This is a genomic window from Bifidobacterium sp. ESL0798 (assembly GCF_029395415.1).
Taxonomy (GTDB): Bacteria; Actinomycetota; Actinomycetes; order Actinomycetales; family Bifidobacteriaceae; genus Bifidobacterium.
In genome coordinates this window covers 403698-519040 of record NZ_CP113914.1, presented here as the reverse complement: position 1 = coordinate 519040, position 115343 = coordinate 403698, and the positions used below count along the sequence as shown (strand labels likewise).

Genomic DNA, 115343 nt, shown 5'->3' with positions numbered 1-115343 from the left:
CTGCGTGGTGGCCGCGGCGTTGACCAGGCCCATGCCACCCACCGTGGCGGCGACGGTGATCTGCTCGCCGGACTTGGAGGTGAGCGTGCCGACGTTGATGTCAAGGCTCGCGGTCTTGTTGTGCTTCACGCCGTCCAGAGACTTGGCGATCAGCGCGACTTCCTCTTCCATGGCTCCGATGATGGCGACGGTCTTCATAGTTCCTCGTTTCTTGGTTTTTCCTAAATTGCTGCCAAAGTCCTTATAAGAATACGGCTCTTCACCATATATTCAGACTCGGATATGACATTTCCGGTACAACACCACGTCGCAAAATCGCGTGTCCTCGTGCAAGATCAGGCACCGCGGCGGACATCGACGGCGTTGGCAAGCTCACGCAGCAACCGCTCCGTCTCTGGCCAGGCGATGCACTTGTCGGTGATCGACTTGCCGTATTCCAGCTGCGAAAGCGGGGCCGCGGGCTGGGCACCGCCGAGGATGTTGCTTTCCAACATGAGCCCGGTGATATCCGGCTCGCCGGTGGCGATTCGACCGGCCAACTCGCGCGCGACCTCGGCCTGACGAATCTCGTCCTTGCCTGAATTGCCGTGCGAGCAATCGATGATAAGGCCGTGGCAAGCGGCACAATCCGCCGGCATCTCGCTGCGGATGGAGTGCATGGCCTGCTGCACCGAAGCCGTGTCGTAATTAGGACCGTGCGAGGAACCGCGCAACACGACGTGGCAATCGGGGTTGCCGAGCGTCTCGACGGCGCTGGCGCGGCCCAGGTGGTCGATACCGAAGAACGTGTGCTGCTGGGTTGCGGTATAGCACCCGTCGATGGCGGCCTTGACCGATCCATCGGTCGCGTTTTTGAAGCCGATGGGCATCGAAAGCCCGCTGGCGAGCTGACGATGAATCTGGGACTCGGTGTTGCGAGCGCCGATCACGCCCCAGCTCACCGCGTCGGAAATGTATTGCGGACTGGTCGGCTCCAGGAATTCCGTCGCCGCTGCCACGCCTTCGTTCAGCACGCCGAGCAGGGTCTTGCGAGCCAGCAACAGGCCCTTCTTGATGTTGTGGCTACCGTCGAGATCCGGGTCGTTGATCAGGCCCTTCCACCCCACCGTGGTGCGCGGCTTCTCAAAATAGACGCGCATGACGATAAGGAGACGGTCGCCGAGCTCGTCCTTCATTTTGGCCAGACGGTGGGCGTAATCGAGCGCCGCCTTCGGATCGTGAACGGAGCAGGGGCCGGTGATGACCAGAAGCCTATCGTCTTTGCCACGCAGACAATCGCGTATCTCGTCGCGGGAACGGACGACCAAATCCGTCGCCTCGACGCTCAGCGGCATGCTCGAAAGCACGTCGGCCGGGGTGGGCAACGGCTCGAGCTCGAAGACGCGGCGGTTGACGATGCGGTTGACCCCGGCCTCGTCCTCCCAACGCTTGATACCTTTGACTTTCAACGGATTCTCGCCGTTTTTCAGCGCCTTCTCGAAAGCCGCGCGGTTTTTGGCGTCATCGATGCCCTGCTCGCCTTCGAGCTTGCCGTTCGGTTTGCCTTCTGCGTTCCCCATCACCAAGTCCTTCTCCAGAGTCTGTTGCCAACAGTTGCCGACGTTTACCAATCATAGCGCCGACGAGTCACACCGGTTCACAGCCAAAGTCGCCACTTCAATGCGATGAAAATCAGGGAAATAGGCGATAAAACCTGATTTTCCTCGCATTGACAGTTTTGCGCGCTGACGACATAGCTCCTACATGATTGACACCGATATGCTGCCGATCAGTCGAGTCACACGTCGCCCGTCACTCGAGCCAGCAGTGAACACCGATCAGTCGAATCAGTCGAGCTTGCGGCGGGAGGTGACGGCGTCGGCTAGGGTGTGCAGCAGCTCGTCGGTGCGATCCCAGGAGATGCAGGAATCGGTGATCGAACGGCCGTAGACCAGCTGGTCGAGCGGCGCGGGCGACTGATGGCCACCGCGGATATTGCTTTCCATCATCACGCCGAAGATGCCGGGCTCGCCCTTGGCCAGACGAGCGGCGATCTCTTCGATCACCTCGGCCTCGCGCACCTCGTCCTTGCCGCAATTGCCGTGGGCGGCGTCGATGACCAGGCCGTGCTCGCTGGGGCCGGTGACCTTGGATTGCTTCAATGTTTCCAACGCCTCGGCCACGGACTTGGCATCGTAATTAGGCCCGGAATTCGAACCGCGCAGGACGATATGGCAATCGGGGTTGCCCTTGGTCTCCGCCGAAATCACGCGTCCGTCAAGATTGATTGAAAGGAAATGATGCTCGCTGGACACCGCATAGCAGGAATCCGCGGCAACTTTCACTGAGCCGTCGGTGGAGTTCTTGAAGCCGATGGGCATCGACATGCCGCTGGCCAGCTCGCGATGGACCTGGCTTTCGGTATTGCGCGCCCCGATGGCGCCCCAGCTGACCATGTCACAGATATACTGCGGGGTAATCGGGTCGAGCCATTCGGTGGCGGCGGGCAAACCTTGGTTCAGCACGTCGGCGAGGACCTTGCGGGCCAGATCCATGCCCTTGCGGATATTGAATTCGCCGTCAAGATCCGGATCGTTGATCAGCCCCTTCCACCCAATGGTGGTGCGCGGCTTCTCGAAATAGACGCGCATGACGATCATCAGACGGTCTTTGAGCTCATCGTTTACCTTGGCCAGACGTCCAGCGTAATCCTTCGCGGCTTTCGGATCATGAATCGAGCAGGGACCGACGATGACCAGCAGTCGGTCATCACGTCCGTGCAGGATGTCGCGGATCTCCTGACGGGACTTCAAGACCAAATCACTCATCGGCTTAGTCAGCGGGGTTTCCTTCAGAAACGCCCTCGGCGCAGGAATCGGGTCAAGCTGGCGGATATTGACATCCACGGTTTCGGGATAAACGGCTTCCTCGCCAAATCGCCGTGCGTCCTCAGAACTTCCAGGCCCTCGCATAATCGCCATGATTCCCCTCCTCTTTCCTGATTCGGATATTTTCTCCCTGCACGCTCGAAGCGCAACAGGAGGCTCATTATAATCGATTGAACGATGTAATACCGCCATTTGTCCAATCATGATGACGTTGCCCCGTCTTCAAGGCGGGGCAACGAAAATATTAGCGAATGTGTATTGAAATTCGCACTATGCGAGTGCGCCTTATTGAGTCGACAATCATCTCTAACTCAACAGATGCCAACTGGTTTCCTGAAACCGGCAGGTGCCGGTTTCAGGCGCGTATTGGCCGAAAATAGCCCACGGGGCTATTTTCTTCAGGCCAATGCGCCCATTGGATCCCAAGCCGGCAGCATCGTGGCGGGCTCGGTGAGGGCGGCTTGATAGTCGGCGGGGAGCATGGACTTCGGGACGGCGACCTCGTAGACGTATTCGGTGAACCAGTCGTCGGCCATGGTGAAGTAGCCCTTGTCGGCGACCTTGCAGCCCCACGAATTCTCGACGCGCCAACGGTTGGTGGTCTTGCCGTCATCGGCCACGTCCACGCCGACGAACGCCATCGCATGGTTCATCGCGGAGTCGCCGTAGCGCACACGGTCTTCCTTGCTCATATCGAAGTCGACGTCATAGACCTTGCCGTACTCGAAGAGATCGGTGGCCCAAGCGCCGTTGTCGCGGTCCATCATCGGATGGCAATCCGCACCGAACCAAGCGGGCATGCCCTGCTCGCTCAGGATGCGACGCACGCAGTCCTTCATGAACTGGTTGGGGACGTTCAGATATTCGGTCGCGTCGCCGCCTACCACGTTGCCCAAGTGCTCGATGCCGATCTTCTTGCCCTTGGCATGCTCGGCACGCGGATCGTCGACGAGACAGACATAATCCTCGAGATGCGCCGGACCGACGTACTTCTTCCAGAACTCGACCGGCGTGATCTCGCCATCGCGATGGAACTCGCCGTCCTTGTCGGTCCACTCCCAATCGAAGCTCTTCGGCGGCTCGCCCAAGTGGATGGTGAGCATACGATGACCGGCCTCAACGCCCTCGTCAACGATCTTGTCGATCGCTGCCGGATCGGCGTACATATGTGCCACAGCGGTGTGCAGCATACGACGCAGCTGCGTGTTCATCTCGCCGGTGTTCTTCGAGGAGGCCGTCTCCGGGAAGAAATCCTTGGGCACGGCGCCGTATTTCTTGTAGACGTTCATCGCCATTGTCCATTGTCCGCCGTCGCCCATCACATCGGCGAGCAGATGCTGCATGAGCTGGGAATCCGCAGGCTCCCCTGCCCGCACCAGATCCGCGACGTCACGCAGGAAGTAATTGATGCGCTCAAGCTTGTCGAAGTACATCGCATAGTTCTGCGAGAACTCGAACTGCTCAAGCTTGAGGTTCTGCTTGGCCACGAAACGCGCGACGTTCAATGAGCTGAAGAGCCAGCAACGCCCGGAACGATTCTGGTTGGTGACCTCACCGTTGTCGACGGTCACGGAGAAACGGCGCTGAAGCCTGCGGGCCCTGTCATAATTGTGCGCGACCGGATTGATACCGGAAGTGGTGACGGCGTTCATGGCCAGCGTGTTGACAGGTTTCGCTTCGAAATCGTCCTGCAACTGCCCCAGACGCTCGGTACTCAGCGGCTTCATTTCACTCATTAGACAATGCTCCTTTACTTGGTTTACTTTCCACCATATTCCATACACCGTATCGCGCGCTCAGGGCGCGGGCAGGCGAGGCGGCGGGCTCTGAGCCCGGAACCCGGAACCCTCGGACGGCGGGGCGGCAATACGAAAGCGCGCCATGGCAACTTGCCACAGCGCACTTTAGCGATCTTGCAGATCTTGCAGATCCGGCCGAATCAGCGATCCGCGTGTGCTCCACCGGAAGGCTCGCCGCCCTCGGGGAAAATCACATGATCGTAATTGACGCGGTTCTTGTTGTTGGCCTCGAATTTTGCGTTGGCCGGAACCCCGCCGTTGGCCGGCGCGTTCTGGGCGGCCGGAACAGCTGGAGCGGCTGCCTTGTTGACAGCTTCAGGATTCTTGTTTTCCGTGTGGCTGACCAGATTGGAGAGCTGCTGCATGCCGCCCTTGGAGGCGCCGCCGCCTTGCTGGGCGTGAGATTCATTCTGCGCTTGCGCCTGCGGCTGATGAGCGGCTTGGGCGTCCTGATGAGAGGACTGCTGCTGCGCCGGCTGCGACACCGTCTTCCTGGAGGCGTTGCCAGTGGGCGTGAAGGAGGCCGGCATCTGCTGAGGTGCCTGCGCGGACGTATGAGGAGCCTGCGGGGCCTGCTGTGCGCCGGCGTTGTTGCTGCTGCGTGCCGGCTGCTCGGCTTGGGCGCTGCCTTCGGCCTTGCCGCGTTCATCTTTTTGCTTGTCCGCTTGCGCGGCATCATCGAGATCATTGGCCACGGCATTGACCACCGGCACGTTGATTTCGGAACGCTTGTCATCGGCAAAACCGAATCCGGAGAACGCATTGGTGAACATCGCACGCAGCTCGGTGACGCGTTGGGTAATAGTAGATTCGCGCTCCTGGAGATCCTTGATACGCTTCTGGAGCCCATCAAGCTCGCCCTGCGCGGCCTTGCGGCGCTCTTCGACGCGGGCCTCGGCATCCTTCTTGGCCTTGGCCACGATCTCTTCGGCCTGCGCATCGGCTTCCTGACGCTTTGAAACCGCATAGTTGTCGGCCTCGTCCCTCAGGTCCTTGGCCTTGGAGACCAGGCTGTCCGCTTCCTTCTTCGCGGCGGAACGGCTCTCCTCCAACTGCTTGAGCAAATCGTTGACCTTGCTGGTCGCCTCTTCCTGCTGCTTGGAGATGTCGGTGCGAATCTGCTCGACCTCGGCATTGACCTGGCTCATGGTCTTGGTGCGCTGAACTTCGGCGTCATCGGCGATGCCCTGGGCCTTGGCCTTCGCATCATCGGTGATCTCCGTAGCCTTGCGCTGCGCCTCGGTGGTCATGCGCGAAACCTGCTCACGCACGTTGGCGAGTTTCTTGTTGGCCTCGGCCAGCGCGGTCTCGATCTGATCGCTGGCATCGCTTTTGAGTTTGGCGACCTCATCGTTCGCGGCTTTGCGCTGTTCGGCGACCTGCTGAGTGGCCTTGGCCTTGAGCTCGGCGATCTCGCGGTCCTGCTTGGCCTTTTCGCTGGCGAGACGCTTATTGTGCTCCTCGCGTGAATTGGTCAATTCGATTTCGATGGTGTCGCGCTGCTCGGTGACTTTCTTGGCGGTCTCCTCACGGAGTCTGGTGGCATCCTGGCGAGCGGAAGTCGTAATCGATTCGGACTCGGTCTGCGCTTTGGCCAGAATGGTGGCCGCCTTCGAATTGGCCTCGTCGGTGATATGCTGCGCATCAAGCTTCGTATTGTTGATCAGGGTTTCCGCCTGATGCTGGGCCGCTGAACGGGTGCTGGCGGCATCCTGCTTGGCACGGTTGACCAGTTCCGTACTGGTCTGTTCGGCGCTGGCGAGCATCTGCTGGGCGTTGGCTCCCAACGAAGCGAATGAATTGCCCTGCGACGCCTTCCTGGCATTTTTCTTTTCCTCTTCGAGCTGCGCACGCAATTGCAGAATCGTCTGGTCGCTGGAATTGACCTGCGCACGCATACGATTGAGCGTCTGCTGCAACGAAGCCAGCTCCTGGTCTACCTGCTCCTTGTTATACCCGCGCAATTCTGTCGTGAAGCGGTCATCCGCCATAGTGATTCCTTTCGCCTTGCGACATCGGTCGCAGTTTCTGAAAGCCGATACATACTATTGCCTCATTGTAGTGTATTTTTCAAGCGTTCTATGCCGAAATGCGTCTAATCCACACAGACACCACGCGATTCGGAGTGTCCCTTCCCTAACGTTTGCCGAGAAGGGCGAACCTGCAGCTTTGCAAGGCGCCCGACCTTCAGGCGATGAGGATGTTCGACGACGTCGGTTCGAGGAAGTAACGGGCGGTCTGGCGCACCACCACACGGCATGCCTCCACCTGCTGATCCAGCGTCAAACCATGCTGCGGATGCGGCTGTTCGTTGATCATCGGCAGGCTGACGAATCCGGAAAGCACTTTATTCTGGCCGGCCGTCCATCTCATCAGATTGTAGAACAGAGAATTGCAGACGAACGTGCCCGCGTCCGAACTCAAAGCCGAGGGAATCTCCTGTGAGGCAAAATCATCGAGGATGGAACGCAGAGGAAGCCTCGTCCAAAAAGCGGCGGGACCGTTCGAAGCGATTGGTTTACGCGCCGGCCTTCGGGAAGTTCAACGGCAGCGCCGGTCATCTCACCGGAAATCGCCGTACGGGTGGTGTCGATGATGTTGTTGGCGCAGCGTTCCAGGAGGATTCCGCGGGCCGCGGCCTTGAGGCCGGTGGCGATGACGATGTCGGGGTGCGTGGCTTCAAGCGTTTCCCTGAGCTGGGGCCAGCACTGCTCGACGTTGACCGGCAGATCGACGGCGTTGATCGATATGTCCACGTCGCGCAGGAGGTCATCGCTTTCGAGGGCGGTGGTGGCGCCGAGGCCCTCTTCGGCCAGCGCGTGCGGCACGACGTGCGAGGGATTGTTTTCGATTCCTTCGTAGGGATCGAAGCCGGAGATGACAACGTTCAAGTGTTCCATGGTTCCCAGTCTAGCGCGGAGTGTGGCGCGAACAGTGCACGAAATCGCAGGCAGGGAAAGGACGCTAACAATGACCGATAATGATGCCGGTTATTGTGCATTCCGCTGAGCGCGGCAGACGCGCACACCTATTTCGTGGACGAACCGGCCTATTCGCGCACGATCAGGGCGAGCAGGCGGCCTTCGTGCTGCTTTTTGGCCAGGCTCGAGCGGCGGTGGGAATACCAGAGCGGATTTTCCAGCGTGCAGAGGCTGTGGCGGATTTCTTCCATGCGCTCGTTGAGGTCGGGGCTGCCCACGCCTTCGCCCTCGCCGTCGGCGGCGCACAAATCGGCAAGTTCCGCATCCTGATCGAGGTATTGTGTGGCGGCGCCGACACGTGGGGTCGAGCTGATGACATTGTCTGCCGGTATGCCAGCCTTGGCGAGTTCCTGCAGCGCGGCCTTGGCGATATCGATGCCGGGGCCTCCGAAACGGGTCAGGGTAAAGGTTGCCGGGAATTGCGCATCGAATTCGTCGGCGATCTGATCACCGACCTCGTAGCAGTCGCCGCAGATGCAGGGGCCGAGCGTGGCCACGATACGATTCGGCTTCGCGCCTTTGGCCACCATCAGATCGACCGCAGACCCGATGACCCCACGCTGCAACCCCTTCCGGCCGCAATGCGCCGCGCCGATCACACCCGCCTGCGCATCGGCCAGCAGCACCGGCAGGCAATCGGCCGCGAACATGCCAAGCGCGATGCCGGTTTGCGCCGTGACCTCGGCGTCCGCTTCGAGTTTTGGATACGTCTCCGGCCCATCTTCATTGACCGGTTCGATAATCGTGCCGGAAAAATCACAGCCATATGGTGCGTTGGTTTCGAACATCTCGTCAACGTCAACCGCTCTGCCGGAATGAACCTGAGCCACCAACGAAAGCGGGGCGCCCACGGCCTTTGCAAGCGCCACACGGTTCGCCCGTACCGCAGCCGGATTGTCCCCCGACTTGCCACCAAGGTTCAGGTCTCCCCAATCGCCGGCACTTACGCCGCCAAGCCGCGTCGTGTAGACGACCTTGATGCCAGGTGCCAAATCGATGGGAATGGTGACGGGAATAGGATTGCCTTCCGCGTCGGTCGGCGCGATGGCATTGCTGTCGATGATCTCGTCATCGTATTGGCCGTTTTCGGAGGTTTCATTCACGGAATTGCTCATGCATTCAACTTTAGCTGGTTATGATTACCTGTCATTCAGCCTTGAGCGTGCGCTGCTTGGCACGCGACCGAATCATCGAGTGCTCGGCAATCGCGAATGGCAACGGCATCGAAAAGACATGCGCGGGGTTGTTGATTTCCTCGACGCTCTGACCGTCGGCGTCTTGCATGCCGCCTGCCGCGACCGTATAGTCAATCGGCTCGCGTCCCGGAATCAGGAACTCGATGAGCTGACCGGGTTCGATCTTGTTGCGGCTCATCAGGGTGAGACGTTGTGTCGCCTCGTCATAGCCGATGACCTCGCCGACCACGAGCCAGTCGCGGAAATAACCGCCGCGATCGGTGTTCTGGCCGGCCTTGTGCTCCGGGTAGTAGAAACCGGTGGAATAATCACGGTGCGAAACCTTGTAGGGTTCGTCCTTAAGCCATTGGGGCAGCTCGACATGCTTTGGTTCAGCGTTCTGGGCTTTCGTGGCCTCGGCACCCACCAACGCCGGGACGCTCGCGGAAATCGTCGCCTTGGCCGCGGCCTCGGCGCCCGCATTCTGCACGCCACGGAAACCAATGGATCCGCTGGATTCAAGCTCCCCTACAGCGCGGGTCGCCCGCACGACGTCGGAACGACGCACCATGTCGTGCAACGGCTTCAAGTGATTGCCGTCCGCATCCTCGAATCCGCGCTGCACCATATATTCATTGACCGCGCACTTGTAGGCGTTGGTGATCGCCGCAACATAGTACGCGCTTTTTGCCCGTCCTTCGATCTTGAGGCTTGAAGCGCCGGCGTCGATCATGTCGTCGATGTGTTCGAGCATGCACATGTCCTGCGAGTTGAAGAGGAAGGTGCCCTCGTCGTTTTCCTCGACCGGGAAGAACTGTCCGGGACGCTTCTGCTCGACGACGCTGTACTTCCAGCGACAGGGCTGCGAGCACTCGCCGTGGTTGGCGTCGCGCCCGTTCATGTAGTTGGAGATGAGGCAGCGGCCGGAGAACGCCATGCACATCGAGCCGTGCACGAAGGTCTCGATATCCATATCCTCGGGGATGTTGGCACGGATGTCGGCAATCGCCTGCAGATCGAGTTCACGGGCCAGCACCACACGCCTCGCCCCCAGTTCGTAGAGGGCGTTGGCGGCAAGATAATTGGTCACGCCCGCCTGGGTGGAAACGTGCAATTCCAGTTGCGGGGCGATGGAATGGGCCGCCATAAGCACACCGATGTCGGTGATGATCAGCGCGTCGATGCCGGTGGCGGCGAGGTGGGCAATGTAGGTCTTGATATCCTCGACCTCATCATTGTGTGGCAGGACGTTGCAGGTCACATACACCCTTGCCCCGCGCTCATGGGCGTAGGCGGCGCCAACCTTCAGATCATCCATGGAAAGGTTCTTCGGCGCCGAACGCATGCCGAATTCCTTGCCCCCGCAGTAGACGGCGTCCGCGCCGAAATCGATGGCCGTCTTGAGACTTCGTAGGCTGCCAGCCGGCGCCAACACCTCGGGCCTGCGCCGCCGGACCATCTTCGTCTGAATCGGCTTGTTTTCGCTGCTTTCGGCCATCATTTCACCTTGATCGTTCTTGTATCCGCCCGTTTGCACCGTTCCAGTCTAGCCCCTGTTCAGGCGTTGAGCTTGGCGAGCTCCTCGGCGCTGAGCTTCAGATCGCCGGCCTTGAGGCTGTCGAGAATCGTTTCAGGGCGATGGGCGCCGGGGATGACGAAGACGTGACGCCCAAGGCTCAGCTCCCAGGCGAGCACGACCTGCTGGTGGCTCACCCCATGGGCCTGCCCGACCTCGCGGAACGGGTCGTACTTGGTCTCGTCCTTGGCCTTGCGGTAGCCGCCGAGCGGGCTCCAGCAGACGAACGGCAGCCCCAGCTTCTCGCAATAATCCAGCGTGTCACGGGTGGACTGGTAGGTCGGCGAGAACTGGTTCTGCACCGCCACCAGCTTGTCGCCCAAAATGCCACGGGCGATGTCGATCTGTTCGATCGAGGCGTTGGAGATGCCGGCGACCTTGGCCACGCCTTCATCCAGCAGCTGCTTGATGGCTTCGACGGACTCGTTATAGGGCACCTGTGGATCCGGACGGTGCAGATAGAGCAGATCGATAGTGTCGACGCCGAGTGCGAGCGCCGACTGCTTGCCGGCCTCAATCAGGTGCTCGGGCTGTCCGTTGACGCCCCAGGTCGGGGTCGTGCCGTCGTCGGCGAAATTGCGGAAATGACCGACCTTGGTGGCGATGGTCACCTCGTCCTTCGGCCCGTCCCAGCTGGCCATGGCACGGCGCACCAGCTTTTCACCGGTCTGCTCCTCGCCGCCGGAGCAGTAATAGGACCATGCGGTGTCGATGTGGCGGCATCCGGCGTCGAGCGCGGCATGAATGGTTTCGATGCCTTTGGCCTCGCCCAGGTTGTTTTCGATGGTCAGCGGCATCTCGCCCAAACCGATGGCCGTGGTGTCGAACGGGCCGAGATTACGATGTAATACCATGTTGCTCCTTTGTCAGCGTTTCTATATCGATGCCTCCAGCCTACGTAACCAAAGCGACCGATTTATCGCATCCTGAAACCTTCAGGCGATAAGCACGTCAGTAAGAGACGAGATCAACGACCAACTTATCGCACCCGCACAAACGAATGCCGGGAAACGGCCACTAAGCCAATCCGAACGAACCGATTTTGTATGGATATATCCCCTTGCCTGCGCAAATCGTACAATAAGTGAGCAAAATATAGGAAAGTTCGCCATAAAAGGTAAAATGCAGTCAGTTTCTTTTAAGAGATTTGAGAGAAGAAAGAGTCACGATGGCGCCAATGATACCAGATTGTGATTTCATCCGTGAACTGGGCTCAGGCTCCACCGCCGACGTGTATCTCTATCGTCAGCATAATCTCAATCGCGAGGTCGCCGTCAAAGTAGGAAAGGCGAGGCAGGACCGCGACTTCGATGAAGCCTTCGAAAAAGAAGCGAAGATCATGGCCCAGTTTTCGACCCACCCCTACATCGTTTCCATTTACGGATCGGGACTAACCCCCCAAAGCCGCCTGCCGTATCTTGTCCTTGAGTACGCCCCGCATGGCTCTTACAAGGACATCATGCGTAGCCGCAGGCTCACCGTCGCCGAAATGCTTGACCTCGGCGTCAAGCTCACAGCAGCCTTGCAGACCGCGCATCGTCACGGCATCATCCACCGCGATATCAAACCGGCCAATATCCTTATCACTTCCGCCAACCAGCCCGCCCTTTCCGATTTCGGCATCTCGACAAGCATCTACGAGTCGAAATCACGCACCGGCTTCTCCGTGCCCTGGGCGCCCCCGGAAGTGCTGACCGGCAAAAGCGGCGGCAGCGAAACCTCCGACATCTATTCGCTCGCTGCCACGCTTTATGGCCTCCTGGTCGGCAAATCGCCGTTCGAATACATCTTCCACCCCCATACGCAAAACGAACTGGCGCAGCACATCGTCTCGGACCAATTGCCGAAAAACACCATCCCGGATGCGCCCAAGGAAATCGAGCAAATCCTTCTCAAGGCGATGAACAAGGATCCGGATGCCCGCTACCTTTCGGCGCAGCAATTCGGCAGAGCCTTGCAAACGGCACAGGAGGATTGCGGATACAACATGACACCATTCGTGGCGGAGGACTGCGACGAATTCCCTGCGCATCATACGTTGCCGCAATCCGGCAAGAGCCGTTTCGGTGCAAAAACAGTCACTCCCCAACGGAAACGCTCGAAGAAACCGCTCGTCATCACCCTTGCCGCACTAGCCGCAGTGGCGATCATCGTGACCACGTTCGCTTTCGTGGTGATACCACGCATGGATAGCAAGAAATCCGACGAACGCACGAAAATCGATACAATGCAGACCCCGCATTCGGGCGACGGCGGTTCGTCGCATGACAAGAACGGCAAGAACAACGCCAACGGCCAGAAGGACGACATCACCAGCGAGGACGCGGGGGCCGCGGTGCCACAAGCCACGAACCTCATGGGCACCGCCGACGGCCAGAACGTGACGTTCACCTGGAGCAACCCGGCCCCGAAAGCCGGGGACACCTACGCCTGGGCGGAAGTCGAGGACGGGTCTGCGGCACCGGGCGCCCAGACCTCGATCGTCAAGGAGCCCAAGGTCACCCTCAATGTTGCTGGCGGCAAACCCCAGACATGCATTCAGGTTAGTATTGTAAGAGCCGACGGACGGATGTCTGCCAGCCCCGCGATGGCCTGTGCGGTAACAAAGCAGTAAACGCTACGACAAGGTCATCGCCGAGCGGCGGATAAAAGGATTTTTGGGTGAATCGTTCGAGGCTATAACAGGGAGGAAAGCAACTGATGAAGGCATCTGGCAAACCACAGGGTGAGCGTAGCGTCCGTCTCGCCTTGAGACGCCTGAATTCGCAGACCAACCGCCGCTGGCTCACCCCGGTACTCGTGCTGCTCCTGCTGCTGGGCATCGTGGCCGGAGCCATCATCATCAACACCCTGACCCGCACCCACGTCCATCTCGATGATGGCACGGTCTGGGTCACCTCACTCAAGGACCGCAAGGCCGCACGTTTCAACGTCAAACTCCAGCAGGCCAACGGGGCGGTCGCGCCGACCACTGCGACCTTCGACGTCAGCCAGCACAATGATGACGTGATCCTGTCCGACGGAGCAAAGGCGCAAGGCATCGTGGCTTCGAATCTCGGCATCCACGGCAAAGCCGAAATCAGAAACTCCACTTCGACCTTCATCGGCGGTAACTCTGCGGCGTTCCTCAACCATAAAACCGGCAACGTATGGGTCGGGGATTCAGGCAATCTCGATTCCATCACCCCCAAGACCTCGGCCCCGCAGATGCAGCTCGGAACCCATGGCCTGCTTGCTCTCGACCGCAACGGAGCAGTCTACGGATATCGCCCGGCAGACGGAGCCGTGCTCAAGATGGACGATGCGCACAGCGCGCCGAAGACGCTCAAATCCATCACCGGAGGCAAAGAGACCAACGCCGACAGCTTCACCGTCATCGGCGACCGCCCGGTCATCGCCGTCAAGCAACGCATCATGTGGCAGGGCGGAAGCGCGCAGATCGACTCACGAGGCCCGGTGACCCTGCAAGCCCCGTCCACCGACAACGCCCAAGGCGACTGGTTGGCGGCCAGTGCACGCAATGGCATCTTCACCGTTGATTTCAAGCACGGCGACAAAACCGCCGCGTTCATGAACAAGGGCATGGCCGAGGACGCGCAGCCGGTCTCATCCAAGGGCTGCGTATATGCCGCCTGGTCACAGCAGGCACACAACTATATCCGCCTGTGCTCCGCCGACGGCGCCGCCAATGCCGATCAGGGCAAAGACGACAACACCCAGGCGCAATGGCAGAGCCTGCAGTCCATCTCGCCGACCTCGCAGCTCGTATTCCGCACCAATCACCGGCTCGTGGTCTTGAACGACGTGACCAACGGCAACGTCTGGAACCCCGATCAGTCCAACAAGGTCATCAAAATCCAATGGCGCCAGATTCAGACGAAGAAGACCACCAACCAGCAGAAGAACTCCGATTCCGCCAATAACCAGACCCAGTTCAAGCCGACCTGCTCCGCCAAATCCGGTGAAATCAAGGCCGAAGACGACAACTTCGGCGCACGCGTGGGCGGTCAGCAGATCCTCGACGTGCTGCGCAACGACGAACAGAGCGATTGCTCGGTGCTGCACATCAGCAAAGTGGGGCCGGTCTCAGGCGGCGGCATCACCGTCTCTCCCATCTATTCCGGCCGTTACCTGCAACTTGACACCACCGGCGCCGCTGCCGGCAAAACGAGTTTCACCTACGAGATCAATGACGGACGCGGGCAATCCAGCAGCGCGACGGTCAACCTCGACATCATCGGCGACACCACCAACCGACCCCCCGCTCAGGTCGACACCCCTCCCGAATACGATGTCGAACAAGGAGCCACCTTCACGCTCAACGCCTTGGGCAGCTTCGCCGACCCCGAAGGCGACCCGATGACGCTGGTCTCCGCCGTGGCGCAGAACAACAACCAGGTCGCCATCTCCACCCGCGCCGACGGCCAGCTCGTCTTCAACACCGGCTCCCTGACCGGTGGCCGCGTAGGCGTGGAAGTCACGGTCTCCGATGGCCAGCATAGCGGCAACGGCCTCATCTACTTCTCGGTGCGTCCGGCGAACACGTTGCCGGCGACGATCGACGCCGTGACCAAGAACACCACTCCCGACACCTCCACCACCGTTGAGCTCAAGCAATACGTTCACGGCACCAGCGCACAACCGCCGGTACTTTCCTCGGTCAACACCCCGAACGGCGCCACCACCGCAACCAATTCCGCCGACCTCTCCTTCACCTTCAAGGCCAACAATCCAGGCACCTATTACGTCCCCTACACCATCAGCCAAGGCAGCATCGAGGCACAGGGCCTGGCACGCATGGAAGTGCAGCCGGTCGCAGGCGATTCCGCCAAACCCGTAGCCGCCAACGATGTGGCGCTTCTGGGAGCCGACCGCACCGCCATCGTGGAGCCGCTGAACAACGACACCGATCCGATGGGCGGCGTCCTTTCCGTCACGTCGGTCAACGTCGATCCGAAACTCGGCATCAAAACCGGTCTGGTGGCCCACAAGCGCGTCTATATGACCGCCCGGCAGATTCCGACCAAACCGGTGCGTCTCACCTATACCGTCACCAACGCGGCAGGCTCGACCCGTGGCGCGATCATCCTTCAACCGCCGGCTTTGACCACGGCCAACGCAGCGCCCAAAGCCACCAACATCACCGCAAACGTGCGTACGGGCGGCATCGTCAGCGTCGATGTGATCGACCACGTCTCCCATGCCGACGGCACGACGGTGAAGCTGCAGAACACCCTTCAGTTCAGCAAGAAGACCTTCAAGGGCCTGGTCTTCGTCTCCGGAGACGAAGTGCGTTACCAAGCTTCGAACACCCCCGGCGTCTACCCGGTGACCTACACCGTGCGCGACAATCTCGGCAACGCGGCCTCCGGCATCATCACCATCACGGTGCACGCCAAGGACGCCAACAACAAGCCGGCCCCCACCCCGCAGGACGCACAGGCACAGGTGGCAGCCGGCCAGAAAGTCCGTATCCCGATCACCCTGACGGGCATCGACACCGACGGCGACGACGACACCCTGCTCGGCCTTGGCGACAAGTCGCCGAAGATGGGACGCATCGACGAGGTCGGTGCGAACTACATGGTCTATGAGGCCTATGGCGATTCGTCAGGAACCGATACCTTCTCCTACGCCGTCGAGGATTGGACCGGCCAGCGGGCCCAGGCCCAGATCCGCGTGGGCGTCTACAAAGGCACCTCGGATTCCGGCGTGTACGCACGCGACGACCAGGTGACGCTACGACCCAACACCGAGGCGACCGTGCCGGTGGCGCAAAACGACATCTCCGGCGACAACACCGACCTCGTCGTCGACAAGAACCTACAGATGCAAGGCATCACCGGGGCCAGCGTCGCCGACAACATGATCTCCTTCAAGACCCCGGCTTCAGCAGGAACGTCCTACATCGTGTATTGCGTGAAAGACAAGGCGGGACTTTCCGACACGGCCACGCTGAGCGTGACCACCGATCCGAACGCGCCCATCGAGCCGCCGACCGCCTACGATTACCGCGTGCCTTCCGCGGCGACGCTCGACAAGAAATCCGTCGACGTCGACCTCTCGCAATGGATCGCGAACCCCTCCGGCACCGCCCAGGAGCTCACCGTCGGCATCGACCCGACCGCCGCCAACCATGCTCGGGTCAAGGGCGGGGCGAAATCCACCACGGTGACAGTCGATCTGACCGGCGAAGCCAGAAGCGTGCCTTACACGGTGACGAACACCACCTATCACGTGACCTCCACAGCCTTCGTGCAGGTGCCGCAGTATGGCGTGTTCCCGCCGACGCTGCGCCCGAAGGCCCCTGCGATCAAGGTCAACGCGAAACGCAGCGTCAATATCAACCTTGCCGATTATGTGCGCGTCGGACCGGGCAAGACCGCGTACGTCGACAAGGATTCGATCAGCGCCACCAAAAGCGCCGATTCGGATTATTATGTCAACGACCAGACCCTGAAGTTCACCGCTCCCAAGGACTATGCGGGCCCGGCCTCCATCACGTTCACGGTCTCGGACGGCAAACGGGACGACAACAGCAAGGACAAGAACGGATCGAAACAGGCCAAGATCATCAACTCTTCGGTGCTGACGTTGCCGATCACCGTCATCGGCCGCAACGTGCCGCCACCGACCTTCTCCGCCTCCACCATCAGCGTCGCGGCCGGCGAGGACGCCAAGACGATCGATTTGACAGCCCTGACCCACGCGCCAAGCGGCCTGGACGAAGACGAAAAGGAATACACCTATTCCGGAGGCCAGGCTTCCGGCGCGATCGAATCGCACCTCACTTCAAACGGCAAGCTGACCGTGAAGGCACCGACCGATGCCGCCGTGGGATCGATGTCGAGCATCCCCATCACCATCAAATATTCCGCCGGCTCAGTTTCGGCGGGACTGACGGCACAAGTGGTGCAATCGACACGCCCGCTCGCCAAAATCTCCGGAGTGAACAAGAAGATGAACGCCGGGGATTCCACCACCGTGGATATCCTCTCCGGGGCGTTCAACCCCTTCCCCGACTCGTCGCTTACCGTGGTGAGCTGCCAGGCCGACGATACCTCGAAACTCAAGGTCGACTGCGGCTCGAAAGGCTCCATAGGCATCCACGCAGCCGCCGACATCGGCGCATCGTCGAACACCGTGGTCGTCAACGTCCAGGACGCCACCAAGACCAAGGAACGCGAAGTCAGCGCCACCATCACCGTCTCGATCATCGACAAGCCCGACCCGCCGCTGCTCTCTCCGGTGGCCGGCCTTCCCGCCGACAGCGCGGTCAACCTGAGCTGGACGCCCGGCCCGGCCAACGGTAGCCCCATCAGCGAATACGTTGTGGAGTATGACGGCCAGAGCAAGTCGTGCGGTGCCGTCACCACCTGCAACGTGACGGGCCTGACGAACGGCAAGACCTACAGTTTCACCGTCAAGGCGAAGAACGAGGCCGGCTGGTCGAAGTCCTCGAACAGCGTGGAGAGCATGCCCGACAAGGTGCCCGACGCCCCCAGTGGCATCAAGGTCGACGGCGATTACCAGAAGGTCACCGTCAGCTGGGACGCCGCAAGCTACATCGGCACCAAGCCCGACGATTACACCGTCACGATGAACGGCAAGGTCAAGCACACGAGCACCTTGAGCCAGACCTTCGACCTGGGCAACGGCGAGATCAGCGACGGCTCGACCTTCAGCGCCACCGTGCGCGGACACAACCGCGCGGGCGACGGCCCGGTAAGCGAGACCGTGTCCGCCGGCAACAACGTGGCCTGGGGCGACCCGGACCAGCCGACGGTCTACATGAGCCAAAGCGCCAGCGGCGACAGGATGGACATCAAGGTCACCCTGGGCAATATGCGCAACGCGGGCTGCGGAAGCATCAGCGTAGGCGGCGATTTCTCACCTAACATCACCTGCAGCAGCCTCAGCGATTCGGTGGCGGTCCAAAAGCACCAATACAACGTCAAGCAGAGGATCTCGGTGGTTGTCAATCCGAAGCATTCCGCACGCTCCACCACAGCGGCCACCGCCGAGGCGACCCCAGGCTATTCCATCAAGCAACCCATCATCGCCGTCTCCAGGGCCGACAACAGGTGCTACGTCAATATCAATGGCAGAGGCGAATACGACGGCTTCTCGATCAACGGCGGAGGCATGACCACCGACACATCGCCCCAATACGGCACGGTCAGCCCGTGGAGCACCTGCGCCGGGGTCAGCGTTGCCCAGATCCTCAATGGCGCCCCGGGCCCGAGCGCAACGGCCCAGTCCAATGACGTCTACAAGAAGCAGGCCGAAATCACTTCGGACCTGATAATGACCTGGGATACGGCCGACCGCCACAAGATCAATGTGACCGGAGGCAACAGCGACCCCTACAACGGCCATGTCGTCTACAGCCTGACCATCAGCGTGGACGGCAGAAGCACTTCCTGCGCCGGTTGGCAGCCGGGCCAGGCCATGAGCTGCGACGTCACGGGCCTTGGCGACGAGGACCATAACAATAGCGATTTCTCGTGGGCGATCAATGCCACCATCCCGGATGCGGGCAGCGACACCCAATACAACGCCACCCGAAACGGCACAGGCGTCTATGGCACAAGAGCCTCCGCTTCCTCATCTGTTAGCGCCAGCGACCCTGGCGGCGGGAAGGCCAAATCGCAGAGCCTCGTCGACTCCTTCCCCACCCTGCAGCGCACGGTCATGCAACGCAATCTCGCCGTCGCGGCCAGGCAACAGGAGGCGAGGAGATGACGGCAGGCACACCAATGAAGCGCACAGGCGCTAAACCGGCCGGGCCTTTTCGCGGCCCCATAGCGGCATCCAAAAGGCCCGGCGTCCAAGATAACCAATACAGCAGCAACCATCAATCGGCTCATCAAGCAATCATAAAGGAGAATCTATGAGCACGCACAAGGCAGACCCGTCAAACGATGAGACGCAGATCTCGGATGCCACACACATCTCCGATACCACCCATCAGTCGAGATTCAACAATAACGACGACACCATGAACAGCCATCACAGCGCGTTCCCCTCGTTGCCGGAACGCTCCAGGTCCGAAGGCAAGTCGGAGTCCCAACATATCGGCGATCTCAGCGACGACAGCACCGTGCTCGGGTCCATTCACAGCATCGGCGAAGACGAGGAGATCTCCGAGGAAACCGTGCTGAGCACCTCGATGCCGGGCGACCGTACCAAGTCCCCGATATTGCCGGCGAACAGCCGTCGGATACGACATTGGACGGCCAAACCGATGGCAGCTATACGGCGGCTCCGGCCACTTCCGAGGCCGCCGCCACTAGCCCCGCGCCCGTCACTGGCAATACGGCAGACGCCCCGCAAAGCGGATATGAAGCACCGTCAGCAACGTCTTACACCGTTCTCGCCGCCAACGACATTCAGTTGCAGGCCTCCCCGAGTCCCAGGCCAGCGTGGATTCGCTCTCGGCTCCCTACGCCTCGGCCTCCCCGGTTTCAGGCATCATCCAACCCCCGAAGGATTCCATCCTCGATTTCAAGCGTTCCTTCGACGCCTTGGTCGACAACATCGGCAAGGTCGTCGTCGGCAAGAGCGAGCCCATCAAACTGTGCGTCACGGCCCTGATGGTCGGCGGCCACGTGCTGCTGGAAGACAACCCGGGCACCGGCAAGACCCAGCTCGCCCGAGGCCTGGCCAATTCCATCGCCACCTCGTTCAAGCGCATCCAGTTCACCCCCGATCTGCTCCCGAGCGACGTGGTCGGCGTGACCTTCTACGACCAGAAATCCAGCGAATTCGAGTTCCGTCAGGGCCCGATCTTCGCCTCCATCGTCCTGGCCGACGAGATCAACCGCGCCTCGCCGAAGACTCAGTCCGCACTGCTGGAGGTCATGGAAGAGCAGAAGACCACCGTTGACGGCAAGACCTACCAGATGCCACAGCCGTTCATCGTCATCGCCACCCAAAACCCGCTGGAACAGCTTGGCACCTACAAGCTGCCCGAGGCCCAGATGGACCGCTTCCTGATCAAGACCTCCGTCGGCGCCCCCGGCCACGACGTATCAATCCGTATCTTGAAGGACATCGATATCACCGATCGCGCCGACACCGTTTCCGCAGTTTTGAGCGGCGACGACATCATCAGGCTGCGCAAAACCGCCAAGGACGTACGCGTCGACGAACGCATCCTCGAATACATCGAACGCCTGATCGAGGCCACCAGACTGAGCGAGAAACTCCGCGTCGGTTCCTCCATGCGCGGGGCCTTGGCGCTGACCCGCTGCGCCCGCATCTGGGCCGCCGCCGACGCACGCGACTACGTGCTTCCCGACGACGTGCAAGACCTCGCCGTACCAGTGCTCGCCCACCGCATCATCTTGAACGCCGAAACCGCGTTCAAGGGCGAAACGGCCGAACAGGTCGTCGCAGAAATCGTCGATTCCGTCCCGGCACCTGCCATGGGGGCCTGAAAGCAACGCCATGCACAACTCCCAAACCCAACACCAAACGCCCACAACGCCACCCGGTTCCCCCGCTTTTCGCCGCAACGGGGCCATGGCGGCAAGTACCAACGGCCGAAAAGGCCTTCGAGGACTCAAGGGCCGCAAACCCAGTTTGATACAGGGCAATACCCGCCTTGCGCTGTTATCGCTCAAGGTGCGACACCATCTGGTTGTCTTGCGCAGGAAACTGCCCGAATGGCTTACCGCGTACGTTTCGCCGCTTGGTTGGTCGGTGACGGGCATGGCAGTGGTCTGCCTCGTGGCATTCCCTGCGTTGGGATGGCATGAGCTGCTGGTCTGCGGCATCATCGGACTGGTCATGCTGGCACTCGGCATCGCGATGTCGCTTGGCAATACAAAATTCCATGCGGCGTTGTCCGTTTCCGACAACCGCATCACCGTCGGCGACTCGGTCAGGGTCGACGTCAATATCGCCAACCCCGGCAAAAGCCCGACGGTAAGCGTTCAGGGCGACCTGCCGATGGGCGAGATGCACCAGCACTTCCGCATCCCCGCCTTGATGCCCGGCAAATCCAGGGACGAACAGGTCGAGTTCCGCGCCACTTCACGCGCGATCCTCCCGGTCGGCCCGCTGAAAATCAGCAAGGGCGATCCTTTCGGCATCGTACGTCACGAACAGTCGCTTTCCGAGTCGGTGCAGGTCTTCATCCATCCGAAAACCGTCTTCCTCAACACCCTCGATTCGGGCATCTTCCGAGACCTTGAGGGCAGTCCTTCCGGCCAGGTGGTCGACGATGACCTCGATTTCTACGGGTTACGCGAATACCGGCCCGGCGATGACATGCGTAACGTCCACTGGCTTTCATCGGCGAAAACCGGCACGTTGATGGTCCGCCAATACGAAGCGACCAAACGCACCGATACCTCCATCACCCTTGGCGTCAACCCTACGGACTATTCGACCGAAGACGAGTTCGAGCTGGCCGTCAGCACCGCCGCCTCTATCGGCACCGAATGCCTGGTCGAAGGCCGTCCGCTGGCCGTACAAGCCTCCTCCGATTCCCTGATTGCGCGTGGGGCCATGCCGTTCCTCGATTGGATGAGCGGGGTCAAGCCGGATATGGACGAAAACCCGAATCTCGCGCTCACCACGTTGAAGACAAGCCCCGCGGCCTCGTTCTATTTCTTCGTGGTCGGTTCCGGCGCCAGACTCGAACGCCTCCGCCGTATCGCGGCCGCACTGAACCGGGAATCCATCTGCGTCATGCTGCAAATCGACCCCATAGCCGGCAATGCCATCCATCAATACGATGATTTCACCCTGGCCACGCTTTCAGCACTAGACGACCTTCCGGTGATTATGGAGGCGCTGAAATGAGCGGCACCAATCCTATACGCAATGCTTTCAATGCGGCAAGCCGGTCGAAAACCCCCGATCGGACTTCCCTTCCCGATTTCACCGGCACCACCGGCACGTGGGCGAGCACGACCCGGGCACCGATCGCGCTGACCGCCACCGGCAACGGCCAACGTCAGATATTCGTCACCGTTCATCGTCCTTGGACCACCGCCTCCATCGGCGCCCTGCTTGTCCTGGTCGCCGTGTGTCTCAATGCCGCCAATCTCATCGATGTCTACGGCAACATCCCGGTCTGGGCGATGGCGGCGGTCCCGGCAGCGGCACTTGGCGTGTTGATCGCCTTGGCCGGTGTCAATCCGGCGCTGAAGCTCTGGTGGCAAATCGTCTTTCTGGCCCTTGCCCAGTTCCTCGTCGGCCCTGTCGTCGCACTCAACGGCACCACTATCGGCCATATCGTGCCGAGCCTGCAGACCTTGAGCCAAGGACTAACGCAGACCTTCGGCTCGTTCAAATATGTCATCGCCGTGGTCCCTCCGCTCGGAAGCGCCAACGGCAGCCTGATGGCGCTGTGGACGCTCAATCTGTGGACGGCGTTCCTCGCGGGCGTTTTCGCGGTTTCGGAAAGCCAGCGCATCAACCTCATCACCGTTTTCCCGCTGGCGTTGAACCTCGCGGTCAGCGCGCTGTTGGGAACCGCCTACGGCACGTTGCGCCCTGCTTGCGCGATCGTCGCCATGCTGGCGCTGGTCATCTGGCTGGCCTGGCGCTGGCAGTCGCTGGACATCCATCGTGCAATAAGCATGGCCATCATCATCCTTCTTGCCATCGGTCTCGCCTTCGGCGCGACCCTCATCGTCCCCCAGCACCGCCTCACCCTGCGCGACCGTTACAACCCGCCGCTCGACCCGCACCAATACACCAGTCCTTTAAGCGGCATGCGATCCTACGTAAAATACCACAAGAAGGAAACACTGCTTTCGGTTTCCGGGCTTCCTGCGGGCACGCCAGTGCGTCTTGCCGTCATGGACCGCTTCGACGGCAATGTCTGGAACCTTTCGGATTCCACCGACGCCAGCGATTCCTCCGATTACCGCAAGGTCGGCAGCGCCATCGCCAACACGACCCAGGGCGAACATTTCAAGGCCACCTTCACGATACGAAAAGGCTTCTCCGAACAATGGCTGCCGTTGGCGGGTGATGCCTCGTCGATCAGTTTGAAAGGCCAGGATTTCTACTACAACACGGGAACCCATTCCGCCATCGTTGCCAATGCCCCACTTGGCGGGCAGACCTACACCGAATCCGGCGTCATCGCCGATATGCCCACCCAACAGCAGATCACCCACGCCCAGGCCCAACGCATTACGCAACCCGAGGCGAAGGACATCCCCGACAGCGCCAGCAAACTTGCTCCGTCACTGACCGGCAAACAGTCCAGCGACGGCGCGACCGCACAGACGCTGGCCACCGCCCTGAAGACCAAAGGCTGGTTCTCGCACGGCCTTGCCGGCGATTACCCTTCACTGCCCGGCCACGGCAATTTCCGCATCGATTCCATGCTCGGGGGCACCGCGATGGTCGGCGACAGCGAGCAGTATGCTTCGGCGATGGCGATGATGGCCCGGGAGCTGAACCTCCCCTCCCGCGTGGTGCTTGGTTTCATCCCGAAAGACAAGGACGGCAACATCTCCAAGTCCCGCACCTCGCATGGCAGGAACAGCGCGACACAGACCGATTTCACCGGCAACGACATCGAGGCCTGGGTCGAGATCAACTTCAAGGATTACGGCTGGGTTCCTTTCTATCCCACACCGAAGGAGACCAAGACCCCGAACAAGAACCAAGATCTGACGCCGCCGAACCCGAAGACACTCGTCCGCCAGCCGCCGGTACCGCTCGTCGACCCTCTGCACGACCAGAACCAGGCCCGCGACCAGTCCTCGCTTGACGGTGCGGATGCAGGCGACAAGAACGGCAATGCCACACTGATGAAAATTCTCATGGTGGCGCAAAAGGTAGCCGTCTACGGCAGTCCGCTGTGGATCATCCTTATCCTCTGCGGGCTGATTCTGCTCATCAAAGCCATCCAACTGGCCGTCATGGCCCGTCGGGGCAGTTCCACTCAGCGCATCGCCTCCGGCTGGAAGGCCATCGATATGCTCGCCGACCAGAGCGGTATCAAGACCTCCGGCACCCGCAGGCATCAGGCGGCCCAGATCGACGAGGCCCTGAAGGCCGCAACCGAAAACGCGGCAGCCACTTCGGCCGCAGCGTTGATGGCTCCCGAGGCAGGACAGACGACGAGCCGCAAGGCCCGAAAAGCCGCCGAAAAAACGGCGAAAAAGGCAGCCAGGAAAGCGGCCAAAGCCAGGAAGATGGAGACATCGGCCAAGAGCCATCCGATCGATCTCGAGCAGCTGAGGTTGCTCTCGCGCGAGGCCGATTGGGTCGCCTTCTCCGGCAAGCAACCGGAAGAGGCCGCCAGTAAGGATTATTGGAAGCGGGTCAAGGCCATGCGCAAGGCAATCCTTGCCGATCAGCCCCGTATGCGCCGCCTGCGCACCCGGCTTTCGCTCAAGGGCGTCTTCCAAGTGCCGCACTTCGACCTCAAACGGTTCAGGAAGGCGGCTTCCGCAAACGCCTCGGGCGCCAAGCCACGCAAAACCTCGAAGACGAATGCGACAAAGAGCGCGTCTATACTCAAAGGTGTGCATTCGAAACATAAATCCGCCAAACAGAAAGGCCGCTGATCATGTCTGAGCATCCACATATCCGTGTGGCCATGGGCAGCGACATCGGCAGAAAGCGCCGCAACAACCAGGACACCGGAATCAATGAGCCCGGCGTCTACATGGTTTGCGACGGCATGGGCGGCGGTGTCGGCGGCGAACGTGCCAGCGCTCTGACCGCAGCACACTTCAGGTCAGTCGCCAATGAACCGGTCAGATCAAGGCACATCATTGAATCCGCACTGAATGCCTCCCAGCACGATGTCTGCGACCTGGGCCGGGAGCTGGGCGGGGTCGCCGGGACAACGACCAACGGCATCATCCTCCCCTCCCGACCCGGCAACAACGGCGACGAGCAGGCACCGCTATGGTATGTGATCAATGTCGGCGATTCCCGCACCTATCATTTCGATATCGACACCGAGGGCCATGCCGTCGCCTCTTCGATCAGCCATGTCACCAAGGACCATTCCCAACGCCAACAGGCCATCGATACCGGGCTGATGTCGCCGCAAATGGCCAACGCGACCATTCCGCGCAACGTCATCACCCAGTGCATCGGCGCCCCGCAGGGCATCAGGCCGGATTTCTACGCGGTGGTGCCGACCGGTCGGTTCATCGTATGCTCCGACGGGCTGTATTCCGAGGTATCGGACAAGAAAATCGCAGCGATCAGCCAGGCGAACCCCGACCCGCAACTTGCCGTTGAAGCATTGATTCGTGCCGCTCTGCACGCCGGCGGAAGCGACAACATCACGATCATCGTCGTCGACGTGTGGCCCGGTACTCCATACGATGAGCCTTGGCACGCCAGCAAACTCGACAACGGAGAGGAACTGGAGACCATCGGAGACGTCACACTCGACAGTCTGCATGACAGCCTGTATACATAAAATTTCCATCAATTCTTCGTTTTTTATTTCATTCGTGCGCCATTCGCGCGACATAACGAAAACGAACCGATATAATCATTTATTAGTAAAGCAGTAAACTATCAATAACAACAAGCCAGATGAACGTCGAGCGATTCATCCAATAAGAAAGAGAAGTGAAGCAGATGGTTGATTATGACACCGCCGTCGCCATTGTTCAGGATTCCGAAGCGGATCCGGTCATGCTGGCGAAAGTCGCTTACGAAAACCCCGATTTTGGTGCGAACGTGGCTGCAAACCCACGTGCCTATCCTGGGCTGAAGCGCTGGCTGGCACAGTTCGGCGATGACCGCGCCCGCGAAACCCTCAAGTCCATGGGCTTCGAGGTTCCCGAAGCCGGCGTTTCGCCCCAAGAGGCACCGGCCCAACAGACCACGGCACAACAGTCGGCCCAGACTTCGGCCACGTCTTATTATGGCGGCCAACAGGCGCAGCCGCAGGCTTCAGCGCCTTATATCGCCGATCAGCAGGTCGCGAGCGGGCAGTACGCCGCCCCCAACACACAGTATGCTGCCACCACCGCTGCCAACCAGTACACAGCGGCCCAGCAACCGACCGCTGCCACCACAGGCTACAACCAGCAGATGCCCGTCGCCACGAACGCATACGGTTACACCGCCGAGCAGGCACTGGACCCGAACACCGACCAGATGACCATCGCCAGCATCGCCCAGTATGCCCCCGAGCTGCGTCCATGCCTCGCACGCAACCCCAACACCTACCCGGAGCTTCTGAACTGGCTGGCCCAGCTGCACGACCCGGCCATTGACGCAGCCCTTGCCACGCGGCAATAGTGCTTGTGGCCGATCCGGCCAAGTCGCTTATGGTCGGCCGGTTTGTGCCGGCCCGGCAACAGGTGAGTCAGATTATGGCTTATTAAATAATGGATGTCCCGCTACCCTACTGAATCGTCAGGTAGCGGGACATCCATTATTCGTTATTTAATATATTGCAGAAGCCCAAGAACGGACTTCATCACCCTAAAGGGCCAATCAATCCTCGACCTCGGTGAGCTTGAAGAACTGGTCGCCGATACGCAACGTCACCGGAGCCGAAAGCTGAACCGGGCTGTTCTTGACTTGCTGCTCGTGGTCGCCAGCGATGATATACGTGCCGTTGAGTGAACCATAGTCCTCAAGCCACAACGTGCCGTCCTTGTCATAGCTGATGGCCGCATGGTTGCGTGAAACCGTGCGCGTCGGATCGGCGAGCCTGATGGACATCGCGCCTTCAGGCACGGTGGCCGAAACATTGCGGCCGAGCAGGGCGCTCTTGTCAAGCAGGATATCCTGACCGGTGGCGTCGTTGTGCAGCCGATAGCGTTTCTTGGGCTTTTCAGACATGAACGCGGCGGATAACACCGTGCCGTCCCAGTCCTCGATATCGCCATCGCTGTTGGTCTGCGGGGCGGCCGAAGTCCAGGTATCGTCGACGGCAGGCCTGCTGGTCGCGGCAGCGTCGTCTACGAGCGTCTGCGAGGTCTGGGCCGTGCCTGGATCCTTGGCAGACCAATCGGCCGCAGCCTGGTTCGCGGATACAACTGTAGCGTCATCGTCATACCAACCAAGCTCCGGTGGTGGCGGAAAAGGCAAAGTGCTCATAGAGGCCATGGTAGCGCAGAACCGCAACATTCTCGATAGAACTATCATTAAATCTCTCCGAAATTCAACAAACTTAGCCCTTTAATCGCTAACTCAATATACTTTGTGAAGATAATGAAAAAGCAATATTAATAAAAAATATCAGATGATAAGGTTTATTTACGCAATGCAATTAAAACAATTGCGTAAATATCAAAGGAGATTGTAATGTTAAAAAAGTATCTTAAAATTTATTACAACAGGTACTGCAGCCGTCTTTCTTGTTATCGGTACGGCTCCCCAAGTGCCAATGCAGCTGATTCTGCGCCACAACCACCTCTGACTGACCAATATGTCCTATCTCCCACGTATGTCTCTCCCGATGGGGTACGCGTCACAGCAGGAGACGGTGTGGAAGTCCATAGCGGTAAAGTCGAGCTTGACCCTCACGGCATGACCCGCTCTCTGACAAATTTCCGTTTTGGTTCAAGCTATGCATCCAGTAATGAGCAGATGCAACTCTGGTACACCGGAAAAGCATATGCATCTGGGAAAAGATTATAGGTCACCTTATTATGTGACACCCAGACGAGTCATTCAGGTCTGCTTCAAATACACAAGAGGCGGAAATGATGTGCTTGGTTGGCAATGTTCCAATGCTTCTCTTGGTCCCGGCTTCTATCCAGGTCAGACCGTGAGCAGAACAGTCAACGATAGTTTAAATCCTTGGGCGCAAAAAACCGTTTTCCAGTATTCTTATAAAACTACAGTATGAAATACGATAAAATTACAAGGATCGCAATGACTGCAATTCAAGCGATCCTTGTGTGCATAATTATCCTACTTACAGCTATTGCACAGGATTCAATCACCGAATCGATAAACGCTTGGACAGAGGTTGCAAAAACCAGAATTTTAATTAGCATTTCCTTATTAGTTATATCTGTTGCAACTGCCGCTTTGTCGATAGTAATGCTTAATCTTCTTTATGCATTACTAACAAATCAAAGCAAGTCTGGCATCCTTAGACAGTTGAGAATCATTTGTTGGCTCTCGATTTTTTGGGGAACATATCTATTCACTGTTTTCATCGTATTCTGGGCAATAACTCGTCTGATGCATCCAAGCATCATTCTTATAGTATCATTGATGATTGCAGTCGTCATCTTTAATGTAATATTTGCTACAGCTGGCATTCACATCATTAATCAACACTGATATCATCGCATTATCCGGCTAGCCGTCATCTTCTTCAAGAGAATATGAAAATCGGCTAAAACTTTTAAAAGACCAAACTGAGATTAAAGGGTCTTGTTCTTTTACCACTTGTATGCAAAAAAGTAAAAGAACAAGACCCTTTAAAACTTAGGAAAAGACGCTACTTATCAGACTGCCTTGCATTCACATCAACCAGAGACCTGCGAGCCGGAATCGTCGGCTCCAGTATCTGCGCCTGAAGTGAAATCGGTGTCGCCGTTCAGATCGCTGGCTCCGCCCTGATCGTTGAGGAAGTCATCGGGATTGAAATCATCGCCGAGCTTCAGATCGCCGAAGTCGATATTGGAGAAGTCCATATCGTCCATGCCGCCGTCGCCGAACTCGGAGGACGCGTCCCCACCCAAGCCGAAGTTCGGGTAGATGGTGTCGCGGATGGCCTTGTCGGGCTCGACCGTCGCGTTGCGATAACGCGCCAGGCCGGTGCCGGCAGGGATGAGCTTGCCGATGATGACGTTCTCTTTCAAGCCCTTGAGCTCGTCGGACTTCTGCTCCAGCGCGGCCTCCGTAAGCACGCGGGTGGTCTCCTGGAACGAAGCGGCGGAAAGCCAGGAATCGGTGGCCAGCGAGGCCTTGGTGATGCCGAGCATCTCGGGACGGCCGGCAGCGGGCTTGCCGCCCTCCTTGACCGCCTGCATGTTGGCGTCACGGAACTTCGCCTGATCGACCAGCTGTCCGGGCAGCAGATTGGTGGTGCCTGAATCGATCACCGTGATGCGGCGAAGCATCTGGTGGACGATGACCTCGAGGTGCTTGTCGTGAATATCCACGCCCTGGGAGCGGTACACATCGTGCACGCCCTCGACGATACTGACCTGAGCCGCACGGGGGCCGAGGATGCGAAGGATCTTCTTCGGGTCGACGGAGCCTTCGATCAGCTGGGTGCCGACCTCGACGTGGTCGCCGTCCTTGACCAGCAGCGGAGCGCGACGGGTCACCGGGTAGGTGATCGGCTCGATGCTGGTATCGTCTGGAGTCAGCGTGACCGTACGGCCGTGGTCGGAATCCTCGACCTTGACGGTGCCCGGGTACTCCGTGATCGGCGCCTCGCCCTTAGGCGTACGCGCCTCGAAAAGCTCGGTGACACGGGGAAGACCCTGGGTGATGTCGGAAGCGGAAGCGACACCGCCGGAGTGGAAGGAACGAAGCGTGAGCTGCGTACCAGGCTCGCCGATGGACTGTGCCGCGACGACGCCGACGGCCTCGCCGACATCCACCAGGCGATTGGTGGCCAGCGACCAGCCGTAGCACTTCGCGCATACGCCGCGCTTGGACTCGCAGGTCAAAACGCTGCGCGCCTTGACCTCTTCGACACCGTGGGCGACCATATCGCGCAACACGTCCATGCTCATGGCGTCTCCACGCTTGTAGAGCACGGTCTTGCCGTCCTTGGGATCGATGACGTCATCGGCCAACAGACGCGAATACGGGCCACCATCGGCGGCCTTAACGAGTACGAGATTACCGTCTTCGTCGCGGTCGGCGATCTTGATCGGCAGTCCGCGCTTGGTGCCGCAATCCTCTTCGCGTACGATGACCTCCTGAGCCACGTCGACGAGACGACGGGTGAGGTAGCCGGATTCCGCGGTACGAAGTGCGGTATCGGCCAGACCCTTGCGGGCGCCGTGCTGGGAGATGAAGTACTCCAAGACGGACAGGCCTTCGCGGTAGTTGGACTTGACCGGGCGGGAGATGATCTCGCCCTTCGGGTTCGCCACAAGTCCACGCATACCGGAGATCTGGCGGATCTGCATCCAGTTGCCTCGGGCTCCGGACTGGACCATGATGTTGACGTTGTTGTCGTCCTTGAAGTTGTCACGCATGGCGTCCGCGACCTTGTCGGTGCATTCGGTCCACAGGTTGATGAGCTCCTGACGGCGTTCCTCTTCGGTCAACAGACCCATGTCGTACTGGTCGTTGACCTTGTCGGCCTGGCCTTCGTAGTCATGGATGATCGAAAGACGCTCCGGCGGCTCGACGATGTCGGAGAAGGACATGGTGACGCCCGACCAAGGGGCGCGGGTGAAGCCGAGATCCTTCAGGGCATCCAGCGTCGCGGCCACCTGGGCGGTGGAGTAACGCGTGGCGATGTCGTCGACGATCGTGGAGAGCTTGCCCTTGGCGACCTGCTCGTTGATGAACGGGTAGTCGACAGGCAGGGTCTGGTTGAACTTCAAGCGGCCGTAGGAAGTGGCGAAGAGGACGGTTCCGTCCTTGAAACGCTCTTCCTTGACCACGTCGGGGCTGCCTGGCTCGGGGTCGACGACTTTGAGCTCGGCCGGCTCCCAATCCTTGGGAAGCACGAAGTCCTCGGGCAGGCGCACGAGCACCTTGGCCTGCACGTCGACATCATGACGGTCGACGGCCATGCGCAGTTCCTCGGGAGAACCGAGCACGCGGCCCTGTCCCTTGGCGCCGTCCACGACGGTGGAGAGGAAGTAGAGACCCAGGATCATGTCCTGAGAAGGCATCGTGACGGTGTGGCCGTCCGCCGGCTTCAGGATGTTGTCGGAAGCCATCATCAAGGAACGGGCCTCGGCCTGCGCCTCGACGCTCAGCGGCAGGTGGACTGCCATCTGGTCGCCATCGAAGTCCGCGTTGAACGCGGCGCAAGCGAGCGGCGGCAGGTGGATGGCCTTGCCCTCGACCAGAATCGGTTCGAAGGCCTGGATGCCGAGCCTGTGCAGGGTAGGCGCACGGTTGAGGAGCACCGGATGCTCGCTGATGACGTCTTCGAGCACATCCCAGACGGATGAATCCTGACGGTCGACCAGACGCTTCGCGCTCTTCATGTTCTGCGCGTAGTTCTGGTCCACAAGCTTCTTGATGACGAAGGGCTTGAAGAGCTCCAGGGCCATCGGCTTGGGCAGACCGCACTGGTGCATGCGCAGCGACGGACCGACGACGATCACGGAACGGCCGGAATAATCGACACGCTTGCCCAGCAGGTTCTGACGGAAACGGCCCTGCTTGCCCTTGAGCATGTCGCTCAGGGACTTCAGCGGACGGTTGGAAGCGCCGGTGACCGGCCGTCCTCGACGGCCGTTGTCGAACAGGGAGTCGACGGCTTCCTGCAGCATGCGCTTCTCGTTGTTGAGCATGATCTCGGGGGCGCCGAGCTCGATGAGCCTCTTCAAACGGTTGTTGCGGTTGATGACGCGGCGATAGAGGTCGTTCAAGTCGGAGGTGGCGAAACGGCCGCCGTCAAGCTGCACCATCGGGCGCAGATCCGGAGGGATGACCGGAATGGCCTCAAGCACCATCGCCTCGGGCTTGTTGTCCGTGGTAAGGAAGGCGTTGACGACCTTCAGGCGCTTCAGGGCACGGGCCTTGCGCTGGCCGGAGCCGGTGTCGATCTCTTCACGAAGCTGCTTGGCGGCACCTTCGAGGTCGAAGTCACGCAGACGCTTCTGAATAGCTTCGGCACCCATGGAGCCTTCGAAATAGTCGCCGTAGCGGTCGCACATTTCCTGCCACAGGTCGACGTCGCCTTCCATGTCGCCGGGCTTCAAGGTCTTGAAGCGGTCGAACACGGCGGCGAGACGCTGGGCCTGATCGTCGTAACGCTGGCGGATGGCCGCCATCTCACGCTCGGCGGAGTTGCGCATCTTGGATTTGGCGCTGCCCTTGGCTTCGCCGCTCGCCTCGAGCTCGGCCATATCGGCCTCAAGCTTCTTGGCGCGTTCCTCGATCTCGTTGTCGCGGCGCTTGGAAAGCTGCGCGATCTCGGTGTCGAATTCGTCCTGCAGATCCGGCAGATCCTGCTGGCGCTGCGCCTCATCGACGCTCGTAACCATATAGGCCGCGAAGTAGATGACCTTCTCCAGATCCTTCGGCGCGATGTCGAGCAAATAGCCCAAACGGCTCGGCACACCCTTGAAGAACCAGATGTGGGTGACCGGCGCGGCCAGCTCGATGTGGCCCATGCGCTCACGGCGGACGCGGGATTTGGTGACCTCCACGCCGCAGCGTTCGCAGACGATGCCCTTGAAACGCACGCGCTTGTATTTGCCGCAGGCGCACTCCCAGTCGCGGGTCGGTCCGAAGATCTGCTCTCCGAACAGGCCGTCCTTCTCGGGCTTCAAAGTTCTATAGTTGATGGTTTCCGGCTTCTTGACTTCGCCGTAGCTCCACTTGTGGATGTCCTCGGTAGTGGCGAGTCCGATCCTCAGTTTGTCAAATGCGTTGACGTCCAGCACTATGTTGTCCTGTCTTCCAATTGATAACAATCACGATTATTTTTCTCCGGCTTGCCGTGGCTTGGCGCTTTTCATTCGTCAAGCCACGCTCTTCAAGCCGTTGGTTGAAGCGTTGCCTCTAGCGGTATTCCGGCTGAGGTGCCGCCTGATCGTCCTTGGCCGCGGCGTCCGGACGGGCGCCGATGTTGAAGCCGAGATCGTTGGAGTTGCCCACCGGGTCATCCTCAGCGTCGTTCAGGTCGATGGCCACGCCGTCGGCGTTGAGCACTTCGACGTTGAGCGACAGCGACTGCATCTCCTTCAAGAGCACCTTGAAGGACTCGGGAATGCCGGCCGGCGGCAGGTTCTCGCCCTTCACGATGGCACCGTAGGCGCGCACGCGGCCGTCGACGTCATCGGACTTGGTGGTCATCATCTCGTGCAGCGTGTAGGCGGCGCCGTAGGCCTCGAGGGCCCACACCTCCATCTCACCGAAGCGCTGGCCGCCGAACTGTGCCTTGCCGCCCAGCGGCTGCTGGGTGATCATGGAGTACGGGCCGGTGGAACGCGCGTGGATCTTGTCGTCCACAAGGTGATGCAGCTTGAGCATGTACATGTAGCCCACCGAAATCGGCTTCGGGAAGGGCTCGCCGGTGCGGCCGTCGAAGAGGGTCGCCTTGCCGTCCTCGCCCACGAGCTTGTCGCCGTCGCGGTTGGGAAGGGTGCTGCGCAGCAGGCCCTGAATCACGTCGGGACGCACGCCGTCGAAGACGGGGGTGGCCACCGGGGTGTTCGGATCGCCGTGTTCGGCGCCCTGCGGCACGTACTGCTTCCATTCGGCCTCGAGATCCGGGTCGAGCTTGATATCCCAGCCCGCGTGAGCGATCCAGCCCAGGTGCAGTTCCAGCACCTGACCCAGGTTCATACGGGACGGGACGCCCAGAGGGTTGAGCATGATGTCGATCGGGGTGCCATCGGGCAGGAACGGCATATCCTCTTCCGGAAGGATGCGGGAGATGCAGCCCTTGTTGCCGTGGCGGCCGGACATCTTGTCGCCCACCGTGATCTTACGGTGCTGGGCGATGTAGACGCGAATCATTGAATTGACGCCATTGGGCAGCTCGTCGCCGTCCTCTTCGGCTTGGTCGCGGGTGATCTCCTTGATGGAGATGACCGTGCCGGTCTCGCCGTGAGGCACACGCAGCGAGGTGTCACGCACTTCGCGGCTCTTCTCGCCGAAGATGGCGCGCAGCAGACGCTCTTCAGGGGTGAGCTCGGTCTCGCCCTTCGGGGTGACCTTGCCGACCAGGATGTCGCCGGCCTCGACCTCGGCACCGATGCGGATGATGCCGCGCTCGTCGAGGTTCGCCACCGCTTCCTCGCCGACGTTCGGCAGGTCGCGGGTGATTTCCTCGGCACCGAGCTTGGTGTCGCGGGCGTCGATTTCGTACTCCTCGATGTGGATGGAGGAATAGGTGTCGTCTTTCACCAGGCGCTGCGAGATGATGACGGCGTCCTCATAGTTGTAGCCGTTCCAAGGCATGAACGCGACCAGCACGTTCTTGCCCAGCGCGAGGTCGCCCTTTTCGGTGGCCGGTCCGTCGGCCAGGACGCTGCCGCGCTCGACGCGCTCGCCGTCATGGATCAGCGGACGCTGGTTGTAGTTGGTGGTCTGGTTGGAACGCTGGAACTTGGCGAGCTTGTAGCTCGACTGGGTTCCGTCGTCGTTGGCCACACGGATGATGTCGCCGGAGACGTAGCTGACGACACCGTCCTTCTCGGAGAGAATGGTATCGCCGGAATCGTAGGCGGTGCGCCATTCGGCGCCGGTGCCCACCAGCGGGCGCTCGGACTGCACGAGCGGGACGGCCTGACGCTGCATGTTGGTGCCCATCAGTGCACGGTGGCCCTCGTCATGCTCCAGGAACGGAATCAGCGAAGCGCCGACGGAGACCATCTGACGCGGGGAGACGTCCATATAATCGACGTCGCTGACCGGCACATCGACCGCTTCGTCCTCGCCGGAACGCACGAGTGCGGTCTTCTCGACGAAGTTGCCGTCCTTGTCCAGCTTCTGGTTGGCCTGGGCGATGACGTGCTCGGCGTCCTGATCGGCGGTCATGTACTCGATGTCGTTGGTGACATGTCCGTTGACGACCTTACGGTACGGGGTCTCGATGAAGCCGAACGGGTTGACGCGCCCGAAGGTCGCGAGCGAGCCGATAAGGCCGATGTTCGGGCCTTCAGGGGATTCGATCGGGCACATACGTCCGAAGTGGGACGGGTGGACGTCACGGACCTCCATGGAGGCGCGGTCGCGCGACAGACCGCCGGGGCCCAGAGCGGAGAGACGACGCTTGTTGGTCACGCCGGAAAGCGGGTTGTTCTGGTCCATGAACTGCGAGAGCTGGGAGGTTCCGAAGAACTCCTTGATCGTCGCGTTGACGGGGCGGATGTTGATCAGGGACTGCGGGGTGATGGCCTCGGCGTCCTGGGTGGTCATGCGCTCACGAACCACGCGCTCCATACGGCTCAGGCCGGTGCGCAGCTGGTTTTGGATAAGCTCGCCGACCTGGCGGATACGACGGTTGCCGAAGTGGTCGATATCGTCGGTCTCGACGCGAAGGTCGACGTCCTCGCCATTGCGACGTCCCGGGAAGGTCTTGTCGCCGGCATGCAGCGCCACGAGGTACTTGATGGTGGCGATGATGTCCTCGCGCGAAAGGCTGCGATCGGTCGGCTCGGCCTCGAGGCCCAGCTTACGATTGATCTTGTAGCGGCCGACGCGTGCGAGGTCGTAACGATGGTTGTTGAAGTAGAAGGACTCCAAGAGGTTCTTGCCGGCTTCCGGAGTGGCGGTGTCGGCCGGACGGATCTTGCGGTAGAGGTCGGTCAGGGCCTCGTCCTGCGTGTTGATGGTCTCCTTTTCAAGAGCATCGAGCACCAGCGGGTAGTCCTTGAAGGACTTGGCGATCTCATCCTTGGTCATGCCGATGGCCATGAGGAAGACGATGGCAGACTGCTTGCGCTTGCGGTCGACGCGCACGCCCAAAACGTCGCGCTTGTCGATTTCGAACTCGAGCCATGCGCCGCGTGACGGGATGATCTTCGCGCCGAAGACCTCCTTGTCGCTGGTGCGGTCCGGGGTGCGGTCGAAGTAGACGCCCGGGGAACGCACGAGCTGCGAGACGATGACGCGCTCGGTGCCGCCGATGATGAAGGTGCCGTGCGGGGTCTGCAGCGGGAAGTCGCCCATGAAGACGGTCTGGCTCTTGATCTCGCCGGTGTCGCCGTTCTCGAATTCCGCGTTGACGTAGAGCGGTGCGGAATAGGTGTAATCCTTCTCCTTGCACTCCTGGACCGTGTGACGCGGTTCCTCGAAGTACGGGTCGGAGAAGGTCAGGCTCATGGTCTGCGCGAAGTTCTCGATCGGGGAAATCTCGTTGAAGACCTCTTCGAGGCCCGAAGTATGGGCCACGTTGTTGGTGCCGGCCTTGATGTCGGCTTCGGCCTTCTTCTTCCAGCGTGCGTTGCCGATGAGCCAATCGAAGCTATCGGTCTGCACCCCCAGAAGGTAGGGCACATCGATGGGTTCCCTGATGGAACCGAAATTCACACGGTCCGACGCCTTATGCAACTTGATGTCGTGCTCATCGGCGCGTGCGATGACTTGTGTGGTGTTCGTCTTGAGCTTATTTTCAGCCAATGGACGTTCCTTATCGCTCGCTTGATCTTTGTCTATTCTTTTACGAGGAAACGCACCGCAAACGGCTACACTACGCGGGCGCTTCATCGTTAGAGCATGCCCGCAATATGACACACCTTATGCAAAGTATCTATTATACACGGCGTTGAGACGAAATATCAAGCGTCACGAAACAGGCCTCGGAGATTCATACAAACTCATGTAATATATCCAATAAATGATATATATTATAGAAATGTAATAAGTGATGTATATTATAAAAATGCAAAGAATGACCGCCTTGGCAACTTCACATATCATAGTATGATTAGATTTAATATCGGATTACAATTCTAGATTGCATCGGAAGAGCTCATGAGAAGAATCATGGTACTTGGCGCAGGCTATGCGGGCTTACATGCCGTAAAGCAGCTCGTCGCCCAGAACCCCGACGCGGAAATAATGCTGATCAACAAGGACGTTTACCATTATGACACCGCACGGCTTCATGAAGTGGCCGTCGGCAGAACCGACCCATCCGAAATCAGCTTCAACCTGCGCGAAAAGATCAATCCGGGCGTCACCCTCGTCATCGATGAGGTGGTGCGAATCGACCACGACATACGCGCCGTCGAGCTGCGCAAGAACGGACTGATTTTCTACGACTACCTAATCAACGCACTGGGCGGCGCTTCCTCCACGCCCGACGTTCCGGGAGCCACCGGCAACGTCCTGCCCCTGATTACCCTTGACGACGCGATGCGCGCACGGAGCCATGTCGAACAGGTACTGACGGATTATCGACTCAGCCAGAACCCCTACGATCTGCGCGTCGCCGTGTGCGGAGACGGATTCTCGGCCGTTGCGTTCATGGCCGCACTGATGCACGAGATCCCGGCGCTGGCGAAAAAATTCGACGTGCCTGCAAAAAAAATGGAAGTCCATTGCTTCGCCTCCAACCCCAGGCCCCTCTACCGTTTTGACCCCAAACTCACCGAATGGATCATGGAGGATCTGGGCGGCAGCGGCGTCATTTTCCATGGTTCTTCGCGCGTGACGAGGATCGAGCCGGGCACGGTATTCATCGGCAACCAGACTTTCCACGCCAACACCATCGTCTGGGCGACGGGAATCCGCGGCAGCCGGGTCGTTCCTGTTTCCGGCTATGTTCAGAAATTCAACCGCGTCATTGTCAACGATGACCTTTCGGTCGTGGAGGCCGATGGCGGGTGGCCACGGGAATTCGTGATCGGGGACGTTTCCGCCGTCGCGAATCCCGAAACCGGCCGCGTCTACCCGGCAAGCGCCCAGCTCGCGATCCAACAGGCGGATTGTGCCGTCAGCAATGTTCTCTCGCTGCTGCACGGCGGACGCACGTTCAGGTTCGTCTTCAAACCGTATGGCACGATTCTGCCGCTCGGCCCGCATTCGGGCGTCGCTCAGCTTGAGAATTCCAAGGGCAAATACACCCGGCTCAAGGGCGCCAAGGTACGGCTGCTGATCAGCAGGATGAACAAATACTTCAGAGAAGCCATCGTTTAGGAATCGTTCGGATTTCAGGCGTTTCCCGGTTATCGGGGTGTGTCGGACTATCTGGGCTTGTCGGATTGTCCGACGTGCGGATACGGCGATTCCGGCGTTTCCGCTTTCCCCAAGCATTCGAAATATATTACCGGTTATTTGACGATAATCGGAACTTTCTCGCTTTTCACGTTTGGATGGTCTTTGAGGCTCAGCTGGGCCAGATAGACACCGCGCTTCACGCGAGGAAGCTGTTCGTCGGGCACACAGGTGGATCCGGTCTTGTCGGCCGGCCAAGTGATTTTCTGCGCATCCTTGTCACCCTTGGCCATCAACAGCTTTCGCGAATCCGCCGGGCATACCGCCGAACTCCAGATGGTGTCGCCGGTTTGCTCGCTTGAGGCCGCGTCGGCGTCGTCATTCGCCTCGGAATTCGAACCATCGTTGGAAGTACCGGAAGACGAACCCGACTTGGAATTCGAGTCCGATTTAGAAGACGAATCCGATTTGGACTTCGTGTCGGAACCGGATTTTGAAGCGGAACCGTTACCGGAATCCGAATCTGATCCTGAAGCCGAACCTTCGTCCGAAATCGTGTAAATGGTAAGGATACGCGAGGCATTGGAGGCGTCGACCACGCAGGAATCGTTGCCTTCATAACGGATGGTGGCCTTGAAATCGAGCGAGCCGCCGAGCTCTACACTCTGAGAAATGGGGCTCAGTTCCAGCTTGACGTCCTTTGCGCCGCATTTTCTGACGCCACCCTGGTTGGCTTTATCATCCTGATTGTTTTTATTATTGTCGGACTTTCCGGGTTTCTTGGCCAGTGTCTTTTTCCGGCTTTCGGAAACGGAGTTCGAAGACGATTGCCCGCCATGAGTGGCGATGACCTTAGTCGCAAGCGTGTATACGCCGAACCCGATCAGCGCCAGAAGCGCCAGCGCGACCACACCAACGACTATGCGGCGGCGAAGATAGACGCGCTGCATGTCTTTGCTGGTTTTGCGCTTGCTTTGGCGCTTTTTCGGTTGCTGAGCGGTCATAGTTCCCAGTGTAAACGACTTTGCTGAATTCGACGTTGCCACGCATCATTTCAACATCAAAACGGCAAAACCGTAATATTATGAACAAAACGAAATTCGACGACGACCTGCAACCAGCTCAATGCCTGATTGCAGGTCAATCGCCGAATCTCGTGGAATCCGAATGATTTTCTAAAAGCTTTCAGTCCTTCTGAAGCTTCATATCATTGACCATCTCGTACCATTCGGCGATGGCGCTGTGGTCTTCCTTTTCGTGGCCATGGGCCTTGAGCGACTGCATGATCTCCATGGCGAGCGCACTGAACGGCGCCGAGACATTGATGCCATGCGAGGTGTCCATGACGTTCTGCAGATCCTTGATATGCAGTTCGATACGGAAACCGGGATCGAAGTTGCCGGAGAAGATCTTCTCGGACTTCTGATCCATGACCACGCTGCCCGCCAGACCGCTGCGGATGGCCTGATAGACACGCTCCGGGTCGACGCCGGCCTTTTTCGCCAGCGAATACGCCTCGGAGATGCCCGCGATGTTGATGGCCACGATCATCTGGTTGGCAAGCTTGGTGATGTTGCCAGCTCCGACCTCACCGACCAGGGTGACTGTCGAAGACATCGTCTTGAGCAGGCCCTCATACTTGGCGAAGACCTTCTCGTCGCCGCCGACCATCACCGCGATGGTGCCGTCGACGGCCTTGGGCTCGCCGCCGGAAACCGGTGCGTCGAGAAAGTCGACGCCCATCTCGCCCAGGCGCTTGCCGAAATCACGGCTGGCCAGAGGCGCGATGGAGCTCATGTCGATGACGGCCTTGCCTGCGCTCAGGCCTTCGGCGATGCCGTCCTTATCGAACAGCGCGCTTTCCACGTTCGGAGAATTCGGCAGCATGGTAATGACAACATCACAACGCTGTGCAACGTCCTTGCCGCTCTTTCCTTCTTCGCCGCCCGCTTCGACGACAGGAGCGATGTTCGACGTATTGCGGTCATAGCCGACGACTTGATGCCCGGCCTTCAGAACGTTGATTGCCATGGGCTTGCCCATGATTCCCAATCCTACAAATCCAACTTTCATTATTTTCCTTTCTATACAAAATCAATGAGATTCTGATGTCCCCGTTCATAGCGACCGAGGAACAAGTCTGTTTCAGGCCCTTTTTGCCATCAGAAAAGCGCGCATCGCGCTCTCCCCTGCAATCGGTACCGTTTCGGTCACACGCGCCATACACTGCTTAAGAGATGTCGGTTCGTAAACGCAGGAAAGCACCAGATCGATGCCTTCTTCATAGACACCGCCCAAATCATCGGCACGACTGCCCACCACAGCCACAACGGGCACGCCGAATTTCTTGGCCCTCAGGGCCACGCCGATTGGGGCCTTGCCATTGGCCGATTGCGAATCCATCCTGCCTTCGCCGGTGATGACCAGGTCGACATGCGGCATGACTTTCTCAATGCCGATGATGTCGAGGACGGTATCGATGCCGCTTTTGATCTCGGAGCCGCAGAAAGCGACCAGCGCGGCGCCGAGTCCGCCCGCCGCGCCTGACCCGGCGACGGAAGCGACATCGAAGCCAGCGACATTGAAAAGCAGCTTGGCATATTGGCTCATCCACTGATCGAAACGATCAAGGTCACGGGCGCCAAGCCCCTTTTGAGGACCGTAAACGTGCACCGCACCGTCGGGACCCACCAGCGTGTTGGAGACATCGGTCAGCGCGACGAATTCCGTCTTGCGGATGCGCGGATCGGCACCCGACCAATCGATGGATGTCAGGTTCTCAAGTCCTGCCAAACCGCAGGGCACGTATTCGCCGTCGGCATTGAAAAACCGGACGCCCAGCGCCTTGGCCATGCCAACACCGCCATCGCTGGTCGCGCTGCCTCCCAAACCGATGAAGATTCGCTTCGCACCGGCATCCAACGCATCGAGAATCATTTGCCCGACACCGAACGTGGAGGCGTTCAGCGCGTTTTCGCGGTTCTGCTCGATGAGGGTCAGGCCACTGGCCTGCGCCATTTCGATGATGGCGTCGTCGTCGGAAAGGACGTACTTGGCAACGACATCCGCTCCAAGCGGCCCCCGAACATGAACATCACGGAGGTCCCCTCCTTTGGACGCCATCACCGCCTCGACGGTACCTTCTCCGCCATCTGCGATGGGATATTCGAGAACCGTGCAATCCGGCACGACACGACGTATTCCACGTTCAAGCAACTTTTCCACTTCTATGCTCGAAGCCGAGCCCTTAAACGAATCCGTCGCCAAAAGAACCGAATACCTGTTCATCGTATTCTTCCTCCTGATTGGCTGCAAACCATTACCTGTTGCCGATTACCTATCGTAATATATTCAAACAGCTCAGGATAGGTATCCAGCTTCGCGCATGGCTTTTTCATCCCATCGAGGGCGGCGCCTGTCGCAGCCTCGGTGGGACGGATGGAAGGACCGACATCCATGCCCATGAGATTGGCCATGTCCTTGGTTGGCGACGGGAAGCTGGCCGCATCCTGCGAGTTGCGGATGGGGTTGAGCTTGAACTGGTCTTCCAGCGAGCCCTTATAGTCCCCTTGCTCGAATTTGTCGTAGATGCCGCATACCAGATCCGGATAGATGTTGGCCGTGGAGCATACGGCTCCGGCGCCACCCACGCACAGGCTCGGGTAGACGATGGTGTCCTTGCCGGCGAACACGGCGAAATCGATGTCCCGCGTCTGCCGCACCAATTCCTCGATATTGGTGACATTGCCGCTTGAATCCTTGACACCGATGATGTTGCTGCAGTCATGGGCCAAACGAACCATGATGTCGACGGGAACCGGATAACCGGCACGGCCCGGGTTGTTGTAGATGAACATGGGCTGCGGAGCAATCGCCTTCGCGATGGCGGAATAATGATGGTAAAGCGCTTCCGCGGTGGGCTCGATAAACATCGGCTGCAACACGGAGACCGCGGCGACGCCAAGTTGCGTGGCCCTCTGCGCCAATTCGATGGCTTTGGTCGTACGTATATGGCCGACACCGAACATGACCGGCACCCTGCCAGCGGCCTCATCCTTGATGATCGAGGTCGCAGCGAGCATCTCGTCATCATTGAACATATAGAATTCCGAGTTGCTGCCGAAAGCCAGGATGCCGTCGACGCCATGCTCGATGACATGATCGACCTGCTTGCGCAACTTGGCCTCGTCGATGTTCTCATGCTCATCGACCGGGGTGAGAATCGGAACGAAAATACCTTTAAATGTCTGCTTGTCACTCATGATTTTCAGCTATTCTTCCTGATTTGACATCGACCATGGCGGCTTGCCTCCATCCACTGGCACTACGCCGCCATGGCCATATTTTGGTCTTGTTCAGCGCACCATCGAAGGACGATGCGGGTCAAACTTCCAGCCCGGAATGAGATACTGCATGCCGACGGCGTCGTCACGAGTGCCGCAATTGTTGTCGACATAGAGTTTGTGCGCCTTTTCGACGGCGTCACGGTCGACCTCGATGCCCAGACCCGGCACATCGCGGCGAACTTCGATCTCGCCATTCTCGATCTTCGGCGGGTTCTTGGTGAGATACTGACCGTCCTGCCAGATGTAATGGGTATCGCAAGCATTGAGTTTGCCGGGAGCCGCGGCGGCGGATTGTGCCACCATGGCCAGGGAGATGTCGAAGTGGTTGTTGGAATGCACGCCCCAGGTGAGGTCCATGTCGTGGCAGAGCTGGGCGACACGCACGCAGCCCTCCATCGTCCAGAAGTGCGGGTCGGCCAGCGGGATGGTGACTGAATCAAGACGGATGGCCGCCTTCATCTCACGCCAATCCGTATCACACATGTTCGTCGCCGTCGGCAAGCCGGTGATGCGATGGAACTCGGCCATCGTCTCACGGGCCGAGAAACGACCTTCGGCGCCGCACGGATCCTCGACATAGGTGAGTATGCCGGTCATGTCACGGCACAGGTCAATGGCTTCCTCCAACGACCAGCCTTGGTTCGGGTCGAGCGTGATGCGCGCGTCGGGGAAGGCCTTCTTCAGGGCCTTGATGGCCTTGATCTCTTCCTTGCCTTCGAAGACACCGCCCTTGAGCTTGAAGTCGTGGAAGCCGTAACGCTCCGTGGTGGCCTTCGCCTGCTCGACGATGGCGTCCGGGTCAAGCGCCGGCTCGCGACGGATACGACCCCACTCATCGGAATTGTCGTCGTCATGGATATAAGGAAGATCCGTCTTGGTGCGGTCGCCGACGTAGAAGAGATAGCTCAGGAAGCGAACATGATCGCGGACCTGACCTTCGCCCAGCAGCGCGGCAACCGGAACCTCCATATGCTTTCCCAACAAATCAAGCATCGGCGTCTCCACTGCGGTCTGCACGTGGACGGTGGTGCGCAGATCGAAGGTCTGGTTGCCACGGCCGCCCGCGTCAAGGGACGCGTACTTGTCGTGAATATTGCGCACGATGTTCTTCCACTGGCTCAAGGGCTGACCGACGACCATCGGCTTGACCTCATTGAGGACGTCGGTGACCTTCTTCGTTCCCGGAACCTCGCTGACACCTGTATAGCCATCGGTATCCGTCATGATCACGATGTTTCTGGTGAAGAACGGGCTATGCGCCCCGGAGAGATTGAGCAGCATGCTGTCATAGCCCGCTACGGGAATCACTTCCATTGTCTCGATTTTCGCTACCATAATTATTTCCTCCTAAAAAACTTGAAAAATTTGATTATCAGATTGTTGATTCCGCGTTCTGCTCTTGTTCGTATCCCGCTCAGCGCACCAACGCCGGACGGTGCGGGTCATACTGCCAGCCCGGAATCAGGTACTGCATGCCTCTCGCATCATCTCGTGTGCGCAGCAGCCGTTGTCGACGTAGAGCCGATGGGCCGCGTCCAGCTTCTCGCGGTCAAGATCAATGCCGAGCCCCGGCACATCACGTGGCACCTTGAGGCACCCGTCCACGAAGTGAGGTGCCTTCTTGCCCAGATGCTGGCCGTCCTGCCACATGTAATGCGTGTCGCAGGCGTTGATGCGTCCGGGAGCCGCGGCGGCAGTCTGCGCCACCATGGCCAGTGAGATGTCGAAGTGGTTGTTGGAATGCACGCCCCAAGTCAAATCAAGGTCATTGCAAAGCTGGGCCACACGGACCGCGCCTTCCATGGTCCAGAAGTGCGGGTCGGCCAGCGGAATCGTCACGGAATCAAGACGGATGGCCGCCTTCATCTCACGCCAATCCGTATCGCACATGTTCGTCGCCGTCGCCAGGCCGGTGATGCGATGGAACTCGGCCATCGTCTCACGGGCCGAGAAACGGCCTTCGGCGCCGACAGGATCCTCGACGTAAGTCAGAATTCCGGTCATGTCACGGCACAGCCTGAGCGCCTCTTCCATCGACCAACCCTGATTCGGATCGATGGTGATGCGCGCATTGGGGAACCGCTTCTTCAACGCCTTGACGGCCTCGATCTCCTCTTCACCGGGGAAAACGCCGCCCTTGAGCTTGAAGTCGTGGAAGCCGAACCGCTCCTGGGCCGCTTCGGCCTGATGGACGATGGCGTCCGGGTCAAGCGCCGGCTCGCGACGGATGCGACCCCACTCGTCAGAATCATCGTCGTTACGCAAGTAAGGCAAATCGGTTTTATCGGGATCCCCGACATAGAACAGGTAACCCAAGAAACGCACTTCGTCCCGGACCTGCCCATCGCCAAGCAACACGGCAACCGGAACCTCCATATGCTTGCCCAACAAATCAAGCATCGGCGTCTCGACGCCGGTCAACACATTGGTGAGCTTCTTGAAGATCATGGCGTGTGCGGTCTGGACACCGTTGGATCCGGCTTCGCTTGCGAGATTTTTTGAGCATTTCCTCGCAATCCTGAACGACGCCTTTCCACTGGCTGATTGGCTTTCCCTCGACAAGAGGGACGCAAAGTTCAAGCCGTTGGGCGATGACTTCCCCACCAGGCACCTCGGCCACACCGGTATAGCCATCGCTATCGGTCATCACCACGACGTTACGCGTGAAGAACGGCTCATGAGCGCCGGCCAAATTCAAGAGCATACTGTCGTACCCAGCTACGGGAACGACCTCCATATGCTCAATTGTCGGTACCATCTTTGTTCTCCTTCGATACAAAGTAAATTCCATTTATATGAAATCCAGAAAACGTTGCGTTATCATTATCAGCTCTGTACACACCGATACGGCATATTCTATGTGACGAAATGAGAAATTCAGTTTCTCTTGAAACATGTTCCGCGTACCATATAACCAGATAATTTCTCAATCTCCGAGAGGACGACCTCATGGACATCAATCCCAAAATCGCCGAAACGATTGTATCCAACATCAAAGGCGTGCTCAAACACGAAATCAACCTTTTCGACACTTCCGGAACCATCATCGCCAGCACCGACAAATCCCGGATCGGGACAGGCCATGACGGGGCCAGGCTTGCCGTCGCGCTCAAACACACCATCGCCATCGACAACGAGCATCAATTCGAAGGAGCGAAAAACGGCATCAACGTTCCCGTGATGATCAACGGCTCCGTGGTGGCGGTCATCGGCATCACCGGCAAACGCAGCGAAGTGGAGCCTTTCGGCAACATCATCAAGAAAATGACGGAAATTCTCATCCGGGAAAACATCGATCAGGTCACCCGATTCGACCGTCGTATGATGATGTCCAACCTCATCAACATACTGACCTCGTCAAGCCAGGATCCCGGACTGATCGACTATCTCTCCTCCGTACTTCATCTCGATCTCGGCCGTCCCAAATTCGTCATCGTCGGACACGGGCAGACCCACGACGACACAATCACCGCCCAGAACAACCGGTTCAACGCCTTAAGCGAGCTGTTCCACGAAATGCCGCAAAGCCTTTTTCGATGGACACCCAGGAAATCCGCATGCTAATCGACAAAGAGGACGTCCACGACCTCACCGGTTTCCTACGCACAGCGCAGGAAAAACTGGCGGAATCAGATCATGACGTCTTCAGATTCGGCATCGCCGACCCGGCCTCATCGTGCGAGGCGTATCCGCATCAATACGAACAGGCGTGCGAAGCGGCCAACTGGTTGCAGTTCTCACACGAGCAATCCATCGCCTATTACCATGATCTCGACTACGGCGTCTTCATCGCCTCAATTCCGGCCGCAGAAGCAAAACGATTCGTCGATCATGTCTTCAACGGCCTGGACGAGCAACAGATCGAGGATTTCCACACGACCTTCGCCGCCTACCGGGACTTCAACGGCAGCATCATCCACGCCGCGAACAAGCTGTTCCTGCATAAGAACACGCTGCAGAACCGTCTGAACAAAATCGCGTCGGTTACCGGCTACAATCCAAGGATTCTCAAGGATTACACGGTTCTCGACACCGCTTTCACCCTTCGCAGCTACCTTAAGCAAATATCCCCGTCCTACCGCTCGGAAAAGGCCGTATAAAACAGCAATATCGGGCCGTGCCAACAATGAAGGCACGACCCGATAGACTCAAGAGGGATTCCCGGAGCAACACCTCACCCGCAAATCCCAGGTTGCCTTAGGCCCACAGGGGCTTTGGCAGGAACACTCCGGAGAGCACACCGAAGGCCACGATGATGATATTGATGGCCCAAAGCTTCCAGAAGGTGAACTTGATGTGCTGGTCAATGGTGATGCCGGTCAGGTCAGTGGCAATGTAGAGCTGCGGCTGGGCGATTACGGAAATCATGGCGCCGAAGTTCGAGAACAGCGTGACGATGACGACATCCATCGGCACACCGTACTTGGCCGAGAACGCTCCGATAAGCGGAATCAACGCGTAGAACCACGTATCGTTGGTGAACAGGAGCATAAGCGGCGTGGCAAACAGCGCAATGATGATGTAGAAGTAAGGCCCGATGGCGGAAGGCACGATGGCCATCAGCGCCTTGACCATGGCATCGAGCATGCCACTCTCCTGCATCACACCCACGACGACACCGGAAAGCAGCACCGCCGGAGCCACGGGGAATAGCGAAGAGGCATATTTCTTGAGCAGCTTGGTCTGCTGACCCTGATCGGGGAAGTTGATGGCGAGCGCCACCACCAGGCCGAACGCGAAGACGTAGTACTGCGGAATGCCTTGGAAGGCGATCAGCACGAAGATGAGGAACGCGGTGAGCAGGAGATTCCACCAGAAACGGTTGTGGCGGGTCAGCTCGGTGTCCTTGAACTGGCTGAGCAGATCCTCATTGCTGATTTCGACTTTCTCAGTGGTGTTCTTGCGTGCGCGGATACCGAAATAGACGGCGAGAATCAGCAGCACAACGAGCATGAAGATCTGGACAGGAACATATTTCAGGAACAGCCTGGTGGATACTCCCGAACCGCTCATCAGGCTTGCGGCCCTCAGTATCTTCGGGTTCCAAGGGGTGTTGCTCATCACCAGGATAGCCACGCAGACAAGGAACGGCAGTATGCGTTTATCGATATGGAACTTCTCGAAAAGCGGCAGCATGAGCGGGACCGTGATGAGGAAGACGGAGGTGACCGAGCCATCCAGCTCGCAGATGCACGCGACGATGACCGTCAGCACGCAGATGATGGGCGCGGAGATCTTGACGTGACGCATTACCGCCTTGACGATATCGTCGAACAGACCGGTATCCGACATCAACATGAAATAGGGCAACGAGAACATCATCATCAGCGTGATGCTGTACGTCTTGCCGATACCGGACGTGATCCATTTGCCCATGTCCAAGAAAGCCGTATGGGTAATCACCATGGCAATGAAGCCGGCGATAACAGGAATCACCGTAAATGCGAGAAGAATGTTCATCTTCTTCTTCAATAGGACAACGGTAATAAGAATCATCGTTGCGAAGCCAAGTATAGCCAACCAAATATTCACTGCACTGACCCTTCCAATCATCGACTTATCGGCAGCCGCTCCATAGCCTGCAGCGCGATAAGCCCTTAGTATTTCTACTTTGAATTCGCAACGTTCTCTATACAATAGAATCGTAAACATCTGTTATTTTCTCAAGAGTCTGAAGCACAAATTAGTTTATTCCGTATCAACGCAAAATGGTACAGGGAACAGTAATGAGAGGAACGAGGATTCGTATGCTTAGGAATAGGATGCGGTGGGTTGCTTCATCCAAGGTACAGCGTCGTCACCATGAGTCCACGACGAAAAAATCAATGTTCGGGAAGGATTCCCTATGATAAGACCAGCAGAAACATCAGATCTAAAAGCCGTTTACCATATCATCAGCGAGACGAGTCCATGCAAACTGGATTTTCAGATGTTTGCTCGCACCTATATCAGCCAGATCGAGAATTTTGACCACAAGCTCGGTATTTGCGAAGAGAACGGCGAAGTGGTGGGCTTCGTCGGAGTACTATGCACTTGGCAGCTTTACATGGGCGACCGTGTGGCGGAAATCAAGGATCTCGCCGTCGATGAAGCTCATCAGGACCACGATGTGCGCGATCAGCTCCTGGAATGGGCGGAGAAAGTCGCTCGCGAAAGCGGATGCGGCAGGATCAGCATGTGCTCCGTGGTCAAACACGAAGACAGCCACAAATTCTACGAGGATCACGGATTCAAGAAAATCTTCTATCGTTTCGACAAGAACATCGCCGAATAGACTTCAACACTGGTTTCTTTCCTTCTTGGGCCCTGTCTCTTCTGCGCACGCAGTCGAGACAGGGTCCTTTTTCTGGAACACACTTTGTCGGGAACGCAGAGGATCGGAACTCAGAGGATTGAGAAAGTCGCGCAATGATTCGCAAGCGCCATACTGAACGTCCGAAGCGAAGGATCTTATCGCGGCAGACGCAGCGAACCGTCCGGGGCGATTTCGATCAGACCGTCCTCATCGAGGCTGGCGATGCAGGCGTCGAGCTGGATGTGGTCGGGCCAGAGCTTTTCGACATCGGCGCGTGAAAGGGATGCACCTTCACCAGTCGCATTTTTCCCAGCCGACCGACTATTCTTGCCTTGTTTCACTGTCGATACCGCTTCGATGACGTCATGGTCTGCGTTTTTCGTATGCGGCGAGACGATATCGGAATCGTTACCGGACGACACCTCTTCCGGCAACGCGACCGCGAGTGCACGCAGCGCATTCAGGATAATACCGCGCACCTGACGGTTCGTGCCCTTGAAACTCTGGCGCGGACGGGTGCGTTTTTGGCCCATCCCCGGGCAACCGGCTGCATAGAAACGGCTGTGCGAGGCCCACGGATCCTCGTCGATCTTCGGGTTCTTGGCGGTGCACACCAGCGCGCCCAACTCAATCAGCGCCTCGTTCCAGATCACGCTTTCCCTGGCATCCTGCGGCAAGACCGCGTTCGCCAGTCGCCGTTCCTCCGGCTTGGTCGCGCCGCCGAAGGATTCCTCACCCTTGAACGTACGCCAAAGCACACGGCGAACGTTGGTGTCGAGCACGGCGATACGACGCCCGAACGCAAAGCTCATCACCGCGCTGGCCGTGTAGTCGCCGATGCCGGGCAGGGCCACGAGTTCATCGTATGTTTTCGGAAGTTCATTGCGGTACTGCCCGGCGACGACCTTGGCACATTCCTGAAGGCGCAACGCACGACGCGGGTAGCCGAGCCTGCCCCATGCGGTGATGACCTCGGCGGCGCTCGCCTCTGCGAGACTTGCGGCATCCGGCCAGACGCCCATCCAGTTGTTCCAGTATTGCACCACGCGGCTCATCTGCGTCTGCTGGCTCATCACCTCGGAAACGAGAATTCCCCATGGCGTCGTGCGGCCGTTGCGCCATGGCAGGTCGCGCGCGTTTTCGTCCCACCATGCGAACAGCTCCTGCTTCATCGTTTCGAGTTCGGCGGCACTGAAACCCTCGACCACTTCGTGAGAGTCTTCGTGGGCTTTCGTCATGTTCATTTCCTTATCAACCATCCGCACCATTTTGCACTGAAGCCGCTACAGTCGCGCGAAATGCGTAATCCGCGCAATCCATAATCGCCGATGCCACAGAAACGCCGCGGCCGGACCTCCCCTACAGCACGGAATAGAAAATCCCGGCGTTCCGCGTATGAATGCTGTGAACACGCAGCACAGAACACCTTTTTCATGGCATTTTCGCTTCCCTGCTGCGTTTTGCGAAACATCGGAAAAGAGAATGGCGGAATCCCAGCATTCTTCATGATCCTATTTCAGCGATCCGCAGCAGGGAACGCATAAAACAACACCATATGGCTTCCCTGCTATTCGATGCGCCCTCAAAGGCATCGGCGGCGCAGCGGTAATCCGAGAATAACCGAAAACCGTGAAAGTGCGCGGTGTCGCTTCACGGGGATAGTTTTGAATCATGACAGACGCAGCGCAAACGGCGGAAAACGCCGGAAATCCCGAGAACAAAGTCACCGACATGTACGAATACGGCTACCGCAAGTCCAATTACGGGCCGGACGAGCTTGTGACCGACGCACACGGCAACCCGATCAGCGTGGTCGACGCGATGATGAGCGCCAAAGACGCCAGCGAGGCCGAAACGGTGACGCCGCATCTGTGCTACTACTCTCCGCGCATTCCCGGCAACACGGGCTCGGCCATCCGCCTGTGCGCCGTGACCGGCACGATCCTGCACCTGATCGAGCCGCTCGGTTTCAACCTCAAAGACACGAAGCTGCGCCGTGCCGGGCTGGATTACCACGATATGGCACACGTTGTGCTTCATCCCGATTTCGATGACTTGGTGAAATCGATGCCCAACTCCCGCATCATCGCCTTCACCGCCCACGCCACCAAGCTTTACACGGATATCGAATACAAGCCAACCGACATCCTGCTTTTCGGCCCGGAACCCGGCAATATCCCCGATCCGATGGACATCATGGAAGGCCCGCACGTCGCTGAGCAGGTGCGCCTGCCGATGCGTCCGAGCCTGCGCAGCCTCAATCTCACCAACTGCGCCTCCATTGCCATCTACGAAGCCTGGCGTCAGCTCGGCTTCAAGGGCGGGGAATAAGCAGAACTCCAACAACGGAATGGTTATAAAAACGGCGGCATATTGCTCCACCGCCGTACCTGCCGCGCTGCCTTGTTAGGGGCAGCTCGGTGCCGGCGCTACTCCAACTTCCAGATCACCAACAGCAGGCAACCTGCAAGAATCGTAGCTTCCCAGAGGGGATCTACCCTGGATACTATCGCGAGCAATACCACCGTCGCGAGCCGGCAGAGCCCAGAGTTCCCAGGCTTTTTATTATTATTGGATGCCATCATAGGCTCCCATCTCATGTTACGTCAGCCGGCCATTTGGTCCCGGCCGGTCGCCCACACGTTTTCGGTTCTCCGGTTCGGGGATTGCCGTGCCGCGTGCGTGCGGCACATCCAACGTGACACATTGAGGGACGAATTGCAAATTAAAACAGCTATATCAAGGAAAAATCAAGATTCCTTGATACCGGAATCAAGAAACCTTGAGAAAATTTGAGAACAGAACACCGTTGTGATATGTTCGGAATGTCGGTTGAAGTCGGTTCGCTTCGGAGCATCAGCCCGGGTCTTCAAAGCTTCGCTCCGTTGGGCTTCACCGGTAGGGCGTTTTTATTATTTTTCGTCCTCTTATGTTACGGAGTTGGGCCGCTGAAAATTTTCAACGGCCCAATACTTATCAATTACGGTAATTGATAAGTATTATCCCTATTCACAACACTCAGTTCTTGAAACTGTGTATCGGAGCGGGGATGCGGCCGCCGCGGGTGACGAAGGCCTCGCAGGAGGTCTGATTGACGGGAATGATCGGCGCGTAGCCCATCAGCCCGCCGAAGTTGGCCACCTCGCCGACATCTTTGCCGTAGACCGGAATGACACGCACGGCGGTGGTCTTTTGGTTGACCATGCCGATGGCGGCCTCGTCGGCGATCATGCCGGAGATTGTGGATGCCGTGGTGACGCCCGGGATGGCAATCATGTCAAGGCCGACCGAGCAGACGCAGGTCATCGCCTCAAGCTTTTCGATCTTCAGACAGCCGGACGCGGCCGCATCGATCATGTTCTTGTCTTCGGAGACCGGAATGAACGCGCCGGAAAGTCCGCCGACGTAGGAGGAGGCCATGATGCCGCCCTTTTTCACCTGGTCGTTCAACATCGCGAGCGCCGCGGTGGTGCCGGGCGCGCCGACCTGTTCAAGCCCGATCTTCTCCAGCACCTCGCCCACCGAGTCCCCGACGGCCGCCGTCGGAGCCAGCGACAGATCGATGATGCCGAATGGCACGCCGAGCCGCCTCGAGGCTTCCTGCACGACCAACTGGCCGACGCGGGTGATTTTGAAGGCGGTGCGTTTGATGGTCTCACACAAAAACTCGAAATCCTTGCCTTTCGCAGCATCAAGCGCACGCGAGACCACGCCCGGCCCGGAAACGCCGACGTTGACGACCACGTCTCCTTCGGTCACCCCGTGGAAACCGCCGGCCATGAACGGGTTGTCGTCGGGGGCGTTGCAGAACGCCACGAATTTGGTGCATCCGTCGCTGTCGGTCTCCCGAGTGGCATAGGCGGTGTCCTTGATGACATGGCCAAGCAGCTCAACGGCATCCATGTCGATGCCGGTTTTGGTCGAACCGACGTTGACCGAGGAACAGACGATATCAGTTTGCGATAACGCCTGCGGAATCGACTCGATGAGCATGCGTTCCGCCGGAGTCATCGACTTGGAGACCAGTGCCGAGTATCCACCGATAAGGTCGACGCCGACCTCCTTGGCCGCACGGTCGAGCGCATGGGCGATTTTGACAAAATCAGCGGGCGAATGGCAGGAGCTGGCCCCTACAAGCGCGATCGGGGTGACGGTGATGCGCTTGTTGACGATGGGGATACCGAAATCACGTTCGATGGCCTTGCCGACCTTCACGAGGTCGCGCGCTTTGTCGGTAATTTTGCGGTAGATGTTGTCGCAGACCGCCTCCACATCAGCCGCCGCACAGTCAAGCAGCGAAATACCCATGGTAATCGTACGCACGTCGAGCTTTTCCTGCTCGATCATCGCATTGGTCTCGCGGACCTCCATAATATTCAGCATTGTTCGCTCCCCAATCAGATTCGATGCATACTCGTGAAGATTTCCTCGCGCTGACAGCGAATGCGCACGCCGATCTTGTCGCCGAGCGCCTCGAGTCCGTCGACCAACGCCGAGAATTCTTCATCGGACTTGGAGTAATCGACAATCATCATCATGTTGAAGAATCCGTCGATGATGGTCTGCGAAATATCAAGAACGTTGACCTTGTGCTCGGAAAGATAGGTGCAGACCTGCGCGATAATGCCGACCGCGTCCTGTCCGACCACCGTAATGACCGCTTTATCCATGTGGACTCCTTAAAACCGATGTTCGAAACCGCCGGTGGCAAACGCGCGCCAACCGATTACCAAGTATAAATGAATGCCAGATGCGGGCGGTCACGATGTCCGCAAATAAACGCGAAACGGCCAATAAACGGACATCTGCAACGTACAAAACCGACGTCGTCGGATGCTTTGACCCATAGCGGTCGCCTGCGATAATGATAGATTGGGATAATAGACAAGACGATGATAGTTGGCACCATCTGATGGAGCAGGCATGGAACATTCGCTGTTTCTGGGAACGAAAAGCAAACGCGACGGGGCTTCCCTCGCCTTCTCCTATTGCGGGATATCGCAGACCGAGGCAGGACATTCCTATGGCCCTTCACTGACCGACAGCTGGGTGTTCCACATCGTGCTGAGCGGCACCGGCGAGGTGCATACCTCCAGCGAGACCTACCGGCTCGGCGCCGATGACGGTTTCCTGATCCATCCCAACGACATCACCCGCTATCAGGCGTCCCGGGACACGCCTTGGGCCTACCTTTGGTTCGCGATGAAAGGCGACGCGATACCCGAATACCTTGATGCAATGGGATTCTCGCACAACACCGTCGCGTTTTCGGTGGACCGGAGCACACCGTTTCTGCGCGTTCTTTCCTCGGCGCTGTACCACACCTCCGACAACATCGCCGACCAGCTCGAACTCAATGCGCTGGCCAACCATTTCCTTTCAACCTTGAGCCGGCATCTCAATTCCGTCGATCAGAACGGTTTCCCCAACCAACTCAGCGAGATCGTCAAACGGGCGATATCGGTTATCCACAATGAATGGCACCCGGGTATCACCGCGGGCTGGGTCTCCAGACGCATCAACGTTGACCGCAGTTATCTTTCGCGTCTTTTCCACAAGGAAACGAACATCACGCTCAAAAACTACATCGATCGGATGCGGCTTTCGCACGCGCGCGACCTGCTCGGCATGACCGACCTGAGCGTGGCGGAAATCGCCGTGGAATGCGGGTTCAACAGCGAGGAGGCCCTCACCCGCAGTTTCCGCGAAACCCAGTCAATGACGCCAACCGAATTCAGACGTTCCCGCAACGGAGTCGTCAACAATTTGGGCATCGGCATCAATTTCCTCCGTGCCGCCTTCAATGCCGACGCCGGACTCAAGGACGACTGAAGGTAACCAAACAGCGATGCCGATGCCCGGCGGCCGCTTGGCGCGGTTGTCTGTCGCCGCCCTCAGCATGAGCCCAGCAGGCGTCGTTCAACAGTCGTTCAACACGGGCCCAGCTGAGCCCAATAGGAACTCAGCAGTCGCTCAACACGAACAGCCTCGAGTCGAAATCATGCGGGTCGCCGAGGCTGTTGACACCGCCCGCCTCGGCGGATGAGGAAGCCGAGGCATCGGTGGAAAGCATGCCGATTCTCATCAGCTCGTCGCCACCGAAGGTCAGGCCGTTGATGGTGCTCGCCCCTCCCCTGACTGCAATCCGATAGCGAAGCGCGGGGTCAAGGCCCTGAAGATACAGGCGGGTAAACGGCGACATCGGATGCTCGAGCATGCGGTAGTCCCCGACGATGGCCTGCCTGCGATCCTTGGAAACCACCATCCACGCCATACAGTCGTTGCGTCGCGAATCCCGTTCGAACGGTGAAACCAGGCGGTAGAAGTCACCTTGATGGATCAGCTCACGATTTTGCTTGAAGAAGGCCACGTCATCCGCAACCTGCTTGAGCTCCTCCTCGCTCAACGCCGCGGGGTCAAGTTCGTAGCCGAAGGTGCCGAACATGGCGACATTGGCGCAGGTGTTCATCGAGACCTCGCGGCCGGTCTGGTGGTTGGGAACGATCGAGACGTGCGACCCCATGGAGCTCAGCGGATAAAACATGCTGGTGCCGTATTGGATGGACATGCGCTCCACCGCATCGGTATCGTCGCTCGTCCAGATCTGCGGTGCGTAGTAGAGCATGCCCATGTCGAAACGGCCGCCGCCTGAGGCACAACCTTCGATGATCAGGTCCGGGAAGGCTTCCAGCAATCGTTCGTGCAGCTGATAGACACCGAGGATATAACGGTGGAAGACCTCACCCTGATGCTCGGCGCCGCGCGTCGCGTCAAATGCCTCGGTGATGTAACGGTTCATATCCCACTTGATATAGCCGATGTTCGCGCTGGAAAGCACCGTATGCATCTGGCGGTAGATCTCGTCGACGACGTCCGGGTTCGTGAAGTCGAGCACGTATTCGTTGCGCCCGTGGCTGGCCCTGCGGCCAGGCGTGTGAAGCATCCATTCCGGATGGGCACGGTAGAGCTCGGAGTCCTTGTTGACCATCTCGGGCTCGAACCAGAGACCGAACATCATGCCCAGCCCATTGATGCGCTCGGCGAGTCCGTTGAGCCCATGCGGCAGACGTTCAGGGTTGGGCGTCCAATCCCCAAGTCCTGCGGTGTCGTTGTGCCGATTGCCGAACCAGCCGTCATCGAGCACAAACAGCTCCACTCCGAGCTTCTGCGCCTGCCCGGCTATGGAAAGCAGCGCCTTTTCGTCGAAATCGAAATAGGTGGCCTCCCAGTTGTTGATGAGCACCGGACGTTCCTTGTCGCGCCACGGGCCACGCACGAGATGGCGGCGCACTAAGTCGTGGAAGGCATGGCTCATACCGTTGTAACCCTCGCAGGTGTAGACAAACACCACTTCGGGGCTCTGGAAGCTGGAACCGGGTTCAAGATGCCAGGTGAAGCCGAAATCCGCGATGCCCATCTGCACTCTTGAGACGGCGAAGGGATCGACCTCGACGTGCGCCTCGAAATTACCGGAATAGACGAACGCGGCACCGATGACCTCGCCGTGGGATTCCGTGGCATCAGGACTGGCCAGGGCGAAGGCTGGATTGTGGATATGGCTCGAGGCCGACCCGCGCAACGAGCCTATCTGCTGGATGCCCGGGTGCAGCCGGCTGGCTACGATGCTGCGCTCGCGGGCCCACGAGCCGGTGAGCTGGGTGAAAACGTAATCGTCGTCGGGCAGGTCGAAGCTCAGACTCATCAGCCGTTCGATGTCGACGTCATCCTTGCCTTCGTTGCGCAACCTTACGCTGCGGGCCATCACCGGCAGATCCGCAAACATCGTGTACATCAGCGTTGCAACCACACCCGTAGGTTCGTCTACAAGATCGACCGAAAGCGTCACCGCCTCATCTTGCCGATTGACATAGGTGGCCGGCAGGCCCTCGAGTTTCGGCTTGCCCTCGCCGATGCCGTAGCTTGAGAAACGGAAGTCGGTGATACGCGAACCGTTGGGCTGGGCCATGCTGATGGCTGGCATGCGGTAATCGCTGGTACCGTATTCGGGAAATTCCTGCCGCAGGTGCTCAAGTGAATAGACCAGATTGCCCTCGATCGGGCACGAGGCTGTGGACCGACGCTGCATCTCGATCAGATAGCCGAAATCATCCCGGTCCCGCACAGCGGCCCCATAATACAACTGTAAGAGTTTGCCTTCGCTGTTCACCGCGATGATGTAGCTCACCTGACCATTGGTCAGATGGAACTGTCTGCCATCGTCATGAACAAACACCCGTGCCTCACCATATGAGGATTGCATACGTTGTCTCCTTTGATCGGCCTGCCGCCGTTCACCCTATCGGAGTGTACGACGAAACAAAATGCCTCAACTATGCATTGTTCTATACCAACTCTGTCGATGAAAGCGATATTGGTGTCTTCCTCCCTCGATTTTGTGACCGGACAGGGCGCCGCCAAACCGTCTGAAGCGCGTCTATGCCGTTACAAAGTGCCACGAACCATCACAAACAAACAACAAAATCACGCAATCAGCCCACGTCATTGCCGCATCGCCGCGGCTTTGCGGGCACATAATACTTAGGAAAGCTGTTGTAACGAAGCACATATGGCAGTCAACGCGGATCGAAAGGAACACAGCGATGGGCAGGATGGGCTCCAAAACCGGCGATCCATGATTGCCCGGACATGCAGGGCCGCATGAGGCAGAGGTGCCGGAATGCATGCCCTCGAAGACACAAGAAGAAAGACAACCTTATTCGAAAGCCATGGGAGCGTAGTGGCACCATCTTTCGCAGACAGAACAAGAAGGGGAACAACATGAGCAAATTAAAGCAATCCATCACCTACGCATTCGGCGCGTTCGGGCACGATGCCTTCTATGCGGCATTGACGACGTATTTCATCACTTTTGTCACCAGCCAGCTTCTGGAGACGCCGAACGGCGGTCAGGTCAACGCCTGGCTGATCGGGATCATCACCACATTGGTCGTCACCATTCGTGTCGTAGAGATCTTCTTCGATCCGTTTCTGGGCGCTTTGGTCGACAACACCCACACTCGATGGGGAAAGTTCAAACCGTGGATCATGGGCGGGGCCAGCATCAGCTCCATCGCCTTGGTGCTGATCTTCTTCAATTTCTTTGGACTCACCGCAACCCACCCCATTGTCTATCTGGTGCTGTTCGTCATCGTGTTCGTCATCGCCGACTTCTCCTATTCCGTGCTTGACGTCGCGTTCTGGGGCCTGCTGCCATCGCTGAGCCTGGACTCCGATTCCCGCGCGAGCATCAGCTCCATCGCCCGTTTCGGCTCGACTTTGGGCGGCACGGGTGTCGCCGTGGTTCTGGTACCGCTTAATGTCTGGTTCTCGCACATTTTCGCACATACGCAAGGCAGCGAACAGACCCGCGCCGGCTGGATCGGATTCGCCATCGTGATCGCCGCGCTCTCGCTGATCGGCGCGCTGCTCACCTGCTGGGGCACTCAAGAGGGGCAGGACGCCATCAGGAGAACACCCAGAAGACCTCGTTCCGCGACATCTTCCGTATCATCGGCAAAAACGACCAGCTGATGTGGACGGCCCTGGCCTATCTGCTCTTCGCCTTCGGGTTCTCCACGACCAATTCCATGATCGTCTATTACTTCCGTTACGTTCTGGGCAAGCCGGAATCGTATTCGCTGGTGGGCGTGGTCGAAGCCGTGCTGGGCATCCTCGCCGTTGTCAGCTTCCCCACCCTGCAACGGCTTGTCACCCGCAAGCGCGTCTATCTGTATTCCGTCGTCGTCGAAGTGGTGGGCTACATCCTCTTCATCTTCTCCGGACGCAGCGTCACGCTGGCCTTGGTGGCGACAGGGCTGTGCTATGTGGCGCAACCGCTGGTGTTCCTAGTGGTGCTCAACACCATCTCGGACTGCGTGGAATACGGCCAGCTCAAACTGGGAACGCGCAACGAATCCGTCACGCTCACCGTCCGCCCGTTGATCGACAAACTTGCGGGATCATTCTCGACGGCCGTCGTCAGCTTCGCCGCCGTGTCGGCGGGTATGACCGGTTCGGCCACAGCTGCCGATATCTCGAATACCGGAGTGACCCAGTTCAAAGGTTTCATGCTCTATATGCCACTGGTCCTCATCGTGATCTCGGCAATCGTCTTCGCGCTGAAGGTCACCTTGACGGAAGGCAGGCACGAGGAAATCGTGAAAAAGCTTGAGGCCAAGCTCAGGCCGGAAACCGAGGTCTCCATGGAATCCTCCGTCGTTCAATCCCCGAGCGGGGATACGGTGGAAGAAACCGCAAGCGTAACAGTGGAATCCAACCCAAACGCTACCGGCACGGCAGAGAAGAATTAATGGAAAACCGGTAGGTTACCTGCCCTGACTTTGGAGGCCCATGAGTAGCATCGCAATCTCAGCGATACTGACGTTCGTGCTTTTTCATGCCTGCCAGATAGTGAGAGGCCCCTGCGGCCGAGTCGCTGCGTTCAAGATTCTGCTCGGAGCCGTCCGTCACCAGTCGGGCGCTGAACATCGCCTCGTATTCGGCCATGCTCAAACGCTCGCGTGCATCGAGCAAGGCGCGGTGGCCCTGCGCATCCAAACGATTTCGGTAACGGGGCTGCAGCGTGCCGAAATAGAGTTCCGCCACAGAACCGGACCCGTAGGAAAACAGGCCGATGCGGTCGCCCGCCTGGAGGCTTTCGTCATTGTCGAGCAGCGAAAGCAGAGCGAGATAGATCGAGCCGGTATAGATGTTGCCGACCTCCTTGCCATAGACGATGCTCCGTTCGAAGCGCTCGGTCAGCCGGTTGTAATTAGCCTCGGAAATCTTGCCATTGCCCAGCGTTCGCAGGCCCTTGCGCCCCATTTTCGAAAACGGGATGTGGAAGAGCAGCGCCTGCAGATGTTCCGGATCGGCCAAGCCCTGCTGCTGGGCCTTGTCCCAAAGATCGGAGAACATGCCGACATAGACTTCCTCGGAGAATTTGCCGCGGGCGAAAGCCTCGGTGGAATAGTTGGGACGCCAGAAATCGCCGGTGCTGCGGCTTGCGTACAGCGATTCCGGCTCAATGGCAAGGATGCCGGGGTCACGCGTGACAAGCATCGCCACCGCTCCTGCCCCCTGCGTCACCTCGCCAGGCGTATCAAGACCGTAACGCGCGATGTCGGAGGCAATGACCAGAACCTTGCGCCCGGGATGACAGCGCACATAATCACACGCGAGCTGGATGCCGGCGGTCGCGCCGTAGCAGGCTTCCTTGATTTCGATGGCACGAAGATCGGCGGTTAATCCCAGCAGATCCTGAACGAAAAGCGCCGCGGCCTTGGACTGGTCAATGCCGCTTTCCGTGGCGACAATCAGCATGCCGATTTCCTGCCGATCGTCATCGGAAAGTATCGGCTCGGCGGCGTTGGCGGCCATGGCGACGACGTCCTGGTCGAGCGCGGCCACCGACATCCTGTTCTGCCCGATGCCGATGAGGTATTTGTTGGGATCCACGCCGCGGGCTTCGGCCAGATCGACCAGGTCAAGATAGTGGTTGGGCGTGTAGAAGTTGATTTTATCAATACCGGCCTTGACATTGTCGGCCTGGTTGGATTCCTGTGTCATGACTCGTCCGTTTCGTGTTTGTTTTTACTGCGATTACTTCAATGCATTACGTAGTTGGGTAAGCAGATTTGCCGCGGTTTCCAAGCTGGCATGTGCCGGATCGGCACGAAGCCCCGACACCACTGGCGCCAGCTCCTCCGGCCTCGCTCCTGCGGACATCGCAAGGCTTTTGAACTGAAGATTCATATGACCTTCCTGAATGCCTCGGGTCACCAGCGCCCGCATCGCCGAACAGTTGGAGGCCAGACCGACGCTGGCGACGATACCCATGAGCCGCGATGCATCAGGCCGGTGCAGCAGTTTCAGGCTCAGCTTGGCCATCGGCAACGTTGACATCGCGCCGCCGACGCTGCCCAAAGGCAACGGAATATCGATACTTCCGACCAGTTGTCGGCATTGTTCGTCGACAGACCATTTCGTCCAGGTCCTGCGTTGGTCATTCAGATCGGCATAGGCCGCGGCGTTGATGTTTCTGGTGTCGTTGCCGGTGGCGAGCACCACCGCGTTGATGCCGTTCATGATGCCTTTGTTGTGCGTGGCCGCTCGCAACGGCGAGATTTCGGCGAAACGGGCTGCCGCAACGATACGCCGGGCGACCTCTGAGCCGTCCATATCGCGGGTCGCCAAGCTGTCGAAATCGATACGCGCCTGCGCCCGCGCACGCTGGTTTTGGGTATCGTTGGAAAGGATGGCCATCAAGAGGTCGAGCCCGTCAAGCCGCTTGACACAATACTTTGCGACCGCTTCGGCAATGGTGTTGACCACGTTCGCGCCCATCGCATCGCCCGGGTCGATCAGCAAATCGATTTCGGAAAAACCCTTGCCGCACACCACCGAAACACTGATGTTGCGCAACCCTCCCCCATACGTTTGCAGACTGGGGTGTGCGTCGTGCGCGACCTTGCGGATTTCCGCCTCGCGCTCATGCACAAATGTTTGCAGAACCTCGAAATCCTCAGGAATACCGGTAAACACTATCTGGGCGGTGATGCCGTCACGATGCACCGACGTGCGAAAACCGCCGGCACGGGCGATGCGATGCGCGGCATTGCCTGCGGCCGCAATGACGGAAGGCTCCTCGACGGCCATCGGCACCCGCAACGCCTCGCCATCGATGACGAAATGATCGGCCAGACCGAGCGGAACGGGGAAATTGCCGATCTGGTTTTCGACCATATTGGCGGCCACACCAGTCGGCAGCGCCGGCTCGTCGGTCAACACCGGCAAATCATCGTCGTCGATCGCACCTTCGTCGCGTAGTTGCGCAAGCCGCTCGGCTGTGGAAAGCTCATAGAATTTCGTCATCGTATATTCTCCACTTCCATGGCCACGCCTTGCCCGCCGCCTACGCACAGCGCCGCGATGCCGAAACGCTTGCCTGTGCGACGCAGGTTATGCACCAGTGTAGTCAAGATCCTGGCGCCGCTCGCCCCGAGCGCATGCCCCAGCGCGAGCGCCCCACCGGAGATGTTGTAACGCCCGGGGTCGATGCCCAGCACTTCGCGCGTCAGCCACGCCTGGGTGGCGAACGCCTCGTTGACTTCATACAAATCGATGTCGGAAACCTCTTGCCCGCAGCGTTCCAGCAGTTTTTCGATGGCCGGAATCGTGGCGTAGCCCATCTGATCGGGCCGATAACCGACCTCGGCGTACCCTCGAATCACCGCTTGCGCCGTCAGGCCGAGTTCGTGTGCCTTCCCAGCCGTAGTGACCACCGTCACCGCTGCCCCGTCGCTCAACGGAGAAGCATTGCCCGCGGTGACCATGCCATCCGAGCGATACACCGGCCTGAGTTTGGCGAGCCCCTCGAGGGTCGTGCCGGGTCGCATGGTCTCGTCGCGCTCCAGACCTCCGACCGGCAGCACTTCGCCGTCGAAACAGCCGGCGTTCCAAGCCACATCGGCCTTGCGCTGCGAGTCGAACGCGTAGCGGTCGAGTTCGTCCCGCCTTACGCCGAAATGTTGCGCGAGGTTTTCGGCGGTGACCCCCATCGCGTAATCGCCGAAGGCGTCGTTGAGCGCGTCATAGTGCAAGGTGTCATGCCAATGGTCGACGTCGAATTCATTCTTGCCGATCCGACGTGCGAAGGCGGCCGCGTTCGACATGCTTTCAGTGCCCCCCGCCAGCACCACGTCCGCATCGCCCATCATAACGGCGCTCTGGGCCAGACGAACGGCCTTGAGCCCGGAACCGCAGACCTGATTGACGGTCATGGCCGTGCCGGACATCGGCATGCCTGCGCCGAGCTGCACCTGCCGCGCGACGTTCTGTTTTAAGCCGGTGCCGAGCACGTTGCCCAGAATCACCTGATCGAAGATGTCGGCGGACAGACCGGAACGCCGCAATCCTCGCTTGGTCAGGTCGGTGGCCATATCCACCGCGCTCATATCGCTTAACGCGCCGCGGAATCTTCCGGTTGCCGTACGCCACGAAGCGGCGATGACCACGTCATTGCCTCGAAGCCGCGCCCCGTTCATCGGCCCACCCCGACAAATCCGAGAATCACGGCACCCGTACTCCGAACCAAACCCCAATCACACAAGCACATACGCACAATCCTCCCTAGCGCTTGCCAGACTAAGTGAGGACCATACGGATACGAAAGGAGCTGTGACGCTATCTCCACCAGCGTTCACAGCCCCTTTACCGATATCGCAAGTTCATCACAACTTCGGCGTCATCATTCTCGTTTTATCCGTCAAAAGTCGTTTCATGCTTGCAATATCATTACAATTTGTTTTCGATTCTCGTATTTATGACTCCTTATGTGCCGAATCGGAAGCCACGGCCGCCAGAGCACGCGGAGCATGGAAACCACGATGCGCGAACTCGTCGGCGATGGCCTGCGCCACCGCACGGCCCTGGCCCTTGTCGACCAGCGCGATGATGGATCCGCCGAAACCGCCGCCGGTCATGCGGGCACCGTACGCACCGTGTTTGCGGGCGACGTCGACCGCCACATCCAGCTCGGGGACGGTGACCTCGTAGTCTTGGGCCAGTGAATCGTGCGAGGCGTTGAACAAGCGTCCGGCCTCCTTGACATTCCCCGCCGCGAATGCCTTGACAAATTTCGGCACACGCCAGATTTCGGTGACGACGTGGCGCACGCGCTTCTTCATCGTCTCGTCGCCGAGCTTGCCCAGCACATCGCGCAACGCGGCCTGGGCGGCATCGGCGTCATCACCGGCATCTTGCGAGATACGGTCGGCGATCACCCGCAGGTTTTCAACGCCAAGCGCTTTCGCGGCTTCTTCGCAGGCACTGCGACGCGCCTCGTACTGGCCGTCGTTGAGCTGGTGCTTGGCCTGGGTGTCGACCACGAGCAGCTCAAGCCCGAGCGATTCAAGGTCGAACGGCTGCTGCGAGACGCTGTGCAGAGCGTCAAGCTCCGGACGGCAATCCAGAAGCAGCGCATGGTCAGGGGTGCAACGCATGGAAGCGTTCTGATCAAGACCGCCGGTCGAGGCTCCGGCCATGTCGTTTTCGGCTTTCATCGCGGCCTGGATCAGCGTGACGCGGCCTTCGTCGCTTCCGCCGAAGCCGAGATGGTAAATGTCATCGAGTGCGAGCGCGGTACAACAGGTCATCGCGGCCGACGAGCTCAGCCCGCCACCGACGGGAACGCAGGAGACGAACGCGGCATCGAAGCCTTTCACCGCGTCGAATCCGGCCTCGCGCAGCGCCCAAGCCACGCCGATCGGATAGGCGGCCCAACCCTTGACATCCCGGGCTTTGAGGCCGTCAAGGTCGACGGCGACGGGCTTGCGGTCGCCAAAGCTGGAGACGACACGCACCACGCCGCTTTCCTTGGGAGCCACGGCGATGAACGTGCGGTGCGGCAGGGCGATGGGCAGGCAGAGCCCGGCGTTGTAGTCGGTATGCTCGCCGATCAGGTTCACGCGCCCGGGCGCGCTCCACACGCCAGCGGGGGCCTCGCCGAACGTGTCGACAAAGAGCTCGGCGACTTCGCCGACAGCCTCCTTGGCATCAAACGGCTCAAGGTATTGGACGTCTCTGATAGTGCTCATTTGATTTCCTCCATGGAATGAATATGACGGAGATGATGGTGGTAACGATGGTAACGATACTGAAGGCGGCGCGGCAGCAGCGAAGCCGGCCGGCTCAGTCGATATCGATCGGACCGAGCTCGTGGAAGCGGGCGGCGATGCGTTCCGGCGTCGTGTCGCTAACCCACGCGGCCATGCCCGATTCGCTTCCGGCCAGGTACTTGATCTTGTTGGCGGCGCGGCGGAAGGAGAAGAACTGCAGGTTGAGCCGGTAGTTCTCGCGGCGCGAGTCGTGGATCGGCGCCTGATGCCATGCGGAAATGTAGGGCAGGTCCATGCCCTTGCCGTCGCCCTTATCGAAGAAGGCGTTGCCACGGCGCAGCAGATGCGAATACATCGAGGCCAAGTCCCAGCGTTCCTGATCGTTGAGCTCGTCGAGGGTCAAGACATCGCGCACCGGGGCGACGTGCACTTCCAATGGCCAGCGCGCGGCGGCCGGCACGTAGGCGACCCAACTGGAATTGCGCATCACCACGCGGGTGCCGGCCTCAAGCTCGGCGTTCATGATATCGCGCAGCAGGTTGCCGCCGTTCTTTTCGTGGTAGGCCTGCGTGTGTTGCAGCTCGGTTTCCATCTTTGGCGGGATGAACGGGTAGCAATAGACCTGGCCGTGCGGGTGCGCCAGCGAGACGCCGATTTCGGCGCCGTGGTTCTCAAAGGGGAAGATCTGCTCGATGCCGTCCATATGCGAGATCTCGGAAGTACGGAAGGCCCACGCCTCCACGACGGTGCGCAGGCGGGAGACCGGCAGGTCGGCCGGCAGTCCGTTTTCGTTGGGGTCGAAGCAGATGACCTCGCAACGCCCGGACGCAGGCTTCTGCTGCCACAGCGCATTGCCGTCGACGTCGGTGACCACGTCCGGCACGCCGGGTACCTGCACCATCGAAGGGAAACGGTTTTCGAAGATGACCACGTCGTAATCGGTGTCGGGCACTTCCCCGTCCTGGTAGGGGTCGCCGGGCTTGCGTGCGGCCAGCGGGTTGCCTTTGGCCGTGGCCCCCGGTCCGGCGGTGATCGGCCGGTTCATGCGTGCCGCGGCCATCGGAATCCAGTCTCCGGTCAGCGGGTCGCGGCGCATGATCGGCTCGGCGTACGGCACTTCGTTGCCGTCGGCGTCAAGATGCGGGGCGAACCGGTCGGCCAGCGGCCGCGGATCGACGAGCTCACGGGTCTTGGCTCCGGAAACATATTCCGGGTCGTCGTCCAGATAGAAGAAATCGCGCCCGTCCGCCAGCGTGGTGGGTGTGATGCGGATATGCTCACACGCATATGTTCCGGGACGATAATACTTGAATTGTTCCTGCTTCATTGCTGTTCCTTTGTATGGGTTTCCATATCATCAAGCCTTCGGTTTCCGCCGTTCGCGACGTTTGCCGTCGACCTCGCGTTTTGCCAGAACCTGCCAGACGATTGCCGCCATGCTTCTTTTGCAACCTTGCAGCTTGTTGCTTGCGACATATCGACCGGCCGATCACGGCCATTCAGTCCTCGACCTGCCCCGGGCCTTTGGTCAGGATCAGGTGTTTGACCAACTTGCGCGTCTCCTCTGCCGAAGTCGGGTCGAGCCCGTCGTCGGTGATGAGGGTGTCGACCTGGTCGAAACGTGCGAAGAGGGAAAGCGAGGTGCAGCTCCATTTGGTGTGGTCGGTCAAGATGATGGTCTTGTCGGCGATATCCATCATGGCCATGTCCGTGGCGGCCTCGAGCGAATTCGGCATCAGGAAACCGCGTGGCACCGAGACGGAATGCGTACCCAGGAATACGGTGTTGACACGAAGCGATTCGATGACCTTGTCGGAAATCGGGCCGACCAGGGAGTTCGAACGGGTGATCACGCCGCCGGTGACGATGACCTCGACGTCCTTGCTTTCCAGCGCCTGCACCAGTTCCGCCACCGGTATGGAGTTGGTGAGGATGGTGATATTGCTCGCGCGTTGGCTTTCCAGCAGATGCTGGGCGAAGATATATGACGTCGTACCGCCGCCGATGGCGATGACGTCACCGGGCGAGACGTATTTGACAGCTTCCTGCGCGATCGAGTCCTTGAGCCCGATGTCCATCTGCGATTTGACGGAGAACAGAGGTTCGCTCAGCAGAGTGCTCGTAGTCACCGCCCCACCATGGACGCGCTTGAGCAACCCCTTGTCGGCGAGGTCGGCGATATCACGACGCACCGTCATGGCCGAGACGCCGAGCTCCTTGGAAAGGGCGGTGATACGTACAGCGCCTCGGGTGCGAAGCCTGCTTAAGATCAAATGCTGCCGTTGTGACGAAATCATATGAACATTATCGCACAAATACGAGCATCAAACAAACCAGCCTGAGCGTTTCATTCGGTCGTTTTACCAAAATCGAACATTTTAGCAACGATAACCCTATATTCCCACAGCAAATAAAACAAAAATGTTCAAATCGTAAGGATCAAATCCGCCCGAATCTATTGGGTTACGGACGCGCGAAGCCATCAAAACCATATCGGAGGACGGCAAAAGACGATAACGCTATGCAAACAAGAACGCGACAAAACCACGTATTGCAAACTGCGAACAATACACCACAAACGTTCTGGCTTACTGCCCGTCATCTGTCTGAGGCTGGGCCTGCCCCTCGTCGAGATCCTGCTGCTCGACCTGCGGCTGCTCCTCATTCTGCGTTTCGGTCCTCTGGTAGGTACGTCTATACGAATATCCGTTGCCGGAATTGCCCTGACTGCTGGCATCGGCGGAAACGCTGGCACCGCCCATGTACTTCGGGTCCGGGTTGCCGTAGCTGTTGTCGATCGGCGCGTTGATGTCCGCAAGGTACTTGTTCATGAACTCCGTCCACGCCGGGGTGGCGATGTCGGCGCCGTACCAGTAGCCGTGGGAGCGGCCGTTGATGGTCTTACCGGAGAAGGAGACGTTGTATTCCGCGTTGCCCACGGAGACGAAGGTCGCCACCTGGCCCGGAATGAAGCCGGAAGTGAGCATACGCGTCTGCTCGTTGGTGCCGGTCTTGGCGAAGGTCTTGCGTCCGTTGTCGAGCTGAGCCTTCTTGGCCTGGCCGTCGGAACGGATGACGCCTTGGTTCATCGCGTAGGCCGTGGTCTGTGCGATCGCCGGTTCGATGGCCTGATGGCAGTTGGCGCTGGGCACCTTCAAGGACTTGCCCTGTTTGTTGATGACCTTCTTCAGGGCGATCGGCGTGCACTCCACGCCGTTGGCCGCGATGGTGGCATACACGTTGGCCATGGTCAGCGGGGAGGCCGCGACCGTGCCGATGATCAGCGGGCCGGGCCAGTTCTTGGAGGAGAACAACGTGTCCCCGACCGGTGCCTGATGATAGCCCACGGTCTTCGCAGCATCGATGACCGGGCACATCCCGATCTGATCGATCATGGCCGCCTGTGTGGTGTTGTGCGAATGGACAAGGCCGTCGAGCACGGATTCCGAGCCTCCGACACCGCCCTCCGAATTCTTTGGAGACCAGCCGTTGGCAGTGCCGGAATAGCCCGGGCATGCGAAGGAATGTTTGGGATAAAGGCCCTTGGGATGCACGATGTCGGTGATGGACCGGCCTTGCTGCATCCACGCCACCATGTTGATGGGCTTCCACGTCGAACCGACTTCCCAGCCGGCACCGCCCCCGTCTTTCTGATCGACGGCATAGTTGATGGCCGTGCGTGTGGGGTCGCTTTTCGCGGCATCGGTGGGGTCATAAGTGCGGTTGATGCCGAAGCCGAGCACCTCGCCGGTTCCCGGTTTGATGGCGGCTATCGAGACCTCGAAGCCGCTGGGGTCTGCCGGCGGAATCGTGTCGCGCGCGGCCTGCATGGCGTCGGCATTGGCGTGAATGTCCATCGTGGTGTAAATGCTGAGCCCGCCTTCGTTCAGAAGCTTGGTGCGCTCCTTGGCGGTTTTGCCGAACTCCTTGGAGTTGAGAATCTGCTTGGTAGCGTAATCGCAGAAGAACCCCGCATCACCGGCGGCCTGGCAGCCGACCTGTGTGGAGTTGTTCTGCAGGTTCAGCGTGCTGGCTATGGGCTGGGCGCGGAATTTGTCGTGGTCGGACTGCGAGATGAAATGCTGCTGCAGCATCAGATCGAGGACGATGTTGCGCTGTTTCTGCGCTTCGGGCTGGTTCTGGGCCACCGAAGGATCGTACCTCGCCGGGTTTTTGGTGATGGCCGCGATGGTGGCCGCCTGGCCGATGTTGAGGTTGGAGGCGGAGACGTTGAAGTAGCGCTTCGCCGCGGTTTCGACGCCGTACAGGTTGTTGCGCCCGAACTGGGCGATGTTCAAGTATCCCTGCAGAATCTCGGCCTTGCTGTATTGCTTCTCCATCTGCACGGCGATCAGCATCTCGCGTACCTTACGGGCGATGGTGTCTTCCGAAGCGTGGTATTCGGCGATGGGATCGTTCTTTTCCTTCGCCTGGATAAGCAGTACGTTCTTGACATACTGCTGCGTCAGCGATGAACCACCCTGCGTATCGCCGTGCTTGATGAATGTCTGGACGAAGGCTCGAAGCACGCCCTGCATATCCACGCCCGCATGCTCGAAGAAACGGCGGTCCTCACGGGCGACCACGGCCTGCTGCATGGGCTGCGAGACCTGTCGCAACGGGACTACGGTGCGGTTCTGCGCGTAGAAGGAGGCGATGACGGTTTTGCCGTCGGACGCGTAGATGGTGGATTTCTGCGGCAGGCTGGTGACGTCGAAATCGATGTCCTCGGTTTTCAGCGTCGGTGCGACGGTACGGGCCATGCCGTTGAGTCCAAGCACTCCGGGGATGAAGAACATACCACCGACGACGCCACCGGCGATGCAAAGGGTCACATAGGTCAACAGCAAAGCAATCACGCGCCTCACCGTGAGGTTGTTCTTCATTTCAGGCATGGTGTTCATTCTAGGATATCGCCTCTACCGAAACGGCCAATTGCGTAGCCTTATCGCCTATTGCGTACTTCATCCGGGAGAGTCTGGGAGATTGCGGAAAATCGGCCGAACGAACCATAAAAAAATCGCGGCTCGGAGCCATGAGGCAACGAGCCGCGACATATATCTCAGAACTATTACGAAGCGATGATCAATGACGGGAACGACGAATCAGCGCACCGGGCTGGTAGATGATGATGGCGCGGCCTTCACGGGCGATCCATCCGCGATTGGCGAAGTCCATCAGCGCCTTGTTGACCGTCTCACGCGAGGAACCGACCAGCTGGGCCATCTCTTCCTGCGTCAGGTCGTGCGGCACCTTCACGCCGGATTCCACGGGCTCGCCGAAACGCGAAGCCAGATCGAGCAGCGTCTTGGCCAGTCGCGCGGGAACATCCATGAATACAAGGTCGGAAATCTGCTCGTTGTTCGCGCGCATGCGGTTGGCCATCACCTGCAGCATATCCACAGCCACGCGCGGATACTTGTTGAGCCACGCGAAGAGGGTGTCATGCTCGAGCCAGCCAACCTGCGTGCCGTTGTTCATCGCGATGGCCGAAGCCGTGCGAGGGCCGCCGGCGGGATCGAAAACCGGAATCTCTCCCAGAATCTCGCCGCGGGTATGGATGCTCAACAGCTGCACACGATTGTCGCTGGCCTCACGGGTGAGCTTTACTTTCCCGCTTTCCAGCAGATACATGCGCTGATCGGTGGAACCTTCATGAAAGATGTAATCACCCTTCTCGAATTCCGCGCGCTTCATGAATGGCATGAGCTCCTCCGCATTGGCGTGAGAGACATGCTTGAACAATGTCGTTTGCAGAAGTTCATTGTCCGCTTCATTTGCCCCATTCGGACTTGCCACGAGAATGCACCTCCAAAAAAAATATTAACCGTCGTATTACCAGAAACTCATTGCCTTGAAACTGGTCGAACTCAAATCTATCTCAATTGTAGCTCAGTTTGGCATACGTTTCGAGGTAAGAGAAAAGTGTTTCAAATGGAATATTTTTTTGCCGTTTGATAGGTGCAACACGTTTGACGGCCGATTTGACGGATTTATCACTCATCTTTTCCGAAGAGGTTTTGAGCATCCTTCCCATATTCTCCTCGTCGATGTCGTAGGCAAGGGTGACATGGTGCAGCAATGCCCCCGGCCCGCCGCCGACCGGAGGGAAGAGGCGCTGTGCCGCGCCGCCGATCTTGCCCTGTGCCGAAGCGATGTCGTTGGTGCCGCTGAAAAACGCGTCAATGCCGAGATCCCGAAGCGCATCGACCAGCCATTGGTCGCACAAACGGAACGATTCATCGACGGGGAGGCTCGCGACAAACCCCTTGGGCGCATAGAGAGAATAGGTGATGACGTCACCCGGTTTAATGAACATCGCACCACCGCCCGTGCTGCGACGGACGATGTCAAAACCCTCCTGCCGCGCGGCTCGTATGTCCACCTCACGCTCGATGGATTGGAACCTGCCGACCACGACGGCCGGCCCCGCCCAATGCCAAAACCGCAACGTCGCAGCCCTCTGACCGGCAGCCACCTGCCGCGCCCAATCCTCATCCGTCTCCATCTGTTCGACAGGAGTGCGGGTGACGTCATGCACCACCTGCGGGCGCAACGAACTCCAACGCTTTTTACGGATTTGATGAAAAGCGTCGGTATTTGACGTCAATATGTCTGAAACATCGTCAACGCCAACATTTGCACAAATTGAACGGCCCTTTTCGCTTGAAGAACCGTTTTCTTCTTTCCGCAAAGCTCTTTGGTAGGCCTTCGATATCGCGGCGGCGTCGACACCTGCCAGTCCGAGCGACGGATAGCGACGGAATACGTCGTCCAACGGCGAGCCTGCGACAAGGGCTGCTCCGAGATCCGCAAGCATGGCCCGTGCGGCGTCATCGTCGTCGCCCAGGACGAAAAAATCGCCGTCAATCGTACAGGTTACCGGCTTACCGGCCGCGTCCACCACGACATCGACCCCAACCAGCTTGCCACCGGGGGTCTTGTATTCGCCTCGCATCAATCATCACCATATCAAAAGGCGGTGCGAAAACGCCGACAACACGTTCCGCACCGCACCAAAACAACAGATCAACCTCAAGGTTCAGATTCCTCAAACCTTGCCTATGAACGGCTAAAGCGCGCTATTCCAGCAGTTCCATTCCTTTGGCGTCCCTGTGCCAAGGCGAACCGTAGTTTGAACTGAGGATCAGCACGCCTTCGATCAGCCCCCAGATGAAGGCCGCGATGGGACCGAGCCCGAAGAGTATCCAACCGATCAGGGTCAACAGCAGCTGGGCGATGGCCTTGCCATAGAAACCGAGATAGAAATTATGGACGCCCAACCATCCCAGGAAAATGCCCAACAGTCCCGCAGCCATCTTGCTTCTGGGCTGGTAGCCGTAAGGCAGCGGCTCCGGCTGGCCATATTGCGGGGCATAAGGCTGACCTTGCGGGTAGGCGTTCTGGTTCTGCGCAGAATATGGATCGCTGTAGCCACCAGGGGCATAACCGTAATTCGGCTGTCCGTAGTCGGACTGGGCATAACCGGCCTGGCCGTAATTCGGCTGGCTATACGGCGACTGCTGCGGCTGTCCGTAGTTGGGCTGAGCATAATTCGGCTGCTGGCTGGATTGCGAAGCACCGGCCTGGCCGTAGTCGGCCTGGCCATATTGCTCGCTCTGGCCTTGATATTGCCCGTAAGCTCCGCCCTGTTGGCCCTGCGAAACGTTGGAACCTTGCTGATTGTCAGGACCCTGGGGGTTTTGCGCCCCGGGTTGGCCGCCTTGTGGATCTGGTGTATTGTTCATAGTCTTAAGCCTAGCCCAAACGGTCGAAACCATCATGCGAGAACGCTGAAAACCGACTGAAAAATCAAGATGCCGTTATCATTTTCAGACCATTTTCTTTAAAAAAGAATCGGGTGCTCCCACTAGCGAAAAGCACCCGAAACCGATGAATATCAATATATTCTACGAACTTATTATTTAATATATTGTATTATTTTTTACTTTATTTGAGACGTCACAGCCGCGCCAGAATATCCCGTCCGACTTCGGCGGTGGTGCGCGTCTTCTGCGCGTTTTCGGCGATATCGTCCTCAACGACCGTTTCGATACGCGCGGCGGGCTCATCCATGCCAAGGTGACGCAGCAGCATCGCAGTGGAGAGGATGGTCGCGGTCGGGTTGGCGATGCCCTTGCCGGCGATGTCAGGGGCGGAGCCGTGGATCGGCTCGAACATCGAAGGATACTCGTTCGTTGCGTTGATGCAGCCGGACGCCGAATAGCCGACGCCGCCGACCACGCTACCGGCCTCGTCGGTGATAATGTCGCCGAAGAGGTTGTCGGTCAGGATCACGTCGAAGCGGGACGGCTCGGTGACCATGAAGATGGTGGTCGCATCGATGTGCAGGTAATCGTGGCTGACCTCGGGGTATTCCTCGCCCACCTTGTCAACGATGCGCTGCCACATATCGCCGGCGTTGATCAGCACGTTCTTCTTGTGCACCAGCGTGACGTGCTTCTTGCGTTTCATCGCCAGGTCGAAGGCGTAACGCACCACGCGCTCGACGCCGTAGGCCGTGTTGATGGAGACCTCGGTGGCCACCTCGTGGGGCGTACCCTTGCGGATCGCGCCGCCTGCGCCGCAATAGAGGCCTTCGGTGCCTTCGCGCACCACGACGAAATCGATGTCGCCCGGGTTCTTCAACGGGGACTCGACACCTTTGTAGAGCTTGGACGGGCGCAGGTTGACATACTGGTCAAGATCGAAACGCAGTTTCAACAGCAAACCACGTTCAAGTAAGCCGGCCGGTACGTCAAGCCGAGGGTCGCCAATGGCCCCCAACAGAATGGCGTCGGTTTTCTTGATACGCTCGAGGTCCTCGTCAGGCAGCACAGCCCCATCACGCACATAACGCTGGGAGCCGAGGTCGAAGTCCTCATACTCGAAATCGGCCACACCCTGCGTAGCCTTCTCCATGACCTGCTGGGCAGGAGGAATGATTTCCTTGCCAATGCCGTCGCCTGGAATGACGGCGATATGATATGTTTTTTTAGTGCTCATAGCCGCGACGTTAGTACCGAATTCGGCACTGTCCACTATATGGTCCAGCAAATGGACATTCTCTCGAATCATGCCAAGACCATGGTTATGTCTATCTCAAAGCGCATTAATTTTCAATCGCACCGGATCTTGGTTATTCGTCAATTCCCATGGTATGAAGACACCAGGCGTTTTCGTCGCTGACTTCCTGCCACTGCTTGTAGCGCCCGGAAGTCCCACCGTGACCGGCCTCGACCTCGATGCGCGCGATGGCGTCGACGCCCTGCGATTGCAGACGGGCGATCCATTTCAGCGGTTCGACGTAGAGCACACGGGTATCGTTCAGCGAAGTGGTGGCGAAAATCTTCGGGAAACGCTTGGCAGGTTTCCCGCTTTCCTTTTCCGAATCGGTATCCCCCTGCCAATGGCCGAACGGCGCGTTTTCGTACGGGGAATACGACTTCATATAGTCATAGACGGCCTTGTCGTGAAGCGGATCGCCCCACTCGTCCCATTCGGTGACCGTCAGGGGCAGCGACGGGTCGAGAATCGAGGTGAGCGCGTCCACAAACGGCACGTCGGCCTCGATGCCCGCGTAGCATTCCGGAGCCATGTTCGCCACGGCACCCATCAAGAGGCCTCCCGCTGAACCACCATTGGCGACGCTGCGTTTCGGATCGGCAAGTCCGGCCCGCTGCAAGGCTCGGGTGGCATCCACGAAATCATTGAACGTATTACGTTTATGAAGCCTTCTTCCCTGCTCATACCAGGCACGGCCCATCTCGCCGCCGCCACGCACATGCACCACGGCGTAGAGCACGCCACGGTCGAGCATACTCACTCGCGCCACGGAAAAACCGGGGTCGCTGTCGGCCTCGTAGGCCCCGTAACCGGTGATGAACATCGGGCCGGCGGCAGCAGAGGAGAACCGGTGCTCATCGGACTTGTCGCCGGCGGCATCCAGCACATCAATGCCAGTCAAATCCGTGCCCAACGCAGCCATGGCCTTGCATCGATCCGGCCGCCAGACCAAGGAAACCGGCACCAGCTCGCCGTCGCGCACCCGCACCCAGATACGCCGTTCTCGATAGTCCGCCGCGTTGAAGCCGCCGCGCACCTTCGCCCGCTTGAGCAGCCTGCTTTTGCCGGTGGCCACATCGAGTTCACGAAGCTGGCCCGGCTGCGTATAGCTCGAGAACGAATAGCGCAGGCGCGGCACGTCATAAGAAGGGTTGCCGCCGGCACCGATGGAGTACAGGCATTCATTGCCGCCTTCCACGTCCGGCCGCAACTCGCGGAAACACCACGAACGGTGCGCCAGAAAGTCCTGCAGAGCCTCGTCTTTGGGCATCACCGCGATGTGCGGAAGACTGTCTTTGCGATAACTCAGCACCACAAAATTGCGATACATGGCGATGCCTTCGATACCAAGCCCGCGAGCGCCTTGCAATATGGACGGGTTCACTATATTCCAATAAGGAGTATCCACACGCTTGCCGGAAGCCCCGGGTTCCACAAGGTTGCCGCGTTCGCAGCCATACGGCGACCCTTGGGCCACGACCACTCCCTCACCGAGCTGATATGGCGGCTCGTGCAACTTCAGATCGAGCACATCCACTTCGAAATTCGGGTTGTTTGCGTTGTGATAGACCAGTGCCAGCGGGATATCGGTCCCGCCAACGCCCGCGCCTTCGAAGCTGGCGAAACTGACATCGTATTCGACGCCTTCCTGCCGCGGGATGAACGCCCGGAACTCGCCTTCGGGGTCGCTGACCGGCAGCATCAGCACCTCGCTGGTGGTCTTGGACGAGCAGCCGATGACCATGTTGCGTTCGTCGAAGCTCAGCCCGACGCCGATCCAGAAGTGTTCGTCGGATTCGCGGAACACCTCAACGTCATCATCGACAGGCGTGCCGACCCGGTGCCGGCAAACCGCATATGGCCGCCAGGATTGGTCGAGCATCGTGTAGAACACCCACTTGCCGTCGGGTGTGAAGCAGGCCTCGGCAATACTCTTGAAAATTTCGGGCAGCTCGTGGCCGTCCTCGAGGCTGCGGATGCGGTAATCATAGCGTTCGCTGCCTGCGGTGTCGGTGCCGTAGAGCAGCCAACGGCCGTCGCGGGTCAGGTCAAGCCCGCCCAGACGGAAGAAATCATGGCCTTTCGCCTCGACGTTCGGATCGAAAACGACCTGCTCCCCGGGATTCGCCCCCGGAGCGTCGCTGGCTTTGATTTGCGGCGGATCCCAATCATCCGGCCCTGCGATCGGCAGGCGGCACTGCACTCCGTATTGTTTGCCTTCCTGGGTGCGCACGAAATACCAATAGCCATCCATCCGCGTCGGCACGGACATGTCCGTCTCGTCGACCCGTGACTTGAGCTCTTCGAACAGGCGGCGTTTCAGTCCGTCGAAACCGGCCGTGCGGGCCTGGTAATATTCGTTTTCCTCACGCACAAAGCGTTGCAATTCCGGTGAATTCTTGTCGCGCATCCACTCGTAGGGGTCAATGAACGTATCGCCGTGAACGCTACGCGCGTGCGGTCTGCACAAGGCTTGCGGAACAGCGGGGGTATCGGCGTGCCGCGTCGAGGCCGCCATGTTCGTTTCATCAGTCATAAGCATCAAGCCTATAACTCATCGAACGAACGGCAAAATCTAGCGGATGCCCAATATCTGGCGCAAGTACGGCAGCATCGTCTTCATGATGTTGGCCCCTGTGGTGCCGATGAAAACGGGAACGTCGGTAACCGGCATCGGCTGTGTAGCCGTGAATCCCGCGATTTGCTCCAACGCCGAAGACTCGCTCGGGCTCAACTCGCGGATGGCGATGGCCAGCACCCTGCCGGGATGGCGTCGTGCGATTGTGGCGTAGGTCATCGGGTCCTTCTGCCCGTCGTCACCGATGAGGATGAATTTCATATCCGGAAAATCCTCCATCAGCTGCTCGGCGAACTGAAGCTTGTGCTCGACTCCGGAGGGAACGAAGGTCTTGGGCCGCGGGTCGAGGTCGCGCAACAGCAACGGACCGGCCGGATAGCCCTGCTCGGCGATGAAATTGCGAATTGAACTTTCGATGTTCCACGGCGAGGTCGACAGATAGAAGAACGGCGCATCCGGCATCATGTCGGCCAGCCGCGTGAACAGCGCGCTCATTCCCGGCACGGTGCTGCGTTTCGCGGGGTTGATCAAGAACAGATTATAGGCCGCTTTCATCGGGCTTGGGGCCTGAGTGACCATGATGGTATCGTCGACATCGGTGATGATGCCTACTTTTGTGCCGGAAGGCACCACAAAAAGCTCCGAAGTGACTTTTTTGCGGCCGGCGACCTCATAGGAGACCACATGAACGCCCGGGGTGTTGCCGCGCTCGGCCACCAGATCAAGATATCCGGAACTGTCGGAAACGGCGTATACCGAGCTTGTTTTCCGGGAGGAATCGTATCGGTCGTATATCTCGGAAACCCCGACCTGCACCTGATTGACCGGCACACCGTCGATTTCGATCTTGACGCGCACCTTGGCTGCCGGCACCGCAAACATGCCTCGGATACCACGTATCAGCTTGCCGGAACGCGCGCCGCCCGGCGCCATCACCGTCCTGCAGACGAGCCTGGCATAATCGTCGGTGCCATAGCCGGCATAGGGCTCGACCTTCGGATACCAACCCCACCTGCGCACCAGACTGGTCGAAAATCGCGTCCACACGCCGAAACCTTCGGTGATGATCTTTCGGCTGCCCTGGATCCAAGGCTCGCCGAACCGACGCGGCGAGGCACCGATGGTCTTCGCGGAATCAAACGATGTGGAAGCTCGGTGCACCTCGATCGGCACTGTGGGCATTTCACCGGCTTGTACCGGGTCGACGTGCTGTGTGACGCGTTTGCGTACCATTCGTTTCCGTTCGTTCGCGCTGGATGTATTTACTGTATCGATGAAATCACTCGGTTATCAATTTACCACGAAACAATATTAATTATCAATTATGAAATATCAGTGATCGATTATCCCGCGTTTCCGGCCGATTACTCCGCACGACGGACCATGGCGACGTACTGGTCCGCATCAATCAACTCCGGCTCGTCGTCATCCATTTCGATTTTCAGAATCCAGCCTTCGCCGTACGGGTCGTTGGTGATGACCTGAGGATCGTCGGAAACGGCCTGGTTGACGTATTTGATGGTGCCTTCGACCGGCGAGATGAGGTTTTGCACGGTTTTCGCGCTTTCCATTTCCACAATTTCGTCGCCGGCACGCACCGGGGTGTCCGCCTCGGGCAGATCGACATAGACGATTTCACCCATCTGCGAGGCCGCGTATTCGGTCAGTCCGATGACAGCGAGACCGTCGACATCCTCGACCCATACGTGATCGGCGGAATATTGCAGGTGATCGGGCACGTCCAAGGAGACGGCTTTGGAAGCCCCACTGGCCATCGCAGAATCAGAGGTATCGGCCTTGCCGGCCTCTTCGGTCTCGTCAAAATCATTGATACTGTTTTCGCTCATACTGCCAGACTACAGCATCAATCACTTTCCGTTTTTGCATTTCGCGAAACCCGTCGTTTTGCGCTGTAGCCTTCAATCAAAGTTCAAGATTTTGCAGCCATCCTGGCAGTCGTCGAATGCAGACAATACCCGAATACAGCCGGATGCCCTTAAATTGATTAAACGCTCCGCTTGCCGAAACAAACAGAGCGCCTAACCATTGGAAATCGGACGGACCCGCGTTTACCGCACCGGACCGCCAGGCTGAGCACCCACGACCTGGACCAGCGTGCCCTGCGGGCAGTTGTCGAAGATCCACTTGGCATCCGAGATGTTCATGTTGACGCAGCCGTGCGAACCGTGGCCGGCCGGGTCACCCGTGCCGATGCCCGTAGGATTCCAAGGGGCGCCATGGAAGCCCTGCCCGCCGTTGAAGTAGCTGACCCACTGCACGTTGGGAGTGACGTAGCCCGGCCCGCGCATGGTCTGCACGGTGTAGCGCACGTTGATGACGTAGTTGCCCAGGCTGGTCTCATGGCCCGGTTTACCCGTGCATACGGGGAAGGACTGCACCTGCTGGTCGTCCTTGTAGATGGTCGCCGTCTGCGTGGAGCGATCGACGACGATGCGCATTTCGGACTTGGTCTGCTTGACATCGAATTTGGTGATGTCCGCCGCCGCCTGGATGGTGGCCGGCTGACCGCTGGTCATGGCGTTGTAGACCTGATCGGCCACAGCACCGCCGTCCTTGACCTTGACGCCGTCGACGCCTTTGGACATGGTCACGAGCACGTTGCCCGAGCCGTCGACGATGTCCTGCTGGCTGACCATGTCCTGGTTGAGCTGCTTGGGCATCTCGGTGTTCATGTAATTGACGATCGCGTTCTTGTCGATGTCGAGTTTGATGGATCCCTTCTCCAAATCGGCGTCAGGCTTGATCCACGCAGCGAGCTGCGAGACCGGCACTTCGAACTTGCCGGCATCGCCGTTGCCGATGACGATCTTGTTGGCAAGGATCTTGTTGGCGGACTCCGCGGCACTCTGGGCCGTGGCCTGCGTGATGGGGGTGTCGATGGTCTTGTAGGAAATCTTGACGGACTCGGTCTGCCCCGGGTCGGCGATCAGGGTATTGACGGAATTCTTGACACCGCTCATTTCCGGCGAGCGCCCGCCATGCCCCGCATTGGCCACGAAGGCGTTGGAGTTGGCGTCGAAGACGACGCTGGAAGGCACGGCCTTGTCGTGGTCCTTGACAAACGTGTTGGTCAGGTACGTGTCAATCGGCAGATCGGTGACATTCGCGGCAAGCTTGACGTCGGCCTTCTGGAAGGGAACGACGCGACCCGCGCCCTCGCCCTTGGCCGCCAGCAGGTCCTGCACCGTCCTGTCGGTGTCGACCTTCACGCCCAGGTCCTTGAAAGAAGCGGAGGCTTTCTTGCCTTGTCCGTCGGCGATGATGACCTTCGAGTTGTTCACCTGCTGGTCAACGGTCTTTTCCAGCTGGGCTGCGTTCTGACCGGCCACGGCCACGTTACCGAGACGGACTCCCGGAGCTGCCTTATCCTTGTAATACCAACGTGCACCGAAGAACGATGCCACCACAGCAATGACCAGCACCGCAAGAACCACGGCGGCGATGATGATCGCCAGACGGTGCTTCCCCTGCTTCTTGGGTTGCACACGAGCCTCGATACCCAGCGCGGCGATATCAGCTTGACTCATTTCGCTCGTCAAGGCCTCAGGCTCGTTACCGTAGTTGTTCACGTTGTTCATTACTTCCTCCACATACCCCTTCTCAGCGTACTGAAGTACAAGATTATCCCAGAGATATGACGTCCCGGTATTGCGCAAAGCGCGAAACGAAGCCACTCGCCATATCGCGAAAACAAAACGTCTCAACAGATAGCCGAAAGACGTCTCAATATTGAAAATAGTGAATGTGAGGGGAACAACCAATTTCGGCACTACAATTCCCGCCCGTACCACTCCTCGATCATGTAGCGGGCGACGGTCACCTTGCCTGGAGCCGCCATCGTGCCTTGGGCCAGCGCTTCGGTGAATTCGTCTCTGGTCAGGAAACGGGCGTCGAGCGTCTCACATCCGTCCACCTTGACATCCGTGCCAAGGGCCCTCGCCTTGAATGCGACCATCAGCGAACCCGGGAAAGGCCACGGCTGGGAACCCAGATACCTCACCTCGCCGAGCGCAAGCCCCGTTTCCTCGGCGGCCTCGCGCCTGGCGGCATGCTCAAGACTTTCTCCGGCCTCGACGAACCCCGCGCATACCGAATAGTGCGATGGATCTTTCCACGCCTTGTTATGCTGCAACAGCAAACGATCGTGTCCGTCGACAATGGAGACGATGACAGCCGGCTCGATACGGGCGAACAGCAGGGACTCGTGAGCCTTGCAGTCGGCGTTGCCGCATTGCTGGGCCCATCCCGCCATTGCAGGACGAACCGGGCAACCACAGCACGGGCAATATCTCTGGTTGTCGTGCCAGCGGCTCAGCGCAACCGCGGTGGTGGCCTCACCTGCTTCACGGGCCGAGGCATGCGGGGCGAAGCCCATCAACGATACCCAGTCGAAACGCTGCAAGGCGCGCCCGAGCACTTGGGTTTGCACGGCACCGCCACCGCCTTTCTGTGCAAATCCTGAAACGTCGAGGGCGACGACCGCCTGAGGGTGTTCGCTGCCAACTCCATAGCTACCGAGGAATATCGGGATGATACCGGTTTCTTCACAATCACCAAGCTTGTCGCCAAGCTCACGCAATACGTATTGGCCCGGCACCGTAGCCAGACGCATCTTCGTGGTTTCGAAATCAACCCGTGCCGCTTGCCCGTCGGGAACGGCCACAAGCCCGTCACGCACGAAGATGACGGTGGTCGAGGGACGCGAGAGCACATCGGCAATCAGACTGGGGTCGCTTCTGCGTTCGGCCTGGTAATCGATATCGCCCTGCGCGAGCGGCAAGAAGGGCAGCATCTGCGTCAACGCCAGCGATGAGAACGAAGCAGCCATGTCAACCTCTTTTATCAATGCTTCAAACCCTGCAATCCGTCATCGACACGTACGTAACGCCTCTTACGAAAAGATTTCGGGGCGGTCAGACAAATTCGATGATTTATTATTTGGTATTCATTATCTTACGATAATTCACGATGCCTGTACCCGTTCAACCAGGTCAAGCAAGGCGTTGGCAACGGCGTCGGGATGTTCGACGGCGCTGAAGTGGCCGCAATCCGGGATCGCGGTGAACGCGACGGAAGTGGAGGTCATGGCGTCGGCAATCGGACGCATCTTATCGGGCGGGCTCGAAGGATCGTTCTGTCCACAGACCACCGCGGCCGGAACGGCAATATGCGACAGCTGGTCGGTAGTGTCGATGCGTCCGGCGGCCATGCGCTCGCGCCAGGCAAGCCCTTCCGGCCGCTGGTCACGTATCCAGCCGGCCAGCAGCTCCTCAAAACGCGGGCTGCGCTTGATGCTCGAATCGCCTGCTTGCGGACGAGCGAAATGCATCACCGGATCCACGGTGTTGTCTTCCTCGCAGGTTTTGGCGACGTTCAGACGGTTCGCACGAGCCTGAGGACTGTCCGCAAAGGTGGTGGTGTCGCACAGGGCAAGCCCGGCAACAGACCCGGGAAACAGCCGCTGAATATCCATCGCCAGGTAGCCGCCCATCGAAAGGCCTACCCAAACGGCCTTTTCATAGCCGGCAACATGCAGCATCGAAACGTAGGCTTCGGCCACTTTGTCCATCGCCTCGGCGTAAGCGCCGTCATCGGCGAGCGCTCCGCTGGCTTGCGCATCAGGTATCGAGGCGTCGCCGGCACCAGGCGTATCCGGCGCCCAGATCGGGAACGGCTCCACCCCACGCTCGCCGCCCAACCGAATCAGACTTGCCGCACAATCGTCCCACATCCGTGCATCCACGGGGAATGCATGCAACAGAATCAGCGGTATGCCTTTGCCGGAACGATAGACCTTATTATCAATACGAATATTCATGCCACTCTTTTCTGCCCGGCACCCGACATCATGGTCATCATCGTCAATCGATTTTCAACCATGCAATATCTTGTATGCCAAATCAACGAATGAAGACTGCGGAAACGCGATACCATACACCCGTTTCACAGCCCGAAGTCTCAGCCGAAACACTTACGCGCCGACGCCGGCCCACGATAGCGCGCGACGCACGATCTGGCCGTGCCCGCCTGACATCTGGGCGATGAACGTATCGAGCTGTTTGCCCTCGACATCGCACCATTCCACGTCCAGCGCGGGGTCGAGCGGCTTGCAATCACCGGAAATCTGAATCACATAGCACAGCGCGATGGCATGCTGGCGCGGATCGTAGAACTCGGAAATACCCGGGGTCGGGAAGAATTCGGCCACGGTAAAAGGCTGAAGGCTCGCGGGCAGGATCGGCAGGGCAAGATCGCCCAGATCCTTGGCGATATTGCGTGCGATGGCCTCGCGGATGGTCTCGTGAAAAAGAATGCGGCCGGTGATCAGCGTGCGTTCGACGGAACCGCTGTCACGCACGCGCAACAGGGAACCGACCTGCGAAATCCGCCCCATGTCGTCGGTGCGCACAGGAACCACCTCGGCGTAGACGATGGGCAGTTTGGCACGGGCTTCGTCGATATCGTGCGGCGAAAGCCATCCCGGAGGATTGCCATTGCTGCCGCCGCGTACAAAATCCTCGGGCGTGATGCCATCGAATTCGCCACGATGCCGCCCCGCATCGAAATCACCCTCGTCGGGCACTTCATCATTCAAGACTGCCATGGCTCCATTATCGTGTGTCAGGCTGACGAATGCGCAAATCGAACCGCCGTTTCGTCACTGGCGTAGCTTTGTTGGGGTTTACTGCGAGACTGGATAATACATCGCGCGTAAGGCAAACGACCACACAACGATGCAACGCACAAGCGGAAGGAGCCATATCATGGCAACGCAGACTTTGACGGCAAAGAACTTTGAAGAGACCATCACCAACAACGACTTGGTGTTCGTTGATTTCTGGGCCACCTGGTGCGGCCCGTGCAAGGCGTTCGGTCCGGTCTACGAGAAGGCCAGCGAGGCCAACACCGACATCGTCTTCGGCAAGGTCGACATCGACCAGAACCAGGAGCTTGCCACAGCGGCCGAGATCCAGGCCGTCCCCACGCTGATGATCGCCAAGAAAGGCCAGATCATCTTCAAGCAGGCCGGGGCCCTTCGCGCCTCCGACCTGGACGAGGTCATCAAGCAGGCCCGCGCCCTTGACGTCGATGCTGAGCAAGGCGCCAACGCCTGAATCTAGACGAGCTGCTCAGGCCGGTCAATTCGATCGGACTTCACAGAATTTTCGAATGATCTTCGCATAATTTCACGTAATGAGGTATGCCGTTAGCCGGCAATGTTCGGCTAACGGCATATCGGTCATAAAGCGACAAAATAACGGCGTTTCAGGGCAAAGCGCCATTTATTTATGAATAATTGCTATATTTTGACCATTTATAAAACGATTTTTCGTGCCACCGCGTTATAATTATGATTGTTTTGTGATGTAGTGATGTATCTGCCAAGGCGGATTAAGTAAGTTGCGGCGTTGCATCTCGCACGCTAGGGACGTGCGAAAAGAGTTGAGAGGAAAACCGAACGGCACCTCGTTTATTCGATGTGCCAGAAACTGTAGGACTACCTAGGAGCATTAACAGCATATGGCTAACCACCGTAAGCAAACCAAGACCTTGAGGTCGCTGAGCAAACGCCAGTGGACGAAGATCGCGGCCGGCGCACTAGCGGTTGTGGCATTGATAGGCGGCAGCGCTGTCGTCATCCATTCGCATAATGCAAGTCAGGATTCCCTCAACCGAATCACTTCATATTCCGCTACAGACACTAATGCACTTGGCGTCTCCCGCGGCGCAGACCGCGAGGACCTTCGCGGCGGCAAGGCCGGAGACACCTACGTCACCGTCAGGATCAACGGCAAGAACCGCGCCGTGGTCGGCTCCCATTTCACTAACGTCAAGTCCGTGCTCGACCAGGGCGACATCACCCTCGAGACCGGCGACGTTGTCACCCCAAGCCTGAAGACCAAGGTCAACGAATCAACCGTCATCACCATTGAGCGCGCCGACGCGAATCTTGAAACCTCGGATGCACCCATCGGTTTCAACGTCGTGACCAAGGAGACCTCCGACTTGCCCAAGGGCCAGCAAAAAGTGGAATCCGAGGGCCAGGAAGGCGTCATGGAGACCACAAGCCTGGTCACCAAGGCCGGCAAGAAGACCATCTCCTCCAACGTATTCACTTCATTTGTAAAGCAGGCCCCGGTCGACAAGATCATCCTCGTCGGCACCGGCTCTAATACTTCTGTGTCCAGCGCGGCCGCCAACATCGGTTCCACTGTTCCTGTCGGCGAGATGCAGCAGTGGGCACACGATTACCTGCTCTCTACGGGCGGGTCGGAAGCGGACTTCACCGCCACCGTCTACATCATCAGCCACGAATCCGGCTGGCGCGTCAACGCGCAGAATCCTTCCGGCGCCTATGGCCTGCCCCAGGCATTGCCCGGCAGCAAGATGGTGAGCGCCGGCGCGGACTGGGCCACCAACTATCAGACACAGCTCAAGTGGTTCTGGGGCTACTGCGCTAAGTACGGCGGCGTGCAAGGTGCCTATGCTCATTGGCTGACGGCTCACAGCTACTAAATTCAACGTAGCGTAAATCTTCGAATTGAGGCTTCCGGTTACACACCGGGAGCCTCAATTTGTATTTGTCTAAAGCCCCTACTCGTTCTGTAAGCGCACACTCGTGAGTTATTGAAAATCCTCGCCGGTTTGTCAATATTTGTTGATGGATATAAACGGACTCAAAGGATTCAGGGGCTCCCTGCTTTGTCGCGACAACAACACGCAGATTCAACATGTATATCAATCTGGCGATAACCATTCCATCAAAAAGGCTGCCACCATGCGCGAAGCACAGCGGCAGCCTTTCAATCAGGTGGAAAAGACTCAGTCCTTACGGAAGCCCTTTGGGTTCTTGGTCTGCCAGTTCAGCGAAGAAGCGGCCATCTCGTCGATGCCGAGCTCAGCCTTCCAGCCCAACTCGCGCTCGGCCTTGGAGGAATCCGCATAGCAGGCCGCGATATCGCCGGGGCGACGGGGCTTGATAACGTACGGAATCTTATGGCCGGCGGCCTTTTCATAGGCCTTGATGACCTCGAGTACCGAGTAGCCGTGGCCGGTGCCGAGGTTGTAGGTATAGACGCCGGGCTTGTTGATGTGGTCGATCACCGCGACATGCCCGCGGGCGAGATCGACGACGTGGATGTAGTCGCGCACGCCGGTGCCATCAGGGGTCGGGTAATCGTTGCCGTAGACCTGGACCTCCTTGAGCTCGCCCAGCGCCACCTTGGCGATGTACGGGGTGAGGTTGGCGGGAATGCCCTTCGGATCCTCGCCGAGCAAGCCAGACTCGTGCGCGCCGACCGGGTTGAAGTAACGCAGCAGCACGATGGTCCATGAATCGTCGGCGACATGGACGTCGCGCAGAATCTGCTCTTGGAAGAGCTTGGAGGTGCCATAGGGGTTGGTGGTGCCGCCGACGGGACTCTCCTCGGTAAGCGGCAAGTGCTCGGCCGCGCCGTAGACGGTGGCGGACGAAGAGAAGATGAACTTCTTGACGTTGTGGTCGCGCATGGCCTTCAGGAGCACCATGGTGCCGGTGAGGTTGTTGTCGTAGTATTCGATCGGCTTGGCGACGGACTCGCCCACGGCCTTGAGGCCGGCGAAGTGGATGACCCAGTCGACGTCGTTCTCTTCGAAGATGCGGTTCATCAGCTCCTCATCGCGCACATCGCCGTCGTAGCGCTTCACGGTCTTGCCGGTGATGGTCTTGACGCGATCAAGCGCCTCCGGCACCGAATTGACGTAATTGTCGATGCTGATGACGTCATAGCCCTTGTTCAGCAGTTCGATATCAGTATGAGTGCCGATATATCCGGCTCCTCCGGTAACCAACACAGTTGTCATTGTATGCTCCTTGCATCGTGTTGCAACCTAACAAAACTTAACATTAGCACACATATAGTACACAGGTTTTGTGACTATTTGCAACATTTTGACTGCTTGCATATTGTCGACTCGGACGCAAATGCCGTCCAACATCCAATAATGCTAGCATCTTGGACAGAACAAACGCAAATGCCAACAGCCGATACGAAACCGGCCCAAACTTGGCCGGCAAAACGAAAATTGCCTTCACCGACGTTTCAACCGGAAAGCCTTGCCGCAAGCCAGAAAAGCCATACCTTTCACTTGCCGTTCATCGCCATGAGCTGATCGATCGTCACAAACTCATAGCCCTGCCCCTTGAGCCCGTCGATGATTCCAGGAAGCGCCGCGATGTCCTCGCTCCGGTCGCCGCCACCGTCATGCATCAAAATCACCGCGCCGTTGTACGCTTTCGACAGCGCGGCGTTGGCGATCGCCGGAGCCCCGGGCTTCTTCCAATCCTCCGTGTCGACGGTCCATATCACGTTATAATCGATCAGATCGCTGGTCTGCAGCCACTGATTGGGGCCGAAATTGCCGTACGGCGCACGCAGCATCTTGGTGGTCACTCCGGAAGCCGCCTTGATATTGGCCAGACCTTGGGTGATGTTGTCACGCAACTGGTCGGGATTGAGCTTGAACATGTCGGGATGCGAATAGCTGTGGCTGGCGACCTGATGCCCCTCGGCCACCATGCGCTGCTCGAATTGCGGCCACGCTGCGGCTCCGTTGCCCACATCGAAGAACGTGGCCTTGACGCCTTTCTCTTTCAGGATGTCAAGGATCGGTCCGCTGTATTGGCTGGGGCCATCGTCAAACGTCAAAGCGACGACCTTGTGCGTTACGGGCTTGGGCGAGAACGTATCGACGATGACGTTCTTCGGCTCCTTGACCACGCCCTTGTCCACTTGTTCACCGGAAATCTTGCCGATCCACACTTCCTTGACACCCTGCTTGCCCCTTTGCACAAGCTTTTGGATGACGCCGTGGCCGTTGACGCTGACGCCAAACGGAACCATTGTACGTCGGACATCGTGCTGTTCGGTCAGATTCTTGCCGTCTTTTACGGTTATTTTCGCGTTTTCGGGCAGCTTGACCTTGTTGAGGTCTATGGGCGCGTTGGTTCCGTATGCTGCGGAACCTTTATTGCTCGTCGTTGCGCTTTTTGCAGAACCGGCTGCCCCGGCATCCTTGGCTGCATCGGCATCCCCGATTCCCTTGCCATTGAGCGTATACCTTACCGGACCGCCGCCGTCCCTCTTGAGCACCTTGCCCGAGACGGAAAGCAGCTTGCCGGGTTTGGCGCCGAAATCATCATGATCAGCCGCTAACTTGCCGAGCGATGTATTGGCGCTCACCCGCTGCTCGGCACCGTTGACGCTCACCGTGATAGGGCGAAATTGGTTGTAGCCCCACATGCCCACACCCGTCAACGCGAGCACGACGACCAGCACAAGAAGGATGATCAACAAGATGCGCGCCAACTTGGCTCCCCTGCGCACTTTGGTCGTCTTGATCGACAGTTCCTCGATGGGCGCTTCTTCGACGGGCCTTTCTTCGGGCGGCGTAGCTGGTTCACAAGAAGGTTTCGCAACGGGTTTGGCGGACGTCACCTCTTGACCTGGCTCTAGCGGATAGCCATCTTCTTCATGACCATCGGCATTGTTGGAATCATGACCATCGCTGCTATCGTCGGCTTCGGCAGCAACATCTCCATCAGCAGCATCAGGATTCACGACGTTACCGGCCGCACCATCCGTACTATCCGCATCGTCGACGTTACCCGCAGCGTTGTCCGCGTCCTTTGTATGATCCGCATGGCTTCCGCTGCCATTATCGGCTTCGGCTTTATGACTGGCTTTGTCTTTATTCTTTGCGCCTGTTTCCTGAACGGCTTCGTTCTTATTCTTGCCATTAGCATGGCCACCAGTTTTCGTTTTGTTCTCGGGTGCTTTATCATCCCTGGAGGCAGATTTGCCATTAATCTTTTCTTTGTCGCTGGCATCAGACTTATTTTTTACTGCTTCGTCATGGCCGGCAACGTTTTTGGCACCGTGGGATTCATCGCGAGCAGGATTGGCTTTGATATTGCGCGCGACGGCGGCCTTGCCCGATACAGGCTTCCTGCGCTTATTCCTCCTGCGTGCCATTGTTCCCTTCCATCTGCCGGCGCGAATCTCCTCGCCAACTCAACGTCATTCAACGCCTAAGCAAGACACTACACAATCAGCTGGAAATGGGAAAACCTTGAGAAGATTCCAGACGCGATCAATTGAGCGAAATAAACAATACCCTCGTTCCCCGCACATAATTACTCATGTTTGGTAAAATCATTGGCCTTGTTTCTTGTACTTGGCCTCGGTGGCGGCCTTGGCGGGCCTCCACCAGCTCTCGTTGTCGGTGTACCACTGGATGGTCTCTTTGAGGCCTTCGGCGAAGTCGGTGTGCTTCGGCTTCCAACCCAGCTCGGTCATCAGCTTGGTCGGATCGATCGCGTAGCGGCGGTCGTGGCCCGGGCGGTCGCGCACCCAGTCGAACGCGTCCTCGCTCTGGCCCATGACGCGCAGGATGTCGTGCAGCACGTCGAGGTTGTTGCGTTCGCCGTCGGCGCCGATCAGGTAGGTCTCGCCGATTCTGCCCTTGGTCAGGATGGTCCATACGGCGCTGGAATGGTCCTCGGTGTGGATCCAGTCGCGCACGTTGAGGCCGTTGCCGTAGAGCTTCGGACGGATACCGTCAAGAATGTTGGTGACCTGGCGCGGGATGAACTTCTCGACATGCTGGTACGGGCCGTAGTTGTTGGAGCAGTTCGAGATCGTGGTCCGCAGGCCGTAGGTGCGGTGCCAGGCGCGGACCATCATGTCGGCGCTGGCCTTGGAGGAGGAATACGGGCTGGACGGACGGTACGGGGACTCCGGAGTGAAGCGGTGCGGGTCGTCGAGCGCGAGGTCGCCGTAGACCTCGTCGGTGCTGATCTGATGGTAGCGCACGTCGTACTTGCGCGCGGCCTCGAGCAGGCGGTAGGTGCCCACGATGTTGGACTGAATGAACGGCTCAGGGTCGATGATGGAGTTGTCGTTGTGCGACTCGGCCGCATAGTGCACGATGGCGTCGTGGCCGGGAACAATCCTGTCGAGCAGCTCGGCGTCACACACGTTGCCGTGCACGAACTCGACCTGGTCTTCGGGCAGGCCTTTGATGTTCTCGATGTTGCCGGCGTAGGTCAGCGCGTCGAGCACGGTGACATGGGTCTCCGGGTGGTTCTTCGCCACGTAATGTACGAAGTTGGAACCGATGAAACCGCAGCCACCGGTGACGATGATGTTCTTAGGCGCAAATAACGTTGCAACCATCACACAAACCGAACCTTTCGAACGCAAGCATATCCTCCAACCGAGTTTACTTGGATAATAAGTAAAGGAAGAACGATGAAAGCGTAATTCCATCGACGATACCGCCTTGCGCGATACAGCTTTTCAGGTCAGTTTCCGTCACCCAACGCATGTGCGAAAGTTCCCAATCAAGCCCAGACTGTGAGACCTGCGAGCATGAATGAATTTCACCGTCGTTTGTTTTCATGGGAACTTTAGCCAAAGCTTCCCGACGCTGTTTGTCATCGGAAAATTCAATGTGGCAGTCACCGCAATATTGTCACGTAAAACGCCGGTATCGGCATGGATGATCTGCAAAACCTGAACCTGCCCGATTTTGGCGGCAATCCCGGTCTCTTCATGTAGCTCGCGCACGGAAGTCTCCTCAACCGTTTCACCGGGTTCACCCATTCCACGTGGAAATTCCCATTCCCACTTTCCCACCGAAGCCCGCCAGTGACGCGCGACGAGATAACAATCCTCAATGCCAGAGCCTTCCGCAGCCTTCAGCACCACGATGCATACCGCCCCAGGCCGATCATCCTTGACCGAAGTGAAATGAAGCGTCATCTTCTCTCCGGTCCGCTTGGCCACCGCGTCCACCGCCGTCACAGTGAAATCCGCTCCGCCCTGCTCGCGAAAAACCTGACGCTCATTGCTCAACTCAAGCGGTATCTCGCCATCAACTACGTTGAACACTTTGGGAACAGAACCCGCCATCACGCCACATCCTTTTCAGCACTGCCTTACAAATCGCCAAGTTTCTTCGCCTATTATCGCATACCAAATCGTCTACACCCAGCCCGCATATTCCCGCTAGTCATCGATAAGAACCGTACTTCCGCTGGTATGTACGTCCTTGAGCCAATGATAGACGTCGATGACATTTGGAATAACCGATATCACCCATGAAAGGATGACCATCATCAGCAACGGCATGAAATTATCAGGAATAAGACGATCCAGACCCACCGAAACAGCCGCGATGATGGCAGCAATAATGGTATTGTGCAGCAACGATTTCGCTTCCGCGCCAAAAGTACTTTCCGTTCCTGCTCTCATCACACAGTAGCCGACATTGCGCGTGTTGCGCTTGGAACCGTTGATCTGCCAACGCCGTATGGCACTACGGGATTCATAACAAAATATCTCGAACCTGCTGTGCGGCATTTGCCTGAGCGTATCCGTTATCGGCCCGGAAAGAGTGTGGAACCGAATGCGACGAATCTTGTCCTTGGACTTCCGGAGGGCGTCGATAAAGCAATTATCTACATAGATCCTGCCCGCAAGAACATCGTTTTGGCCTTCGTTACCATGGTCGAGATGGAAAAGCCTCTTGATTTTATGCTTCACCTCAGAAGGTTTTGGTTCTTGCTTTTGCCGGTTCAGCACGTTTCCCACTGAGTTTGAGTTTTTTCCTGACCGTTTGAATCATCGCCATTACTGACATAAATCAGGTTGCCAAATCCCCTTTCGTCGGGATCCGTTTTTTCGGAACGCCAGGAATCAACCCAGATTTTAAACATACTCTCGTCAACTTTTTCAGGAGAGCGTGGGAAGTCGGAGGCATCCACGCCATCAACGATTTCGTCATTGAGGCTTGCACCCACATGTTCTGCGAGGCTCTTCTGATATATGTATTCATACCAACCTTCCAATCTCTCGCGTTCATTGATAGGAGAGTCGGGATAGTTGATACGTTTAAAGAGCTCCAATGCATCGCTGCGCCCTTTTATAGGCTCGGCAAGCACATTATTCACCGCCATCAGCGAGCGCTCGGAAGGATCAGCCGCGTTGATTTCTTCAACAATCGTTTTGACATCTTGCGGTTCTCTCCTAGCGTTCCAATCCACCGAGCCTCTGGCAGAACTTCCTTGCAAAACAAAGCCGGAAACCATGCCTTCGGTAGTTTTCGCCACATCCCGAAATTCTTCGTCAGACAAAGCGCCATTCTGCTTGTGATATATGATCTCTCCGCGTTTTTCGGCATCAAGCCATTCCTGCCAGCGTCTCGCCAAAAACTCGGACCACTGCAACGCCGCGCCGCGCGAAGAGAGGACATCCAATTCTTTCTGCGGTATCCCGCACCGAGACAGCTCGTCGAAACACTGCCGATACAGCGCTTCCATAAGCACCCCAGCCAATGCTCGCCCAATGCCTGTTCCCCGGATTGCGCTGGTTCAGGTTCAAAAGCCTTCAGCCTGTGCTCTTCCCGATGCGACAAATCCTCAAATGCCATTGATTCGAGATGGGTACCCCGACCCAGGAAAGCCCGTTCCAGCTTGTCAATCCCAAGCAATCTGCCATCCAATGTACAGTAGGTTTTCTTGTTGATCTTCTGCCGGTCTTTGTCGAGAATAAACGAAATCAGGTTCTTTTCAAGCGTGTCCTCCCAACCGGAAACCACAAGCTTCGCGCCATCCTTATACGAAGTCCCGAGAATGCCGTTGACCGCCTTCGGCCCCAACGCCACAAAGAACACCCCATCGAACAGATCAGCGACCGTCACGACAATCTTCGGAGCATACAGATACGCGGTGCGGATGATGCCGGCAAAGCAAGAGGCGAACTGCGGGTACGTATTAAGAAGACTCTCACAATTGTTTTTCACGTCTGATTGCACCCACAGACCGTCAGCGAGTGACGGAGCTCGGCTTGATTTTTTGGCTTTCGGCACCCCATTGGCCGAAATCTTAAGATCCTCGGCAATCCGCATCCACTGCTTCAGCTGCTCCATGGAATCGAAATTCGCAACCATCGTCGTTTGCTCAGATTTATTCATATTGCCAAGTCTAGAAGAAATCAAGTAAGTTTAAACACCACAGGGTGAATGGAAACTTAGACAAGCTTTTACTGTAACCTCGGTGTTCATTTCTTGAATACATGATAATATAATTGAACATCGCGGTATTTGGAAGAAAGCGGGATCCGGTGCTCTCGAAGAAACAATTCTTAACCCTCACGTACTTGCAGGCGCATCCTGACGCACAGCAACGTCTTATCGCTGAATCGACCGGACTTTCGTTGGGCAGCGTGAATGCAGCTATGAGCGAGCTTGCCGACAAAGGTTATATTAGAGAATCTTGTATCACGCCTGCGGGGACCAAAGCTCTCGCTCCTTACAAAGTAGATAACGCCATCATTTTGGCAGCAGGCCTATCTTCCAGATTCGCCCCGATTTCGTACGAAAAGCCGAAAGGTCTTTTGAAAGTCCGCGGTGAGATTCTCATCGAGCGGCAGATCAAGCAGTTGCAGGCAGCTGGCATCCAAGACATCACCGTCGTTGTGGGCTACAAGAAGGAGTTCTTTTTCTATCTTGAGCAGAAGTTCGGCGTATCCATTGTGGTCAACGATGAATATGCGACACGCAACAACAATGGGTCGCTGTGGCAGGTACGAGATCGACTGGCCAACTCGTACATCTGCTCGTCGGACGACTACTTCACCGAAAACCCGTTCGAGCCATACGTATGGAAGGCCTACTATGCCGCACAATATTCGAAAGGCCCCACCAAGGAATGGTGCATGACTACAGGAGCTCACGGACGTATTACTTCGGTCACGGTAGGCGGCAGCAACTCATGGTTCATGCTCGGCCATGTGTACTTCGACCGGGCCTTCTCGAAAAAGTTCCGGACCATTCTTGAAGCCGAATATAACTTGCCGGAAACCCGTGACAAACTCTGGGAATCTCTCTATATTGAGCACATCAAAGAACTCGACATGGAGATACGCCCTTATAAGGAGGGCGTCATCAATGAATTTGATTCGCTGGACGAGGTACGAGCCTTCGACCCGCATTTCCTGCAGAACGTCGACACGAGCATATTTGACAACATTACGAGCGTGCTGCACTGCGACAAGGACGAAATCCATGACGTCTACCCACTCAAACAGGGCCTAACCAACCTGTCATGCCACTTCTCCACCGGCAGCGGCCAGTATGTGTATCGACATCCGGGAGCAGGCACGAAGCTGCTGATTGACCGTCACGCCGAAGTGGATGCGCTTGAAGCCGCCAAAGAGCTTGGCCTCGACCCCACGTACATTTATGAAGATCCCCAACGCGGCTGGAAGATCTCAAAGTTCATCGACCATGCGCGCAACCTCGACGCCCACAATCCCGACCAAGTGGCACATGCGATGCAGATGGCACGTTCACTGCACGAAAGCGGCGCGAGTGTCAAACGCCGGTTCGATTTCTTTGAGGAGGCACGACGTTACGAACAGATTCTGCGACGAAAAGGACCCATCGATATCCCCGGCTTCGAGGAAATGGCCACAAAAGTGGCACGACTCGAAGAGTATGTCCGCGCTGATAAGGCACCGACCTGTCTGTGCCACAACGACTTCTTCTCCCGCAACTTCCTTGTCGACCAGAACGGTTCCTATTCGCTCATCGACTGGGAATACGCCGGTATGAGCGACTACGCCAACGACTACGGCACCTTCTGCGTGTGCTGCCAGCTCGACGAAAACGAGGCCGACGCTGCCCTGGACGCCTACTTCGGCCGGACCCCGACTCCTGCCGAGCGGCGCCACAACTATGCACATATCGAGCTGGCCGGCTGGTGCTGGTACCTGTGGTCGCTGGTCAAGCAGGCCGAAGGCGATTTCGTGGACGAATGGCTTTACATCTACTACCGTTACGCAACCACCTATCTCGACCGCACGCTGGCGCTGTACGAAGACAAAGACAAGGACGAGTCTTGAAATTCGGTGTATTCAGCGGGCTTTTATGGGGACTCGACACCGTTGTTCTCGGTATCGCGCTCACTATGTTTCCGTTTTCCGACTCCAGCCAAGCGGCATCGGTGGCAGCAATCGCGAGCGCCTTTCTTCACGACGCATTGTGCGCCGTATGGCTCGTGGTCTATATGGGCATCCGCAAGCGTCTAAGTGCCACCCTTAAAGCGCTCAAGACGCGCAGCGGGTTAGTGGTGATGGCTGGCGCTCTACTTGGAGGGCCCATCGGGATGACCGGCTATCTCATCGCCATCAACAACATCGGGGCGGGCTATACCGCTATCATCACTGCCTCCTATCCCGCACTCGGCGCCCTGCTCTCCTACTTCTTTCTCAAGGAACGAATGAGAAAAGGACAGGTAGGCGCGCTTCTGCTTGCCCTCACCGGCGTGATGACTGTTGGCTTCATCTCCTCAGGCGACTCAAAACTGACGAATCCCGCACTCGGGCTCATCGGCGCACTGCTCGCCGTCGCTGGATGGGGATCCGAAGCCGTGCTCTGCGCCTGGGGCATGCATGCGCGACGATGCCGTCGACAACGACACCGCCCTGCAGATCAGAGAGACCACATCGGCCCTTGCCTACGCCGTAATCGCCCTGCCTATTTTCGGTGCATGGGAATTCACCGCACACGCGATACCACATTTCTCGACGGCAGTCATTCTCCTGGCGGCGCTCGCAGGAACTGCATCATATCTCTGTTATTACAAAGGTATCGAGACCATCGGAGCCGCACGAGCGATGGCTCTCAACATCTCATACTCCGCATGGGCCATAATCTTCGGATTCCTCCTGCAAGGCACCACGCCAAACCTAGCGACCATACTGCTCTGCTTGCTCATCCTTGCCGGCACGATTCTAGCAGCCTCGGATTGGAATGAGTTGTTTTATGATGGCAAAAGGCAAGTCCGATAAATCTGCCGATAACTGATGGAGATTGACAGTTAAGAACATAATTGCCTTCTATTACAAAAATTGTGGAGTACGAACGAAAAGTTGGAAGGTTTTCCATACCTCCAAATCCCACAAGCGCAAAAGACAAATTATAACCAACCCTTTTAGTCAAAACGCAATTAAGCCGTAAAAGTAATACATATCAAATAATCCAAATAGCATTGCTGTAATGCCAATATTTGCATTGCAAGTAAATTTTACATTGACGATTTGCTGATGAAAGGTGTGGGATCATGAACCAAACAGAACAGCAGGTGCTTGTTGTCGGTGTTTCCTCATCGGCTCTTTTTGATTTGCATAAAGAGCAGCGAATCTTTAAGAGAAAAGGCCAACACGCTTATGATGCATACCAAGACAAGTATGTTGATGAGCCTCTTAAGCCTAGTCGTGCATTTAAGTTTGTGACCGCTTTGCTCAGTCTAAATAAATATCTGAAGAAAAATAAAATTGAGGTAGTGGTTTTTCCAAGAACAGTGTCGAGTCTTCTTCGCGCGTTAACGCGAGCATTAGGAAATACAACCTGAATATCAGAAAAGCGAGTTTTACTACGGATGATCCCGTGTATCCGTATATGGAAGCCTATAAGATGTTGCTTTCCCCGACAACGGATAAAGCTGAAGTTTCAAAGGCAAGACGTGTAGGTTTGCCGGTCGGTTTGGCGTTACCTTATCAAGGAGACACGGAAAGGGATTCAGGACAGATTAGGATCGCATTCGATTTTGACGGGATTCTCGCAGGCATTGGACTAAAACGAATTTACGCAATCCAAGGTGAATTAGTTTATGACGATTCTGAACAAAAAACATCTACAAACCAATCGAGCCTGGTCCGTTGCTTCCATTTTTGAAGAGAATCGATGAAATCCAAAAAGAATTAGCTTAATCTGGCAATTCCAAGGTTACTCGATTGATGAGGATAGAGATAGTGACGGCAAGAACTAATCCTGCTATTGAGCGCATGGCAAGAACATTGGGACACTATGGGGTTCATGTTGATGAGTCACATTGTCTTGGCGACAATAGCAAAATCGATATGTTGAATGGGATTAATCCGACTGTGTTTTTGATGACACGTTGCATATAACCTAGGCGATATGAAAACCAAAAAGAATCTGGATGTTTGGGTTCCATGGCCGCAGACAGCTACCAATGAATTGGATAGTGAGCAAAAGACGGTTTCCGAAAAGCCCTCATCCGAGAACTCGCAGTCTCGGTCAACTGGAGGCTATCAGCCATTTCTGTTTCCTGATATGCAGCCAGATGTCGTCGGTGATCGCGAATAATTACGTTCGACACCGGCCAGTACGTCTGACAACACAACAGCCAAAGACCACACTCGCCCCTCGGCTACATGAGCTCGACCTAGTTCGCTATACAAAACAGTTCAGCTAACTGACGACAATCCACGTTCAACAGCTCCTCAATCCTTTTGGAGACCAGTTTGTCGAGCCCGGTCTCGAAATTGGCCTGGTCGAACTGTACGATCTGATTATCGGGCATGGCACCCACCTGCTTCCCAATCGAATTGTTCTTTCTCGGCGATTGAAAATCCTACACAGGAAAGGGTGTCACGCCCACCTCAAATCCCAAAACCCAATTTGCGCAAAACTCCGGACACTACCGCGGCACCATCGAGAACACGGGCGGCGCAGGCCGAGGACCCTCTTCAGATTTGATACACTGACGGACACGGGGTGTCTCCCGAACGATCCGATACCTCTGACAACATCGAATCCTACCCGAGGCGCCCACACTCACCTATACCAAATGCACAAGAACCATATTTATATACATTTTCAACGTAGACTATCCATTAGAGAACAATACTTCTGCGCAAAAGTGGAATAAGTAAAGTTAGATGTGTAGAGTGCTGTATTTTGATCTGATACTTCCTTTCGCTCTTTCGGAGATAAATGCTGAATCTGGGTTATAGCTGTGCTTAATTCTTCAGCAGTATCAAAATAGAAAATTCCTGGTGCAGAAAATTGTTTAAAATATTTGTTACCACCTGTGGTGGTTATAGCAGCAAGTTGGCCAAGTGCAAGTACTTCTAGCAGAATCAAATCAAATCAAAGTAGGTTTCGCGATTAGGTAAGATGAAAACATCTGCTGCCGCTATTATGGAATACGGATCGTTTGTCCATCCTGCTTCAACCCAATGTTGCTGGTTAGGTCGGTAAAGGGGGCCCTCTTTACCGGCAACGAGCATCCAGTAGTTATTATTTTTTTTGAGTAAAGGAACAGTAGCCTGAACAAGCGCATCGTAGCCCTTTATTGAGTTGTGTCGACCTATATAACACATAAGAAAAGCCTCATCAGGAATACCGTAGCGCTTACGAATTACAGAGCGCGACTCACGTATTACAGGCGAACAAATACCGGTGGGCAGATAGCGTATCTTCGAGCTATCTCGTATCTGGGCATATTCGTTCCATGTATGAAAGTAGGGCTCTTCTGCTTCTGCACAAGGAAAGATAATAGTATCTGCGCGTTTAAAAGCGTATTCGTCGATAATAGCAAGTCGTTTAAGCTCCTGGGCATGTCGCTGGACATCATGTAAATCTAAAGAATCAAGGAGTTCTTTATGTGCTGCACAAGGAGAATGAGAAGTCAAAATGACATTACCTTTGTAAGCTTCCAATGCGTTTCGATAAGTATAAAGGTCGAGTGTTGAATGGAAATGAATTGAACGGTACTGTGTATAATCCACTGGCGCGGGTTTTGAAACTTGCGGTAGATTTATACATTTGTAAAGCCTCCTTAAATCTTTAAGGCGCTTGGGAACGACTCTTCGTAAGGTTTTATTCTTTTTGAAGTGGACACCTTCTGCAGGTAAGAACTCATATTCATGAGCACCAATTTCGTCGAGTCCTCTTTTGAGATTACTCAAATAGCCAGCAGGCCCGCCAATTGGAAGCACTTCGTTTATAGGAAAATGAATAAGACGTTTCACGATTGTAATCCTTACTTCACTAGCTGTTTAAATCGTCAAAGGGGTAATTGAAAACCAACATGCAACATGCCCAGATGCTATAAAGTATAGGTAGCGTCTGATAGCTTGCGCAAATTGGATTTGGGTGGTGCAGTGGAAAACTTGGACATTGATTAGGGAGGGTTGATCGGTGTCGAGGTATTCGGATGAGTTTAAAGAGCGGGTTCGTGCGTTCGTGTGTGCGGGCCATTCGCCGGCGGAGGCGTGCCAGGAATCCCCGGCCCGTGCGTAGCGACGGTGTATTCGTGGATGGGCTACCGGCCCGATCAGGAGGTGCATGTCTCGGCGGTGAGTGTAAGCGCGGCGGGCGTGGCCCGCCGGTTCTGCCCGTCGTTGCGGACGCGGCTGTCGATCGTGAAACCTCATGTGGCTGGTGGCGAGCGAGTCGCCGACGCTGGGCGGACCCTTCATCAGGGCCTCATTGACGCCCTTCTCGCGCCGCTGGCAGCGGTCAATGACCTGCGAGTCGAAGAACGACCCTCAGCTTCGGCACCCCTGACAGTCATATCGCCGGCCTTCACCGTCAGACCTCGCTCGTATCGTTTCGACGCCGTGAGCCCGCCGGCCTCCATGTTGAGCATTGCGTTCAAGAGCTCCTCGGCCCTCTCGACGACCAGCCTGTCGAGCTCGGTCTCAAAGCTGGCATGGTCGAACCGTAGTATTGCATTGGGCATGGCACCCACCTGCTTTTCAAACGATGGACAATGTCAACGATTGAAAATCGTACATAGGCAAGGGCGTCATGCCCTATTCAAATTCCAAAACCCATTTGCGCAAAACCCGGACCCTACCAGGTCTCTAAGAAGCAGTAAACTTCAGAAAAGTAAGTCACTAACGGCGGCTGGGTGTATGTCTTTCGTACACCAACATTCGGGACGCTACCCAAAGAGACGCAAAAGAACAAACCGCCAGGGAGGTAGATAGGTGCAAAAGGCGTACAAACTTCTTTCGAAGAATTTAGGTTTGATTGCGCTTAGCGAATTTGTTCCTAGGGCGCTTTCGTTCTTTTTAACGCCGCTTTATACCAGCATCCTATCCACGGCAGATTATGGTATCTCTGATTTAATCTCCACAACGGTCATGCTGCTTGTGCCTATTGCAACTCTTGATATTGAGCAAGCGGTTATGCGCTTTGCGCTCGATAAGGAGTACGACAATCGCGATGTGCTTAGTATTGGTGTCCAAACTTTGCTCATTGGTACAGGCGTGGTAGCTCTTCTTGCTTTTGGGGTGGCGCAGTTCGGCATTCCAGGATGGAGAAATGAGTATCTTTTCTTCGTGGTACTTATGTTTTTTTGCAGGGTGGATTTGAAACTTTATCGCTTTTTGCCAGAGGAATCGATGAAGTTAAATCGATAGCTGTCGCAAGTATTGTCAATGCAAGTGTTACATTGCTTTGCAATATATTGTTCTTGGTTAAATTTAAATGGGGACTAATTGGCTATCTCTGGGCAAATTCAATAGGATCTTTTTTAGCGGTCGTATGGCTTTTTATAGAAGCACATCTCTGGAGATATATAAAGATACGGATAAACACTAAGATAAGAAAAGAAATGTATCTTTATAGCTTTCCCTTGGTTTTTGGGGAATTTCTTGGTGGGCAAATAACGCTTCTGACCGTTATATACTGACTGCCCTCTGTGGTGTTGCTGTCAGCGGTCTCTATGCGATAGCCTATAAAATTCCGAGTATTTTGTCTGCTTTCGGAAGTGTTTTTTCACGTGCATGGTCGATATCTGCGATCGTTGAGTATGACTCAGAGGACAGCAAAGGCTTTTTTGGCAATACGTTTTCTCTCATGAATTTCGTTATGGTTCTCATTTGTTCAATGATTTTGATTTGCAATATTCCATTGGCGAAAATCCTTTATGCAAAGGATTTTTTCGAGGCATGGCACTACACACCTTTTATTCTTTTCTCGGTCCTGCTTGACACAATGACTGAATTTATTGGAGGCGTTTTTACTGCTACACGAGATACAAAGGCAATCTCATATACGACCATTATAGGAGCAGTAGTAAATGTTGGCCTGAGTTTTCTATTGATTCCAATAATGGGGGCGTTAGGCGCGGCCGTGGCGACATTGATTGGATATAGTATTGTATATGGTACACGTCTTATCCTAGTTCGCAAATATATCCATATGAAAGTTTCAACAAAAAGAATTGCTACTTCATATATACTCTTACTCGTTCAACTTCTAGTTTCTGAACTGGGTCTTGTATCCATTCCTATTCAAATTTTAATATTTGTAGTTCTTGTCGTAGTTCAGTGGCCTGAAGCAAAGAAAGTTACAAATCTTTTCAAAAAAGTTTACAGAAAGCTCTTTTAGACTGCCTTTGATGTAACCAACTCTGGATGGGGGGAGCCCGAGGTCGGCGATGACGTGTCAGTGTAGCGCGGCGGGATCGACCGGCTGCGGCTGGAGAACGCGGTCTTGAGGGAGGCGATGCGGGTTTAAAAGCCGACGCCTCCGGGTCGAGGCCCCGAGGCGATGAGCAACCGGGAGAAGACGCAGGTCGTCGAGGAGCTGAGGGGTGAATACGGCTTGGGGCGGCTGCTTGCCATGCTGGGGCTGAGACGCAGCACGTATTATTACGAGCGGGCCGTGGTCGCCGCCGGCGACAAATACGATGAGCTGAGAGGCCGGATCCGCGGCCTGTTCGAGTCGGGCGGCCGGATCTGGGGGCGTCGTCCACCTGCCGCATGCTGCGGGTGGACGACGCCGAGCCTTTGGTCGTTTCGGAGAAGGTCGTGCTGTGGATCATGAGCGAGGAGAAGCTCGTCCTCGGCCAAACGCCGCAGGCGGCACAGCTCATACGAGGGCGAGATCACCGAGGCGCCGGGCAACCTTGTGAACAGAGACTTCCACGCTGAGGCGCCGAACGCGCTGTGGCTGAACCGACGTGACCGAGTTCAGGCTCGACGGGGTGCAAGACGACCTGTCGCCGGTCATCGACTGCTACGACGGCAAGGTCGTCTCCTGGACGCTCTCACGGCATCCGGGCCAGACGACGGCGAACACCATGTTCGAGAAGGCGATAGCCACGCTCCGGGAGTGAGCGGCCGGTGAGCCACTCGGACCGGGACTGCCATTACCGTTGGCCGGCATGGATCGCGATCTGCGACGCGGGCGGCCTGACACGTTCGATGAGTACGAAGGGATGCAGTCCGGAAAACAGCGCGATGGAGGGGTTCTTCGGCAGGCCCAGGAACGAGTTCTATTACCACCATGGCTGGAAAGGAATCACCTACGAGGAGTTCGAGAAGAGGCTGGACACCTACATGATCTGCTACAACGAGACCCGCATCAAGAAATCACTGAGTTAGCTCAGCCCGGTACAATACAGGAAAAGCCAGGGACTGGCCGCATAGCCAGTCCAAGAAAACGTCCGCATCCCCACTCAGCTTCATTTTTATATAATATACGGATATTTTTGAATGGTTATCACCCATCAATCCTTACTCGATAATCATCATTTTCTTTTTGAATCAATCACATATGAGAATATACCGTGTCAAGCCAAAGGCGTATATGTATATTTAGTGTTAGTTGCTGTTTTATTTTGAATAAAAGGTAATTTCTGAATGAGCAATCCTGAACGTGTGTTAGTTATATCATCCGCTCTAAATCGCGGTGGTGCGGAAACTATGGCAATGAATTATTTGCGACATTTTGACCGAGAAAAATTCAATATGATTTTTTAATAAGTAGCCGAAATGCAGGTAAAGGAGTATATGACCAAGAAGCGCTTTCTTTGGGCGCGAAAATTTTTCATCTCCCTTCTATGCGTTACCCAAGCTTTACCAAAGTTTTTCATCACTTCCTTCGGCATCATCCAGAATATAGAGTTATCCATTCCAATATTGATGAAAGAAGTTGTATTCCACTACGTATCGCTAAAGAAGAAGGAGTACCCATAAGAATTGCGCATGCGCACAGCACTAAGGTTACCAAAGATATCCTCGTTCCAATTCGATCTTATTATCGGCATAGAGTGCCCCAATATGCAACTCATTATTTTGCTTGCGGCGAGGAAGCAGGTAGGTGGCTTTTTGGCAATAAAGCCGTAGAATCTGGAAAAGTCATGATTGTCAGAAATGCTATAGATTTGAATTCATACGATTATTCGATATCCAAAAGAGAGACACAACGACATAATCTTGGCGTTAAAGATAATCAACTAGTAATTGGAACCGTTGGAAGACTAGAAACAGTTAAGAATCAAGAATTCCTAATTCGCGTTTTTAAAGAAATTACATTACGATATCCTAATAGTCTTCTTTACATTGTAGGAGAAGGTAGTCTGCATGAACAACTAATTCGTTTAGCAGAGAAACTTCAACTTACAGAAAATGTATGTTTCACGGGATCAGTCGCAGATGATTGGAATTATATGATGGCAATGGATGCTTTTATACTTCCATCTTTGTATGAGGGATTCCCGATGGCATTAGCTGAAGCCCAAATTACAGGCTTACCTTGTTACGCTTCCAGTAATATACCTGAAGAAAGTGATATCACGGGCAACCTTTCCTTTGTTTCCCTTAACGAATCTCCAAGTACTTGGGCTGATAAAGTTCTAAAAGGAATAGGCAATTTTCATCGATGCAATCAATCAGCAGCCGCTCAAAAGGCTCAATTAGATATTGAAATCGAAGCAAAAAAACTGCAAGAATTTTATATTAATGAATTAGGAAAGTTGTGAATTGAGGATGCGTGGAAAACTCGGATATGGCTCTACGCGCTCCGGCGAGGTTAACTATCAAAACACCCCAAGCAGCATGGCAAAAAATGTGCTCAGAATAGGCTTTGGAATGTTCTGCTACGACGTGAGAGCTGTTCGGACTTATCGTGAATAGATTCAATTTTATATCAGTTGACTAAGACTGCATTCAAAGATGATTTTGGTCACATATCAGGTAGGCTAATTCCTAATTTTAATCATAGTTAGTCACCTCTAACACCAAGAGATCTAATGTTGTTTTGCTTTACCCAGTTCTTTAAAAAACAAATGTCATTTCATCAAAAGTAGCCATTTTCGAAGACCAGGCACAGTAGACAAAATCCATGTCGACAAGACAGAGCCGGCATAAGACAAAATGAAAACAATAAAGAAAAGCAAATACCCTTTACCTAAGCTGGCACTTGGACCAGTCAACCAGCGAACACAGATAGCTAATATCCATGTATGAATCATATACATGCCAAACGAAAATCGAGAAATCGGAGTAAACAGTGTAATGAATTTTCGTGCATACTTTCCCTCAAACTTACAGAACCGGTACATAAGCACAAAGAAGAAAGTTGCACATCCAACCACCAAAATATTAGAATAGAAATAAGGATCTTGCAGATGTCGTTGCCGTGCAAGCAAGCGGAAAGCCAAAAGAAGCACAAGGCAAACGATAAAACTTAGTAAACACACAAGTGATGACAATCTCTTACGAATAAAGCCACTAAAACGCTTGAGAACAAAACCTATTATCAGATAAAGCATCCACACGGAATCACACCAACAGCTTGAACCGAAAATATTCATCTGCAGGACACTTACAATTCCATCTCTTCCGGTAAAGAGCATATGTACATTCTCAACTGTAGGAATTATGGTACCCGCTAAAAGTAAACAACCAATAAGGATATAAAGATAATTTCGTTTGCCTGACCGCAACAGATAATTTAACAGCACTGAAACAAGTGGAATACCTATATAAAGACAGAAAATCATCGGTAAAAACCAAAACGGTCCATCTGGAACCTGCATGAATAGGGCGATCTTCAATGAATACTTAAACGAAAAAGGAGATCTGGACAATCGAGCCAAGACATACCAAATAGCATTCCACACCTCAAGGCACACAAACATCGGCAACAAATTCCGCTTCAAAAACTTCTGTAAATATTGGGCATCATACTGTCTATCAAGCATGAGATAACCAGTAAGAATTACAAAAAGTGGGACACCAAAAGAACCAAACGTCTGGAAAACTGACACGTGGGCATCTGGTACGGTTATCGTCGCCGCATGCACAATTACCACCAATGATATTGCAACAAACCTTATGAAATCGAGGGCTACATCTCTTTTTTTTATTTGTTACCATATTTGCTCTTTTATCGGCTTTGACCAAGGTTTCTATTCTCATAATGTAATTGTTTCATCTTATTGCGAAGATTCGACCAGCAACGAAGGCTTTCGAACGACCTGGTACAGCATTCCTGCAATCAGAGATCAGACACTATAAGTAAAAATCCCTACGAAACGAGATATAATAGAATACCGTACAAATTGCAGTCTACAATAATTTTAACGTTTGTAGCTTCCTCCTTTTTTGATGTATCTTCTTTTATGCAAAAAGTTAAGATTCACGAGGAGAAATAAAAAATTATTTAATCGAACGAATATTGGTAATCAGGTGTGGGAGAATACTCGTCACAATAATCCTCAAACGTTGTGAAGTTGAAGCATAGTTATCGGAAAAAGCCAAGATAGAATTACTTTTAAGGAATGACAACGCCTCATCATAAAGGCTCTTTACCGACTGGTCAACACTTTGAACTTTACTGATCATTTCAAGTAGCCTACAATATTCCAAAGAACAGCGAAATGCAATTGCAGATTGTTGTTTCGGATATCGCTTTTGTGCCTGGAACCAAACTTCACGAATTGACTTATCGTAATCAACAAGTGAACTCATGCTGGGCGTAGAACTGATTGAAGAACTCCGTTTACGATATCCATAGTAATCCCCTGTAAGCAACGAAACATTTCGCGAATCAGCAAGAAGCCTCCATGTAGTCGGAAGATCCTCAAAGTTCTGACCTTCTGGGAATAAATGAGATTTCCATAAATCTGCAGTTGCTATTTTCCCCCAAGCAGCAGTACTCGCTTTTTTTTTTTTCAGAGAACAACTCAACAACCGCTTCTTCAGGTTTGACAGACTCTACTTGATCCCGTTCATCAGCTATAAAATCACTTTCATTCGTAAAAGTTGTTCCCTTACAAATTGCAACATCGCTATGACAAGAAACAGCTGCCTTCAAAAGATGCTCAACAAAGTGAGGTGTAACAAACATCATCGCTGTCAACATAAAGAATCCAATCACCTTTGCAAGCCGAAGTGCCTGTATTCCGAGCACCAGACAAACCTTTATTCATTTGGTGTATAACTTTTAATCGAGAATCTTGATGCTGTAAATCATCGCAAATTTTCCCAGATGAGTCAGTGGAGCCATCATCTACTAAAACTATTTCCAAATTCTTGTAAGTCTGAGAAACAACGCTGTGCACACACGCCATAACATAATGTTCCACGTTATAAACTGGAATTACAATGCTGACTAATGGATTTGTCTGTTCTCGCATCACTTTCCTAATCTCAATTGACTATTTGATTACTAGATTATAAGTGGCCACGGATTCTCAGACACTTATGAATAGTTACAGATAATATTCAGCAATTTATAACAGTCTTTAAACTTCGGGTCTGATGTAGATTCAATACCTATAATCCTCGATTTCGCAGAGAGCCATTCATGGGACGACAGGTTAAAACATTCGCGCTATCGCTGACTCGTAACTTTGATACCGAAAATATGCAAAGCGTAACACAAATCCTCATTTATGCACTTTTGAGGTTTCAAGCTTATGCTTGCCCCAAGAAGGGTTCAAAACAATCTTTGAGTCATTTGGTATGGAATAACAAAATGCAAGGATTACTGCAAATAAAGGATTATTGTCTATTACAACAACCAAAAACATACCTATTATTATAACTGAATATGCTGTCCAACCCCATTTTTTCTCGCTTAACCCTATGACAATCAATCGCAATAGAGGAAGTAAATAGAGAATTAAAAGCAGTAATCCTCCTTGAGCCGCTACTGAGATCAAACCACTGGTCTGTCCATTACCACCACCAAAGTTAACAAAAGATTCTTTATAATTCCCGATGCCGTGCCCCCATATAGGACTATTTAAAAACGATTTTAGACCTGTCGAAAAATCGCTGAAATGAGTATTAAGAGAAATAACATTTCTTTTATGCTTTACAATTAAATAACTTAGAACAGGGAAGAGTAATATAAGAAAGCCAAAAACGCATAAAATTATAACATTCATTTTTTTATTTTTTTTTTGCGAATTCTTTGGCCCGAAGATGAAAACAGAATCCAGCAAACCCAAATCAAAGGCAATAGAATAAACCCAAATGTGGAGAAGGTTAGCAAAGAACTTAAGCTAAAAATAAAGGCAGAAAACCAGTTAGGGCGTAATTTAAGTAATAGCTCCGATGCTAAGGCCGTCAAAAAAACGAAATTCGCCAAAGGACCTTCAACAAAAAACAAAGTGAATCTATATAACTGAATATTTTTCAGATTGGCCTCCTGCAGCGGAAATACCAATCCAAAATAACCATCACCAGAGTTTAGAGAACCCCATATATAAGTCACATGAATAGAAGGGAATATCTTTCCAAAAACCTCTGATAAAGACCAGATGACTAAGCCTAGAACACATAACCAAGTCAGAAATACTCTAAACTCTTCAAGAAAGTTATCAACTAAATAATCAAAACCAATTTTTTTAAAAATTGCAAGGTATAAAGGTAATAGAATCACCAATATTACGATTTTCTGTAAAACATATGCAAAAGAATTTATATTTAAAAAATATACAAGCCCTATACAAAGTAAAGAAAGTAAAGCAACAATAATAGGTTGCTGCATGTATGTTTTTATTGATTTTTTTGAGAATGAAAATAGCCAGATACCCGCACAAGCAATAAGTAGAATCTGGAGAAACATCGAAGATTTTTGCGAATGCTTGAAATAAACACTATAGGAACACAGGACCAATACGGCTATATTGACATATTCGATAATTTTATGAAATATAAATGACTTTTTATCTTGACTTATCTGATTAGCATCAGATCGTCTTTTGACAGATAAATAGTTGGTCATTAACAATATCTCCAATTACTCTAACTAAAGGCAATCTTTCTTTTTATAATTGAAAGCTTCCTCAGATATTCAACCTTCATTAATAATGTACTCTTCAGAAAAACATTTTAAATTTGCTGAATTGCAAAATAGCTTAACTTCGAAAGATATTGTCAAAAAACTTATACTATGTTTCTCCGAAAAATCTAAAAACGTCAAAATTAAAAACTCTCCGTATACTTTTTATCTGAAATTTTCGAAATTAGGAAGCCGCCGCCCTTTTTGAACCAATCTACCGGCTCGGGGCTCACGGTGGGAAGCTCCGTATATGCGTAACCCTGCGTTTTCAGCCACACGTCAAGCAGGCGCTCGCTCACCCGGCCCGGGTAACGCGCGTTGAACGCGTCGTATCGCCCCGGATCGATACGACGGGTCAGTTCGTCAAGAATCGGGAAAAGCCAGGAACAATATTCGTCAAGCCGACGTCGACTCATCACGAACATATTGAATATGTGGGCGCTTTTGCCGGCCATCACCTCATCGAAGGCAGGAACGTACTCCGGAAGTCTTTCGGCCAGCAATTTCCGAGTCTCATCGAACTGTTCGGCATGGAAGGTATGCGCATAATGGGAATAGACGCTCTCGATATAGTAATTGCGCTTCTTAGGAAGAATAATCTCGATGTTCGACCCGTCTTTAGCCTTCCTGTTTAAAGCCGTCTCAACATCCTCTCGCTTTGCAATCCTGTCGAACCTATTTTTGGCAAATAAACGCTTCATCGTGTTCGTAGTAGCAAAATGGCGACGATAATGTACCAAGCCTTTATAATCCGCTTCACAATTTTTCCAAAGCCAGTATAAAGCGGTGACCTCAGAGTATGAAGCGTTGAGATCAGAAATGTTGTCCCCTGTGTTATCGGTAACGAATTGCTTGCCCAAATCCACTTCTGGATGTAAGGAAGCCCCTACATGCATGGGCAGATACATATCGTCGCTAGGCATGCGATACGGTTTGTGGGCCGCTACCACGATGCAGATATCCTCACTCATCTCTGATTACTCGTCTCACTTTCTACATTCCGTCGAAGCGTTGTTCTTTAAAAGGTCTTTCCATTAGTAGTTCACTCCATTAGTAGTTCACTTTAGTAACACCAGGATCTTCCCAGCCCATCGGGCTTTGATCCATTTGCAAATCCGAAACCGTCTTTGGCGAAGTCGTGACATCGAAGGAGAAAGTAACAGACTGGCCAGGGGCGACTTGAACGACACCTGCGTAAAGCGATGTCCCGTTCAATGTTTTTTGCTGCATCCTCTCTGCATAACCAGTTACTGAAAGATTGCTGATGGACCCGCCAGCTGGGGCATAAATCAGAGTCTTTTCAACGCCGTTTCCGCGCGGTACTCCGCCCATGCCTCTGATGTAGTCAGGAACGGATTGCAACTCTGTCTGGGTCATAGTATTGGTCATCGTGTAATCCACATGATAGGTACGAGCTCCAGTAGAATTTGAACTCGTCCTGGTAATCTTTGAAGTCTTATGAATGTACCAATCCATTTTCGACGCATTTTGCTCATTGGAATAAACACCGACGGTTGGCTTGGTTTCATCATTGGGGGTATGAGCTGTAAGCTCTGATGATTGGAATTCAGATTCAATATTTGAATCGAATGCATACATCGAGAGGTGACGACCGGTGGCCATCTGCCCGGACACAGTCATAAGTCCCATCATCTTGCTGACATTCATATTGGCAAACAAGGAATCAGTTCCCTTGGTAGCAACCTGTCCAAAGTACGAATCCTGTTGTGCTGGGGAGTATTCCTTGTATATAGTGTTCAACAAGAATTGAGCCGTATTATCACCGGTTAATACACGTCCATCATCAAGGGTGACGTTTCCACTCATCCGAATCATGGCTTGCAAATAAACAGGATCTATGGTGATTACACCATCAATCGGCTGTTTTGCACCCCACGGCGTACGCTTCCAAACAGAATTCACATTTTCGGCAAGCCGTTGCGTATCCGGGCAAGAAGCCAGATCCTGCATCATCAAAGATTGATGCATAGGGCCCCACTCTTTAAACAAGGCTTTTTCGCTTGATGTCACCTTGGCCATCCCGTAAGGAACATATTCAGTATTAGGCCTGAACGCACCTACCGTAATCTTGCCATTATTAGTAGTCAGCACACCCACCGAACCAATCAAACCACCGGAAGAGCGGGCTTCTGAAGTCGTCATTGCTGTAACCGCATAGTTACGCTGCTGATTGGCTCCAAGAAAGTCCGGCAAGATCTGAAATGCATTTGATATCTGGTCAAATTTCTGGGCAAGTCCATCAAGTTTGGTTTTGGACGTACTGTAGGCATCTCGAACTACTTTAAGCTGGGCTTTTTGAACAGGCAACTGATCATAATACGCGACTTGGGTCTGCATAGCAGCGTTTGCAACTTTTATTTGCTGCTGTGATTGGAGAATCGGCTGCAGGTTAATCTGGCCGTTACCTTCACTCAACTGTGCACCTTTGAGATTATTTACGACATTCAAAAATCCCGGAACCGAATCGTGCACAATCCCGTCAACGGTTGATGTCATGCCTTGCACGGTCTTGATGTCGTTACCGATGTACGGGGCCTTGGCAGCCAGATTCCACAGCCTGCCATGCGCAATGTCGTTGGCCTGCCGCGTCTCGCTTTGCACCTGCGGCAGTTTCTGCGAAATCTGGTCCAGAGAATTGAGGTCTTTCTTGCCCGAAAAGCCGCTGAGCATCGACACCGCGTTCTGTTCGTGCGCTTTGACCTCTTTGGCCTGCTCGTACATGGTCTTGGCGGCGTACCCACCAATCCCTGCAATCGCAACCAACAGCACGAATATCACCAGCAGTACCCACGACCAGGCGCGATGCCGACGCATAGGCCTCGCGGCCGCCAAATGCCTACCTTGTGGTCGACGCATAAGATATTTCCCTTCACCTATATAACAATGCACCATTATGCACTATCGCCGCGGATTTCGCGGATTTTGAGCGAATCCTGCACAGATTCGGTATAAGTAGAGCGCAATGATGCGGATATAGGATGCCATGGCAATAAAATATCCATGCAAGGTAGTGAAACAGGCACACGCCAGAAAAGGGACAAAAACGCCCTATTTGCCTATGCACTATGTATTATGGTGTGAGCGGTTTCATACGACAGAAGAGGTTACATCGTGGCACAGAGAGTCGAGTCGGGTCTGGTTGCGCGGCCTTCTGATGCCACTCAGATGGACAATAATGCCTTGAGAATCGAACAAAATCCACAAACTCGCTTTGCAAACCAACACAGGAAACGCACGGCTTCCTCACCTCCTCATCGCGCAGACGAATCGGCAGGCAACAGCTTCTTTGACGGCTCGTATTTTCTTTCGGACAGCACAGGCAAATTCCATTCCAAAGCCACCGATGCCAACCATCAGCTACTGAGCTATTCCATTCCCAAATGGAGTCTCGCCTTCAACGCCACCCTTATCGTGCTCGATATCGTCGTGACGCTTTTGGCGACGGCGATGGTGCTGTTGTTCGATACCGGTGCTTATGCGAATTTACGCGGCTATGGCCGCGACCCGGAACGACTGAACGTATTCTTGGCGCTCATCTGTGTGGCATGGATCGCAAGCCTTGCTTCGCAGCAAATCTACCATCGCCACGCCATGGGCGAGGGCTACGAGCTTTACAGCAAGATCATCAACGCAGCTTTGGTTGATTTCGTCATCATCTGCATGTTCAGCTATATCTTCAAGCTCAACATCCCGCGTTCCCTAACCATCTTCATACCGCTTTTCTCTTGCGTGCTGGAGCTGCTGGAACGTTGGATCATGCGTCGTTCCCTGCATCGGCATCGTCGTAAAAACACGTTTATGTATGACACCGTGATCGTGGGGTCGCCTGAAGGAATCCGCAAGGTCATGGCGCAGCTGAAGAAAAACCCCGGGATGGGGTACAAACCCATCGCGGTCTGCCCTGTGGTCTCCGTCTCCAATAGCGTCAAGAACCAGAATTCGCCGGACGCCCAGCAACTCGTTTCGGTGCCGTTCAGCGCTGTCTATCCGGAGGAAAAAGGCCTGCGGATATTGCCGATGGATTCTCACTTGCCGCAAAAGGCGAAGGAACTCGGCTCTCAGGCGATCCTCATCGCCGATGTCATGTCCCGATATTCCGAGACGATGCGCACCTTCTCACTGGCCGTGGAGTCCATGGGCATCGAGCTGGCATTCATGGCCAATGTCGCCGATATCGCCTCTTCCCAACTCCACGTGCGCAGCAACCCTTCGATGCCGATGCTTACGGCCCGCCTACCGCAGTATTCCACACTGACCAGAGTGCTCAAACGCGTCTTCGACATCGTCGGATCCGCTTTCGCCATCATCATTTCCTCACCGGTAATGGCTTTTGTCGCTTTTCGTGTCAAGGCTCAGGACGGTGGTCCCGCGATATATTCCCAGCAACGCATCGGGCTCTACGGCAAGCCCTTCACGCTCTATAAGTTCCGTTCGATGCGCGTGAACGCTGACCAATACGACGAAGCGGTGGCCGAAGAAACCGGCAACGCGCACGGCATTCTCTTCAAGGCCGAAGACGATCCGCGCATCACCACATTCGGTCATTTCATCCGTAAGACCTCACTTGACGAATTCCCGCAGTTCTTCAATGTATTCAAAGGCGATATGAGCCTCGTCGGCCCGCGTCCGCAGCAGCAGTACGAAGTGGACCAATACGGCTCGCTCTATTCCGCTCGTCTCCTGGTCAAACCCGGTGTCACCGGGCCCTGGCAGATTTCCGGGCGCAACGAACTGAGCCAAGAGGAAAGCGAGCAGCTCGACATCTCCTATGTCGAGAACTGGTCGTTTACCGGCGACATCGCCATTTTGCTCAAAACCGTCATCGCCGTTTTCCGCGGCACCGGCGTATGATGTTCGCTGCGTCTGGCCTATGAGACTTTCTGCGCTTGTCATGTTCACTAGCTGTACTCGAAATTCGACATTTCTTTGTCTTTTATCTAACACTTCTTATGCTCGACGCGTGACACTTTTACGCCCAACCATCCGGCTGATGGTGTAATCTGAACCGGGTTAATAAGGCGGTAGTGAAGTATTTTTCTTCTCCGCTGAAGTTATAATCGAATGCTTTCGAATATATTTTTGAATATAGTGGAAAATGTATGCAGGTAATAATAATGGAATGTCAGCGCAACAAAGAAGGAGTACCTGATCGTGACTGATCGCGTGCAAACACCAGCAGAATCTCCTTCGAAACCATCCTTGTCGAAAGCCCTCACCAAAGAGGAATCCTATATCGACGGACACCTGAGCCACGCGGCTTTCATCTCCATCGCCATCCTCACCTTCATCACCTTCGTCGGCAACTTCACCCAGCTGCAGCTGAGCGCGGCATTGCCGACCATCGTCTCCGAGTTCCACATCAACGTGACCACCGGGCAGTGGCTGACCTCCGTCATCCAGCTGGTGCAGGGCGTCATGGTGCCGCTGACCGCCTACCTCACCCGCCGTTTCTCCACGCGTCAGATCGTCATCACCTCGATGGTCGTCTTCACGATCGGCTCGGTGCTGGCCTGGTTCGGCCCCACCTTCGTCGTCGTGCTCGCCGGCCGTACGCTCGAGGCCATCGGCTCCGGGGTGATGTGGCCCGTCTTGCAGATCATCGTCTTCACCGTCTATCCCATGTCCAAACGTGGCGTGGCCATGGGCACGGTAGGCGTGGCCATGAGCGTCGCACCTGCCATCGGTCCGACGTTCGGCGGCTGGCAGACCGATGCCAGCGGCTGGCGCTCCATCTTCGTCTCGCTGACCATCGTGGGCGCCATCGCCTTGGTGCTCGCCATTTTCGGCCTGCATAACTTCGGCGAGAACGACGATGACGCAAAAGCCGACTTCTTCTCGGTATGCCTGTCGATCATCGGCTTCGGCGGTCTGCTCTTCGGCTTCACCAATATCGAAACCTACGCATTCACCAATCCTCTGGTCTGGTTGCCGATGGCCGTAGGCCTGGTCGGCATCGTCTGGTTCGTCACCCGCCAGCTCAAGGGCGCCAAGCGCTACAAGAAGGAAATCAACGCGGCTATAAGCGACCTCGAAAGCTGCGAGCTTCAAGCTCTCAAGCAAAACGCGACAGAGGCTGCTGCACAAGTCGGCGGCAATTCGTCCTGCCCAACAAGCATCGAGGCCGTGCACGCCCTGATCAAGCGAGTCGCCGACAATCCGGATAACGCGAACAAGTTCAAGAAGCATTTCTCCAATTCCAAGAGCCGTTCAATCATCGACCGCATCAAGAAGATCCAGCCGCCGCTGCTCGATCTGACGGTGCTCAAGAACCACAGCTTCATGATGGGCACCATCACCGCGGCCATGAGCTTCTTCGCTTTCAGCTCCATCACCGTCATCATCCCGCTGTTCATCCAGAACGACCGTGGCTATTCGGCCACCATCTCCGGACTCGTGATGTTGCCCGGTGCCATCGGCCAGTGCATCGCGCAGTTCTTCGGCGGCCGCTTCCTCGACAAGTACGGTGCTCGCCCGGTGGCGTTGGCCGGTACGACCATCCTCATGATCGGCACCATCATGATGAGTTTCATCAGCACCGGTATCCCGATCTGGTGGGTCTCGATCTGCCAGTTCATCCGCCAGATCGGCATGGGCTTCGTGCTGATGCCGGTGACCACCTGGTCCCTCAACTGTCTGGAAGTCCGTTCGATGTCCGCCGGATCGGCCGTCACCAACACGGTGCGACAGATATCCGGAGCCATCGGCGCACCGGTACTGGTCATCCTCATGGAGGAGTTCACCAAGGTCTTTAAGCCTTTGATGGGTTCCCGTCATAATGCTGCCATTCTTGCCAACGTCTGGGGTATCAGGATGTCACTCATCATCAGCTCGGTCATCGCGCTGGGTATGGTGCTGCTCGTGCTCTTCGGCGTACGTGGCCAAGGCGCCGGCTCTGCCCGCGATCTCGCCAACCGTACCCTGCGTCACGTCCGCGTCCCCCGCTTCCACGCGCACGCCAAGCAAGCATGATTTAATCTGCCCTTCGCAAAGGCCGATGCCTATCCTTAAAAACGAGGATTATGCATCGGCCTTTTCATATTCGCTTGTTATGCTGATTGGCTCAATTTCCAATCCAAGATTCCTTTTACGCGTTTTCCTATTTTGCGGATTTGACCGATCATCCGAGATTTCCCAGATCTGCAACTCACATCAAACTCATCACGGCAACGGCAACAGCCGACTTCCCTTCTCACTGTTTTCACCGCTTTCCCCGCATGGTTCGCAATGCTTCCTCTCCTACTGCCTTGGGATCTCTTGAGTGGGACAGGTTCGCAGAACCTTGGAAATGGCTTGCTTTTCAGGAGTGGTGACGGAAAGGCCATATTTTCGCTTGACGCCGACCTGACGGGCGACATAGGTACAGCGGAACTTGCGATTCGACGGCAACCAGTAGGCAGCGGATGCCGATCCCTTCTGCTGGTTGGCAGGACCGTCGACGGCCAGCAGATTATAGGCATCGTTGCCGTATCGCTGTTTTGTGGCCGCATCCCACTTGCTCGCCCCCGACTGCCACGCGTTCTCCAAGGCGACCACATGGTCGATCTGCACAGCCGCGCTCGTATGCTTTCCACGTATGAAACGGACGGACTTGCCAGTATACGGTTCCTGCAAGACGCCGGTCTTGACCTGGCAGGCACTTGGCCTCTTGTACCTCACCCCGGTCATATCCCTTTTGAGAATGTCGTCGCGGATGGTGCAGCCGTCACCGTCATCATCGGTGGTGTTGTATCCGAACGAATTCCTGTCGTAACCACGCGTGCTGGGGTGATCATCCACAGGTAGCGTCGCCAACGCCTGCGCCACCGGCCCCGTAGCGACGTACTGACCCGTTATCTGCGCCAGTGGCGTGCTCACTTTGGGCAGCACGAGCCCGAAGCCGACGCCGATAAGGCAGGCAGCCAACAGCAACACCAGGAATCTCGTCAGCAGACTGTCTCGATTGATCCATCGCCGTCGAAAATGGTCGTTACGACCCCTTCTGCCACGTCGAACAGTCCGATGGCCGTAGTTGTCGGGCATCGGCTGGAACGCCCCTCCAACATGCCAAATCATCATTCTTCGCCAGACTCCTTCCCGATTTGCTCCTGCAGTCGATACACAACGTAATACTTACGCCATCGATGATTCAGGAATAAAGGAAAACGGAAGAAAAAGCAAGAGCCAAAGGCCACTTTGCCCAAAAAATCAAGATTTCTTGATATTCCGTTTCAATGAAAAGGAACGAGAAAAAACAATAAAAAGGAAACGGGCTAAAACGTGCTCAACGCACAAAGGCACGCATACACAAAAACAAAGTTGCCCGATACCTCTTTCGA

The 115343-nt window shown here is 56.3% G+C and carries 88 protein-coding genes and 2 pseudogenes (1 of these 90 only partly in view); 31 read left to right on the top strand and 59 right to left on the bottom strand.

Features of this window, described 5'->3' with window-relative positions:
* The 9 genes and pseudogenes from mtnN to OZX74_RS01965 form a co-directional block, all read right to left on the bottom strand.
* Window positions 1–198, bottom strand: partial view of a 5'-methylthioadenosine/S-adenosylhomocysteine nucleosidase gene (mtnN, locus tag OZX74_RS02005; protein ID WP_277156918.1) — the 5' end (the start) only. The gene continues 495 nt to the left of window position 1, outside the view; only the first 198 of its 693 coding nucleotides appear in the window; its start codon is at window positions 196–198; its stop codon lies beyond the left edge, outside the window.
* Window positions 199–335: 137 nt separating this feature from the next.
* Entirely contained in the window at window positions 336–1559 is a 1224-nt protein-coding gene (locus OZX74_RS02000; RefSeq protein WP_277156917.1) for a 3-deoxy-7-phosphoheptulonate synthase, read from the bottom strand.
* Window positions 1560–1826: 267 nt separating this feature from the next.
* Window positions 1827–2960: a 3-deoxy-7-phosphoheptulonate synthase gene (locus OZX74_RS01995; protein ID WP_277156916.1), complete on the bottom strand. Its 1134-nt coding sequence runs from the start codon at window positions 2958–2960 to the stop codon at window positions 1827–1829.
* 305 nt (window positions 2961–3265) lie between these two features.
* Window positions 3266–4603 (bottom strand): C1 family peptidase, encoded by a 1338-nt coding sequence (locus OZX74_RS01990; protein ID WP_277156915.1) that lies wholly within the window; start codon window positions 4601–4603, stop codon window positions 3266–3268.
* 203 nt (window positions 4604–4806) lie between these two features.
* Window positions 4807–6657, bottom strand: a complete 1851-nt coding sequence (locus OZX74_RS01985; RefSeq protein WP_277156914.1) for a cell division protein — start codon at window positions 6655–6657, stop codon at window positions 4807–4809.
* Window positions 6658–6853: 196 nt separating this feature from the next.
* Window positions 6854–7566 (bottom strand): annotated as a pseudogene (locus tag OZX74_RS01980) (pyroglutamyl-peptidase I).
* Window positions 7567–7715: 149 nt separating this feature from the next.
* Window positions 7716–8762 carry a polyphenol oxidase family protein gene (locus OZX74_RS01975; RefSeq protein ID WP_277156913.1) on the bottom strand — a complete coding sequence of 349 codons (1047 nt, stop codon included), beginning with the start codon at window positions 8760–8762 and terminating at the stop codon, window positions 7716–7718.
* Between the two features lie 31 nt (window positions 8763–8793).
* Window positions 8794–10281, bottom strand: a complete 1488-nt coding sequence (locus OZX74_RS01970; protein WP_277157382.1) for a U32 family peptidase — start codon at window positions 10279–10281, stop codon at window positions 8794–8796.
* Between the two features lie 98 nt (window positions 10282–10379).
* Complete coding sequence (locus tag OZX74_RS01965) at window positions 10380–11252, bottom strand: aldo/keto reductase (protein WP_277156912.1); 873 nt, start codon at window positions 11250–11252, stop codon at window positions 10380–10382.
* A gap of 314 nt (window positions 11253–11566) precedes the next feature.
* Between OZX74_RS01965 and OZX74_RS01960 the strand changes: the two genes are divergently transcribed.
* From OZX74_RS01960 to OZX74_RS01930, 7 genes and pseudogenes are all read left to right on the top strand, one after another.
* A complete protein-coding gene (locus tag OZX74_RS01960) occupies window positions 11567–13012 on the top strand; it encodes a serine/threonine-protein kinase (RefSeq protein ID WP_277156911.1) in 1446 nt (481 codons plus the stop codon).
* Between the two features lie 86 nt (window positions 13013–13098).
* Window positions 13099–19143, top strand: coding sequence for an Ig-like domain-containing protein (locus tag OZX74_RS01955; RefSeq protein WP_277156910.1), 6045 nt, complete (start codon window positions 13099–13101; stop codon window positions 19141–19143).
* 758 nt (window positions 19144–19901) lie between these two features.
* Window positions 19902–20840 (top strand): annotated as a pseudogene (locus OZX74_RS01950) (MoxR family ATPase); the annotation flags it as partial.
* A gap of 85 nt (window positions 20841–20925) precedes the next feature.
* The gene (locus OZX74_RS01945) at window positions 20926–22212 is read left to right on the top strand and encodes a DUF58 domain-containing protein (protein WP_277156909.1); all 1287 of its coding nucleotides are present in this window, start codon (window positions 20926–20928) and stop codon (window positions 22210–22212) included.
* The gene (locus OZX74_RS01940; RefSeq protein ID WP_277156908.1) at window positions 22209–24944 is read left to right on the top strand and encodes a transglutaminase domain-containing protein; all 2736 of its coding nucleotides are present in this window, start codon (window positions 22209–22211) and stop codon (window positions 24942–24944) included. The genes OZX74_RS01945 and OZX74_RS01940 overlap by 4 nt, the downstream gene beginning before the upstream one ends.
* 2 nt (window positions 24945–24946) lie before the next feature.
* A complete protein-coding gene (locus OZX74_RS01935; RefSeq protein ID WP_277156907.1) occupies window positions 24947–25816 on the top strand; it encodes a serine/threonine-protein phosphatase in 870 nt (289 codons plus the stop codon).
* Window positions 25817–25980: 164 nt separating this feature from the next.
* Complete coding sequence (locus OZX74_RS01930; RefSeq protein ID WP_277157381.1) at window positions 25981–26649, top strand: hypothetical protein; 669 nt, start codon at window positions 25981–25983, stop codon at window positions 26647–26649.
* A 198-nt stretch (window positions 26650–26847) separates the two neighbouring features.
* Here the strand turns inward: OZX74_RS01930 and OZX74_RS01925 are convergent, their stop codons facing one another.
* Window positions 26848–27456, bottom strand: a complete 609-nt coding sequence (locus tag OZX74_RS01925) for an FHA domain-containing protein (RefSeq protein ID WP_277156906.1) — start codon at window positions 27454–27456, stop codon at window positions 26848–26850.
* A gap of 780 nt (window positions 27457–28236) precedes the next feature.
* On the opposite strand from OZX74_RS01925, the gene OZX74_RS01920 reads away from it, so the two are divergent.
* Window positions 28237–28653: a hypothetical protein gene (locus OZX74_RS01920; protein ID WP_277156905.1), complete on the top strand. Its 417-nt coding sequence runs from the start codon at window positions 28237–28239 to the stop codon at window positions 28651–28653.
* 188 nt (window positions 28654–28841) lie between these two features.
* Here OZX74_RS01920 and OZX74_RS01915 read toward each other — a convergent pair whose 3' ends face one another.
* Window positions 28842–32909: a DNA-directed RNA polymerase subunit beta' gene (locus OZX74_RS01915; RefSeq protein WP_277156904.1), complete on the bottom strand. Its 4068-nt coding sequence runs from the start codon at window positions 32907–32909 to the stop codon at window positions 28842–28844.
* 118 nt (window positions 32910–33027) lie between these two features.
* Window positions 33028–36594 (bottom strand): DNA-directed RNA polymerase subunit beta, encoded by a 3567-nt coding sequence (gene rpoB, locus OZX74_RS01910; RefSeq protein ID WP_277156903.1) that lies wholly within the window; start codon window positions 36592–36594, stop codon window positions 33028–33030.
* A gap of 354 nt (window positions 36595–36948) precedes the next feature.
* Here rpoB and OZX74_RS01905 point away from each other — a divergent pair, with 354 nt between their 5' ends.
* Entirely contained in the window at window positions 36949–38115 is a 1167-nt protein-coding gene (locus tag OZX74_RS01905) for an FAD-dependent oxidoreductase (RefSeq protein WP_277156902.1), read from the top strand.
* Window positions 38116–38249: 134 nt separating this feature from the next.
* Here OZX74_RS01905 and OZX74_RS01900 read toward each other — a convergent pair whose 3' ends face one another.
* From OZX74_RS01900 to OZX74_RS01870, 7 genes are all read right to left on the bottom strand, one after another.
* Window positions 38250–39137 carry a hypothetical protein gene (locus tag OZX74_RS01900; protein WP_277156901.1) on the bottom strand — a complete coding sequence of 296 codons (888 nt, stop codon included), beginning with the start codon at window positions 39135–39137 and terminating at the stop codon, window positions 38250–38252.
* Between the two features lie 181 nt (window positions 39138–39318).
* Window positions 39319–40206, bottom strand: a complete 888-nt coding sequence (gene garR / locus OZX74_RS01895) for a 2-hydroxy-3-oxopropionate reductase (RefSeq protein WP_277156900.1) — start codon at window positions 40204–40206, stop codon at window positions 39319–39321.
* Between the two features lie 72 nt (window positions 40207–40278).
* On the bottom strand, window positions 40279–41421 hold the full coding sequence (locus tag OZX74_RS01890) for a glycerate kinase (protein WP_277156899.1): 1143 nt from the start codon (window positions 41419–41421) through the stop codon (window positions 40279–40281).
* Window positions 41418–42395 (bottom strand): dihydrodipicolinate synthase family protein, encoded by a 978-nt coding sequence (locus tag OZX74_RS01885; protein ID WP_277156898.1) that lies wholly within the window; start codon window positions 42393–42395, stop codon window positions 41418–41420. The genes OZX74_RS01890 and OZX74_RS01885 overlap by 4 nt, the downstream gene beginning before the upstream one ends.
* A gap of 93 nt (window positions 42396–42488) precedes the next feature.
* Window positions 42489–43814 (bottom strand): enolase C-terminal domain-like protein, encoded by a 1326-nt coding sequence (locus tag OZX74_RS01880; RefSeq protein WP_277156897.1) that lies wholly within the window; start codon window positions 43812–43814, stop codon window positions 42489–42491.
* Window positions 43815–43940: 126 nt separating this feature from the next.
* A complete protein-coding gene (locus OZX74_RS01875) occupies window positions 43941–44927 on the bottom strand; it encodes an enolase C-terminal domain-like protein (RefSeq protein ID WP_277156896.1) in 987 nt (328 codons plus the stop codon).
* Entirely contained in the window at window positions 44872–45237 is a 366-nt protein-coding gene (locus tag OZX74_RS01870; protein ID WP_277156895.1) for a hypothetical protein, read from the bottom strand. Before OZX74_RS01870 ends, OZX74_RS01875 begins: the two co-directional genes overlap by 56 nt.
* Before the next feature lie 191 nt (window positions 45238–45428).
* On the opposite strand from OZX74_RS01870, the gene OZX74_RS01865 reads away from it, so the two are divergent.
* Entirely contained in the window at window positions 45429–46043 is a 615-nt protein-coding gene (locus OZX74_RS01865; RefSeq protein ID WP_277156894.1) for a sugar diacid recognition domain-containing protein, read from the top strand.
* Entirely contained in the window at window positions 46037–46579 is a 543-nt protein-coding gene (locus tag OZX74_RS01860) for a helix-turn-helix domain-containing protein (RefSeq protein WP_277156893.1), read from the top strand. The genes OZX74_RS01865 and OZX74_RS01860 overlap by 7 nt, the downstream gene beginning before the upstream one ends.
* Window positions 46580–46676: 97 nt before the next feature.
* Here the strand turns inward: OZX74_RS01860 and OZX74_RS01855 are convergent, their stop codons facing one another.
* Window positions 46677–48032, bottom strand: a complete 1356-nt coding sequence (locus OZX74_RS01855; RefSeq protein ID WP_348519553.1) for an SLC13 family permease — start codon at window positions 48030–48032, stop codon at window positions 46677–46679.
* A gap of 292 nt (window positions 48033–48324) precedes the next feature.
* Between OZX74_RS01855 and OZX74_RS01850 the strand changes: the two genes are divergently transcribed.
* Window positions 48325–48753 (top strand): GNAT family N-acetyltransferase, encoded by a 429-nt coding sequence (locus OZX74_RS01850; RefSeq protein ID WP_348519552.1) that lies wholly within the window; start codon window positions 48325–48327, stop codon window positions 48751–48753.
* A gap of 176 nt (window positions 48754–48929) precedes the next feature.
* Here the strand turns inward: OZX74_RS01850 and OZX74_RS01845 are convergent, their stop codons facing one another.
* Window positions 48930–49946, bottom strand: a complete 1017-nt coding sequence (locus tag OZX74_RS01845; RefSeq protein WP_277157380.1) for an A/G-specific adenine glycosylase — start codon at window positions 49944–49946, stop codon at window positions 48930–48932.
* Between the two features lie 499 nt (window positions 49947–50445).
* On the opposite strand from OZX74_RS01845, the gene OZX74_RS01840 reads away from it, so the two are divergent.
* Window positions 50446–51105 carry a tRNA (cytidine(34)-2'-O)-methyltransferase gene (locus tag OZX74_RS01840; protein ID WP_277156890.1) on the top strand — a complete coding sequence of 220 codons (660 nt, stop codon included), beginning with the start codon at window positions 50446–50448 and terminating at the stop codon, window positions 51103–51105.
* Between the two features lie 687 nt (window positions 51106–51792).
* Here the strand turns inward: OZX74_RS01840 and OZX74_RS01835 are convergent.
* Entirely contained in the window at window positions 51793–53157 is a 1365-nt protein-coding gene (locus OZX74_RS01835) for a PFL family protein (protein ID WP_277156889.1), read from the bottom strand.
* A 14-nt stretch (window positions 53158–53171) separates the two neighbouring features.
* Window positions 53172–53444, bottom strand: a complete 273-nt coding sequence (locus OZX74_RS01830; protein WP_277156888.1) for an ACT domain-containing protein — start codon at window positions 53442–53444, stop codon at window positions 53172–53174.
* 253 nt (window positions 53445–53697) lie between these two features.
* On the opposite strand from OZX74_RS01830, the gene OZX74_RS01825 reads away from it, so the two are divergent.
* Window positions 53698–54606 (top strand): AraC family transcriptional regulator, encoded by a 909-nt coding sequence (locus OZX74_RS01825; protein ID WP_277156887.1) that lies wholly within the window; start codon window positions 53698–53700, stop codon window positions 54604–54606.
* Between the two features lie 130 nt (window positions 54607–54736).
* Here the strand turns inward: OZX74_RS01825 and OZX74_RS01820 are convergent, their stop codons facing one another.
* Complete coding sequence (locus OZX74_RS01820) at window positions 54737–57034, bottom strand: alpha-galactosidase (RefSeq protein ID WP_277156886.1); 2298 nt, start codon at window positions 57032–57034, stop codon at window positions 54737–54739.
* A 518-nt stretch (window positions 57035–57552) separates the two neighbouring features.
* Here OZX74_RS01820 and OZX74_RS01815 point away from each other — a divergent pair.
* Together OZX74_RS01815 and OZX74_RS01810 are read left to right on the top strand one after the other, a co-directional pair.
* On the top strand, window positions 57553–58305 hold the full coding sequence (locus OZX74_RS01815) for an MFS transporter (RefSeq protein ID WP_277156885.1): 753 nt from the start codon (window positions 57553–57555) through the stop codon (window positions 58303–58305).
* Window positions 58206–59084, top strand: a complete 879-nt coding sequence (locus OZX74_RS01810; RefSeq protein ID WP_348519560.1) for an MFS transporter — start codon at window positions 58206–58208, stop codon at window positions 59082–59084. The genes OZX74_RS01815 and OZX74_RS01810 overlap by 100 nt, the downstream gene beginning before the upstream one ends.
* 58 nt (window positions 59085–59142) lie before the next feature.
* Here OZX74_RS01810 and OZX74_RS01805 read toward each other — a convergent pair whose 3' ends face one another.
* The 18 genes from OZX74_RS01805 to OZX74_RS01720 form a co-directional block, all read right to left on the bottom strand.
* A complete protein-coding gene (locus OZX74_RS01805; RefSeq protein WP_277156884.1) occupies window positions 59143–60342 on the bottom strand; it encodes a hydroxymethylglutaryl-CoA synthase in 1200 nt (399 codons plus the stop codon).
* Between the two features lie 33 nt (window positions 60343–60375).
* Entirely contained in the window at window positions 60376–61647 is a 1272-nt protein-coding gene (locus tag OZX74_RS01800; protein ID WP_277156883.1) for a hydroxymethylglutaryl-CoA reductase, degradative, read from the bottom strand.
* Window positions 61644–62819: a thiolase family protein gene (locus OZX74_RS01795; RefSeq protein ID WP_277156882.1), complete on the bottom strand. Its 1176-nt coding sequence runs from the start codon at window positions 62817–62819 to the stop codon at window positions 61644–61646. The genes OZX74_RS01800 and OZX74_RS01795 overlap by 4 nt, the downstream gene beginning before the upstream one ends.
* A gap of 276 nt (window positions 62820–63095) precedes the next feature.
* Window positions 63096–64361: a galactokinase gene (gene galK / locus OZX74_RS01790; protein ID WP_277157378.1), complete on the bottom strand. Its 1266-nt coding sequence runs from the start codon at window positions 64359–64361 to the stop codon at window positions 63096–63098.
* 103 nt (window positions 64362–64464) lie between these two features.
* Window positions 64465–65718: a galactose-1-phosphate uridylyltransferase gene (gene galT, locus OZX74_RS01785; RefSeq protein WP_277156881.1), complete on the bottom strand. Its 1254-nt coding sequence runs from the start codon at window positions 65716–65718 to the stop codon at window positions 64465–64467.
* A 172-nt stretch (window positions 65719–65890) separates the two neighbouring features.
* Window positions 65891–66688 carry a DeoR/GlpR family DNA-binding transcription regulator gene (locus tag OZX74_RS01780; protein ID WP_277156880.1) on the bottom strand — a complete coding sequence of 266 codons (798 nt, stop codon included), beginning with the start codon at window positions 66686–66688 and terminating at the stop codon, window positions 65891–65893.
* 291 nt (window positions 66689–66979) lie between these two features.
* Window positions 66980–69286, bottom strand: coding sequence for a transglycosylase domain-containing protein (locus OZX74_RS01775; protein ID WP_277156879.1), 2307 nt, complete (start codon window positions 69284–69286; stop codon window positions 66980–66982).
* 190 nt (window positions 69287–69476) lie between these two features.
* Complete coding sequence (locus OZX74_RS01770) at window positions 69477–70196, bottom strand: Crp/Fnr family transcriptional regulator (RefSeq protein WP_277157377.1); 720 nt, start codon at window positions 70194–70196, stop codon at window positions 69477–69479.
* A gap of 76 nt (window positions 70197–70272) precedes the next feature.
* A complete protein-coding gene (locus tag OZX74_RS01765; protein ID WP_277156878.1) occupies window positions 70273–71349 on the bottom strand; it encodes a lipoate--protein ligase family protein in 1077 nt (358 codons plus the stop codon).
* A gap of 124 nt (window positions 71350–71473) precedes the next feature.
* Entirely contained in the window at window positions 71474–72139 is a 666-nt protein-coding gene (locus OZX74_RS01760) for a TM2 domain-containing protein (protein ID WP_277156877.1), read from the bottom strand.
* 214 nt (window positions 72140–72353) lie between these two features.
* Window positions 72354–73397 carry a 3-isopropylmalate dehydrogenase gene (locus tag OZX74_RS01755; RefSeq protein ID WP_277156876.1) on the bottom strand — a complete coding sequence of 348 codons (1044 nt, stop codon included), beginning with the start codon at window positions 73395–73397 and terminating at the stop codon, window positions 72354–72356.
* A gap of 133 nt (window positions 73398–73530) precedes the next feature.
* Window positions 73531–75993 carry a S9 family peptidase gene (locus OZX74_RS01750; RefSeq protein ID WP_277156875.1) on the bottom strand — a complete coding sequence of 821 codons (2463 nt, stop codon included), beginning with the start codon at window positions 75991–75993 and terminating at the stop codon, window positions 73531–73533.
* Between the two features lie 39 nt (window positions 75994–76032).
* Window positions 76033–77268 (bottom strand): phosphatase domain-containing protein, encoded by a 1236-nt coding sequence (locus tag OZX74_RS01745; RefSeq protein ID WP_277156874.1) that lies wholly within the window; start codon window positions 77266–77268, stop codon window positions 76033–76035.
* A gap of 131 nt (window positions 77269–77399) precedes the next feature.
* Entirely contained in the window at window positions 77400–77810 is a 411-nt protein-coding gene (gene gcvH / locus OZX74_RS01740; protein ID WP_277157376.1) for a glycine cleavage system protein GcvH, read from the bottom strand.
* 294 nt (window positions 77811–78104) lie between these two features.
* On the bottom strand, window positions 78105–79634 hold the full coding sequence (locus OZX74_RS01735) for a L,D-transpeptidase (RefSeq protein ID WP_277156873.1): 1530 nt from the start codon (window positions 79632–79634) through the stop codon (window positions 78105–78107).
* Between the two features lie 191 nt (window positions 79635–79825).
* Complete coding sequence (gene nudC / locus OZX74_RS01730; RefSeq protein WP_277156872.1) at window positions 79826–80884, bottom strand: NAD(+) diphosphatase; 1059 nt, start codon at window positions 80882–80884, stop codon at window positions 79826–79828.
* A 135-nt stretch (window positions 80885–81019) separates the two neighbouring features.
* Window positions 81020–81874, bottom strand: coding sequence for an alpha/beta hydrolase (locus OZX74_RS01725; protein ID WP_277156871.1), 855 nt, complete (start codon window positions 81872–81874; stop codon window positions 81020–81022).
* 153 nt (window positions 81875–82027) lie between these two features.
* Entirely contained in the window at window positions 82028–82660 is a 633-nt protein-coding gene (locus tag OZX74_RS01720; RefSeq protein WP_277156870.1) for an NUDIX hydrolase family protein, read from the bottom strand.
* A gap of 160 nt (window positions 82661–82820) precedes the next feature.
* Here OZX74_RS01720 and trxA point away from each other — a divergent pair, with 160 nt between their 5' ends.
* Both trxA and OZX74_RS01710 read left to right on the top strand, forming a co-directional pair.
* The gene (trxA, locus tag OZX74_RS01715) at window positions 82821–83171 is read left to right on the top strand and encodes a thioredoxin (RefSeq protein WP_277156869.1); all 351 of its coding nucleotides are present in this window, start codon (window positions 82821–82823) and stop codon (window positions 83169–83171) included.
* A gap of 406 nt (window positions 83172–83577) precedes the next feature.
* Window positions 83578–84573, top strand: a complete 996-nt coding sequence (locus OZX74_RS01710) for a G5 domain-containing protein (protein WP_277156868.1) — start codon at window positions 83578–83580, stop codon at window positions 84571–84573.
* 306 nt (window positions 84574–84879) lie between these two features.
* Here OZX74_RS01710 and galE read toward each other — a convergent pair whose 3' ends face one another.
* Window positions 84880–85899 carry a UDP-glucose 4-epimerase GalE gene (galE, locus tag OZX74_RS01705; protein ID WP_277156867.1) on the bottom strand — a complete coding sequence of 340 codons (1020 nt, stop codon included), beginning with the start codon at window positions 85897–85899 and terminating at the stop codon, window positions 84880–84882.
* Between the two features lie 281 nt (window positions 85900–86180).
* A complete protein-coding gene (locus tag OZX74_RS01700) occupies window positions 86181–87404 on the bottom strand; it encodes a polysaccharide deacetylase family protein (protein WP_277156866.1) in 1224 nt (407 codons plus the stop codon).
* Here OZX74_RS01700 and OZX74_RS01695 point away from each other — a divergent pair.
* Window positions 87394–87540, top strand: coding sequence for a hypothetical protein (locus OZX74_RS01695; protein WP_277156865.1), 147 nt, complete (start codon window positions 87394–87396; stop codon window positions 87538–87540). The two genes, OZX74_RS01700 and OZX74_RS01695, sit on opposite strands and share 11 nt — an antisense overlap.
* Window positions 87541–87569: 29 nt before the next feature.
* The gene (locus tag OZX74_RS01690; RefSeq protein WP_277156864.1) at window positions 87570–88130 is read left to right on the top strand and encodes a hypothetical protein; all 561 of its coding nucleotides are present in this window, start codon (window positions 87570–87572) and stop codon (window positions 88128–88130) included.
* 120 nt (window positions 88131–88250) lie between these two features.
* Here the strand turns inward: OZX74_RS01690 and rfbB are convergent, their stop codons facing one another.
* The 5 genes from rfbB to OZX74_RS01665 form a co-directional block, all read right to left on the bottom strand.
* Entirely contained in the window at window positions 88251–89273 is a 1023-nt protein-coding gene (gene rfbB / locus OZX74_RS01685) for a dTDP-glucose 4,6-dehydratase (protein WP_277156863.1), read from the bottom strand.
* A 222-nt stretch (window positions 89274–89495) separates the two neighbouring features.
* The gene (locus OZX74_RS01680) at window positions 89496–90011 is read right to left on the bottom strand and encodes an NUDIX domain-containing protein (RefSeq protein WP_277156862.1); all 516 of its coding nucleotides are present in this window, start codon (window positions 90009–90011) and stop codon (window positions 89496–89498) included.
* Between the two features lie 96 nt (window positions 90012–90107).
* Window positions 90108–90692 (bottom strand): hypothetical protein, encoded by a 585-nt coding sequence (locus OZX74_RS01675; RefSeq protein WP_277156861.1) that lies wholly within the window; start codon window positions 90690–90692, stop codon window positions 90108–90110.
* A complete protein-coding gene (locus tag OZX74_RS01670; RefSeq protein ID WP_277156860.1) occupies window positions 90677–91057 on the bottom strand; it encodes a hypothetical protein in 381 nt (126 codons plus the stop codon). Before OZX74_RS01670 ends, OZX74_RS01675 begins: the two co-directional genes overlap by 16 nt.
* Complete coding sequence (locus OZX74_RS01665; protein WP_277156859.1) at window positions 91057–92073, bottom strand: hypothetical protein; 1017 nt, start codon at window positions 92071–92073, stop codon at window positions 91057–91059. The genes OZX74_RS01670 and OZX74_RS01665 overlap by 1 nt, the downstream gene beginning before the upstream one ends.
* Before the next feature lie 263 nt (window positions 92074–92336).
* On the opposite strand from OZX74_RS01665, the gene OZX74_RS01660 reads away from it, so the two are divergent.
* The 4 genes from OZX74_RS01660 to OZX74_RS01645 all read left to right on the top strand — a co-directional run bounded on the left by OZX74_RS01660 (window position 92337) and on the right by OZX74_RS01645 (window position 95838).
* Window positions 92337–94004 (top strand): phosphotransferase, encoded by a 1668-nt coding sequence (locus OZX74_RS01660; RefSeq protein WP_277156858.1) that lies wholly within the window; start codon window positions 92337–92339, stop codon window positions 94002–94004.
* Complete coding sequence (locus OZX74_RS01655) at window positions 94001–94918, top strand: DMT family transporter (RefSeq protein ID WP_277156857.1); 918 nt, start codon at window positions 94001–94003, stop codon at window positions 94916–94918. Before OZX74_RS01660 ends, OZX74_RS01655 begins: the two co-directional genes overlap by 4 nt.
* Before the next feature lie 306 nt (window positions 94919–95224).
* On the top strand, window positions 95225–95515 hold the full coding sequence (locus OZX74_RS01650; RefSeq protein ID WP_277156856.1) for a 5'-nucleotidase: 291 nt from the start codon (window positions 95225–95227) through the stop codon (window positions 95513–95515).
* Complete coding sequence (locus OZX74_RS01645) at window positions 95497–95838, top strand: 5'-nucleotidase (protein ID WP_348519559.1); 342 nt, start codon at window positions 95497–95499, stop codon at window positions 95836–95838. The genes OZX74_RS01650 and OZX74_RS01645 overlap by 19 nt, the downstream gene beginning before the upstream one ends.
* Before the next feature lie 948 nt (window positions 95839–96786).
* Here the strand turns inward: OZX74_RS01645 and OZX74_RS01640 are convergent.
* The 3 genes from OZX74_RS01640 to OZX74_RS01630 all read right to left on the bottom strand — a co-directional run bounded on the left by OZX74_RS01640 (window position 96787) and on the right by OZX74_RS01630 (window position 98656).
* Window positions 96787–97053, bottom strand: a complete 267-nt coding sequence (locus OZX74_RS01640) for a hypothetical protein (RefSeq protein WP_277156855.1) — start codon at window positions 97051–97053, stop codon at window positions 96787–96789.
* Window positions 97050–97943, bottom strand: a complete 894-nt coding sequence (locus OZX74_RS01635) for a hypothetical protein (protein WP_277156854.1) — start codon at window positions 97941–97943, stop codon at window positions 97050–97052. The genes OZX74_RS01640 and OZX74_RS01635 overlap by 4 nt, the downstream gene beginning before the upstream one ends.
* Before the next feature lie 449 nt (window positions 97944–98392).
* Window positions 98393–98656, bottom strand: a complete 264-nt coding sequence (locus tag OZX74_RS01630; protein ID WP_277156853.1) for a hypothetical protein — start codon at window positions 98654–98656, stop codon at window positions 98393–98395.
* A gap of 250 nt (window positions 98657–98906) precedes the next feature.
* Between OZX74_RS01630 and OZX74_RS01625 the strand changes: the two genes are divergently transcribed.
* From OZX74_RS01625 to OZX74_RS01605, 5 genes are all read left to right on the top strand, one after another.
* Entirely contained in the window at window positions 98907–99341 is a 435-nt protein-coding gene (locus OZX74_RS01625; protein ID WP_277156852.1) for an oligosaccharide flippase family protein, read from the top strand.
* A gap of 334 nt (window positions 99342–99675) precedes the next feature.
* Complete coding sequence (locus tag OZX74_RS01620) at window positions 99676–100314, top strand: polysaccharide biosynthesis C-terminal domain-containing protein (RefSeq protein WP_277156851.1); 639 nt, start codon at window positions 99676–99678, stop codon at window positions 100312–100314.
* Between the two features lie 574 nt (window positions 100315–100888).
* The gene (locus OZX74_RS01615; protein WP_277156850.1) at window positions 100889–101044 is read left to right on the top strand and encodes a hypothetical protein; all 156 of its coding nucleotides are present in this window, start codon (window positions 100889–100891) and stop codon (window positions 101042–101044) included.
* 7 nt (window positions 101045–101051) lie between these two features.
* Window positions 101052–101312, top strand: a complete 261-nt coding sequence (locus OZX74_RS01610) for an IS3 family transposase (RefSeq protein ID WP_277156849.1) — start codon at window positions 101052–101054, stop codon at window positions 101310–101312.
* A 428-nt stretch (window positions 101313–101740) separates the two neighbouring features.
* Complete coding sequence (locus tag OZX74_RS01605) at window positions 101741–102691, top strand: glycosyltransferase (protein ID WP_277156848.1); 951 nt, start codon at window positions 101741–101743, stop codon at window positions 102689–102691.
* Between the two features lie 309 nt (window positions 102692–103000).
* On the opposite strand, the gene OZX74_RS01600 is transcribed toward OZX74_RS01605, so the two are convergent.
* The 6 genes from OZX74_RS01600 to OZX74_RS01575 all read right to left on the bottom strand — a co-directional run bounded on the left by OZX74_RS01600 (window position 103001) and on the right by OZX74_RS01575 (window position 109884).
* Window positions 103001–104080: an acyltransferase gene (locus OZX74_RS01600; protein WP_277157374.1), complete on the bottom strand. Its 1080-nt coding sequence runs from the start codon at window positions 104078–104080 to the stop codon at window positions 103001–103003.
* Window positions 104081–104796: 716 nt separating this feature from the next.
* Complete coding sequence (locus OZX74_RS01595; protein ID WP_277156847.1) at window positions 104797–105126, bottom strand: hypothetical protein; 330 nt, start codon at window positions 105124–105126, stop codon at window positions 104797–104799.
* A 478-nt stretch (window positions 105127–105604) separates the two neighbouring features.
* The gene (locus tag OZX74_RS01590; protein WP_277156846.1) at window positions 105605–106108 is read right to left on the bottom strand and encodes a hypothetical protein; all 504 of its coding nucleotides are present in this window, start codon (window positions 106106–106108) and stop codon (window positions 105605–105607) included.
* Window positions 106105–106713, bottom strand: coding sequence for a hypothetical protein (locus tag OZX74_RS01585; protein ID WP_277156845.1), 609 nt, complete (start codon window positions 106711–106713; stop codon window positions 106105–106107). Before OZX74_RS01585 ends, OZX74_RS01590 begins: the two co-directional genes overlap by 4 nt.
* Window positions 106714–107150: 437 nt before the next feature.
* Entirely contained in the window at window positions 107151–107978 is an 828-nt protein-coding gene (locus OZX74_RS01580; RefSeq protein WP_277156844.1) for a DUF4422 domain-containing protein, read from the bottom strand.
* Between the two features lie 79 nt (window positions 107979–108057).
* Window positions 108058–109884 carry a DUF4012 domain-containing protein gene (locus OZX74_RS01575; RefSeq protein ID WP_277156843.1) on the bottom strand — a complete coding sequence of 609 codons (1827 nt, stop codon included), beginning with the start codon at window positions 109882–109884 and terminating at the stop codon, window positions 108058–108060.
* Between the two features lie 255 nt (window positions 109885–110139).
* On the opposite strand from OZX74_RS01575, the gene OZX74_RS01570 reads away from it, so the two are divergent.
* Entirely contained in the window at window positions 110140–111879 is a 1740-nt protein-coding gene (locus OZX74_RS01570) for a sugar transferase (protein WP_277156842.1), read from the top strand.
* 300 nt (window positions 111880–112179) lie between these two features.
* Window positions 112180–113997: an MDR family MFS transporter gene (locus tag OZX74_RS01565; RefSeq protein ID WP_277156841.1), complete on the top strand. Its 1818-nt coding sequence runs from the start codon at window positions 112180–112182 to the stop codon at window positions 113995–113997.
* 267 nt (window positions 113998–114264) lie between these two features.
* Here the strand turns inward: OZX74_RS01565 and OZX74_RS01560 are convergent, their stop codons facing one another.
* Window positions 114265–115047: an HNH endonuclease family protein gene (locus OZX74_RS01560; protein ID WP_277157373.1), complete on the bottom strand. Its 783-nt coding sequence runs from the start codon at window positions 115045–115047 to the stop codon at window positions 114265–114267.
* Window positions 115048–115343 lie beyond the last annotated feature (296 nt).

Coding starts and splice junctions, on each gene's coding strand:
- OZX74_RS01780 (WP_277156880.1), bottom strand. CDS start 66,688: ATGATTTCGTCACAACGGCAGCATTTGATCTTAAGCAGGCTTCGCACC.
- OZX74_RS01920 (WP_277156905.1), top strand. CDS start 28,237: ATGACTGCAATTCAAGCGATCCTTGTGTGCATAATTATCCTACTTACA.
- OZX74_RS01850 (WP_348519552.1), top strand. CDS start 48,325: ATGATAAGACCAGCAGAAACATCAGATCTAAAAGCCGTTTACCATATC.
- OZX74_RS01795 (WP_277156882.1), bottom strand. CDS start 62,819: ATGAACGGGGCGCGGCTTCGAGGCAATGACGTGGTCATCGCCGCTTCG.
- OZX74_RS01935 (WP_277156907.1), top strand. CDS start 24,947: ATGTCTGAGCATCCACATATCCGTGTGGCCATGGGCAGCGACATCGGC.
- galT (WP_277156881.1), bottom strand. CDS start 65,718: ATGAAGCAGGAACAATTCAAGTATTATCGTCCCGGAACATATGCGTGT.
- OZX74_RS01745 (WP_277156874.1), bottom strand. CDS start 77,268: ATGGTACGCAAACGCGTCACACAGCACGTCGACCCGGTACAAGCCGGT.
- OZX74_RS01755 (WP_277156876.1), bottom strand. CDS start 73,397: ATGAGCACTAAAAAAACATATCATATCGCCGTCATTCCAGGCGACGGC.
- OZX74_RS01650 (WP_277156856.1), top strand. CDS start 95,225: ATGAACCAAACAGAACAGCAGGTGCTTGTTGTCGGTGTTTCCTCATCG.
- OZX74_RS01860 (WP_277156893.1), top strand. CDS start 46,037: ATGCTAATCGACAAAGAGGACGTCCACGACCTCACCGGTTTCCTACGC.
- OZX74_RS01830 (WP_277156888.1), bottom strand. CDS start 53,444: ATGGATAAAGCGGTCATTACGGTGGTCGGACAGGACGCGGTCGGCATT.
- OZX74_RS01800 (WP_277156883.1), bottom strand. CDS start 61,647: ATGACGAAATTCTATGAGCTTTCCACAGCCGAGCGGCTTGCGCAACTA.
- OZX74_RS01720 (WP_277156870.1), bottom strand. CDS start 82,660: ATGGCAGTCTTGAATGATGAAGTGCCCGACGAGGGTGATTTCGATGCG.
- OZX74_RS01560 (WP_277157373.1), bottom strand. CDS start 115,047: ATGCCCGACAACTACGGCCATCGGACTGTTCGACGTGGCAGAAGGGGT.
- OZX74_RS01905 (WP_277156902.1), top strand. CDS start 36,949: ATGAGAAGAATCATGGTACTTGGCGCAGGCTATGCGGGCTTACATGCC.
- OZX74_RS01690 (WP_277156864.1), top strand. CDS start 87,570: ATGACCATCGGCATTGTTGGAATCATGACCATCGCTGCTATCGTCGGC.
- OZX74_RS01965 (WP_277156912.1), bottom strand. CDS start 11,252: ATGGTATTACATCGTAATCTCGGCCCGTTCGACACCACGGCCATCGGT.
- OZX74_RS01960 (WP_277156911.1), top strand. CDS start 11,567: ATGGCGCCAATGATACCAGATTGTGATTTCATCCGTGAACTGGGCTCA.
- OZX74_RS01575 (WP_277156843.1), bottom strand. CDS start 109,884: ATGCGTCGACCACAAGGTAGGCATTTGGCGGCCGCGAGGCCTATGCGT.
- OZX74_RS02000 (WP_277156917.1), bottom strand. CDS start 1,559: ATGGGGAACGCAGAAGGCAAACCGAACGGCAAGCTCGAAGGCGAGCAG.
- OZX74_RS01760 (WP_277156877.1), bottom strand. CDS start 72,139: ATGAACAATACACCAGATCCACAAGGCGGCCAACCCGGGGCGCAAAAC.
- OZX74_RS01825 (WP_277156887.1), top strand. CDS start 53,698: ATGGAACATTCGCTGTTTCTGGGAACGAAAAGCAAACGCGACGGGGCT.
- OZX74_RS01735 (WP_277156873.1), bottom strand. CDS start 79,634: ATGAACAACGTGAACAACTACGGTAACGAGCCTGAGGCCTTGACGAGC.
- OZX74_RS01775 (WP_277156879.1), bottom strand. CDS start 69,286: ATGCCTGAAATGAAGAACAACCTCACGGTGAGGCGCGTGATTGCTTTG.
- OZX74_RS01840 (WP_277156890.1), top strand. CDS start 50,446: ATGACAGACGCAGCGCAAACGGCGGAAAACGCCGGAAATCCCGAGAAC.
- OZX74_RS01660 (WP_277156858.1), top strand. CDS start 92,337: ATGAGCGAGCTTGCCGACAAAGGTTATATTAGAGAATCTTGTATCACG.
- rfbB (WP_277156863.1), bottom strand. CDS start 89,273: ATGGTTGCAACGTTATTTGCGCCTAAGAACATCATCGTCACCGGTGGC.
- OZX74_RS01970 (WP_277157382.1), bottom strand. CDS start 10,281: ATGGTCCGGCGGCGCAGGCCCGAGGTGTTGGCGCCGGCTGGCAGCCTA.
- OZX74_RS01925 (WP_277156906.1), bottom strand. CDS start 27,456: ATGAGCACTTTGCCTTTTCCGCCACCACCGGAGCTTGGTTGGTATGAC.
- OZX74_RS01680 (WP_277156862.1), bottom strand. CDS start 90,011: ATGGCGGGTTCTGTTCCCAAAGTGTTCAACGTAGTTGATGGCGAGATA.
- OZX74_RS01805 (WP_277156884.1), bottom strand. CDS start 60,342: ATGACACAGGAATCCAACCAGGCCGACAATGTCAAGGCCGGTATTGAT.
- OZX74_RS01900 (WP_277156901.1), bottom strand. CDS start 39,137: ATGACCGCTCAGCAACCGAAAAAGCGCCAAAGCAAGCGCAAAACCAGC.
- OZX74_RS01630 (WP_277156853.1), bottom strand. CDS start 98,656: ATGCCCAATGCAATACTACGGTTCGACCATGCCAGCTTTGAGACCGAG.
- trxA (WP_277156869.1), top strand. CDS start 82,821: ATGGCAACGCAGACTTTGACGGCAAAGAACTTTGAAGAGACCATCACC.
- OZX74_RS01885 (WP_277156898.1), bottom strand. CDS start 42,395: ATGAGTGACAAGCAGACATTTAAAGGTATTTTCGTTCCGATTCTCACC.
- OZX74_RS01670 (WP_277156860.1), bottom strand. CDS start 91,057: ATGGCGGTGAATAATGTGCTTGCCGAGCCTATAAAAGGGCGCAGCGAT.
- OZX74_RS01955 (WP_277156910.1), top strand. CDS start 13,099: ATGAAGGCATCTGGCAAACCACAGGGTGAGCGTAGCGTCCGTCTCGCC.
- OZX74_RS01945 (WP_277156909.1), top strand. CDS start 20,926: ATGGCGGCAAGTACCAACGGCCGAAAAGGCCTTCGAGGACTCAAGGGC.
- OZX74_RS01930 (WP_277157381.1), top strand. CDS start 25,981: ATGGTTGATTATGACACCGCCGTCGCCATTGTTCAGGATTCCGAAGCG.
- OZX74_RS01820 (WP_277156886.1), bottom strand. CDS start 57,034: ATGCAATCCTCATATGGTGAGGCACGGGTGTTTGTTCATGACGATGGC.
- OZX74_RS01765 (WP_277156878.1), bottom strand. CDS start 71,349: ATGCGAGGCGAATACAAGACCCCCGGTGGCAAGCTGGTTGGGGTCGAT.
- OZX74_RS01995 (WP_277156916.1), bottom strand. CDS start 2,960: ATGGCGATTATGCGAGGGCCTGGAAGTTCTGAGGACGCACGGCGATTT.
- OZX74_RS01815 (WP_277156885.1), top strand. CDS start 57,553: ATGAGCAAATTAAAGCAATCCATCACCTACGCATTCGGCGCGTTCGGG.
- OZX74_RS01695 (WP_277156865.1), top strand. CDS start 87,394: ATGCGCGCCAACTTGGCTCCCCTGCGCACTTTGGTCGTCTTGATCGAC.
- OZX74_RS01990 (WP_277156915.1), bottom strand. CDS start 4,603: ATGAGTGAAATGAAGCCGCTGAGTACCGAGCGTCTGGGGCAGTTGCAG.
- nudC (WP_277156872.1), bottom strand. CDS start 80,884: ATGGCTGCTTCGTTCTCATCGCTGGCGTTGACGCAGATGCTGCCCTTC.
- OZX74_RS01875 (WP_277156896.1), bottom strand. CDS start 44,927: ATGATCTTCAAGAAGCTCACCAATGTGTTGACCGGCGTCGAGACGCCG.
- OZX74_RS01590 (WP_277156846.1), bottom strand. CDS start 106,108: ATGAATGTTATAATTTTATGCGTTTTTGGCTTTCTTATATTACTCTTC.
- OZX74_RS01975 (WP_277156913.1), bottom strand. CDS start 8,762: ATGAGCAATTCCGTGAATGAAACCTCCGAAAACGGCCAATACGATGAC.
- OZX74_RS01855 (WP_348519553.1), bottom strand. CDS start 48,032: ATGATTGGAAGGGTCAGTGCAGTGAATATTTGGTTGGCTATACTTGGC.
- OZX74_RS01580 (WP_277156844.1), bottom strand. CDS start 107,978: ATGAGTGAGGATATCTGCATCGTGGTAGCGGCCCACAAACCGTATCGC.
- OZX74_RS01845 (WP_277157380.1), bottom strand. CDS start 49,946: ATGAAGCAGGAGCTGTTCGCATGGTGGGACGAAAACGCGCGCGACCTG.
- OZX74_RS01870 (WP_277156895.1), bottom strand. CDS start 45,237: ATGGTACCGACAATTGAGCATATGGAGGTCGTTCCCGTAGCTGGGTAC.
- OZX74_RS01890 (WP_277156899.1), bottom strand. CDS start 41,421: ATGAACAGGTATTCGGTTCTTTTGGCGACGGATTCGTTTAAGGGCTCG.
- OZX74_RS01835 (WP_277156889.1), bottom strand. CDS start 53,157: ATGCTGAATATTATGGAGGTCCGCGAGACCAATGCGATGATCGAGCAG.
- OZX74_RS01665 (WP_277156859.1), bottom strand. CDS start 92,073: ATGAATAAATCTGAGCAAACGACGATGGTTGCGAATTTCGATTCCATG.
- OZX74_RS01880 (WP_277156897.1), bottom strand. CDS start 43,814: ATGGTAGCGAAAATCGAGACAATGGAAGTGATTCCCGTAGCGGGCTAT.
- OZX74_RS01985 (WP_277156914.1), bottom strand. CDS start 6,657: ATGGCGGATGACCGCTTCACGACAGAATTGCGCGGGTATAACAAGGAG.
- gcvH (WP_277157376.1), bottom strand. CDS start 77,810: ATGGCCAGTGGGGCTTCCAAAGCCGTCTCCTTGGACGTGCCCGATCAC.
- OZX74_RS01865 (WP_277156894.1), top strand. CDS start 45,429: ATGGACATCAATCCCAAAATCGCCGAAACGATTGTATCCAACATCAAA.
- OZX74_RS01585 (WP_277156845.1), bottom strand. CDS start 106,713: ATGCAGCAACCTATTATTGTTGCTTTACTTTCTTTACTTTGTATAGGG.
- galE (WP_277156867.1), bottom strand. CDS start 85,899: ATGACAACTGTGTTGGTTACCGGAGGAGCCGGATATATCGGCACTCAT.
- OZX74_RS01725 (WP_277156871.1), bottom strand. CDS start 81,874: ATGAATATTCGTATTGATAATAAGGTCTATCGTTCCGGCAAAGGCATA.
- garR (WP_277156900.1), bottom strand. CDS start 40,206: ATGAAAGTTGGATTTGTAGGATTGGGAATCATGGGCAAGCCCATGGCA.
- OZX74_RS01710 (WP_277156868.1), top strand. CDS start 83,578: ATGGCTAACCACCGTAAGCAAACCAAGACCTTGAGGTCGCTGAGCAAA.
- OZX74_RS01750 (WP_277156875.1), bottom strand. CDS start 75,993: ATGACTGATGAAACGAACATGGCGGCCTCGACGCGGCACGCCGATACC.
- OZX74_RS01940 (WP_277156908.1), top strand. CDS start 22,209: ATGAGCGGCACCAATCCTATACGCAATGCTTTCAATGCGGCAAGCCGG.